Annotated in this window: 89 protein-coding genes and 1 riboswitch (2 of these 90 only partly in view); of the genes, 28 read left to right on the forward strand and 61 right to left on the reverse strand. The window is 39.9% G+C overall.

Annotated elements, in window-relative coordinates; genetic code table 11:
* The 11 genes from AC1EU2_RS03365 to lptD form a co-directional block, all read right to left on the reverse strand.
* Positions 1–410, reverse strand: the 5' portion of a protein-coding gene (locus AC1EU2_RS03365; protein ID WP_480296571.1) for a phosphate acyltransferase. It extends 355 nt beyond the left edge of the window; only the first 410 of its 765 coding nucleotides appear in the window; its start codon is at positions 408–410; its stop codon lies beyond the left edge, outside the window.
* A gap of 45 nt (positions 411–455) precedes the next feature.
* Positions 456–1682 (reverse strand): nucleoside recognition domain-containing protein, encoded by a 1227-nt coding sequence (locus AC1EU2_RS03370; RefSeq protein ID WP_480296572.1) that lies wholly within the window; start codon positions 1680–1682, stop codon positions 456–458.
* Positions 1683–1756: 74 nt separating this feature from the next.
* A complete protein-coding gene (locus AC1EU2_RS03375) occupies positions 1757–2458 on the reverse strand; it encodes a helix-turn-helix domain-containing protein (protein WP_480296573.1) in 702 nt (233 codons plus the stop codon).
* Between the two features lie 264 nt (positions 2459–2722).
* Positions 2723–5983 carry a hypothetical protein gene (locus AC1EU2_RS03380; RefSeq protein WP_480296574.1) on the reverse strand — a complete coding sequence of 1087 codons (3261 nt, stop codon included), beginning with the start codon at positions 5981–5983 and terminating at the stop codon, positions 2723–2725.
* Between the two features lie 191 nt (positions 5984–6174).
* Complete coding sequence (locus AC1EU2_RS03385; RefSeq protein ID WP_480296575.1) at positions 6175–8199, reverse strand: HAMP domain-containing methyl-accepting chemotaxis protein; 2025 nt, start codon at positions 8197–8199, stop codon at positions 6175–6177.
* Between the two features lie 187 nt (positions 8200–8386).
* Positions 8387–9205, reverse strand: a complete 819-nt coding sequence (locus AC1EU2_RS03390) for a symmetrical bis(5'-nucleosyl)-tetraphosphatase (RefSeq protein WP_480296576.1) — start codon at positions 9203–9205, stop codon at positions 8387–8389.
* A gap of 24 nt (positions 9206–9229) precedes the next feature.
* Positions 9230–9610, reverse strand: coding sequence for a Co2+/Mg2+ efflux protein ApaG (apaG, locus tag AC1EU2_RS03395; RefSeq protein WP_480296577.1), 381 nt, complete (start codon positions 9608–9610; stop codon positions 9230–9232).
* An 8-nt stretch (positions 9611–9618) separates the two neighbouring features.
* Positions 9619–10419 carry a 16S rRNA (adenine(1518)-N(6)/adenine(1519)-N(6))-dimethyltransferase RsmA gene (gene rsmA / locus AC1EU2_RS03400; RefSeq protein WP_129948281.1) on the reverse strand — a complete coding sequence of 267 codons (801 nt, stop codon included), beginning with the start codon at positions 10417–10419 and terminating at the stop codon, positions 9619–9621.
* A 5-nt stretch (positions 10420–10424) separates the two neighbouring features.
* The gene (gene pdxA / locus AC1EU2_RS03405) at positions 10425–11411 is read right to left on the reverse strand and encodes a 4-hydroxythreonine-4-phosphate dehydrogenase PdxA (protein ID WP_480296578.1); all 987 of its coding nucleotides are present in this window, start codon (positions 11409–11411) and stop codon (positions 10425–10427) included.
* Positions 11412–11423: 12 nt separating this feature from the next.
* Positions 11424–12716, reverse strand: coding sequence for a peptidylprolyl isomerase SurA (gene surA, locus AC1EU2_RS03410; RefSeq protein ID WP_480296579.1), 1293 nt, complete (start codon positions 12714–12716; stop codon positions 11424–11426).
* Positions 12717–12851: 135 nt separating this feature from the next.
* On the reverse strand, positions 12852–15182 hold the full coding sequence (gene lptD / locus AC1EU2_RS03415; protein WP_480296580.1) for an LPS assembly protein LptD: 2331 nt from the start codon (positions 15180–15182) through the stop codon (positions 12852–12854).
* A gap of 245 nt (positions 15183–15427) precedes the next feature.
* Between lptD and AC1EU2_RS03420 the strand changes: the two genes are divergently transcribed.
* From AC1EU2_RS03420 to AC1EU2_RS03435, 4 genes are read left to right on the forward strand one after another with little or no spacing between them, the layout of a single operon-like run.
* On the forward strand, positions 15428–16441 hold the full coding sequence (locus AC1EU2_RS03420) for an aminoglycoside phosphotransferase family protein (RefSeq protein ID WP_480296581.1): 1014 nt from the start codon (positions 15428–15430) through the stop codon (positions 16439–16441).
* Positions 16438–17130 (forward strand): N-acetylmuramate alpha-1-phosphate uridylyltransferase MurU, encoded by a 693-nt coding sequence (gene murU / locus AC1EU2_RS03425; RefSeq protein WP_480296582.1) that lies wholly within the window; start codon positions 16438–16440, stop codon positions 17128–17130. The genes AC1EU2_RS03420 and murU overlap by 4 nt, the downstream gene beginning before the upstream one ends.
* Positions 17114–17899 (forward strand): co-chaperone DjlA, encoded by a 786-nt coding sequence (djlA, locus tag AC1EU2_RS03430; protein ID WP_480296583.1) that lies wholly within the window; start codon positions 17114–17116, stop codon positions 17897–17899. Before murU ends, djlA begins: the two co-directional genes overlap by 17 nt.
* Positions 17896–18846: a D-2-hydroxyacid dehydrogenase gene (locus AC1EU2_RS03435; RefSeq protein WP_480296584.1), complete on the forward strand. Its 951-nt coding sequence runs from the start codon at positions 17896–17898 to the stop codon at positions 18844–18846. Before djlA ends, AC1EU2_RS03435 begins: the two co-directional genes overlap by 4 nt.
* Here AC1EU2_RS03435 and AC1EU2_RS03440 read toward each other — a convergent pair.
* The 4 genes from AC1EU2_RS03440 to sfsA all read right to left on the reverse strand — a co-directional run bounded on the left by AC1EU2_RS03440 (position 18843) and on the right by sfsA (position 22215).
* Complete coding sequence (locus AC1EU2_RS03440) at positions 18843–19673, reverse strand: hypothetical protein (RefSeq protein WP_480296585.1); 831 nt, start codon at positions 19671–19673, stop codon at positions 18843–18845. The two genes, AC1EU2_RS03435 and AC1EU2_RS03440, sit on opposite strands and share 4 nt — an antisense overlap.
* Before the next feature lie 170 nt (positions 19674–19843).
* Positions 19844–20710: a tRNA glutamyl-Q(34) synthetase GluQRS gene (gene gluQRS / locus AC1EU2_RS03445; protein ID WP_480296586.1), complete on the reverse strand. Its 867-nt coding sequence runs from the start codon at positions 20708–20710 to the stop codon at positions 19844–19846.
* 55 nt (positions 20711–20765) lie between these two features.
* Positions 20766–21209, reverse strand: coding sequence for an RNA polymerase-binding protein DksA (dksA, locus tag AC1EU2_RS03450; protein ID WP_129948291.1), 444 nt, complete (start codon positions 21207–21209; stop codon positions 20766–20768).
* Between the two features lie 301 nt (positions 21210–21510).
* Positions 21511–22215 carry a DNA/RNA nuclease SfsA gene (gene sfsA / locus AC1EU2_RS03455; RefSeq protein ID WP_480296587.1) on the reverse strand — a complete coding sequence of 235 codons (705 nt, stop codon included), beginning with the start codon at positions 22213–22215 and terminating at the stop codon, positions 21511–21513.
* A 102-nt stretch (positions 22216–22317) separates the two neighbouring features.
* Between sfsA and pepB the strand changes: the two genes are divergently transcribed.
* Positions 22318–23595, forward strand: a complete 1278-nt coding sequence (gene pepB, locus AC1EU2_RS03460) for an aminopeptidase PepB (protein WP_480296588.1) — start codon at positions 22318–22320, stop codon at positions 23593–23595.
* A 482-nt stretch (positions 23596–24077) separates the two neighbouring features.
* Positions 24078–26216 (forward strand): HAD family hydrolase, encoded by a 2139-nt coding sequence (locus AC1EU2_RS03465; RefSeq protein WP_480296589.1) that lies wholly within the window; start codon positions 24078–24080, stop codon positions 26214–26216.
* 2 nt (positions 26217–26218) lie between these two features.
* Here the strand turns inward: AC1EU2_RS03465 and AC1EU2_RS03470 are convergent, their stop codons facing one another.
* Entirely contained in the window at positions 26219–28708 is a 2490-nt protein-coding gene (locus AC1EU2_RS03470) for a hypothetical protein (protein WP_480296590.1), read from the reverse strand.
* Positions 28709–28907: 199 nt separating this feature from the next.
* Between AC1EU2_RS03470 and AC1EU2_RS03475 the strand changes: the two genes are divergently transcribed.
* The 5 genes from AC1EU2_RS03475 (at position 28908) to AC1EU2_RS03495 (ending at position 37295) form a co-directional block, all read left to right on the forward strand.
* Entirely contained in the window at positions 28908–29084 is a 177-nt protein-coding gene (locus AC1EU2_RS03475; protein WP_480296591.1) for a hypothetical protein, read from the forward strand.
* A gap of 401 nt (positions 29085–29485) precedes the next feature.
* On the forward strand, positions 29486–31957 hold the full coding sequence (gene hrpB / locus AC1EU2_RS03480) for an ATP-dependent helicase HrpB (RefSeq protein ID WP_480296592.1): 2472 nt from the start codon (positions 29486–29488) through the stop codon (positions 31955–31957).
* Positions 31958–34270, forward strand: coding sequence for a penicillin-binding protein 1B (gene mrcB / locus AC1EU2_RS03485; protein WP_480296593.1), 2313 nt, complete (start codon positions 31958–31960; stop codon positions 34268–34270).
* 251 nt (positions 34271–34521) lie between these two features.
* Positions 34522–34650 (forward strand): hypothetical protein, encoded by a 129-nt coding sequence (locus AC1EU2_RS03490; RefSeq protein WP_480296594.1) that lies wholly within the window; start codon positions 34522–34524, stop codon positions 34648–34650.
* Positions 34647–37295, forward strand: coding sequence for a TonB-dependent receptor plug domain-containing protein (locus AC1EU2_RS03495; protein ID WP_480296595.1), 2649 nt, complete (start codon positions 34647–34649; stop codon positions 37293–37295). Before AC1EU2_RS03490 ends, AC1EU2_RS03495 begins: the two co-directional genes overlap by 4 nt.
* A gap of 57 nt (positions 37296–37352) precedes the next feature.
* On the opposite strand, the gene AC1EU2_RS03500 is transcribed toward AC1EU2_RS03495, so the two are convergent.
* From AC1EU2_RS03500 to AC1EU2_RS03510, 3 genes are all read right to left on the reverse strand, one after another.
* Entirely contained in the window at positions 37353–38471 is a 1119-nt protein-coding gene (locus AC1EU2_RS03500) for a succinylglutamate desuccinylase/aspartoacylase family protein (protein WP_480296596.1), read from the reverse strand.
* A 12-nt stretch (positions 38472–38483) separates the two neighbouring features.
* Complete coding sequence (lysC, locus tag AC1EU2_RS03505; RefSeq protein WP_480296597.1) at positions 38484–39836, reverse strand: lysine-sensitive aspartokinase 3; 1353 nt, start codon at positions 39834–39836, stop codon at positions 38484–38486.
* Positions 39837–39960: 124 nt separating this feature from the next.
* Positions 39961–40142: riboswitch (Lysine riboswitch) on the reverse strand.
* Between the two features lie 92 nt (positions 40143–40234).
* Positions 40235–40675, reverse strand: a complete 441-nt coding sequence (locus AC1EU2_RS03510) for a DUF3293 domain-containing protein (protein ID WP_480296598.1) — start codon at positions 40673–40675, stop codon at positions 40235–40237.
* A gap of 572 nt (positions 40676–41247) precedes the next feature.
* Here AC1EU2_RS03510 and arcA point away from each other — a divergent pair.
* Complete coding sequence (gene arcA, locus AC1EU2_RS03515; protein ID WP_129948301.1) at positions 41248–41964, forward strand: two-component system response regulator ArcA; 717 nt, start codon at positions 41248–41250, stop codon at positions 41962–41964.
* 63 nt (positions 41965–42027) lie between these two features.
* On the opposite strand, the gene AC1EU2_RS03520 is transcribed toward arcA, so the two are convergent.
* Positions 42028–44280, reverse strand: a complete 2253-nt coding sequence (locus AC1EU2_RS03520; protein WP_480296599.1) for a S9 family peptidase — start codon at positions 44278–44280, stop codon at positions 42028–42030.
* Between the two features lie 38 nt (positions 44281–44318).
* Complete coding sequence (locus AC1EU2_RS03525) at positions 44319–45257, reverse strand: LysR family transcriptional regulator (RefSeq protein WP_480296600.1); 939 nt, start codon at positions 45255–45257, stop codon at positions 44319–44321.
* A 103-nt stretch (positions 45258–45360) separates the two neighbouring features.
* Between AC1EU2_RS03525 and AC1EU2_RS03530 the strand changes: the two genes are divergently transcribed.
* The 3 genes from AC1EU2_RS03530 to AC1EU2_RS03540 all read left to right on the forward strand — a co-directional run bounded on the left by AC1EU2_RS03530 (position 45361) and on the right by AC1EU2_RS03540 (position 49058).
* Positions 45361–46524, forward strand: coding sequence for a multidrug effflux MFS transporter (locus AC1EU2_RS03530; RefSeq protein WP_480296601.1), 1164 nt, complete (start codon positions 45361–45363; stop codon positions 46522–46524).
* Positions 46525–46775: 251 nt separating this feature from the next.
* A complete protein-coding gene (locus AC1EU2_RS03535) occupies positions 46776–47945 on the forward strand; it encodes a multidrug effflux MFS transporter (RefSeq protein ID WP_480296602.1) in 1170 nt (389 codons plus the stop codon).
* Positions 47946–48095: 150 nt separating this feature from the next.
* The gene (locus tag AC1EU2_RS03540) at positions 48096–49058 is read left to right on the forward strand and encodes a class 1 fructose-bisphosphatase (protein ID WP_480296603.1); all 963 of its coding nucleotides are present in this window, start codon (positions 48096–48098) and stop codon (positions 49056–49058) included.
* A gap of 73 nt (positions 49059–49131) precedes the next feature.
* Here AC1EU2_RS03540 and AC1EU2_RS03545 read toward each other — a convergent pair whose 3' ends face one another.
* Both AC1EU2_RS03545 and AC1EU2_RS03550 read right to left on the reverse strand, forming a co-directional pair.
* Positions 49132–50376, reverse strand: a complete 1245-nt coding sequence (locus tag AC1EU2_RS03545; RefSeq protein WP_480296604.1) for a dicarboxylate/amino acid:cation symporter — start codon at positions 50374–50376, stop codon at positions 49132–49134.
* A 106-nt stretch (positions 50377–50482) separates the two neighbouring features.
* The gene (locus AC1EU2_RS03550; RefSeq protein WP_480296605.1) at positions 50483–50884 is read right to left on the reverse strand and encodes a cupin domain-containing protein; all 402 of its coding nucleotides are present in this window, start codon (positions 50882–50884) and stop codon (positions 50483–50485) included.
* A gap of 161 nt (positions 50885–51045) precedes the next feature.
* On the opposite strand from AC1EU2_RS03550, the gene AC1EU2_RS03555 reads away from it, so the two are divergent.
* On the forward strand, positions 51046–52611 hold the full coding sequence (locus AC1EU2_RS03555; RefSeq protein ID WP_480296606.1) for a hypothetical protein: 1566 nt from the start codon (positions 51046–51048) through the stop codon (positions 52609–52611).
* Positions 52612–52939: 328 nt separating this feature from the next.
* On the opposite strand, the gene AC1EU2_RS03560 is transcribed toward AC1EU2_RS03555, so the two are convergent.
* The 5 genes from AC1EU2_RS03560 to AC1EU2_RS03580 all read right to left on the reverse strand — a co-directional run bounded on the left by AC1EU2_RS03560 (position 52940) and on the right by AC1EU2_RS03580 (position 63665).
* A complete protein-coding gene (locus tag AC1EU2_RS03560) occupies positions 52940–54160 on the reverse strand; it encodes a phosphoenolpyruvate carboxylase (protein ID WP_480296607.1) in 1221 nt (406 codons plus the stop codon).
* 9 nt (positions 54161–54169) lie between these two features.
* Positions 54170–54841 (reverse strand): condensin complex protein MksE, encoded by a 672-nt coding sequence (locus AC1EU2_RS03565; RefSeq protein WP_480296608.1) that lies wholly within the window; start codon positions 54839–54841, stop codon positions 54170–54172.
* Positions 54841–58512 carry an ATP-binding protein gene (locus AC1EU2_RS03570; protein ID WP_480296609.1) on the reverse strand — a complete coding sequence of 1224 codons (3672 nt, stop codon included), beginning with the start codon at positions 58510–58512 and terminating at the stop codon, positions 54841–54843. Before AC1EU2_RS03570 ends, AC1EU2_RS03565 begins: the two co-directional genes overlap by 1 nt.
* A gap of 162 nt (positions 58513–58674) precedes the next feature.
* Positions 58675–62217 (reverse strand): hypothetical protein, encoded by a 3543-nt coding sequence (locus AC1EU2_RS03575; RefSeq protein ID WP_480296610.1) that lies wholly within the window; start codon positions 62215–62217, stop codon positions 58675–58677.
* A gap of 734 nt (positions 62218–62951) precedes the next feature.
* Complete coding sequence (locus AC1EU2_RS03580; protein WP_480296611.1) at positions 62952–63665, reverse strand: DUF3581 domain-containing protein; 714 nt, start codon at positions 63663–63665, stop codon at positions 62952–62954.
* Between the two features lie 304 nt (positions 63666–63969).
* Between AC1EU2_RS03580 and AC1EU2_RS03585 the strand changes: the two genes are divergently transcribed.
* From AC1EU2_RS03585 to AC1EU2_RS03620, 8 genes are all read left to right on the forward strand, one after another.
* Positions 63970–65121, forward strand: a complete 1152-nt coding sequence (locus AC1EU2_RS03585) for a porin (RefSeq protein ID WP_480296612.1) — start codon at positions 63970–63972, stop codon at positions 65119–65121.
* 100 nt (positions 65122–65221) lie between these two features.
* Entirely contained in the window at positions 65222–65725 is a 504-nt protein-coding gene (locus AC1EU2_RS03590) for an FMN-binding protein (RefSeq protein ID WP_480296613.1), read from the forward strand.
* Positions 65694–66599: a PepSY domain-containing protein gene (locus AC1EU2_RS03595; RefSeq protein WP_480296614.1), complete on the forward strand. Its 906-nt coding sequence runs from the start codon at positions 65694–65696 to the stop codon at positions 66597–66599. Before AC1EU2_RS03590 ends, AC1EU2_RS03595 begins: the two co-directional genes overlap by 32 nt.
* An 88-nt stretch (positions 66600–66687) precedes the next feature.
* Complete coding sequence (locus AC1EU2_RS03600; RefSeq protein ID WP_480296615.1) at positions 66688–67305, forward strand: hypothetical protein; 618 nt, start codon at positions 66688–66690, stop codon at positions 67303–67305.
* A gap of 521 nt (positions 67306–67826) precedes the next feature.
* Positions 67827–68987, forward strand: a complete 1161-nt coding sequence (gene nirK / locus AC1EU2_RS03605) for a copper-containing nitrite reductase (protein ID WP_480296616.1) — start codon at positions 67827–67829, stop codon at positions 68985–68987.
* Positions 68988–69053: 66 nt separating this feature from the next.
* On the forward strand, positions 69054–69920 hold the full coding sequence (locus AC1EU2_RS03610; protein ID WP_480296617.1) for a hypothetical protein: 867 nt from the start codon (positions 69054–69056) through the stop codon (positions 69918–69920).
* A gap of 10 nt (positions 69921–69930) precedes the next feature.
* Positions 69931–70566: an SCO family protein gene (locus AC1EU2_RS03615; RefSeq protein ID WP_480296618.1), complete on the forward strand. Its 636-nt coding sequence runs from the start codon at positions 69931–69933 to the stop codon at positions 70564–70566.
* 5 nt (positions 70567–70571) lie between these two features.
* The gene (locus AC1EU2_RS03620; RefSeq protein ID WP_480296619.1) at positions 70572–71027 is read left to right on the forward strand and encodes a copper chaperone PCu(A)C; all 456 of its coding nucleotides are present in this window, start codon (positions 70572–70574) and stop codon (positions 71025–71027) included.
* A gap of 81 nt (positions 71028–71108) precedes the next feature.
* Here AC1EU2_RS03620 and AC1EU2_RS03625 read toward each other — a convergent pair whose 3' ends face one another.
* From AC1EU2_RS03625 to AC1EU2_RS03640, 4 genes are all read right to left on the reverse strand, one after another.
* Complete coding sequence (locus AC1EU2_RS03625) at positions 71109–73757, reverse strand: hypothetical protein (protein ID WP_480296620.1); 2649 nt, start codon at positions 73755–73757, stop codon at positions 71109–71111.
* 271 nt (positions 73758–74028) lie between these two features.
* Positions 74029–74937, reverse strand: coding sequence for a protein translocase subunit SecF (gene secF / locus AC1EU2_RS03630; RefSeq protein WP_480296621.1), 909 nt, complete (start codon positions 74935–74937; stop codon positions 74029–74031).
* Between the two features lie 2 nt (positions 74938–74939).
* Entirely contained in the window at positions 74940–76751 is a 1812-nt protein-coding gene (gene secD, locus AC1EU2_RS03635; protein WP_480296622.1) for a protein translocase subunit SecD, read from the reverse strand.
* Positions 76752–76852: 101 nt separating this feature from the next.
* Entirely contained in the window at positions 76853–77281 is a 429-nt protein-coding gene (locus AC1EU2_RS03640) for a hypothetical protein (protein WP_480296623.1), read from the reverse strand.
* A gap of 283 nt (positions 77282–77564) precedes the next feature.
* On the opposite strand from AC1EU2_RS03640, the gene AC1EU2_RS03645 reads away from it, so the two are divergent.
* Complete coding sequence (locus AC1EU2_RS03645; RefSeq protein WP_480296624.1) at positions 77565–78101, forward strand: hypothetical protein; 537 nt, start codon at positions 77565–77567, stop codon at positions 78099–78101.
* Between the two features lie 102 nt (positions 78102–78203).
* Here AC1EU2_RS03645 and greA read toward each other — a convergent pair whose 3' ends face one another.
* The 8 genes from greA to bamJ all read right to left on the reverse strand — a co-directional run bounded on the left by greA (position 78204) and on the right by bamJ (position 90315).
* The gene (gene greA / locus AC1EU2_RS03650; protein WP_480296625.1) at positions 78204–78680 is read right to left on the reverse strand and encodes a transcription elongation factor GreA; all 477 of its coding nucleotides are present in this window, start codon (positions 78678–78680) and stop codon (positions 78204–78206) included.
* Positions 78681–78834: 154 nt separating this feature from the next.
* Positions 78835–81912, reverse strand: coding sequence for an efflux RND transporter permease subunit (locus tag AC1EU2_RS03655; protein ID WP_480296626.1), 3078 nt, complete (start codon positions 81910–81912; stop codon positions 78835–78837).
* The gene (locus AC1EU2_RS03660) at positions 81912–83063 is read right to left on the reverse strand and encodes an efflux RND transporter periplasmic adaptor subunit (protein WP_480296627.1); all 1152 of its coding nucleotides are present in this window, start codon (positions 83061–83063) and stop codon (positions 81912–81914) included. The genes AC1EU2_RS03655 and AC1EU2_RS03660 overlap by 1 nt, the downstream gene beginning before the upstream one ends.
* A 236-nt stretch (positions 83064–83299) precedes the next feature.
* Positions 83300–86518 (reverse strand): carbamoyl-phosphate synthase large subunit, encoded by a 3219-nt coding sequence (carB, locus tag AC1EU2_RS03665; protein ID WP_480296628.1) that lies wholly within the window; start codon positions 86516–86518, stop codon positions 83300–83302.
* Between the two features lie 18 nt (positions 86519–86536).
* The gene (gene carA / locus AC1EU2_RS03670; RefSeq protein WP_480296629.1) at positions 86537–87691 is read right to left on the reverse strand and encodes a glutamine-hydrolyzing carbamoyl-phosphate synthase small subunit; all 1155 of its coding nucleotides are present in this window, start codon (positions 87689–87691) and stop codon (positions 86537–86539) included.
* A gap of 606 nt (positions 87692–88297) precedes the next feature.
* Positions 88298–88732 (reverse strand): cupin domain-containing protein, encoded by a 435-nt coding sequence (locus AC1EU2_RS03675; RefSeq protein WP_480296630.1) that lies wholly within the window; start codon positions 88730–88732, stop codon positions 88298–88300.
* 65 nt (positions 88733–88797) lie between these two features.
* Positions 88798–89610 (reverse strand): 4-hydroxy-tetrahydrodipicolinate reductase, encoded by an 813-nt coding sequence (gene dapB / locus AC1EU2_RS03680; protein WP_480296631.1) that lies wholly within the window; start codon positions 89608–89610, stop codon positions 88798–88800.
* Between the two features lie 87 nt (positions 89611–89697).
* Positions 89698–90315, reverse strand: a complete 618-nt coding sequence (bamJ, locus tag AC1EU2_RS03685) for a BamJ family beta-barrel-assembly machinery protein (RefSeq protein WP_204998751.1) — start codon at positions 90313–90315, stop codon at positions 89698–89700.
* An 86-nt stretch (positions 90316–90401) separates the two neighbouring features.
* On the opposite strand from bamJ, the gene AC1EU2_RS03690 reads away from it, so the two are divergent.
* Positions 90402–90776 (forward strand): thiol-disulfide oxidoreductase DCC family protein, encoded by a 375-nt coding sequence (locus AC1EU2_RS03690; RefSeq protein WP_480296632.1) that lies wholly within the window; start codon positions 90402–90404, stop codon positions 90774–90776.
* 40 nt (positions 90777–90816) lie between these two features.
* On the opposite strand, the gene AC1EU2_RS03695 is transcribed toward AC1EU2_RS03690, so the two are convergent.
* The 7 genes from AC1EU2_RS03695 to AC1EU2_RS03725 all read right to left on the reverse strand — a co-directional run bounded on the left by AC1EU2_RS03695 (position 90817) and on the right by AC1EU2_RS03725 (position 100543).
* Positions 90817–92994 carry an HAD-IIB family hydrolase gene (locus tag AC1EU2_RS03695; protein ID WP_480296633.1) on the reverse strand — a complete coding sequence of 726 codons (2178 nt, stop codon included), beginning with the start codon at positions 92992–92994 and terminating at the stop codon, positions 90817–90819.
* A 19-nt stretch (positions 92995–93013) separates the two neighbouring features.
* Entirely contained in the window at positions 93014–94219 is a 1206-nt protein-coding gene (locus AC1EU2_RS03700; RefSeq protein WP_480296634.1) for an MFS transporter, read from the reverse strand.
* Positions 94220–94396: 177 nt separating this feature from the next.
* Positions 94397–95194, reverse strand: coding sequence for a 2-oxoadipate dioxygenase/decarboxylase family protein (locus AC1EU2_RS03705; protein WP_480296636.1), 798 nt, complete (start codon positions 95192–95194; stop codon positions 94397–94399).
* A gap of 111 nt (positions 95195–95305) precedes the next feature.
* Entirely contained in the window at positions 95306–96766 is a 1461-nt protein-coding gene (gene astD, locus AC1EU2_RS03710) for a succinylglutamate-semialdehyde dehydrogenase (RefSeq protein WP_480296637.1), read from the reverse strand.
* Positions 96767–96801: 35 nt separating this feature from the next.
* Positions 96802–97821 carry an arginine N-succinyltransferase gene (astA, locus tag AC1EU2_RS03715; RefSeq protein ID WP_480296638.1) on the reverse strand — a complete coding sequence of 340 codons (1020 nt, stop codon included), beginning with the start codon at positions 97819–97821 and terminating at the stop codon, positions 96802–96804.
* Between the two features lie 274 nt (positions 97822–98095).
* On the reverse strand, positions 98096–99313 hold the full coding sequence (locus AC1EU2_RS03720) for an aspartate aminotransferase family protein (RefSeq protein WP_480296640.1): 1218 nt from the start codon (positions 99311–99313) through the stop codon (positions 98096–98098).
* A gap of 315 nt (positions 99314–99628) precedes the next feature.
* Positions 99629–100543, reverse strand: a complete 915-nt coding sequence (locus AC1EU2_RS03725; RefSeq protein WP_480296641.1) for an alpha/beta hydrolase — start codon at positions 100541–100543, stop codon at positions 99629–99631.
* 134 nt (positions 100544–100677) lie between these two features.
* On the opposite strand from AC1EU2_RS03725, the gene AC1EU2_RS03730 reads away from it, so the two are divergent.
* On the forward strand, positions 100678–101772 hold the full coding sequence (locus AC1EU2_RS03730) for a cupin domain-containing protein (RefSeq protein WP_480296642.1): 1095 nt from the start codon (positions 100678–100680) through the stop codon (positions 101770–101772).
* Positions 101773–101776: 4 nt separating this feature from the next.
* Here the strand turns inward: AC1EU2_RS03730 and AC1EU2_RS03735 are convergent, their stop codons facing one another.
* The 4 genes from AC1EU2_RS03735 to AC1EU2_RS03750 form a co-directional block, all read right to left on the reverse strand.
* Positions 101777–102928: an HDOD domain-containing protein gene (locus tag AC1EU2_RS03735; protein WP_480296643.1), complete on the reverse strand. Its 1152-nt coding sequence runs from the start codon at positions 102926–102928 to the stop codon at positions 101777–101779.
* A 119-nt stretch (positions 102929–103047) separates the two neighbouring features.
* Positions 103048–105528 (reverse strand): prolyl oligopeptidase family serine peptidase, encoded by a 2481-nt coding sequence (locus AC1EU2_RS03740; protein WP_480296644.1) that lies wholly within the window; start codon positions 105526–105528, stop codon positions 103048–103050.
* A gap of 10 nt (positions 105529–105538) precedes the next feature.
* Positions 105539–106108, reverse strand: coding sequence for an anthranilate synthase component II (locus AC1EU2_RS03745; protein ID WP_480296645.1), 570 nt, complete (start codon positions 106106–106108; stop codon positions 105539–105541).
* A 95-nt stretch (positions 106109–106203) separates the two neighbouring features.
* Positions 106204–107811 carry a tetratricopeptide repeat protein gene (locus tag AC1EU2_RS03750; protein ID WP_480296646.1) on the reverse strand — a complete coding sequence of 536 codons (1608 nt, stop codon included), beginning with the start codon at positions 107809–107811 and terminating at the stop codon, positions 106204–106206.
* Positions 107812–107977: 166 nt separating this feature from the next.
* Here AC1EU2_RS03750 and AC1EU2_RS03755 point away from each other — a divergent pair, with 166 nt between their 5' ends.
* Positions 107978–109492, forward strand: coding sequence for a peptide MFS transporter (locus tag AC1EU2_RS03755; protein ID WP_480296647.1), 1515 nt, complete (start codon positions 107978–107980; stop codon positions 109490–109492).
* 23 nt (positions 109493–109515) lie between these two features.
* Here the strand turns inward: AC1EU2_RS03755 and AC1EU2_RS03760 are convergent, their stop codons facing one another.
* The 10 genes from AC1EU2_RS03760 to fliD all read right to left on the reverse strand — a co-directional run.
* On the reverse strand, positions 109516–109800 hold the full coding sequence (locus tag AC1EU2_RS03760) for a hypothetical protein (RefSeq protein WP_480296648.1): 285 nt from the start codon (positions 109798–109800) through the stop codon (positions 109516–109518).
* A 4-nt stretch (positions 109801–109804) separates the two neighbouring features.
* A complete protein-coding gene (locus tag AC1EU2_RS03765) occupies positions 109805–110254 on the reverse strand; it encodes a PilZ domain-containing protein (protein WP_480296649.1) in 450 nt (149 codons plus the stop codon).
* Positions 110239–111246: a flagellar motor protein MotB gene (locus AC1EU2_RS03770; protein WP_480296650.1), complete on the reverse strand. Its 1008-nt coding sequence runs from the start codon at positions 111244–111246 to the stop codon at positions 110239–110241. The genes AC1EU2_RS03765 and AC1EU2_RS03770 overlap by 16 nt, the downstream gene beginning before the upstream one ends.
* On the reverse strand, positions 111246–112103 hold the full coding sequence (gene motA, locus AC1EU2_RS03775) for a flagellar motor stator protein MotA (RefSeq protein ID WP_480296652.1): 858 nt from the start codon (positions 112101–112103) through the stop codon (positions 111246–111248). The genes AC1EU2_RS03770 and motA overlap by 1 nt, the downstream gene beginning before the upstream one ends.
* Positions 112104–112118: 15 nt before the next feature.
* A complete protein-coding gene (locus tag AC1EU2_RS03780; protein ID WP_480296653.1) occupies positions 112119–112841 on the reverse strand; it encodes an RNA polymerase sigma factor FliA in 723 nt (240 codons plus the stop codon).
* A gap of 117 nt (positions 112842–112958) precedes the next feature.
* The gene (locus AC1EU2_RS03785) at positions 112959–113405 is read right to left on the reverse strand and encodes a flagellar basal body-associated FliL family protein (RefSeq protein WP_480296654.1); all 447 of its coding nucleotides are present in this window, start codon (positions 113403–113405) and stop codon (positions 112959–112961) included.
* Between the two features lie 11 nt (positions 113406–113416).
* On the reverse strand, positions 113417–114562 hold the full coding sequence (locus AC1EU2_RS03790; protein ID WP_480296655.1) for a flagellar hook-length control protein FliK: 1146 nt from the start codon (positions 114560–114562) through the stop codon (positions 113417–113419).
* Positions 114563–114583: 21 nt separating this feature from the next.
* A complete protein-coding gene (locus AC1EU2_RS03795) occupies positions 114584–114907 on the reverse strand; it encodes a hypothetical protein (protein ID WP_480296656.1) in 324 nt (107 codons plus the stop codon).
* A complete protein-coding gene (gene fliS / locus AC1EU2_RS03800; protein WP_480296657.1) occupies positions 114876–115256 on the reverse strand; it encodes a flagellar export chaperone FliS in 381 nt (126 codons plus the stop codon). Before fliS ends, AC1EU2_RS03795 begins: the two co-directional genes overlap by 32 nt.
* Before the next feature lie 5 nt (positions 115257–115261).
* Positions 115262–115343, reverse strand: partial view of a flagellar filament capping protein FliD gene (fliD, locus tag AC1EU2_RS03805; protein WP_480296658.1) — the final stretch only. Its footprint extends 1238 nt past the window's final position; 82 of the gene's 1320 nt are visible here — the last part of the coding sequence; the start codon falls outside the window, past its right edge; it ends in the stop codon at positions 115262–115264.

Consider the following 115343-nt stretch of genomic DNA (forward strand, 5'->3'; position numbering starts at 1 on the left):
ATCAGCCTGTCATATTTAAAAATCTCAAATACTGCAACATGAGATAGCAGCTTTTTTGTTCTTAGCCCCGACTTTCTATCAAGCACAGCCCTTAAAAAACTTGCAGTATCTATTTGTCCTTTCATTACCATCTGAGCTTTATTACTTAAAACACATTCAACCGCTAGTTTTGCTGCTTTCTTGTCATCAATTTCATTGATAATCTCAATGTTGGACAATTCCATACCGATATCTTTGGCTAACAACTTGATTTTAGCCTCGTCACCGATAAGAATTGCATCTGCTATACCTTGTTCAATCGTTACTTTAATGGCCTCAAGCACTGACACTTCATGAGCTGCAGCAACTGAAAGCGTTTTTTTATCAATTGATTTAGTTCGCTGCAGTACATCAGAAAATGATTTAATCATATGCCCTCTCTTTGCTAGCTATAAAATATAGTGTAATGAGTTGTTTTAACCATAAAACCAATAACAAATTGCAATTGATGCCGTAATACCAGCAACATCAGAAATTAAACAACAACTCAGTACATGCCGCCCTTTCTTGATACCAACGGCTCCTAAATAAACGGCTAAAATATAGAAAGTAGTTTCTGTACATTCATTAAAAATTGCAGCTAAACGTCCAGAAAATGAATCGACACCATAATGCTGCATGGAATCCAACATCAACGCTTTTGCCCCAGAACCACTAAATGGTTTCATCATTGCAGTAGGCAGTGCTTCAATAAATCGGGGATCACCATTAAAAAAGTGAACGGCTTGAGTGATAACAGAAATGCATGAATCAAAAATACCTGAACTTCTCAGTAATCCTATCGCCATTAACATTGCGACAAGGTACGGTATTAGTGTTATCGATTGCTTAAAACCTTCTTTCGCTCCCTCAATAAATTCATCATATACTGCCACTTTTCTAATACCTGCTATCAATACAAAACTGAATATCGCCAGCAATAAAACACCATTTCCAGCTTGTTCAGAGAAGGCATTTAACTCGTTAATACTGAGAGTCAGCAGGAATGAAATAGCAGAAAAAAACACAGCAAAAATTACAGCAAAATAAAGTAAAAGCAGTGAGTTGATTAGAGGGATCTTTTGTATGAAGACAACGGACAAGAGCGCTACGATTGTCGAACAGCTAGAGGCTAACAGTATTGGAATAAACAAATCTGCAGGGGCATCTGCTCCCATTTGAGATCGCAGTAAAAATACATTCACAGGTATAACGGACAACGATGAACTCTTTAACGCTAAAAATACAACTTGTGCATTGGTTATTGTCTCTTTCTCAGGGTTCAGCGACTGCAGATCTTTCATCGCTTTAATACCCATGGGCACTGATGCATTATAGAGACTTAACATATTGGCTGTTAATGCTACTGTTATTGTGCCAAACGCTGGATGGTTTTTAGGGACTCCAGGCATTAATCGATGAAGAAAAGGCTGTGATATTTTGGACAAAAAATTAACGAGACCTGCTTTTTCTCCCAATCTCATCAGTCCCATCCACAAAGTCATTACACCAATTAAGCCAATAGCAATTTCAGCTGAAGTTTTAGCACTGCTAAAAATGCCATCAACAGAGTGAGACAATACTTCTGTTTCACCAAGAGCAACTTGATAAATAATGAAAACAATTGAAATAGAAAAAAAGAAAAACCAGACTTTGTTCAGCATACAAACTAATGAATAATAACAATAATATAAAAACTATAGTCTGGCTCTGGCTTTATCGGTAATTAAAATATCATTTAAGATTTAAATAACCTACGTTCGAGAACAAACCCCATTGCGCCTGATGTAAATAAGAATACGCCTAAGATCTCTAACCAAGTATTCATCACGTTCGGCACCTCTCTTCTACCATCAAGCCAATAGTATCGACTGCCCGCTTTTTCAGTTTTGATGAACGTTTCCCCTTTGAAATCCTCTGTCTCAATATTTTTTGGGTTATACCTTTTATTCATTTCTTTTTGTTTTTCGAAAAGATCTGCACCATAAAATAACTTCCTATACACTTTGTAAATGTCATCAGGTTCGCCCGCTAAGTTCACTCCCATTGATTGGTAAATATATAAATTTTCATTGAACAACTTTTTAGTGAACCCAGCATAGAAGCAGCAAACACCTAGCACAATCAAAAAGCTGCTTGAGTATAGGTATCGCCTTAAACTCATCAAGCGGTGCTGCTTTTGCTGTTGTAAATGCTCAGCAATCATTGGAATTTGCTTTAGCCGCTCAACTTCACTGGCTGAATTTATTTCATCAATTAACTGGGTCAAGCTAAGACTTGTAACTTTTAAGAGAGATTGAATAATCTCATTAGATGGTAATGATTTATCATTTTCCAGTTTCGATAGATAGGATTGCTCGATCCCTATCTGCTCAGCAAACTCTGGCTGGCTTAAGCCTTTTTCATTACGAAAAGATTTAATAATTTGCCCTAACGTCATTGGTCATACTCCTTATGTTTTAATATTTTTCCGTTGACTCTACAGCAAATTCTTGGGTATTCCTTTAAGAATAAAAAGATGAATATTCAATGATATTAAGGAATTTTGCGTTCTACAACATCAGCACCTTCTTCATAGCGTAACGCTGCATACCATTGACATAACAAGTCATAGTTAGTATTAGCAACTTTGTATTCGATCATTCATCTCAACGCTCACTAAAGATACTTAAGATAAATAGACCTTCAATAAAATTAAAATGAACTAAACTTTCAGCCTGCTCGCAACACCTTGCCAACCTGTTCTTTCAGAGACAAGATTATAAAGCTTTTCTCTGTCTTCTAATTGTTCAGCTTTAAAACCATTTGCGTTGACAATTTTTAATAGCGCCTCTTTTTCATTTTGCTCTATCAATAACTCAAGTGGCGTTTTTTCTTGCTCGTCTTTTTGATTTAATTGAAAATAGTCAACTTCTATCTCTTTACTTACATCTGCTATGACGGCATGAGTGGCTATATCAATGTTCTGCTCAGTCTGTGACTGTGAAGTACCATTGTCTCTGGTCTGTAACGGTGAAGTACCGTTGTCTATGCTCTGCTCTGTTTGTGACTGGGAAGTACCATTGTCAAAGTTCTCACTTTGAGCTCTTTTTTCTTTAAAGACAAAGCTAAAGAGCTTTGTAAAGAAACCTGTCAGTTTTCTTTTTATAGCAATATGTAATGGTGTTGTATCTCTAGCACTTGCTTCAACACTTACTAAATGTCTTGCTATCACCTTATTTTTTTTATCCAAGGCATTTTTAAGTGGAGAGTCTACATCATCTATTTTACCGAAAGTGTTATCTGCTTCAGCTGAAGTTTGAATATGATGAAACCCACCATGTTCAAACAATGCAGTAGCGGTATTTAAATCTGTTGTTTTTCTCTCTTTAAAATCTTTTAGCTCTTTTACGGCTTCAGCAAGGTCTACCTTAGGCGTATCTTCAATTTTTACCCAAACATCATCATCGATTGAAACTTCCTCATCTCCAGGAAGCATAATATTTTTTATTTCTTCAGCTTCTTTCTTATTAACTGCTTCCTTAAGTTGTCTGCTCTTTTCTTTATCAACCGTTTTTTCATCTGGCAGCTGAGCAGCAGGAGAGGCAGCTTGAAGCTCTGGGCTTACTTCAACATTATCACCTGCCATTGTAAATTGAGCAGGAGGGGCAGCTTGGACTTCAGGTCTTAGTTCATCAGTCCCACCTACCATTGCTAATTGAGCATGTGCAATTTGTGGTTGAGATAAATTAAGCGAAGAAAATTTTGCCTCAGGATTTTTCATAGCACTTGGTAAAGAGTTCGACCTATCTCTCGAATCAGCTTGAGCCTGCTGTTTTGTTGGTCTAACCAAGTCCAACGAACTTGTGAAACCTTGACGGGATGATGAAGTATCTAAAACATCTTCTTTTCTATGATGCTGTGTTTCAGTTTCTAGTTCTAGGGAGCGCTTCGAAGTGTTAGCAGTTTCACTTTCAACTACTTTTTCACGTTCCAAACTGTCATAACGTCCACCTACAGAGTACTGAACCACCGGTGAATCTTTTGGTAGATCTTTTGGGGCAAGCTGATCATAAGACCCAGACTGTTGTAATAATGAGCTTTCAGTATCTTCTACTAATATTCCTTTATTCACTTCAGATAAAACACTCTCCTGTGGGGTTCCAGCCTTATTTTGCCCATTTTGAACATCCTGTACACTTGCATCGACCTTCGGTGGCAATGGAGGTGTAATATTTGCGTAAATAGCTGGTTTTGATGAAGCAGGCTCTGGCATAGTTGACGGAGTACCAGTTGATCCACCAAGTCCATTAACTAAAGGGGTTCCACTTGCTTGAGCATACCTCAAATGCTGTGTAATCTGATCTGTAGGCTTAGGTGCTTTAGGTTCTCTCTGCAGTAATTGAGGATTAAAATATCCACCAGACATAGTTTCTTGAACGTCTTCTGTAGTACTATAATTAGCGTTTGCTTTATCTTCTTCATACATATGCAGAACATTTTCTGAGGTCATTAATAAAGCAGGATCTATCTGCGCTTTTGGTTCTGCAGTTGATTTAGACTGCCTTTCTCTCTCTAACTTTTCAGCAAGCACCTCTGGGTCATGCATTGAGGTATATATTTTTTCTTCATCTTTTTTAATACCGACAGAATCATAAACATGAGCTCCTGCTGTTTCTAAAGGTGGTTTGCTTGCTTCTTGTTGAACCATCGCTTTAATAGAAGGTGCATTAGGTTCAGTGTAAATGTTTGAACCATCAGGATTATCAAGCTCATCATTATGCAGTGGAGCAAGATTCTCTTTGGGCTCTTGAGCAACTAGAGCCCGAGCAGTCGGAGCTTGCAAACCTTCATCAGGTATTGATTCATACATTTTGTTACCAACCGTTACACCAGCAGCATCTTTCCTGTCTTTTTGATACAGAGGTGGAAGTACCATCGTAGCTCTGGGAGGTAAAACGTCATAATCGTTAATACCAACGACTAAAGCTTTTGGAGGGGGCTGAACTGTTATTTTACTTGTGTCAGCAGTTACGGGGTCAGAAGGGTTGCTTGCCTTCTTAGTTAAAGTACCTTCACTGGCAGGTTTAATTTTTCTACTCTGTCTTCGTAGGTCGTCTTTCCACTTGCTAAGCTTAGTATCAATTTCATTTCTAAATAAATGTCTTTGTCTCTCAAGTAATTCTAACCTCTTTTCTGCTTTCTCAAGGTTACTTTTTGCAACTCCGGAGATCCCTTTTGCAAGCTTCGCATTATATTTTGCTGCGGTACACCATTCCGATAGCGCTTTTTCTAAGTTTGGGTATAGCCCTTCCATTTCGCTTACATAAGTTGTGTGCTCTTTAATACGTTTGAGAGTCGTTACACCTGAAGTTGCACCTAATTCACGTTCATAGTGCAACTTCTCACGCTGGCATTCATTGTACTTTTTCTCAAATTCAATTTCTATTGCTCTTTCAGTCTCAATTTTTTCCTTTTGTTCTTCCTGTACAGAAGCCACCGACCATTTCTTCGGTGCAGTTTTTGAAGCCTGCAACTGAGGAGCTTTGTTAGCTGAATTAGGCCTTGATGAGACTTCACTTTCATTAGAGTTACGACTATCCCCACCTAGTTGAAATGGGAGAGGTGGAAGTGGAACATTTCTCCTATTAGTCCTTCTTGTTGATGGTGATGAACTAGGTGTTACCTCTGAGCTTCCACTCTCCTCAGAAGCTCCTGTATTTTGATTTTGGGTCGTGCCATATGCTTTTGAAAAAAAACTATCAGTTATTTCTCTTGTTTTTGGGCTGCTGTCGTCAGCTTCGTCATCACTAGCATTATATTGCCATTGAGTTTCGTATCCTTCTTCAGTTCTTGGAAAAAAATATTTAGGTTCAGGAGCACCAATTGAAGCCCCTTTTAATTGCCCAACGAGGTGATTAGGACTCAAGCTTCTGCTTGAATCATATTCTGCTACTCTTTCTAATGAACCTTCAACTGGTAACACTTATTCTAAACCCACTACAAACTACTTTGACATACTAAGTTTATAATGTTTTTACTGAATCATAATTTACGGAGGATAAAAAGTATTTTAATTTTTGTTCATGAAAAATATAAATAACCCAATATTATAATCACAGGGTTATAAGTATTTTAAAGAATAAAAAAAGCCCCTGAACGGGGCTTTAAGAATGGCTAAACTCTAAACTCACCCACGGAGGTTTTAAGTTCTTCAGCAAGTTGAGCAACTTGGTGACTTGACGCAGCGGTTTGTTCGGCGCCAACGGCAGTCTCTTCAGATATCATGGCAATCTCATCGAGCTTTTCTGACGCCTGCTGGCTCACCACATTTTGCTCTTGAGCGGCATTGGCAATGTGCATACCAGAATCATAAGCTTTATGAACAGACTCACTGATGGTTTCCAGTGCAGCATTAGCTTGTTCTGTTTTATCAACACAACTGCTCGCTTGTGAACGTCCAAGCTCCATCACTCTTACTGCTTCTTCAGTACCCTGCTGGAGAATTTCAATCATTTGCTGAATTTCACTGGTAGAATCTTGAGTTCTTGAAGCTAGGCTGCGAACTTCATCCGCAACAACCGCAAATCCTCGACCTTGTTCACCAGCTCGTGCAGCTTCGATTGCGGCATTAAGTGCAAGCAGGTTAGTTTGTTCCGCAATACCACGAATCACGTCTAAGATTGAACCTATTGATGCACTGTCCGAGTGAACTTTATTGATGACCTGTCCCGCTGTCGCTACTTCATCTGCAAGCGCTAAAATAATGCGTTTATTTTCTTCTGCAATTTCACGGATATGCTTAGCTTCTTCATCGGCTTGCTTGATTTCAACTAAGGCTTGCTCTGCGCTCTCTGAGACCTGTTGTGCGCTTGAGTTAAGTTCTGTTGTTGCAGTTGAAGCAATATGAACCTGATCTTTTTGCTGATTAATTCCCGCAGTGGTTTGTGTTGTAATCGCTGACGTTTCTTCTGCAGCCGCAGCGAGTTGAGTTGAACGGTCTAAAATACCTGTAATAACATCCCTTAAACTATCAACGAGACGATTACAGTTGCTGGCTAACTTTGCAAACTCATCATGGCCTGAGTCATCAAGCTTATGCGTTAAATCACCTGAAGCCAAAACTTGAAGCGCATGATTCACCTCATCAAGTGACGACTTCAAAGGACGAACGACCAAATAACTCACGAAAATTGCCACCAAAATTGCAATCACTTCAACAATTTTGGTTTGTGTACTTGCTGTATCAATATTCTCGATCGCTTGCAGGTTAATTTTATTACTAAAAGTTTCAATATTCGAATTGAGTTGCCCAAGTTTGTTCGCCAGTGACATTGCGATACTTTCAGATTGTGTAAAACCTGAATCCACCTGCGACTCAACACTCAATTGTTTGGCTTTTTGAGATAAGAAGGAATTGTCACCCTGAACTTGGCTCAGTAATGTTTCAATGCTGGAAGTCACTTCTTCAATAGTGTCTAATGCTAAGTTATTGTTATTTCCATCACGCTTTAGGTGTTCGGCTTTAGCCATAACATCGCCAACAACATAGCTAAGCTCTTTATTCAAAATATCGTAGTGTTGCTTATCTTTACTGTTAATCAGATCTAAAACCGTTGTTATTAAACCACTTAAACTAGAGTCAATGGTAACGGCTGAAGCCGCAATAGCTTGTAAAGCTTTATCATCACTGCTCTCAAAATCAATCAAATCAAGTAGCAGAGAAGATGCATCATCTAAAGATGATTCAAACTCTTCACTTTTTACATTCAAGCTTTCTTGAATTTCTCTTGCTGATTGCTGGTCTGAAATGACGTTTTGACTCGTGGATTGATAAGAGCGATATTGATTTCGAATGGCTGAAGCTTGGTTTAATAAGTCTTCGTTTTTTCTCATCAACCCCTCAATCTCATTCAGCCTTTGATTGAATTGCGTTGAACTCTTTTGAAATTGATTTTGGATATTAGGTATTTTGCTCGCTTCATTGGTATGAAAAGCTTGTAAAGCTAATCTTCTTTGTTCACTCAGATTTTCAGACAGGAAACTTGTTGCTTTTAATGCAGGTAAACTGACTTCCTGCATCACCATCGTACTTTCTCTAGAACTGTTATTGGTTCGATGAGACATCAATCCAAGGATGATGAGCATTAGGGTTACAACGCTAAACCCGCCAATGACGCGCATAGCCACGGAAATTTTCATAGGGTACTCCGACTTTATAGCTCTTCCCAAAATCAATACACCAGCCTATTTAAAAGCGGGGTTGTATCAATAAGTAGAAATTTCGGTATTGTTATTAAAAGGCGAGAAAATCAATGGAAATGATATAGCCGCACTTTACAGTTTTATCTTTTTATTATCTGTAAATAATATCGGCAGTATTTTAACCTTACTTTAACCTTTTTTGGGTAAATTTTTGATTTGTTTCTAAATGCCACAACGTCATTGGCCCTCCCCACACACAACCAGTATCTAGTGCCATCAAATGTGAATGCGGTACTTCTCCCATTAGGGCGGCCCAATGCCCAAAAACTAAAGTATTTTCATCAAGCAGCTTACTGGGAAATTCAAACCATGGTTTCAAGCCTTCAATGTGCCCTTGAGCCGCTGGCAACTTACATGCAAAATCCAAGCTGCCATCTTGATGTAAGAAACGCATTCTTGTTAATGCATCGATGGTAAATTTTAACTTATCAAAATCACTTAATTCGTCATGCCATTTAGATTGCTTATTGTGATACATTTTTGAAATGAGAGACTCTATATACCTTTCACTTTTCAAAGTATCTGAGACTTCATTCGCTTGTAATAATAAGGTATCTAAATCCCACTGTGGCGGAATGCCTGCATGCGTCATAATGACGTTGTGCTCAGGTAAATATCGAACCAGTGGTTGTTGACGTATCCAGTCAACTAATTTAGGTAAATGAGGAGAGTCGAGTAAAGGATCGAGTAAATCTTTAGGGTTACGTTTTTTTACGCCAGCGGCTAATGCGAGTAAGTGTAAATCATGGTTACCTAAAACCACCTTTGCACTATTTTCTAGGCCATGCAGATACTCCAACGTCGCAAGAGAGTCAGGACCACGAGCCACTAAGTCACCGACAGCCCAAAGCTCATCCTTTGATGGATTAAAGTCGACGGCATCAAGCAGCAGTCTAAGTTCTTGATAACATCCTTGTATATCTCCAACAAAGTATTTAGACATATTTGTTTAAAAAAGTGTTCCCTATTAGTGAAGCAAACCTGGCACAGCTAAACGAAAACGTGGAATGATGGCTTTAACCATCTCACCGTTTTGCGCTTTCATATGATAAAAACCTTCCATAAAACCCAGTGGCGTATCTAACATTGTGCCACTGGTATACTGATACGCACTATCAGGTTCAATGACTGGAGTTTCACCAACAACGCCCGCACCATTCACTTCATTCTGCTGACCATTTCCATCAGTAATGATCCAATGGCGAGTTTCTAATTTAGCAGGTAAAGCACCTAAATTAACAATTGTAATGGTGTAGCTAAATAAAAACTTTTCTTCTTCTGGAGAGGATTGCTCCTCAAGATATTCTGTTTTTACTTCAACTCGAAATGAATGGTTATCCTGTGCCATTTTTTTTCCTATTTTCGACAGATGTGATTCGCCATTTTTACAAACTGTTCAACACTGATCTGCTCTGGACGCAAAGTAGCATCAACATCAAGTTGTGCAAACTCATCATCACTCAGAACAGATTTTAAGTTATTTCGTAGCGTCTTACGTCGCATTCCAAATGCTTGAGTGACCAGTTTACTTAGAACATTTATGTCATCGCAAGGATAAGGTTTAACTTCGTATGGCAGCAATCGAACAACGGCTGAATCAACTTTAGGCGGTGGTGCGAAACACTCTGGAGGCACTTCAAGAACAGGAACCACTTGACAGTAATACTGCGCCATTACCGTTAAACGGCCGTAAGCTTTCGTACCTGGACTTGCAGATAAGCGTAACACCACCTCTTTTTGCAGCATAAAATGCATAGTTTCAATCATTTCTGCAAATTCAAAAAGATGAAACATTAATGGTGTTGAAATGTTATAAGGTAAATTACCAAATACTTTCAGTTTTTTGCCATCTTCTTTCAGCGTACTGAAATCAAATTGCATTGCATCACCCTGATGAATGTCCAGCTTATCTTTTAAAAATGGATGTGTTTTCAGACGTTCAACGAGGTCTTTATCTAACTCAACAACGGTAAGTTTATCAACATCTTCAGCTACAGGTTCAGTAAGGGCTCCTAAACCTGGACCAATCTCGACCATAGTATGATCGTTATCTGGAGAAATGGCGCCTACAATGCTGTCGATGATATTCATGTCAGTCAAAAAGTTTTGACCAAAACGTTTTCTGGCCGTATGGCCTAAATGTACTTTACTGCTCATTACTATTAATTCTTTTCGGCCAGTTCAATGGCTTTATTTAAAGCGCAGACAAAACTTCCAACGTCTGCTTCACCAGTACCAGCTAAATCCAATGCGGTACCATGATCTACTGAGGTGCGGATATAAGGCAAACCAAGCGTGATATTCACTGACTTACCAAACCCTAATGATTTTAAAACCGGTAATCCTTGATCGTGATACATTGCGAGAACGGCATCTGCATCTTCAAGGTATTTAGGTTGAAACAATGTATCGGCCGGCAATGGCCCTACAATATCCATTGCTAAGCCTGCACGTAACTCTTCAAGTGCAGGAATAATAATATCAATTTCTTCTCGGCCTAAATGGCCATCTTCACCAGCATGGGGGTTAAGACCACAAACATAAAGCTTAGGTCGCTCAAGCGCAAACTTTGTCGTTAAATCCTTATAAAGAATATTAATGATATTTTTAATGCGTTCAGCCGTTATCGCTTTAGATACATACGCTAATGGAATATGTGTTGTAACCAGTGCGACTTGTAATTCTGGCGCAGAGAGCATCATCACTACATCTTGGCAGCCTGCTTGGTTAGCAAAAAATTCCGTATGACCACTAAAGGAAATACCTGACTGATTGATGATACCTTTGTGTACAGGACCCGTAACAACAGCATCAAACTCACCACTCATATTGTGTTCACCGGCAAACTTTAAGGTATCAACAACATAAGCACTGTTCTTATCATTAAGTACCCCACACTCAACATTCTCAGCAACATCAAATGGCACAATATTCAATGTACCAGCTTGTTGTGCGATGGGCTCATGTGAAGGTTGATAAGGCTTAAGCGTCAAGGGAAGTCCCATTTGCTTAGCGCGCTCTTTAAGTAATTTCGGGTCAGCACAAACGACAAGCTCAGCAGGCCACGGCTGCTGAGCTAATTTAACTACGAGATCCGGGCCGATACCTGCTGGCTCGCCCGGAGTGATGGCGATTCGTTTAATCGTCAAAAATTAAAACCTCTATTTTTGGTCAAACACTTCGATATAAGCATTTGCTCTCATTTCTTCTAACCAGTTTTGCAGTTCTTCATTGAATTTACGTCTGAAGATCAGCTGGTGAGCACGGTTTGTATTCACTCTGTCAGTGGCATCGATTTTACGACGCTCTTCTAACTGCGCAATGTGCCAGCCATGGCTAGTACGGAATGGTTCACTGATTTGCCCAACCTTGAGGTTATCTAGCGTTCGAGCAAATTCTGGCACATAGACATCAGATTGCGACCAACCAAGTTCACCACCTTTAGCAGCAGAACCAGGGTCTTCAGAGTACTTACGAGCGAGATCTTCAAACTTCGCTTTACCAGATTTGATTTGTTCCAGCAGCTGCTCTAATACCGTTTTTGCACGCTCTTCTGAAAGAATCGGTGATGGTTTTAATAGAATATGTCTTGCTCGAACTTCTTCAACCTCATTTGATTGTTGGCCACGAACGTCCATTACCTTAATGATGTGTAAGCCGGAACCACTTTTGATTGGCCCTAAAATATCACCTTTGCTCGCACCATTCATTACTTCGGCAAACAATGTCGGCATTTCATTGACGTTCATGTAATCCCAAATACCGCCTTCTAACGCTTTAGGACCAGATGATGAAGCTATCGCTGTACGCTTAAAGTCAGCACCATCTTTCAAGCGTTTTAAAACAGCTTGAGCACGCTTCGATGCGGCTTCTAATTGTTCACTCGTTGGGTTAGTTGGTATTTCAATAAGAATATGGCCAATTTGATATTCAACATTCTTCTGACCTTGCTCTTGAATCATGTTCACCAAATTAGTGACTTCTTGTGGTGAGACTTGAATGCGGCGCTGCACTTGAATACGCTGAATTTCGCCGATAGTAATTTCTTGTCGAAGCTGTTCACGGTATTGGGCGAAGCTTGAGCCTGCAGCCTCAATTTTGTTGCGCATTTGCTCAACCGTTAAATGTTGCTCTTTAGCAATGTTACCTATGGTCTGATCAAGTTGAAGATCACCAATGTGTAAACCAATTCGATCAGCCATTTGCATCTGCAAATGATTCAAAATCAAACGTTCAATAACTTGTGTACGCAAAGCGTTATCTGAAGGTAATGATTGGTCATTCGATTTCGCATTCTCTTTAACCGTTTTTACCATGTCTTGAATTTCGCTTTCAAGAATGATTCCATCATCAACTTGAACGGCGACACGATCCAATGGTTGTGGGGCAGCAATAACACTTTGACTCAGTAGTAACGCACAAAGCGTAAAAATAATGGTTTTACAAAATCTCATCCACAAATTCCTTGGCTGATTATTTTCATTTTGTTTAATTTCGTTATCCGATACCCATTTCGATTTAAAATGGGTATGGCTAGAATTCCATTTGACTCTGAACTTCGAAAGAGGTTCAGCAGTTCGGTTAAATTATTAATTTCTTAAATAAAGTGGTTTACGGTAATTAAAGATCCCTTCATTGAGCATATCTGAAACACCTAACTTACCAGAGCCACCAAGCCCTTTTATGAGGAAGTTCAAATATACGCCACTTTCAAACTGTTCACGCTCAATAGGATTACTCGCAATATTATCATCATAATTAGTTTTAATTCGATAATGATAACTTAAACGTACTGCCCAACAACAAGATTCATACTGAAAGCCAGTATAAGACTCGATGCTTCTTTTTTTATTCAGGTCATAATACCAATTTCCGACAAAGTATAAATTGTCTTTAAGTGGCCATGCTGTTCTCACACCAGCTTGAGAAATATCAACCTGATTATTGTTATTGGCGTTGACAAGATCAGGTACATATCGATAGCTCAACTGGAACAATTTGTTCGCTTCAGGACGAAAATCTAGAGAAACTTCGTTTTTCTTAGTTTTGCTAAGCTGAGTATCATACTGTACTGCAGAGCTAAAATACCAATCATTATAAATATGGGCATCTAACTCCGTGGCTAATACTGAAGATGAAGGTTGGTTTTCAATCGTTCTATCAAGTAAATTTACTCGGCTGTCTTCTAGATAGAAAATCTGTCCAAAACTGAACTTTATTTTTTCACGGTTATGAGAATCAAACAATCTTGTTGTCAAACCCAGAGTCACTTGGTTGGCGTCGGAAATACGATCTAAACCAGAAAAGCGACGATCACGGAAGAGGCCGTAGTAATCCTCTTGTAACTGTGCTGTATCATAAAGTCCAATATCAGATTGATCTTCATAGCCAACATACAAATATTGAACTTGTGGCTCTAACGTTTGGCGATACTGTTCAGAAAACAAAGATAACGTTCTATCAAAGTTTACTTTGGCGTTTAAACGTACTGATGGAATGGTTCGACTAACAGTATCTTTTAGTTGTGAATCAATCGCATCTTCTTCCTGCCAGTAATTTGTTTGATATAACTTAAATTCCGCCGACGCAGAACCTGCAGGGCCGTAAAAAGGCAGAGTCAATGTTGGCTCTAAATGTAAACGGGTCGCCGTATTATGATCATTATCTTGATGAGCAAAATTAGTGACCTCCGAATACATGCTGAAATCCATGTTGTCATAGAGTTCAGGTAAACGATACGTGGCCGTAAGCTGCGGCATTACTTGAAATGGCTTTTCAGCTAGACCAAGCACTTTGATATCTTGTACTTTGAGACCAAAGTCCCAATCGTGGCTCAAATAATTGAGCTCACCCACTCTTAACAGTTGATTATCATTATCCTGTCTAATGTCAGAATCTAAATCGGTGAAGTAGTTGTTATCAGAAACATCAGTAAAGTTGGCAAGTACTCGCCAGTTTTCGTTCAACTTTCCTTGGTGGTTCCAGTGATAAAGATATCGATTTGGGCTACCAGAGATTTCATCATCCGTCGGTAAATACTCAAAATTTAACTGACCGTTTTGTTGACCATTGGTTAAATAACGAAACTCAACCTTATTAAACAGACCACGGTTTGACATATAGTCTGGGGTATAGGTTAAGTCATAGTTTGGTGAAATATTCCAATAAATAGGTAGTGCAACTTCAACACCATTAACCGTGCTGGTACTGAATTTTGGAAATAGCAGCCCCGATTTGCGTTTATCAGATACAGGAACCGTCATATAAGGTACGTATAAAACGGGAACGCCACCAACTTTTAAGCGGGCGTTATAAATCGCCCCCCATTCCTCAGAGCTATCGATTTTAATCTCATCAGCTTCGAGCTTCCACGATTCATGCCCTTCAGGACAAGTTGTAAAACTACTTTCTGATAAAATTAAGTCATTCTCTGGTGTGATTTCTAAACCTTTAGCTTCGCCATGAACCTGCTGACCTTTTAACCAATACTTTGTACCTGTCATCGAAGCGCTGTTATTTTTAATCTCTGCATCTAATGAATCAGCAACAATGGTAATTTGCGGGTCTTCAAACGTTAGATTGCCTTTCGCAGACAATTGCTGTGTTTCATCATTTACAGTAGCTTCATCAGCATAGATGTGTCGGTCACCTTGGTTAAAGGTTACCCCGCCTGAGAAGTGCGCTTTTTTACCGACCTGAGCTTCTGAATGATCAGATTCGATACGAATATGATTATCTTCTACGACTTGATCACGATCACTAATATACTGTGGTGCCTTAGGCGGTATAATTACGCATTGGGAACGAACTGCGATTGGCTTGTTATCAATAACACCATTATCAGGGTCAATCGTCTTTGGTTGTTGAGCCAGCACCAATTGTGGTGCCAAACTTAGGGCTATAGCGTAGCGTAGCTTCATTCGGTTAATAATTTTATCACTCTGAGCCAGCAAATTGATTTATTAGCTGTTTCTAAAAAATTAGTCGCTATAATATACCTGTAATCAGCTGAGATGCAATTTTCAGAGAACATTTATAATCAGTTTTTGTTGTAAACAAAGCCACAGATTTTGGTATTAAATTTGACATTTCAACCTCAAGTATCTTTGATTTTGTTCTCTAGACTGTTTCCATTATTAAAATAACAAAGTGATATGAGGTTTTTTTGTCTGATTCTAGATTTGAAACATTAACAGCATGGATTAAAAGCAAGCTTGTGGGCGCTTTTGAGATAGAGCTGATTTCCGGAGATGCCAGTTTTCGTCGCTATTTTCGAGTATGTCATGATAACCAAACGTTTATTGCCGTTGACTCTCCTATCAAGCTGGTTGCCATTATTCCTTTTATCGAACTCACGAATAGTTACGATGCTCAGCATCTAGCTGTTCCTCAAGTGATTGCGCATGAAAATGTTCAAGGGTTTATGTTATTGTCTGATTTAGGTGACACTCAGCTGGGCTCAGTATTAACTGATGCTGCGATAGAAGGTTACTACTCTGAGTCTCTAGCGTTACTGAATAGCGTTGCTCGAGTTGAGTCGACGCCAGCTCATGAACTTCCAGTATTCGACGAAAAGTTCATCAAAACTGAATTGAGTATATTCGATCAATGGTTTATCGGACATCACCTACAACTTAAGCTCGACAATCAGGAAATTGAACTACTGCACCACGTGTACAACTTTCTAAGTTCCGCTTTGCTAGAGCAACCTCAATGCACAATGCATCGTGATTTCCATAGTCGTAATATTATGGTTAAAAATCAGAAACTGTATTTAATTGATTATCAAGACAGTGTTGTAGGTCCATTTACTTACGATGCAGTATCACTGCTCCGTGACTGTTATGTTGTTTGCCCAAAGGTGTATTTTGAAACGTTACAACAACAGCATTTTGAGCAATCTATTGAAGCAGGGATATTAAGCGAGTCAGTTTCATTTGCGCAATATCAACGTTGGTTTGATTTAACCGGTTTACAACGTCATATCAAAATTGCTGGTATCTTTAGTCGTTTGTTTTATCGCGACAATAAAGCTGGATACCTAAAAGATATTCCGCAAACCTTGAACTACATAATAGAAGTTACGTCAAAGTATCCGGAATTAGCAGAATTTGATCATTGGATGAAAAGTAAAATAATCCCTGTATTTCAGCAATCATCAAAAGGAAATAGTCAATGAAAGCGATGATTCTCGCTGCTGGCAGGGGAAAGCGTTTAAAACCATTCACTGACAGCATTCCTAAACCATTAGTAAAAGTAAATAATAAATCACTTATTTGCTACCACTTAGAAAAGCTCGCTAACGCTGGCTTTAAAGAGGTTGTCATTAACACAGCTTGGCTTGGTGAAAAAATCACTCACGCTTTAGGCCGTGGTGAAAGGTGGGGCCTAAAAATTTCGTATAGCCACGAGAGTGAAGCGCTCGAAACTGGAGGAGGCATAAAAAAAGCCCTCCCATTACTCGGTGATGCCCCTTTTTTAGTGATAAACGGTGATATCTTTATCGATGAATTACCAGCATCAATTACTGATTTTGTTATGCCTGAAAACGCTCTCGCTTGTTTATGGTTAGTTGAAAACCCTAAACATAATCCTGCTGGAGACTATGCTCTCAAAGGTAATAAAATCACTGATGACAAAACCGATAGACTCACCTTTTCAGGTATCGGAATTTATCGAAAAGAACTATTTAAAGACAGTCCTAATGGTGCATTTGCGACACCGTTACTATTTAATCAGGCCATTCAAGAAAAGCTGTTATTTGGCAATAAACTCAATGGTTATTGGAATGATGTGGGAACGCCACAACGACTAGAAGAAGTAAACCAAAGGTTCGAACAAGGTAATATCAATGAAAATCTGGGGTAAAGTTTTTGGCGCTATTATCGGCTTTATGTTTGGCCGTTTTTTTGGTGCTCTACTCGGTGCTTGGCTAGGGCACCTTTATGATAAGCGTGGCAGCACCATTCAAATTATTCGTAATGCCAGCAAAAAACAAAGCCAATTCTTTAATAGCACATTTGCAGTTATGGGGCATGTGGCTAAAGCCTCAGGTCGAGTAACCGAAACCGACATCAAAATAGCCAGTATGATGATGGATCAAATGCGCTTACAAGGGAGTGTGAGGACAGATGCTCAAAATGCATTTCGTCAAGGAAAACAAGCTGATTTTGATTTAACCACTTGCCTTAGAGAGTTCAAAGCCATTGCGGGAAGACGCCAGGAAATCTTACAAATGTTCTTGGAAATCCAAATACAAACGGCTTTAGCGGATGCAGAACTTCACCCGAAAGAAAAACAAATTCTTACTATTATTGCGCAACAACTTGGCTTCTCAGCTTCGCAGTTAGAAGTGTTGCTTAAACGTTGGCAAGCAGAGTTTCGTTTTCAACAATCTTCAGCTCGGGGTGGGCCTCAAAGAACTAACATCAATGATGCATATCAAGTGTTAGGGCTCGAAAAATCTGCCAGTGATCAAGACATTAAACGTGCTTACCGTAAGCTGATGAATGAACATCACCCTGATAAGCTCGTTGCAAAAGGTTTACCAGAAGAAATGATGGAACTTGCGAAAAAGAAGGCTCAAGATATTCAAGCCGCTTATGACAGCTTAAAGGCACAAAGAGGTTTTAAATGAAAATAGTGATTCTCGATTACTTTACTCTTAATCCAGGTGATTTGGATGATTCAAAATTACAGCAATTAGGCGAAGTGTTCACCTATGACCGTACATCTGAATCACAAATTATTGAAAGAGCAAAAGGTGCTGAAATCATCTTAACTAATAAGGTCAGCTTAACTGCTGTAACTATCGCCAAGCTTCCGAGTTTAAAATACATAGGCGTGTTGGCAACTGGTACAAATATTATCGATCTTGAAGCTGCGAAAAAGCATGGAATTACTGTATGTAATGTTCCTGCATATAGCACTGAATCAGTCGCTCAAATGGTATTTGCTCACATCCTAAATCACACTCAGCAAGTAAGTTTACATGACGGGTTGGTAAAACGTGGTAATTGGGATAATTGTGTAGATTTCACTTTTAGAGCCTCTAACCTCTTTTCTTTAAAAAATAAAAAAATGGGCATTATTGGTTTTGGCGAAACGGGTAAACAAGTCGCCAATATTGCAAAAGCTTTTGGAATGGAAATACTAATACATTCTCGTACTCAACCTAAGTCATTACCAGAGGGCTATCAATGGGTTGACCAAGAAACTCTATTTAGCACTTCAGACATTATCAGCCTCCACTGTCCTCTCACACCTGCAACAAACAAACTTATTAATGAGCGAAGAATTAAATTAATGAAACGTGATGCTTTATTGATTAACTGCGGACGAGGCGGCTTAGTGGACGAACAGGCTTTGGCAGATGCCTTAAACGCTAAGCTTCTTTATGCTGGCGTAGATGTATTATCGACTGAACCACCAGCAAAGGATAACCCATTGCTTACAGCCAAAAACATCACAATTACACCACATACAGCTTGGTCGACGGTTGAGGCTAGAGGCAGACTGTTGGAAGTTACCGTTAAAAATATTTCAGAGTTTTTGAATGAAAGAACAATTAATTGTGTAAACTAAGCATAAATATGACACCCTGAAGCTAGCGCATATCCCTCTGGCTTGCCTCTCTTCTGTTGTTTAGCTTCATCAACTAATGATTGTTTGAACTCTTGTACATCTTTGTCGGATACGTTGAATTTTGCCTTGTATTCATCAGCTGCTGCGTTTATTGTTGCCACTTGAACCTTAAACAAATACCAATCAACTGGATGCTGTTCCTTTAAAGTTGCGCCTGACTTGTCTTGTGACGAAATGTCCTTTCTTTCTTCTGAAGAACTTAATTTTAAATCTGATAGTTCCACGACCTTATCTCGGTACTGTAGCCTTCGACTTTCCCAATTTTCGAAACGACTTTGAGGAATCGATGCATCAAAAACATTATCTTCGCTTAGCTCCTCATTAGGGGCTTCTACCGTATCAAATAACTCAGAACTTAATCCATGCAAGTCATGCTTAAGACCAGAGTTTTCCTTTATTTTCAGACACAAACGAACATCCTTCCCCTTAGGCAATATTTGTAACTCAATATCGTCCTTATATTTTGCAGGCATTCTATCTTTAATATATTTATATGCTTGAATTCTATCTTTTACATCAGACTCTGATTGACAAACCTGCATTGAAGGCACTGTTAGTTGTAAAACGGCCTCTCTGTCATCATCTTGATTTCTTCCAAAAATAACATGGCAAAATTTTACAACGGCTCCCCAAATCCCTTTGTAGTGAGAATCTAACTTTTTGAGGTCTATTTTTTCTTCTTTAGATTTCACCACTGAGTCATCAAACTTCATTAAATTTTTGCTGAATGAGCTGACCCCAATGGTTTGAAAGCTTGCGCCTGGCATGATGCTCTCCGAGTTGTTTTTTACCTGATGTTTTTATTATAAGCCTTTATAGCAAGTAAAAAAGCTGTCTTAAACATTCTTAATCTAATGGAAATCAGCTGGTTAAGTTATAAAAATTAGCTTTTTATAAGAATATTACTAAATGTAAATTGATGAGAAATAGAATAAAGTTAAATCAAAATTTCGTGAGCAGAGGGAACTGACTTTAATTGAAACTGCAATACAGCTTGTTCCACCATTTGAGCAATATCTGAATGTAGCTCTACCTCAGGTTGCCCCAGAAACAACAAAGCAGCTTGAAAAGCCTTTTGAGGGTTTTTAATATCAATTGGCAAAGCATGATTTTGCTTTGACAGCTTAAAGCCAGCTTTTTCACTCGCTAATGGCAAATGTAGCCAATCAGGTTCATCTTTACCTAAAATATTAAATAAGCTGATTTGACGACAAGTTGCCTCAAGCAAATCATTACCACGCACCACTTCAGTTACTCCTTGAAAATGATCATCAAGCACAACAGCTAACTGATAGGCAAACAAACCATCACTACGTTTAATAATGAAATCTTCTTCAGCAAATATGTGGGGGACATTCACCGAACCTTTTAATTTATCTTCAAACTGATAAACGGGTGAATCATTTAGAACCCGAATGGCACCTTCATTGAACTTTTCTGATAAGTAAAAACAACGTCTATCGTAACTGCCGTCCATTTGCCGTACCATTTTACGAGTACATTTACAGTAGTAAGCCTGATTCTTTAATAAAAGTTGTTCTATTTGTGCTTGATATGCGTCAACTCGGGAGCTCTGATAGAGCACTTCGCCATCCCAAGTTAAACCAAAGGCTTCTAGCGTTCTAAGAATATTCGAAGCCGCACCATCAACTTCTCGAGGTGGGTCGATATCTTCAACTCGAATGAGCCACTGACCATTTTGAGCACGCGCACGCAAATAACTGCCTAAGGCAGCAATCAGAGAACCGAAATGAAGTGAGCCGGAAGGGGATGGTGCAAAACGACCAGTATAAGGTTTTAGCATGGCAAGTGTTGACTAACGAACGGGAGAAACTCCCATTCGTCATGTCGAAAACTGATTATCCAGCCATTTGCTTTTCTTTGATTTCAGCAAGTGTCTTACAGTCAATGCATTGATCAGCTGTTGGACGAGCTTCTAAGCGTCGGATACCAATTTCGATACCACAAGAATCACAGAAACCGAAGTCATCTTCTTCAATTTTTTGAAGCGTTTTTTCAATTTTCTTGATCAGCTTGCGTTCACGATCTCGAGCTCGCAACTCAAGACTGAATTCTTCTTCTTGCGCTGCACGATCTACTGGGTCAGGAAAGTTCGCCGCTTCATCTTGCATATGGTTCAGAGTTCTATCGACCTCTTCACGCAACTGGTTACGCCATGCTTCAAGAATCATCTTGAAGTGACCCAGCTGATCAGCGTTCATGTACTCCTCACCCGGCTTTTCCTGGTATGGATCTACACCAGCAATCGCGAGTACGCCAAGTTTTTTATTGCCTTCAGGCATAACGCATCTCCTGTCTTTTATTGCGTTTAAGGGCGTTTTTAAGAACGGCCGCTATCTATACCAGAACTTTTATACCTAGGCAAATTTTTTAAACATTTGAACTCATGATTTAATAAATTTGCTCAGAAATTATTCATTTTTATAGTTTTAACTTACGCCTGTCTTTAAAAGCCTTTATCGTTCAGTCCCTTTTATCAAGGCCTAACTAATTTGGCCTTCGAGATGGGTTAGCATAACCACAAAGTATAGACCTCAACTCTGAGGTACATCAAACTTTTATAAACATCTACAAACCGAGTGTCTATAAAACCACCGTACACTTATTTTTAATCGTAATCATTTGAGGTGAAATCTCTGCACCGTAAGCAAGAACCTCTACCCCTTTTTCTATCGCCTCCTTTAGCAACTCACTGTACTGAGGATCAATGTGAGTTGCAGGGCTTACCTGCTTAATCCCTGAATGTTGAATAATAAAAAGTAAAACAGCTCTTTTACCTGACTGAGCGACTTCTGCAAGTTCACGTAAGTGCTTTTGTCCTCTAGTGGTAACAGCATCAGGAAAGTACCCCTTGCCATCTTCGAGTAGAGTGCAACTTTTAACTTCTATAAAGCAGTCTGGTTGGTCTGCGGCACTGAGTAAAATATCAATACGACTATTTTCATTGCCGTATTTGACTTCTTTTCGCATGTTAGAGTAGTTAGCCAACTCTTTTATGACACCAGCTTCAATTGCCTCTACGGCTAAATGGTTTGCTTTACCAGTATTAATCCCAATAAGGTGCCCCTCAGGTGTTTCCATTAACTCCCAAGTACGGCTGTATTTTCGTTTGGGATTATCAGAGATAGAAAACCAAACTTTATGCTCAGGAAATTGGCAATTTTTCATTGAGCCCGTATTCGGACAATGAATGGTAACGACCTCTCCATTAGTTAATTCAATATCCGCCAAAAACCGCTTGTACCGTTTGAGTAATTTCCCGCTTTGTAATTTAGGACTAAATTCCATTAATCGTTATCCAAAATTTTTGCCAGACCTTAACACAAATTCTCTTATGGTAAAGAATCGGGTAAACTCCTGAGCCTATTTTAGCTTCTGAGAGCCCCACTCATGACACAAATTATGAACGTATTGCTTAGCCATGACACACCAGCTGCCCATTGGGGCAAAGCAAACCTGTCATTTGAACAACACTCGGCGACGATTCACTTAACGAAGAAAGATAAGCTCCGTCAAGTTCAAGCTGGAGCAAGAAAATTACGTAGCCAAGGTTTAGAGCACGTTGCGTTAAAAGGCGCTAACTGGGATGTAGACGCACAATGGGCTTTCTTTCAAGGGTTTGCTACCGCAAAGGTTGGCTATCACGTTGAATGGACCGGTGAGAGTGCAGTTCAAGAACTGCTAGAGCAAAGACGCATCTCAGCAACATTTGCCAAAGAGCTCGTTAATGCGACCCCTGAGGACCTTTCTCCTGTCGCTTTAGCAGAACAAGCTGGAGATTGGCTGAAACAATTGGGTGGCAGCAACGTATCGCTGAACACGATTAAAGGTGAAGACTTACTTGAACATAAATGGGTGGGAATCCATGCTGTTGGTCGTGGCAGTGAACGCCCACCAGCATTACTCGAAGTCGACTATAACCCGACTGGCGATGTTAATGCTCGTGTAGAAGTTGCACTTGTAGGTAAAGGTATCACGTTTGATTCTGGCGGCTACAGCATCAAAGGCTCTGAAGGTATGCTCGGCATGAAAGCTGACATGGGTGGTGCAGCGACGGTAACAGCAGCGCTAGGGCTTGCAATACAAATGAAGGTGCAAAAGCGCATAAAGTTATTCTTGTGTTGTGCAGAAAACCTTATCAGTGGTCATGCATACAAACTTGGTGATGTATTAACTTATAAAAATGGCACTACCGTTGAAATCGTCAATACAGATGCTGAAGGTCGTTTAGTTTTGGCTGATGGCCTGCAAGCGGCTTCTGAAACTGGTGCGCCTCTTATCATTAATGCCGCTACGTTAACAGGTGCAGCATATATGGCTGTTGGTACTCATTATAATGCGATTTTTTCGCCACAAGACGAAATGATCACCCTTGCTAAACAAAAGTCTTCAAGTGTTGCTGAGCATGTTTGGCCATTACCATTAGCTGAATGGCATAAAGATATGTGCCCTTCTCCTTACGCTGATACTGCAAACAGTCGAGCGATGAAAGGCGGTGGTGCTGGCGGCGCTTCGAATGCTGCTGCGTTCCTGTGGCGCTTTGTGCGGAACGATGCAAACTGGCTTCATTTTGATTTAGCATCAGCATTTGCTGATAACGACACAGCACTATGGGCTGCTGGCGGCACCGCTCACGGTGTTTTGACCATAGCAGAATTAATCAAGTAACCCTTTGCTTTGATTCAGCGTTATTTCTTTGTTAACGCTGAATCAATATAAGTTCACGCCCCAGAGTGACTTTGATATCCTTAATATCTAACTTCTAATAGATAAAATCAATTATCCTACTGGTACGGTTCATTTTGATTGGAATAATCTGACCATGGACTAACCAGAAGACACCTTAGTTCACTGTCTCCAAAAATTGACCACTACACTAGCCGGTAATATCGATACCTTTTAATTCTCAATATGTAACTCTCGAACTACCTAATATTAAGAGAGCTATGACGACATATCGATAATGACTTAACACTCAAAGTCTTCAAAGTCAGCATAGGAACTACTCCTCTCCTAGCTCTTATAACTACAAAATTAGAGTTATAAATATAAAACATTTCTCATGTGAACAAATTATAGTTATTAGTAGCAATAAACTTTTAGAATAAAAATTCTTAAAGTATTTCTCAATTTGATCATCAATGACTTTAATGAAAAATAATCATTCCATACAAGTTCCAAAGGAAATTGTATTTGATTTTGATCGAAAGCTTAACTCGATTAACTCGAAGGAATCGTTTAAATTTTCTGGATATCTTGTTACAACGACAGGAACTGAATGTGTAGTAAGCTCTTTTCACCTTTATATTGACGAAGAGGAAGTATGCTTTGTAAGTACTAAAAACAAAGAGTACTCTAAGACTTACAAATTCAACAAAGAATCGGAAGATTCGATTGTTTTATGCCTAGATAACTCCCCTTCGACATGCTTCCGACCAAAACAATGTGTCGAGTCATTTTTTTCAGAAAGAATAAGACGACGACGTCTTTGGCTTGAATGCGGTATTTTAGAGTCAAGTTACATCAACATCTCAACTGAAGACGTCAAGACTCCTCTTGAAATTGACTCAGTGAAAAAAGCTCCAAGGGGTCACACAGCCGCAAGTAAAGCTCAATGGTATCAAATCGGAAAAAGCAGAGTTACGGCTCTTCGCCCACCTCTCACACTCATCTTAGATTTAAGTCAAGTGATGAGTTCTAAAACAGATGAAACATCAAACTCAAGCTTCACTGCTGTTCACCCTTTCTTAGAGCAATCGAGCAATACTCTCGTTAATTTAAAATATGATCCGAATTATTTAAAAGCAATGTCAACATTCGTCAGGTTAGGGCACAACTTATTAATCTTTGGCAATGAGTGCTCTTTTGAAACACTGTATCAATTATTTATAGAATTCGGGATTCCAATATGCCCAGAACACTATCGAACAACAAGTAAAAAAAAACTCAGCCTTTCATCATTATTCCCTGCGTTTAATCTAGTAACGCATTGTTATCATGACCATATGCTCATATCATCAAATTGTGCCGTTGATGATTCGCACATCTTTCACGATGATGTTATTGATCCTGACTTTCTCAAGTTACTGTCCGAATCTTATGTTTACGCTCTTAAAATGGGAGAAGAGCGTCCAATCTTACCGCACAACCCTACAAGCTGGTTAGCACACGCTCACAGCCAAACCCCCTTCAGCCCTGAACTATTCTTATGTGTCACGCTCAAAGATTTAATTATCTTCTCAGTTCCTAACGCAAGTAAGACTTTGAAACGTCAGCGAGAAAAAAACACTCTTGGCAATGAATACTTTTATGACTCTAATGCAGTTTTGCAGCTAAGATGCTTTGTTCGTAATGGGAATCAATTGCTGGTTTGCAATGATTTAGGTGGAGATATTAACCGATTTGAACCCATTCTTAAGAGCTTAACCAATACTAGTGCTAAATACCTTGATATAGACTTTGAAAAGAATACGAGTGATCTTTCTGCGGAAGAATATACATTTGAAAAAATTTTGAATGTCGTTGCACCTAGACCAGAATTTTTACTTATCCATAATTTTTGCCTTTCCAAGATAAAGGGATTACAACATTTCAATTTACCTTCAGACAAACCGTTTCCTATCTTCACCTCAAAAAAACAACCCGAGAAAATTGATCTTGAATTTGAAGAGCTGACAAAAAAATACACACCGAAAGATAAACAAGAGTGGCTACAACGAGCACGATCAGATATCAATGAAGAAAAGGAAAAACAACTTGTCGGTGTTTTTGACCTCGACTATACCTTGGTCTCTTATAACAAAAAAATCGACCGATTTGTAAAGCCCATGATATTCACAGAAGAAAGTAGTGGCTCCAATTTTACATGGTTTTATGATCCTAAGGCACTTGAAAGTATTCACCAATTTCAAAAAAACGGTCACAGAGTAGTTATCATGACATTAGGCGGCTACTCATCAGAATTGGTTTGGCGATTACTTCAAGTTTATAATATCAGTATGCCAGAGATCGACTTTCATAACGCACAAGATATTAGTGATGGAAATAAAGCTTGTCACTTAGATAAACAGGTCTACGCACACAGAGCTATGTTGTTTGACGACCTCATCGAAAATCAGACCAATATTGCATTTTTTACACAAGTTTTCTGCTCTAAGCCATTCTTCGACTTTAGGCTACCTAAAACTCGAGAGCGACCTGACTCAACTGAAATATTGCCATCAGGTCCACAACAGGCGGTCAGAGATAACGCTGCATCTGAATTAGTTTACCCATCATTAAAAAGCTAAAGTTATCGTTCTCTTAATCCTAGCCAAGGAAATCTGTCCTTTTCATCTAAATATTGTAAATAACAATTTTTAAGAAGTTTCTTCTGTTTAGCATTTCTATATATCGCTAAGTTCACTCGCATATCGGAATATTCGGTTAGCGTTCCATTTATTCCTTCCCAATCAGAAGCATTTAACTCTGAAGCCGAAGCCAAGCAATGACAGTGCTGGCTGATGAGCAATTCTTTAAAAATGTTCTGTTCAACAAAAGTATTGTTTACAACAAGCAAGTTATGTCCATTTTTAGCAAAAGCTATGAGCTCCTTAGAAACGGATTCATCTAAGTACGCTTTTTTACCATGAAGACCATGAACGGGTGTTAAATTTCGGCTTTTATCATTTTTCTCATAAAAAAGAATATCTCTAGTAAATAAAATCAAAGTTAACGTCGGTTGATATGCTTTTTTAGGCCCATTAGCTTGTGCTAACCAGGATTGACGATTGCTTGGATAAATCAGCTCATCACTTAATTGCTCTAAGCTTGACTCGCATAAAGCATTAATTGGGAAAAACTCCCCTGTTGATACTAAAGATAAATAGTTTGTTACTGGTTGCCGGAATTCAGCCGTTAGCAATAAGCATTGGCTATCAAGTGAGTTTGTTTCAATGTAATCATCTAGCTCTTTTACGTTATGATAGTTGTCTCTATGCAAATCCACTCTATGATCAAAAAGCAAACGATATACGGGTCGATAGCTACTTTTTTCTTTAGTTACAAATATAACTTTATGTCCCAATCTCTGTAGTTGCGAAATAATTTTCAATGCACTGCTGTCTACATAGTGTTCTCGCTTTTGTTTGCTATGATCTTCGTACCAATAAGAAGAAGACATTCTTTTAAATGGGCGCTTAAACTGAAGAACGCCCCCCTCTAGATGCACAATCAATGTCAATTGAGGGTTACTTTCTGACACTCTCATTTGTGCCTTTTCGAGCCACGACGTTAGCTTTAAAGATAAAAAATTAAAAGAATCATTATTCTCCTGCACTAAACAAAAATGTGCTTTAGATGGTTTGTTTTCTTTTAAGTCATCAAAGAGTAGTGACCATTCGGCGTAAGGTTGCTCGTCTAAGTAAACGCCCTTATTAACCCTGAGCATATCAAATTTGTTATGATAGTTATCCACTGAGAGTGTTATATTTTCATTTTGAAAAACGCAGCAAACATGCTCAGGGTAATAAGTGGCTGTGGTCATAACAATGATATTATGACCTCTGTCTTGGATGCCTTTCACAATGTTCATAGCAATTGGATCATAAAAAAGTGAACTATCGTTAATTCCTTCTGGTGGGTCCACACGAACAACAAACCGCCCTTTCTCTTTGTTAATGTGAACAATAGTATCGTCAAGATCGAGGACTAAAAATAAAGGGGGATTTGAATGAGAAGCGGGATACCGAGCACGATGAAACCACTCATCTCTACTTTTAGGTGGTTCAATACCATTATAAAAATCTGGCATTTGATATAGCTTACGTCTTGGAGTAAAACCACAACTTCCAATAGCAGGGAACCGCTCCCCTTTTCTTATATGTTTACAATTAACGCCTTCTATCTTGATTTGAGTGCAAGAGTGCAGAAATAGAATGCAAGAACTGTGTTCAAAATTAGCCAATTCAGACAAAACAACATCTTTAATTGGATCATTTTCTTTAATATCTATGAAGTGCTTAAAAGGTATTACACGGGATAAACCACCAAATATTTTCTTTCGGATTTCATCATTAGAAAAAGCGGTATTATTCAAAAGAATAATTTGATGACCTTTAAGGGCAAACTGAATCAATTCATACTTTACGATTGAATCATAACTAAATATTTTTTTATTTTTTCCACTCCTTACTTCTACTCGTCTTGAATCTTTATTGCTCTCTCCTTCTCTACAAACAAGAACATCTTGAACCGTTAAAATAAGTTTTAGTTGATAATTTGGTTTTTTTTCATGTTTTGCAATCGCTAACCATGCATCACTGTTATTGGGTACGATTGTACGAGTTATTGTACTTACTGCCCCCATATCTTCGTAACAACTTGCCTTATGGTTTAAACGTTGAAATTTTTCAACGTCATCCAAATAATATGTTCTTAATGGGGCTGTTTCCCCTGTCCCAGTGAGAAATAAGCATTGATTGCTCCAATTCGGCCTAGCATCAACACAACACCATGGTTGTTTCAGTGTCTTATTCTCAAGTTCTTTTTTATCTACAAAACAATCAACTACGAGTTCAAGTTCGCACTCGTAAAACAAGCTAAATAATGCTTCGTAGTCGTAATTATTTTTATGAATCACGACTATCTCATGCCCTAACTTTTGGGCAGTTGATAAATCATGTAATAATCCTTTATTTACGAAATAATGCACTTCTTTTGTTTGCTCTAATGCATACTTGAAAAGGCAATTAATTTGCCCATTTACAACCTTGCTTACTATCACCCCTTCTAACTCAATCAACAGTATTAATTTAGGATTTGCCTCGGATACAGGACTAAAAAATCGCATTCCCCATTGCTCTCGGCTCAACGGGTAAGAAACTCGAGAATCAAAAAAAGTGGGGATTGGGCTATCCTTAGATTCTCTATTAGAGAGCTGGTGCGAAATTTCAGTAGGGTTATCATCACTCTTTGCTACGATTTCGGTATTGATAGCGCTAATGTTTACGGTGCTATCTGTCGAATTGACTGAAAGTTTGTTTGATGCCACAACATGCGGTGAATTTGCATTTAATGCTGTTCTGTTGCTTGCTTGTCCACTTGAAAATTTGTTGGAAATAAAATGCGCTAGCGCCGTTGCATCGACAGCTGATGACGATGAAGGTGAAAAAAAATAAGTGAGACTCCTGTGCATGACTTGAGCTTGCACATTACCTCCAACTTTAATTGAAGTATGAAAAACTGCTGTGGCATCCCCCCTTTTAACTTGTATGTCTATCGAGCTTGGTTTCCCTTTTTTTGCAGCTTTCACTAGCCAATTAAGATTCCAATTGGTTTGCTCGGTTATCTCAAGGCCATTACGATCAATCTTAATCACAAGCAGGTCAACTTCTATTTCACTACACCAAGATTGCAATAACTTAAAGTCTTCTAAAACATGATTCCACCCATTTATATGACGAATATAAATAACAAATTATGTATCTACATCTATACTCAACACCTTCGTATGCTTTATTCCGTTTTCATTGACCTATGATAGACTCATCTCTGCTGATAACTAACTCAATTACAAACATTGCAAAACCTACCTATTACTGAGCTATTCCCTAATTTGCGCAAACTATTAAAGTCGCATTCTCAAATTATTATTCAAGCTCCAACTGGATCTGGAAAATCAACAGCACTCCCAGCAGAAATGCTTAACTGGTCTGAGTTAGAAGGAAAAATTCTAATGCTGGAACCCAGAAGAGTCGCTACACGTTCCATTGCTCAATTCGTAGCGAAGCAGCGAAACAGTATAGTTGGAGAGGAAATTGGCTATCGTGTACGTGGTGAAAGTAGGGTAAGTAAAAATACCCGTCTTGAAATCGTAACTGAAGGTATTCTCACCCGCATGATTCAGGCCGACCCAGAACTATCTGGCATTGGTACGATTATTTTCGATGAAGTTCACGAAAGACATTTAACTACCGATTTAGGTTTGGCACTCGCACTAGAAACTCAATTAGGCTTCAGAGAAGATCTCAACATTATCTTGATGTCAGCTACTTTAGATAAAGCTTCTGTGTCTAATATTTTACCTGATGCAATTGAATTGCAGAGTGAAGGCCGTGCTTATCCTGTATCTATTCAATACCATGCAGCAAGAGATAATAAGCAGTATATTTCGACCATGCGAAGTTGTATCTCCGATGTTATCAATGATGATAATCTTGTAGGCGATGTCCTTGCTTTCCTTCCAGGAAAAGCTGAAATAGTTCGACTGCAGAATGAACTTGCCAATTATTTACCTAAAGAGTGTATTTGTACGCCTTTATACGGCAGCCTCTCTAGTGCAGAGCAAGACAAAGCGCTCAAGCCAATATCAGATAAACGAAAAATTATCTTAGCGACCAACATTGCAGAATCCAGTTTAACCATTGATGGCGTTAGAATTGTCATTGACTCTGGAATCAAGAAGCTCGCAAGTTACAACCCCAAAACGGGTATAACACGTTTAACTACTCAAAACATCAGTCAAGCATCTGCAACTCAAAGAGCCGGGCGTGCAGGCCGTCAGGCTGAAGGTCACTGCATTCGTATTTGGCGAAAAGAAGATCACGAGCGCAGAAATAAATTCGATGCGCCTGAAATCACGCAAGCAGAGCTTGTGGACTTTGCACTAAACAGTGCCATGTGGGGAGCTAAGTCAATCAACGAATTGCCACTTCTCACAGATGCCCCTTTAGCCAATGAACAAACTGCTTGGACACTATTAGAGCAACTCGAATACATAGATGAAAACCGTAAGTTAACGCCGCTTGGAGCTCAGGCTTACCAGATTGGTGCAACACCTCGCATTGCACATATGCTGCTTAAAGCGCAAAAACAGTTGTCTGAAAAAAACCTTGCTTTAGCTTGTTGCCTTGCTGCTATTGTAGAAAGCCATAACCTTCCAAGGAAAGGTTGTGACATTCATAACTATTTAGCTTTAGCACTACAAGGGCCATATAAACAACCAACCGAGCGTTTTGCCAAGTTAACTCACTGCACTTTTGATTTATCGAAAGTGACAAAGCAAGCACATTGGCAAGATATTGGCCTACTGCTCGCACTTGCTTTCCCTGATCGAATTGCACAAAAACGTTCAAGTGGCAGTTACTTGCTAGCAAACGGTACAGGGGTAGAATTACCTCTTGAAGACCCCCTCAACGCTTGTGAATACATTGTCATAGCAGACCTACAAGAAAGCCAGTACTCAAATAACGCTAACGTTTTTTTAGCATCACAATTAGACCCAAGGTTATTCGAAGAGCAGCTCGCCTTCTTAGCTTCAACACATGCCGTTGCAGACTGGGATAGTCAAAATGAAAGGTTTAAAGCAGAGCAGCAAAGGCGACTGGGTTCCATTGTATTGTCACGCAAAAAAATAGCCCAGCCTGATGCAAGTCTGGTGACTAACGCTTTATTAGGACAAATATCTAAGCAAGGGCTGAATATTTTAAACTGGAACCACAACGCTCAACAAATTCAATTAAAAGTCGCTATAGCTAACCAATACAATACCCAATACGATTGGCCTAACTATTCTCATAGCGCTTTATTGGAGAACATTGATACTTGGCTTTCACCCTATCTTGTTGACATAAACAGCCTAAAACAGCTTCGACAGCTAGATATTTCTGATATCCTCAGAAGTAACTTGTCATGGGAGCAACAACAATGGTTAGATTCCGAATTACCTGACAAGTGGTTAATGGCAACAGGAACTAAAGCACCTATCCGTTACACTGAAGATGGTCGTGCCTTAATCAGTGTTCGTTTACAAGAAGCCCTAGGTATGACACAAAGCCCTAAGTTGGCGCAGAATAATATTAATGTGACAATGGAGTTACTCTCACCAGCAAGACGCCCTATTGCAACAACGGCCGATCTTGCCAGTTTTTGGAGTGGTCCTTATCACGAATTAAAAAAAGAAATGCGTGGTCGTTACCCAAAACATTTGTGGCCGGATAACCCACTCGATACAGAAGCTACAAAGTTTACAAAGAAAAAAGCAGGACTCTAAATGGCGCCCAGAAAGGCTACAAAAAGTAATACAGCAAAGAAAAAGCCCTCAAAAAAGAAGCCAACTTCTCCGAGCTTTTTAAAACGTCTATGGTCCATCACTTGGAAAGTCGCTCTCATTGGGATCGTAGCAGTCTCATGCTATGCCATCTATTTAGATCAGACCATTGCTCGAAAATTTGAAGGGCAGAAATGGCACTTACCTGCACAAATTTACGGGCGTTCATTGGCCTTGTACCCTGGTGCGGCAGTCAATCATCCACAATTAATTTCTGAATTAAAACTCCTTGGCTACCGTAAAGTAACTCACCCTAAACAAGTGGGAGAATTTTCTGCTTCAAGTACCAAAGTCGATATTTGGCGACGCGCTTTTCAGCACCCAGAGGGCAGCCAGAATGAACAGCGAGCTGTTGTGTATTTCGATGACCAAGGCGTAAACAAAGTCGTGCGACCAGACGGTCGTCAAATGGGTATTTTTTATCTTGAGCCAATTCTATTAGACCGAATCATAACAACGGATGGTCAAGACAGAATCTTTGTTCCTACTAATGATATGCCGCCTTTAATCGTCAAAGGGCTTTTACAGACCGAAGACCGTAATTTCTATGAACACTATGGTGTAAGCCCACTGGCAATTTTACGTGCCTTATTTGTCAATATCAGCGCAGGTAGAACTGTTCAAGGTGGATCGACTCTGACCCAACAACTCGCTAAGAACTTCTTTCTAAGTAGCGAGCGTTCACTGATTCGTAAGGCTCGAGAGGCCTTAATGGCAATCATTATTGACTATCGCTACACCAAGGCTGAAATCCTCGAAGCGTATTTAAATGAAGTATACATGGGGCAGGATAAAGCTCGCTCAGTGCATGGAATGGGGTTAGCATCTCAATTCTATTTTGGCCGTCCAATTAAAGAGCTTTCAATCCCACAGCAAGCCTTCTTAGTGGGAGTGATTAAAGGGCCTTCATATTATAACCCTTGGCGTAATGTTAAACGTGCAACCGAACGCCGTGATCTTGTACTTAGACTATTGATGGACTCTGGTGACTTAAGTGTTCGTCAATATAAAATTGCCGTTAATTCACCATTAGATTTACGAACCAAACAGCGCTCGATTCATCAAAAATTACCAGCCTTTTTTGACTTAGTAAAGCAAGAGCTCGCTGACCGATATGGGCCTGAGCTACTCAAACAATCAGGCATAAAAGTTTATACAACTTTAGATCCACTCGCCCAAAAAGCCGCAGAAAAAGCCGTTACTTCAACCTTCAAATGGCTAGGAAAAAAGCGACCTAAGCTTCAAGTCGGAATGGTGGTAACTGATAAGTACTCAGGCGGGATTGCTGCGGTCGTTGGAGATAGAAATCCGAGTTATAAAGGATACAACCGAGCTGTTGATATTCGTCGCTCGATAGGCTCTTTGGTGAAACCCTTTGTTTATGCAACCGCTCTAGATAAACCAAAACGCTATTCTTTAGCTACGCCTTTGGCTGATAAACCTATCACGCTTAAAAATGGTAAGGGCAAGACTTGGTCACCACAAAACGTCGATAAGAAGTTCTTGGGTGAAGTGCCATTACTGACGGCATTTAAAAAGTCTCGAAATGTGCCAACGGTAAATTTGGGGATGGCATTGGGTGTCAATAATGTCATTGATACTCTGATCGACGCTGGGTGGAAAGAACATATACCGAGCTACCCTTCTGTGCTTCTTGGCGCACTGAATGGCTCACCGTTAATGGTCGCACAAGTATTTCACACCATTGCCGACAATGGCCGATATCGACCACTCTATGCTGTTACTCATGTATTGAACAATGATAACAAGGTGATTGAAACCTATAAGCCAGAGTCTTATCAAGCCCTTTCACCTGCAACTGATTATCTTGTGAAGTACGCCATGACCCAAGTGGTGAAATCAGGTACCGCAGCCAAATTAGGTGAAACCTACCCTAATGTGAACCTTGCAGGTAAAACAGGGACAAGTAACAACAATCGTGACTCATGGTTTGCTGGCTTTGATGAAAGAAATGTCGCAGCCATCTGGGTAGGTCGTGATGATAATAGTCGAACAGGATTGTATGGAAGTAGTGGCGCTATGGCGATTTACCGTAACTTTCTGAGAAATAGAGCACCTGTGAGTTTAAGGCTGGCACCTGTCAGAGGGGTTACACAAGGTTACTTTGATAAGGACACCGGTGCAGCAAAGCAGGCTGATTGCAGCAATGTTATTGCACTACCCAGTAACGCCGAAAGTTATAAACCAGCAGCAAGTTGCGGCAATCCGAAATCTTGGTGGCAAAAAGTATTTTAGGCTTACCTAGGCTGGTCTCACCTTATTCATGAGGCTAGCCTATCAACGACACCTTCTATTCATTAAAATTTCTGTCTCATAATTTTTGTTTACATTTTTCATGACTCACTCTTTTCATTAAGCTTTCTCGGTAAATCACAGTTTACCTAAAGTTACAAGTTCACCCTCTCAATTTTACCCTTACAACAGGCATGGTCATTGTTGAAATTAGTTTACATAATGTTAAAAAAATGTTTAATAATGACTTAAGCATGAATATACATGCAACCAAACCTGCACTAGTTGTTGAGTCAGATCATATAAAACCAAAAAATTTAGATCTCTTATTAGTTGCTTATTTAACGAATGATGAAATGTTCAATAAAGGGCAATACCAATGAAAAAAAACACACGTGTTTTCAGCTTGAGTTCCCTGAGCTTTGCTGTGGCAATGGCGCTCGGAGGAGCAACCATATCCAGCAATGCAAACGCAGAAGACGAAACCAAAGCAAATCAAGATGCTAATATCGAAAAAATCGCTGTAGTGGGAACACGTTCAGCACCTCGTTCAATGGGCGACTCTCCAGTCCCTGTTGATATCATTGGCGCAGACGAGATTCAAAAGTCGGGTAATACCGATATGCTTGAAATATTAAAAGGTACAGTCCCCTCACTTAACGTTCATTCTAATCCCATCAGTGATGCAGCCTCATTAGTTCGCCCAATGAACCTGCGTGGACTTTCTGCTGACAGTACTTTGATTCTGCTTAATGGCAAACGACGTCACCGTTCTTCTGTTATTACTCTACTCGGCGGTGGTATCAACGACGGTGCACAAGGCCCAGACATTTCAGTTATTCCGAGTATTGCCTTAAAGCAAGTCGAAGTATTACGTGATGGTGCGGCAGCACAATATGGTTCAGATGCGATTGCTGGTGTCGTTAACTTTCAGTTAAAAGACAACAGTGATGGTGGTTCAATTGAAGTAAAACACGGTGAATACTATGAAGGTGATGGGACGAGTACCCAAGTTGCAGGCAACATTGGTATGCCTCTCACTGAAAATGGTTTTGTGAATTTAAGCTTCCAGCTCAAAGAAGCTGATGCAACAAGTCGAAGTGTTCAACGTCCTGATGCAGCTGCGTTTGCTCAAGCTGGCTTAGATGTTGAAAACCCAGCCCAAGTCTGGGGTTCACCTGAGATCAGTGACGATCTCACTATTTTTGCTAATTTAGGTTTAGAGCTAGATGAGCACTCTAAAGCCTATATGTTTGGTAACTATTCCAAACGAGACGCTCGTGGTGGTTTCTATTATCGAAACCCAAATAACCGCCCAGGTGTCTATGGTGGTATTGTTCGTGAAGTCAATGGGCAAGCCATGTATCGTCCGGGAGCAGATCAAGAAGCATTGCAACAATTATGGGACGCAGCTCCTGAAACAGTTCTTGTTGGCTCACTCGATGGTAAAGATGGTCAACTAGGGTGCCCCGTAGTACCTATTGTAAACGGGATTCCTGACTCTGCCGCACTTTCTAGTCTTGAAGCCGCAAACTGTTTTGCATTCAACCAAATAATTCCCGGTGGTTTCACTCCTAATTTTGGTGGACATATCGAAGATACCTCTTTAACAGCAGGAACGAGTGGTGAGTTCCAGATGGATTGGCTGAAAGGTATTAGCTATGACTTTAGTGGTTCCTTTGGTCAGAACGATTCGAAGTATTTTCTGTACAACACAGTAAATGCCTCGTTAGGCCCTGACACACCTAGAGATTTCAGCCCAGGACAAGCAATCAACACTGAGTGGACCTTCAACGCCGACTTCGTAAAGATGGCTGATTGGGGCATGATGGATGATGTTGCTATTGCCTTTGGTTACGAATGGCACAAAGAAACTTATGAAGTCATCGCAGGTGATGAAGCTTCATTTATTGTTGGTCCACTTTTCGATCAAGGCTTTAGTATCGGTTCAAATGGTTTTCCAGGCTATAAACCAAGTTCTGCTGGCGAATATACACGTAAAAACTCAGCATTATATGCACAATTTAGTATGCCATTTACTGAGAGCTTCTTAATGGACGTAGCAGGTCGCTATGAAGATTATGAAACATTTGGTTCAACCTTTAACTATAAAGTCGCAGCACATTGGGATCTAACCGATACATTTGCTCTGCGTGGCTCAATCAACACTGGTTTTAGAGCTCCAACGGTTGGTCAGGCAAACTTTACCAACGTACAAACTGAGCTTTCAAGTGGTGTGTTAGTTGACTCAGCATTATTACCTCCTACTAACCCTATTTCTCAGGTATTAGGTGGTGAAGCACTTTCTCCTGAAGAGTCATTCAGTTATACCTTAGGTGGTGTCTTTAATGTCGGAGACTTCTTCTTAACCGTTGATTATTACAATATTGAGGTTGAAGACCGAATTGGACAATCAAACAAGATTGAACTTTCGGATGCACAAAAGCAGTTACTTAAAAATGATGGTGTTCCTAACGTAGATGGGCTGTCAAAAGTCAGTTTCTTTACCAATGATTTCGACACGACCACTCAGGGTATTGATATTGTTGCAAGTTATAGCACGAGCCTATTAAGTGGTGATGCTAACTTTGCCCTTTCATACAACTGGAATGATACCAATGTTGATAAGTATTCTGACATTACCGGTGAATTCAAAGTTGCTCGTTTAGAAAAAGATTTACCAAATAACCGAGCAACCTTCACATGGGGACAAAGCTGGGAAGATTGGAATATGTTCACACGTGTGAACTACTTTGGTGAATACCAAGGTGTACACGTTGACTATGATGCCACGGTTAAAACAGGATCTGCAGCATACACTGTTGATATGGAGGTGAATTATGACATCAATGATTCATTCAATATCGCAGTTGGTGCTCAAAATCTATTTGACCAAGAAGCTGAGCGTCTCGACTTCTTCGATAATACCGATATTCCAAACAACAACTGGGGAGGTCAATACTATGAAACTTCACCATTTGGCTTTAATGGTGGTTACTGGTACGTGAAAGCGGCTTATCGCTTTTAAGCCTTAAGTTTCAACCCCCTAAATGCTCCGGATTTATCTGGAGCATTTTTTTACATGTTATTTAATTTCAAACACGTCCGTCATTACTTTATACAACTCTGTACCTTGATGTACCGCTGCAGAAGCGAAATGCAGAATAGGAACACTTCTGGTAGGTAAAGAGAGGTATTGAAGCTCGCTATCCGTTCCATACTGATCCATTCTCAATAAACTCACTAACGGTTTGTCAGCACTAAGCGGTTTTCCGAGTTCAGCTAAGTATTCCACCATGCCAGCATGTGGAGCATGAAATTTTTTATAATTTTTTAGTAGGCATCCATATCGTGGCATATCAAATGGTTTACGCTTTTCCTCAACAACTTCTCTGTGAGATAAATAGGCCATAATGCCATCTGCATCGAGTTTAGCATCTTCAAGATCTATACGCTCTTGGCTCGCCAGTTCCATGGTAAAAGCATTCACTGCCACTCCAAGACTACGCCCAAACTGTTTTGCGACTTCGGATAATTTCCACCAAGGGCAAAACATTGCTTCATCCATTGCACCAGCAAAATCATTAGGAATGACCAATATGTATGGAATTGAAAAAAAACCGGCATCATCTAGTGAATATTCAGGACAGTAAAGATGTTTGCAGGATTTTGGGCCTGTATGTAGATCTAAAACAATATCCGCTTGGTGACCCATTTTTTGAAGTTCAGTAGCCAGTCTCTGACCAGTACTTATTCCCCAAGGGTTTTCTAACCTTTCAACACAATTTGACAGAAGTTTGTCTCTAAACTTAGCAGCCAGTACATCATCTGTTTCATGCTGATGTTTGAGGTACCAGACTTCAATATCGAACTTGTGCTCCAGATACTCTCGGTTCCAATTTACACCCGTTATAGGATCAAAGCGCCCTAGCGTAAATTCACCACTCTTTTGGTTAATCCCCATTGGGTTAGCGAGTGGAACCAGTGTCACTACAGAGTTTAAATGGCTTTGTTCTAATTGTTTAAGCAACTGAAAAATCACGGCGTTACCTTGAACTTCTGCACCATGAACATTCGCTTGGATATATACACTGGGGCCAGATATATCATCAGGGATGAGCTTATAAATAGGTACAGTTAACGCCTGTCCTGTGGCCAGCTCTCCAACTTTAATTTCTGTCTTTTTTAATTTTTTTCCTAACACTATTTTCGTTCCTTATGACTCAAATAGGTTTCGGTGTAATGCCTCAACAACGTGTGCGGCATCATGATCTGAAACTAAAAAGCAGAGGTTATGCTCACTTGCACCGAACGAGCTCATTCTGACATTGAAATCGGCCAATACTTCAAAAACACGACTGCAAATCCCCGTTGTCGACGGAATTTTATTACCGATGAGTGCGACTAAACATAAGTTCGTTTCTACCTGTACATCACAGTGCTGTTCTAACTCCTCAATAAGTGAACTACTCAAAAGTTGTTGCCCACTGGAATCAGAACCGGTTTTATCAAGCGTAAGAGACACGTTAACTTCTGATGTCGTGATTAAATCTACACTAATTTTGTGTCGAGCTAGAATGGCAAATACATCAGCCAAAAAGCCATGTGTATGCAGCATGTCAAAGCTATGAAGGTTCAGCAGCGTTTGATCTTTACGAATGGCAATAGCTCGATATGTAGGAGAGTATTCAATCTGATTTCGAATCCATGTCCCTCCATCATCAGGCGCTGTACTTGAGCCTACAAAAACTTGAATGCCTTTTCTTACTGCTGGAAGGATTGTTGATGGATGTAGCACTTTAGCGCCAAAGGTTGCCATTTCAGCAGCTTCGTTGAAACTAATTTCATTAATTGCTCTAGCATTAGCTGCTAGGCGTGGATCAGTGGTGTAGATTCCTGCCACATCCGTCCAAATTTCAACCGTTTCGGCATTCAATGCCTCCGCAAGTAACGCCGCAGAATAATCGCTGCCGCCTCGGCCAAGCGTGGTCGTGATGCCATCATGATTAGCACCAATAAACCCTTGAGTTACAATAACGGTTTCTTCGAGTAACGGCCTTAGTAATTCATTTGATCGCTCAAAAATATCTATTAACTGAGGCTCTGCTTTGCCAAAGTGACTGTCTGTTCGCATGACATCTCTCACATCAAACTTTTCAGCGACAAGTCCTTGCTGGCGTAATACATAGCTAAATAATAACGATGAGCACTGTTCACCAATTGAAAGGAGTTCATCAATAAGCTGCTTGCTTCGATTCAGAACAAGGCTTTCACTTAAATGCGTCACCCTAGAAAGCAATAGATCAATTTGCGCAATGAGTACTTCAGAGCGAGGCAACCTATCAATAATTTCGTATTGTATAGCGGCAATTTGTGTTAGCCGTAACACTCTATCTTCATCGGTAATACTCGGCTTTGTTAGTTCAACCAATAAATTAGTCACGCCACTTGAAGCGCTTACAACAACGAGTCTTGTTTTGGGATTGCTTAAGACAATTTGGGCACAATTTACCATAGCAGAGTAATTTGCAACGGACGTTCCACCAAACTTTGCTATCACTAACGACATACCGTTCTCCTCGGTCGAGGAAAGAAAACGAATAAACAAGGTAAAAAAGACATTTAACACTCCGAATCATCATTCGAAGAGCCTGGTGCAAGACACACAACCCTAGATAGGAATTTGAGTATATATCACCAGAAGCTCTCCACTTAAATATAAAATAAGTGACAATCGTTAGGATTCAACCTAAGCGATCGGCAGTTTTTGTCATCCACACAAAAAACCACCTCGGCGTTAATCTCCCTCATAAGCTGTCATTGGAGGTGATGCTCCTCAAGCTTACTACCTAGTTAACGCTCCTCTTCTGTTTCCTAAAATTTGCTTATCAACAAACTTTAGGCGTTCTTGGCGAATCGTTCACCAAGACGAATGAAATTATCAACATTGTATACAATTTGTCAATCTCATTTACTGAAATTGATCGCATCAGGAAACTCGCTGACAACATTCGCACGATGGTGAAATTCACCTAAGCACTCTTCATTTGCTTTCATCAGTACGGGAACTAACGTTAACTCACCTCTATTTACATAATAAATTGCATTTTGAACAAATTGGGTACCAAGCTGTATTGCCTCATGCTTATCGATAAACACCGCCCAACTTTTTTCAAAGTGAGACATATCTTTAGCCGCACCCACCACGGCCCGATAAGGACAGTTTAAATTTTCAATAGAGCGTAAAAGCGCTTTATCCCTAAGCCGATTTTGGCTTTGAGACAGTATTTTTCCATTAGGATTACAGGCGGTTACAATAGCGAAGGATAAATGATTAGCGATTTTCTGAGTAAGAAGAAAGTGTGTAGCCCTATAAAAATGCCATAAATCATCTGACTGCGGACTCATATGATGTTTGTCCAAAAAGCTCAACCCAAGACAGTTTAGCAAAGCCAAACCTGATTATGAAGATTAATTTTTGTTCATGATTCGCAATTTCTATACTTTTTAAAAACACACAACCTATTAAAAAATAACGACAAAGTGACACATATCAACATATTAAAACACCATATCGGATTTTATTAACATTTTATTTGTTAACAAATACCGAAAACGAGTACAATGTTAACGTTAACTCTGTCATTTGTCGTTTTGTAGGAAACAGTACGATCAATTAGGCAAAAGGATTAAGCAGGTTAACAAACGCATGTACAAAACATGATCTAAATAACTTTAACATCTAAACTTCAATTAAACACATTGGCCAAGGAACTAAGACCCGCTGTTTTTATCGAAGTGAGTACAGTTCGCGTTTGAGTCATTGATGCAATGAACTAAAAACATGCTTAGCGACCGATTAATAAAGTGATTACAACTTATTTTATTTAGTGTCGCCATTAAGGATAAATTGTTCGTGTGTAATGAATAAACATACGCGCCCATGTTAAGACAAATTTAATTGAGCTTAGGTAATTTATATGCAAAACCCGCACATTTTAATCGTTGAAGATGAAGCAGTTACTCGCAATACCTTGAGAAGTATCTTCGAAGCTGAAGGCTATTCAGTAAGCGAAGCCAATGATGGCGCAGAAATGCATAAGGCAATGCAAGACAACAAAGTCAACCTAGTGGTAATGGACATTAACTTACCCGGTAAAAACGGTTTACTGTTAGCCAGAGAGTTACGCGAAATCAACAATATTGGATTGATCTTTCTAACAGGTCGTGACAATGAAGTTGATAAAATCCTAGGTTTAGAAATTGGTGCAGATGATTACATCACTAAACCGTTTAATCCTAGAGAGTTAACCATACGTGCTCGCAACCTTTTGACACGTGTAAGTAATTCTGGACATGAAATTGAAGAAAAAGCAGCGGTTGACGCTTATCGCTTCAATGGTTGGACTCTTGAAATCAACAGTCGTTCTCTCGTAAGCCCACAAGGTGAATCTTACAAGCTTCCACGCAGTGAATTCCGTGCGATGCTTCACTTTGTAGAAAACCCAGGCAAAATTTTAACCCGTGCTGATCTACTATTGAAAATGACAGGCCGTGAACTAAAACCTCATGACCGTACAGTAGACGTTACCATTCGTCGCATCCGTAAGCATTTTGAAAGCACACCTGATACGCCTGAAATCATTGCGACAATTCACGGTGAAGGATATCGTTTCTGCGCTGAACTTAGCGAATAACTCGTATTCATCTCAATAAAAACCAGAGCAATGCTCTGGTTTTTTTGTTTCTGATAACCTTGGTTACTTTAACTTTCTCTCTAGAAAATCAGCTAATGATTTATACAAATGATTACGGACTTTCTCACCACGCATAGAATGCTTAGAGCCTGGATAATCTATCATTTGGAATAATTTACCTTCGTCTTGCAGTGCTTTATAGACTCGAGTACTGTTTTCAAACAATACATTGTCATCGGCCATACCGTGATACATCAACAAGCCTGATTGATAGTTTTTCACATAAGGCAATACACTGCTGGCATCATAGCCTTTCTTATTGGTTACAGGGTTTCCCATGTATCGTTCAGTGTAATGAGTATCGTATAAGCGCCAATCCGTTACAGGTGCACCAGAAATTGCGACTTTAAAGTAATCAGGAGCCTTAAAAATTCCCATCAGAGCCATATAGCCACCATAGCTGTGACCATAGAGAGCAATATTATCACCATCAACGTACGGTAAGCTTCTTAAGTAATCCACACCCATCTTTTGGTCATCAACTTCCACACTTCCTAAATTGTGATAAATCGCATGTTCAAACTTTGTTCCTCTATGTGCACTACCTCGATTATCTAACTGATAAACAATAAAACCTTGCTGTAGAAGATACTGAGTAAAGTAATCTTTATCCGTCCAGCTGTCAGTCACTAACTGGGCGTGTGGACCGCCATAGACTCGAACAACAACAGGATATTTTTTTGAAGCATCGAACGGAACAGGTTTAAAAATACGACTGTACAGTGTTTGTCCATCTTCTGCTTTTAACTTCACAAATTCAGGTTGCTGCCATAACCCTGCAAAATCATACAGTGGATGACCTTGTTTAACCTCATTTTGCTCAACCCATTGCATTAACTTACCATCATCGCTATGAAGGCTGATCTGTGGAGGCTGAGTTAAGCTGTTGAAGTAATCTAAGTAAACACTTTTCTTCTTTGCAAATACAGCATTGTGCATTCCAGCTCTATGGCTGATTTTTTCTATTGTTCCACCAGAGAGAGGGACACGATAAAGTTGACGTTCAACGGGTGTATCTTTACGACCCGTAAAATAAACCCAACCATTGGCTTCATCAACGTATTCAAGTGCATCGACTGTCCACTTCCCTTTCGTCAACTGACGAATGAGTTTTCCATCGTTACCAAATAGGTATAAGTGCTCAAAACCATCACGTTCAGAAGCCCAAATAAAGGCTTTCTGCTTGTTTAAGAAGTGAAGGTCATCGTTTAAATTAATCCAAGCTTTACTGGTTTCAGTAATCAATGTTTGCGGCTGATTCACATCATTAATCGACACAACTTGGAATTTTAATGTCTTTTGGTCACGGCTTTGCCATTGATAAGATAACTGCTTCCCGCCCGGAAGCCATTTAACTCGTGGTAGGTATATGTCTTGCTCTTTACCTAAATTCACCCACTGAGTTTTTAGCGTCGAAAGGTTTGCGACTCCTAACTGAATCTTGACATTCGTTTTGCCAGCATACGGGTAACGTTGCTCAGTTAATTTAATCCCATCGGCATAGATTTCATTACGAGTAACCAGCTCAACACCAGATTCATCCACTCTGGTATAAGCAATATGAGATTCGTCGTCCGCCCACCAATATCCGGTATAACGACCCATTTCTTCTTGAGCAACGAACTCAGCCATACCATTTTTAATAGCACCGCCGCCATCTTTAGTAACTTGAATCAGTTTATTACTGCTTAAATTTAAAACATAAAGGTTTTGATTGCGTATAAAGGAAACGAAATGGCCTTTTGGAGACATTTTCGCATCCGTAGCAAAGCCTTCTCCTATTGGTAAAACTTTAACTTTGTTGTCTGCTAATGAATATAAATACAATTTACCTGACGCAGGGATAAGAATAGATTGACTGTCAGCTGACCAGCCATATTCCATTATTCCTTGACCGTAAATACGTTGACGCTCACGACGAGCTTTTTCTTCGTCAGATAACTCACCAGAAGCTAACTTATCAGCGTTGACCAGAATACTGGTTTTGCCTGAATTAACGTCCATCTGCCATAAATCATAAAAGTTCTGATTGGTTTCTCGTCCTGCAAGGTAAGTGACCCTTGTACCATCTGGTGACAGTTTTAAGCCGCGTGGACTTTTCCCCGCTAACGCTGGTGATGCATTAAATCGCTCAATAGTCAGAGGTTGCTTTTTTCCTTGCATTTTGGCTTCCATGGCATTGGCCTGACTTGTTAATCCGGATCCGATTATCAGTGGCGCACTCAAGATAAAACTTGTTACCCAACTTTTTTTCATTATGGTTCCTTTATTGTATTTTTTATGCATTTTTTCGATTATACCGATTTACCGGATGATTTCATTGTTGAAACAATGTGTTCTCGCATCCACTTATGGGCGGGGTCTTGATCAAAATATTGATTCCAAATTAACACAAAAATGCCCTTTTCCATTTCGATTGGAATATTGACCATTTCGAGTTCAAAATGCTGGATCATATCTTGTACTTGCCCATAAGGTGCGCACAACACAAGGTTGGTTCTTTCACACAAACGAAATGCGCCTTGAAAGTCTGGCATTTCTACTACAAATTCGCGTTCGAGACCTTTCTTAATCAGAATCTCATCAAGTAGCCAATGACGAGTACCGCCTCCTGTTACTTGAATGTGTTTTTGCTTCAAAAAGCCTTCAAGTGTCCACCCCTCAGATAAAATTGGGTGCCCCTTTCTCACGACACACGTAGCATAGTCTTTACTCAATTCGGCATAGACTAAGTTATCGGGAAGTTTATCAAGGTGATTGTACGAACGAGGATCTTGCTCTAAGCAACGAATTGCAAAGTCTATTTCGCAATTGCTCAATCTTTGAACTGTCTGATCATTCCAAGTTTTCGTACCTATCTTAACCGACGGGGCCGACTCTAATATCGCTGGCATAAATTCAGGCAAGGTCACTGAGAAAGCAATTTCCATCATATCAAAACGGAAGATGCGCTCACATTCTTTAGGCTCAAAGTTACTAACTTGAGTAAGGTTATTAACGTCTTGAAGTATCGGTTTTAATTTAACCGCTAATTCAATCGCTTTAGGAGTAAGTATTAGTTCTTTACCGCTTCTCAATAACAATGGGTCGCTGAACATCTCTCTTAAACGAGACAAGTGCTTACTTACCGCAGATTGAGTCACAAATAAACGTTTGGCAGTACGAGTGACATTACGTTCTTCTAAAAGTACATCCAACACTTTTAACAAATTCAAATCGAATGCTTGCGCCATAACCATTCCCATTAGGAATACATAAATCAACTATAAATCATTTTTGTTCATAGCCAAGCAAAAATATAATCCAGATCACATTTTCACGAATATTGTATGAGACATGAAGCAACTAAGGTTAATTGCAGTATTACTGCCACTAGTTATATTCAGCCCATTGGCGATTGATATATTTTTACCAGCACTACCAATCATGGCCTCTGACTTCAGTGTTTCAACCATCCAAATGCAATGGACCATTACAATTTTCATTTTTAGCCTCGGTATTGGTCAGTTATTTCTAGGCCCAATTTCAGATAGAATCGGTCGCCGTCCTATCGCATTACTTGGTGTCGTGTTATATGCTATCAGTGCTTTACTGATGGTGTTCGAAGATAATTTTGAACTTCATTTAATACTCAGATTTTTCCAAGGGCTAGGCTCGTGCGCCATCATTGTTTCAGTTTTTGCCAGTGTGACAGATCGATTTGACACTAAAGAAAGCAGCCAAATCTTCAGTTACTTAAATGGCATGATCTTCTGTATACCTGCGGTTGCGCCTGTTCTTGGTTACTTTTTAACAGTTTCTTACGGTTGGCAGAGTAACTTTGTCTTCATGACAGAGTTTGCCGCTATCTTTGGCGTAGTCGCATTCAAATGTTTTAAAGAAACGTATACTCCCAGAAAAAAAGTGGCTAGAAACTCAGCCTATAAAAGCATTATTACCAATTCCAGCTTTGTTTTTTATGCCACTGTAGTAATGCTGTCTATGGCCTCTATCACTGCTTTTGTGAGTACGGCACCCAATGTTTTCATCCATCAGTTTCATTTATCTGAAGAGACTTTCACTCACTGGTTCAGCTTAAATGCGGGCTTAAATATCGTGGTTAGCCTATTAACCCCAAAATTAATTGAACACTTCAAAATCAACAGCATCATTAAAGTTGGAATGGCCATGGTGGTTACTTCTGGAGTGTTGCTCACCAGTTTTCAGCACAGCATGACTGTAATTAATTACATGCTCCCAGTCATGTTCGGTTTTATGGGCTTTTCATTACTTATGGGAACTTGTGCAGGCAAAGCGTTATCAGGATTTAAAGCAAATGCGGGGTCGGCTGCAGCGCTACTTGGCTTTATTCAGATGAGTTTATCCGCATTACTAGTAACTCTGGTGCAAGCACTTAATTTCTCTTCGACAGAGCAGTTGGTTATTTTTTCACTGTGCTTTGTACCGCTATTCATCATTAAACAATTAAGAGATTTAGAAAAAGAACCTGAACAAATTTAAATTCGACACCCTATAACCATCCCTACAAAAACCTTACGGTTCTGCCTTACACCACTACACTCATTTCAATGTAGGGCAGTTTCTTTTTTCTTCCGTCAACGTAATGCATTTCCTATTTACTCTCCTAAACTTACAAAATGCTGACAGCAATAAAAGAAAACAGAACATCTAAGTCATTTAACTAGCGTTTTCAACGAGAGCTGTTAAAAAGCAATGCCCTTAACTTATTAAACGGAAGATTAGGCCCTTAAATGACCAAAAACAGTCTCATTTTGTTTCTAGTATTAATGACGACATTAAGTCCTTTTGCTATCGATATCTTTATTCCCGCACTGCCTATTCTAGCAAAAAGTATGTCCACTTCTGTTGATGAGATGCATTGGACGATTACAATTTACTTGTTCAGTCTCGGCGTCGGACAACTGTTCCTCGGTCCTTTAGCGGATAGAATTGGTCGGCGTCCAATCATCCTAACAGGACTGTTGATTTACTTATGCTGCTCAATTGCGCTCTTTTTAATTACGCATTTTGAAAGCCATTTGATATTCCGTTTCTTCCAGGGGTTAGGCGCTTGTGCACTTGGCGTTTGCACTTTTGCATGTATTCGAGATAGCTTTGATCCAAAAGAAAGTAGCCATATTTTTAACTATCTCGTCAGTATTAGATGTTTAAGCCCTGCCTTCGCTCCTACTCTGGGTCATTTTTTATCTGTTCACTTCGGGTGGCACAGTACGTTTGCTTTTCTTGCTATTCTTTGTGGGCTCACATTGTTCTTTGCTTACTTCTTTCTTCAAGAAACTCGGCCAAGCAATACAATCAAACACAGCCAACTTCTGCCTTTAAAGCAGTACTTTAATATCGCCAAATCCCCAATTTTCTTATTCAATGCCATCGTGCTTACTTTATCTATGGCAATGATATTCTCGTATGTCTCCAGCTCACCGATTTGGTTGATGCAACATCTTGGCCTTTCTCAAGAAGCCTTTACCTTTTGGTTTAGTTTTAATGCCGCCATTAACATATTCACCAATCTCTTTTTACCCAAGATCTTATTGAAGCGAATAAAGCCCAAACGATTGGTCAGTATTGGCATGGTAATGATGATTTTTGCAGGTGTGGTATTGGCTGTGCTTTCTAAACATGAATCACCAATTAGTTATATGCTCCCTGTAATCATTGGTACAACTGGGTTTGCATTACTTGTTGGAGTTTGCTTTGCTCAGGCCCTGCACCCATACCCAGAAAAAGCAGGAACGGCCTCAGCCTTACTCAGTTTCTGCCAAGTAGCCATTGGCTCTGTTATCGTAATGGTTCTTCATCTACTTGATCTCAATGCTATCAGCCAGCTTTTAGTAATAACCGGGGCATTCATACCTATGGTTCTCTTTTTTCACTTTTCAAAAGTTAAGGTCTTTGAATAATTAACGTTTCAAATTAATGATTTTTTCAGGTTCATTTAGATAATCTGCTGAACAATGATATTTCAATAACAATCATTCTTAGACTGCAATTTATAAGTGGCTGCTGTATGATCCTGCGGCAGAAATGTCCCACGCTTTTAAGGATCTATGATGCAAACCTTTTCGCAGTATTTAAATGAAAGCGGCATTGATGCCGATTTATCTCAGCTTCTACTTACGTTAACGAATAGTGCGAAGTCAATCAGCAACGCTGTTCAGCATGGCGCTCTAGCGGGTGTGTTAGGCGAAACCGAGCAAGAAAATGTGCAAGGTGAGACTCAAAAGAAACTGGATATCATCACCAATGACATGCTCAAAGATGCTTTGAATGCAGATAGCACAGTAAAAGGTTTAGCTTCTGAAGAAGAAGATCATGTCGTCAGCGTTCACCATGACGGTAAATTCTTAGTTTGCTTTGACCCTTTAGATGGCTCATCAAATATCGATATCAATTCATTAGTGGGTACGATATTTTCAGTACTTCCAGCTAAAAGTGGTGAATTGACTGAACAGTCTTTCCTACAAGCAGGTCGTAATCAGCTAGCTGCTGGCTATGTGCTCTATGGCCCATCTACAATGCTTGCGATAACCACGGGAAATGGCGTTAACTTCTTTACTTTGCATCCTGAAACGGGCGAGTTCTTGTTGACTCACGCTGACGTCACGATTCCTGCTGATACCAAAGAATTTGCGATAAACATGTCGAATCAACGCTTTTGGCAGCCTTCAATGCAAAACTACATTGCAGATTTAATCAAAGGCGATACAGGTCCAAGAGCTAAAAACTTTAACATGCGCTGGATTGCTGCGATGGTGGGTGATGTGCATCGCGTGCTGTCTCGTGGCGGTATTTTTACTTATCCGACGGACAATAAAAATCCGAACAAACCATTTAAGTTGCGTTTAATGTACGAAGCAAATCCTATGGCCTTTTTAGTTGAACAAGCGCATGGCGTTGCTTCAACAGGTTACGAGCCGATTATGGATATTGAACCGCAAGAGATTCATCAGCGTGTAGCGGTTGTACTTGGCAGTGCTAATGAAGTAAACGAATGTCTCAAGTATCACGCCTAATTAGCTGACAGATTTAAAACATAAAAAAACGGCGAAATCGCCGTTTTTTTTATGTCTCTATGTCAATTGGAAACTAAGACTCTACAACTTCTTGCTGATGCTTTTGCTCTGTTTTATCAACAATCGTCACAACCGCAGTATCACCTACAACGTTGCTCGAAGTCACAAACATATCAATGATACGATCGATAGCTGCAACAATAGCAAAAGCTTCGATTGGTAAACCCGTTTGGTGAATAAGCACACCAATCATCACCATGCCACCACCAGGAACGCCACCAGCTCCTACTGATAGTAAGAAAATACTGAAAATAAGTGCGGGTAATTGCTCGGCAGTAAACGGCGTGCCAAAGGCATTCGCTACGAAGAAAATAGCAATAGTAATGTATATAGAAACGCCACCCATGTTCATCGTAGCACCAAGCGGTACACCAAACCCAGCCACCGCACGATTAACACGTAACTTCTCTGTTAAAGTACGCATAGTCACAGGAATTGTTGCGTTTGAGCTTGCGGTAGACAGTGAAAACAATACTTGCTCACGAGTCTTTTCGCGGAACTCTTTAGCTGAAATTCCTGTAAACATGCTCACCGCAAATGGGTAAACAACAAATAACCAAAGATTAAGAAGAACCAGAATTAAAATTACATACTGAGCAACATTGAAGAATGCGTCAGCATCTAACGTTGCACCCAGTTTAAACATCAACGCAAATACACCTATTGGCGCCAAGCTCATCACGACAGTGATCAACTTCATCATTATTTTATTAGCCGTTTGGAAACCTTTTACCGCACCTGCAACAGGCTCACCAATCGATTTAATGACGCCACCAAGTAATAGTGCCATAAAGATAACTTGTAACATGTTACCTTCCATAAAGGCTTTTACAGGGTTACTTGGCACAATATTAACCAGTAAAGTCATTAAGTTTGGTAGCTCTGTTGCAGTAATCGCTAACTGTTCTTTACTGCTCATATCTACACCAGTACCCGGCTGCATAATCAGTGCTACAGCTAATGCGGCACTGATGGCTATCATTGTATTAATGATATAAAAGCCGAAGGTTTTACCGCCTAGTCGACCAAAACTTTTAAGATCTGGAAGTTCACATACACCACAAACAATACTCACAAACACTAGTGGAACCACTAGCATCATGATCATGTTTACAAACATGCTTCCTACACCAGATAAGAAGTTGACCATTGATTCGGAAAAGAAAGAAATGTCAGCTAAAAAATACTGCACAATTGTGCCAAGTATCAGTCCCATAAAAAGACCAGCAAAAATTCTGGTCGAAAGTGATTTCATCATTATTGTATTACCTAGTTTTGTGTTGATTGCCTGCTTCCAAGCAGATATTTTTTATTTTCCCTTGCTGGGGAATATATCATTCTCAACTAGGTAAAGTCACAAGTTGTTATTGTTCAATAGCAAAACTATCCGCATCACCATGCGACGCTGGAGCAATATTTAATAGCATCAAGGCTTCAGTTTCACTTGTGTTCTCTAATGCGTGCATTTGAAAAGGCTTAACGAAATAGACATCGCCGGATTGGATAAGTGTTGTGTGCTCAGTTAAGAGCCTATTCGATGTCTCACACACATCCCCCAAGTGGAGTACCCCACTTCCTTGAGTAACAATAAAAATATCTGCACCATGTTTGTGAAAATGCTTTTGTTGCTGCTGCAGTGGAGCAATTTTTGTTAAACCAATATTGGCTTGCTCTATGTGATCGAACATAGGCGTAAAATAAGCATTATCTTCCCATAAAGATAATTTTTCATGTAAGTTTTCATCTAAAAAATTCACTTTTTTCACGTTACCTTCCTCCGCATGTTAAAACCTAAAACTATGTTGAGTATAGAGGAAGGTGGTCAGTATGCTTGAACGTTAACCGTTAATTAAAGCTACTTAATCTCTATGTTTTAATCAGAATGACAAGAGTAAAATCGTAAAATAATATTCTCTCGGATATCGCTATGGCTCAGGCAATACCTTCTAATCAATCCTCAAACGCAACAGATTTTGTGATAAGTGATAGCCAGCTTAAAAGCCTTAGAAAATCTGGATTTACATATAGTCCTGATGATGGAGGAGGATTAAAGTATGAATGTAAGCTAAATAAAACGAATCAAACCTTAACAGTTAGGTCATTCATTGCTAAACAAGAAAACCCAAATGAACATCCACTTCTCGGTAATGATCGTTTTGATATTGAAAGTAAATATAAAATAGCAATCATTGCGGCGGCTGGTGGGGAAAAAAGCTTAGGGTTAAGCGTTAAAGAATTTCATAAAGGCATAACCCGTGAGGAATTTGTCTCTGTACTCGCAAGTTCATCAACAGAAAGAGGCCTAGAACTATTTAATCAAATGACTGAATATCTGAGAACTCTTAATTCAGCTAGCATTGATGAAGGAGCTATTAAAGAATTTACAATTACCGATCAAGATATTGCGGATATTACACAAGCTAATCCTGATCTCGCAGTATCCCTATTTTTACGTTCTCCAACACTTACTGTGCAAACAGTTCTCTTAAAGCTATTAGACAACGATGTAGCAAAATACAAAGAGTTTAATGATGCATTGTGTAAACAACTATTGAACACATCGCCAGATGATTCACGTCTATCATTTAAAAGCCTCTCCGAATGTACCTCTCATTTACTTAATTTAGCTGAGCATCAAAAAAAGTCAGATTCGACTGTCATTGAGGGAGCAGCAGCAAAGTTATTAGCTTCTTCAATAAATAGAGTCATCGAATATAAGCCGCAGATCAAAGGTCAATACGAAGCAACGAAAGGCCGTCAGTCCTTATTAAGTCATTTTTTTCCTGAACCACCTAGATTCATACCAGGGACGCCTGAGGCATGTTCTTTTGCCAAATTAGATGAACATAAAGGCAGTTTGACTGAATTATTCGATAAATATCCGAAATTAAGAGTTCAACTTTATAACGAACTCCCTACCTTGGTAAAACAACTCTTCTTAAATAATTATATTAGTGAACTTTTCAAGAATACTGCAGATACTGATACAGGGGAACATCAGATACAAATAACCAAAATGCTCACAGACCTCTGCAGTAGGAGCAGAAAAGAATCGTCAGTATCTCATTTTAATGCACTGCAATTAAGAAGTACTTCTGAACCACTGGATTTAAATATTTCACCTCGAATCATCTTCCTTTTGTACTCAACAAATCTCTGCATGAAGAATCATTGTTTAAATTCTCAGTCGTTTAAGACTTCACGAAGAATAATGGAAGCAACCAACAAACTGACAACGCCATTTACCGACACTCAACTAAAGCAAGTCACTGCATGGGCTATAGCTTTTGGTGATTCAGCTTTTACGCGAGGATTGACTACTCAGCAGCAAACCCAATTACTTGCGAGCCCTTATTGGGAGCTACCGGTGTTATCTTTTGCCGAGCAGAAAACTTTACATCCAACTCTTAGAGAGGGTCAAATAGAGACTATTGATCAAATAAAACAAAAAATTGAACAAGGTTTCACAAAGACAAAAAAAACAGAACAATAATGAAAGGCCTCGCCCTAGAGGCCGTATCCAATTAGTCATTTCGATTTGTTACTGTCTAAAATTGGCAAACTCGAGGCACGAAGGTAGAAGTTTAGTGAGCTAAATGAAAGATGAGTAACAAAGAGTTTGCCAATTTTAGGCGTAACCCGAAGGGCTGTGTATATTTTTCGTTTCTTCTGTGTTGCCGAATGCTTATGTAGAGCAACTACACCTCACATTCGTCGTCTTGAATAAACAAAAAATCTACAACAGCAAATCAAAATCGTTAATTGGAAACGGCCTCTAGAGGCGAGGAATAAACATCAAAGCAATTCCATCAAGACAGATGTTAGTCCAGTCCAACTTCCACATCACTGATGATCAAATTACCACTAAAGATAGGATGAGGGTTACCAATAGGTTCTAAGCTAAAGTGTTGCTTATATTCTTCGGCTAATCCCTCATAACCACCAATAACTTGATATATCCAGCTTTCTGCATCAAATGGTAGTTCCTTTTCAGTAAGGTAATCGACGGCTCTGATGGTATTACCCGTTTCAATAACTTCACAGAGATATTCATCAACTGCAAGCTTAATTTCAGTCTCATTAATCTCAAAATCTTGCGACTCTTCAAGCGTAAAGCTGATTGACTCATGCTGTTGGTTTGAAGTAGCTGGCCGTTCACTAAACGCTTTAACCTTAGCCACTAGTTGCATCATTTCAGCTTCATGTAGGCTGTTTTTCACATCAGCAGAGGCCGTTGCTAATAGTGTTCCTGCTTGGTTAAATACAGTGGGGATTTGTTTATGACCGACATGATTCTCTGGCACATAGTCAGGGTGCATCTCAGCATGTAACAACCAACCTTTTAACAATCGAGTTCGACCTCGAATTTGACGGAACCGACCTAGCAACTCTAACAAACGAATTTGAACAAGGCTTAACTCTTCAATATTAAGGCTTAAGCTTTCTTGCAGAGTGGTGACCAACAGTTTACGTAGCTCACGAATATCACCCGCAATTTCTGTCAGCTCGTCAAACTGGAACATTTCTAAGCCATTAAGCAGCTCTGTCACTTGGCTTTGTGCGAGTTCGTTTTCACGGATCTTGGCGTTGATTGTCCCCACATAACCAAATTCGTTATTGATACGGCTCCAAAGCACTCGAGTTGAATAAGCAAGGCTTTCAGTAAAGCTATAAACATGCTCATTGAGATCTGCGAGATACGCTTCTGTGGCCGCATGATCGACATTAAGCCTTGCTTCTTTATAATGGTTCGCTAGTGTCTTAATGGTTGCCAGCGCTGAGCCAGCATTGGCATCGATTTGACGATTCCGCTCATCACTTAATGCTTCTTCAAGCATGGCTCTGACATTACGAGTTAGTCGTAATTCTTGTTCGGCTTCAGGTCGCCAAAGGATCTTAGCTTGTTTAAGCTTATCGACAACTTTACTGTCTGCATTGTCTTCATCAACAGAACCTGCCAGATAAGCATTCATGATCAAATCAGCATGCTTACCCAATAATTTAAGCTGTTTAACACCCGCTTGGTGTAAGTTATTGCTCATGGCGATTCCTTAAACCAAGTCTTGCTGAGTTACCGTTTCAGCCTGTGCTTCTAGACTTAGCGCTTCTGTCTCGTCGATAAAACGTATGACTTCATAGAGGTAATCTAACTTACCAGTAGCCAAATAAATCTGCTTATCTTTGTTCGGACGAGTTAAGTAACCGAGCTCTTGTAAACGCTTAAAAACCAGTTTAATTTGATTATCAGCCTGCGAGCTGGTTGAACCGAACAATCGATATTGGCTGAGCTTAGCCAGTTGCTCACGAAATGCAGGGGTATCTTCAATTCGGGTTTGTAACTCAGTTAAACGAATCGGTGACCCTTGCGTTAGCGGTGCATCAGCACCACTGGACTCTTGCACCAGCACTAACCACTCCACTAAAGGTGTGAGTGATTGGCAGATATCCTTAAACTGACTTGATATTACCTTACGTTCATTATCACCCAACTGTAAGTAACCACAAAAATACACCTCACCTTCGGCCGCTGAAGATAGCGTTCGATTGATTTGATTTAGGTACTGCTCAACGCTGTCTCGGGTTGTATGACTTTGTAGTGCTCGCCAGCCGTCTTCGTTGGTGGTACGACAAATAAAATCACCTTTGAGCAAGGCTTCAATTAATGCACTTTTACCAACCATTACTGATTCTGTCGACTCGTTTGCAAAACTTAACTCACTCATTATGCGCTCTCCTTAAGACGACCTTTTAACTTCTCAGCAATCGCATTCACTTTCGGTTTGACCACTTGCAGCTTCTTGGTTTGCTTGTTGATGATGTAACGATTTTTAAATAACTCTAATACTTCAGATTCTGGGTTCGGGAAAGCCCCTAATACACATATTTGGTTGTTCTCACAGGCATCGAAGATCTTCTTCACGTTGTTATGATGCAAGGTTCCGAGTTCATCGATTGGCCAATGAATCGTCGCTTGAGCACGACCACGCAGTAAACGGGTAAAGGCAAGTAAGAACTTACATAAAATTAAGTATGCCATACCATGACTGGATGACTCATTCAACTGTCGGTCGGTGCGAATAACGAGTGCACTGTTGCCTTCACGTAGCGTTAGTTCAATCTCAAGTAATTTAGCAATACCGCCAGTAAGAGCCGATCGTCCAATGACCTCAAGCGCTCGACGCATGCTTAAAATGTAATCCTCATCTGGTAAGCCATCAAAACCGGAGGCTTTCCATTGAGCAAAGGCTTTCACAAAGCGCTCCAGTTCAGGCCAGAATTCCAGCTCAGAGATGCGAGAACGAATTTTCACCGCTGATTCAGAAACACCGTCGAGGAATAACTCTTCACCGACCTCACGAGTAATACGCGCACTTTGTGATGCAATTCGACGATCAATATCTGCAAGTACATCGTAATAAGCCGTTAAGTCGATACCAAAAATACGACCTTGCTCTTGAATCGCTCTAAATTGTTGCGACACAATCACATTCAATAAGTTATCAAGCTTAGGCACGAGCTTACGATAATCGAGAATACGAATACCCTTGTCATTCACTGAGCTCGACTCTTCACGGGATTTCTCCCAGATCTCAGCAAAACGAGAGCCAGATTTACTCACGATCACGGAGTCAAAATGCTCGACGTATTGCTTAACCGAACTCAATAGGTTTTCGCGTTCAAGTAATGCATCGCTACCCTGTCGCACACGCTCTTGAATTCCGCCCTGCACGCCTTCGTCGTTCGCAGGTAACTTTAATTCACCCAGTTTACGGATCAGCTCACGCAAGCGGGTTAAATTCTCAGAGGTTTCAACTTGAATCGCCTCTTGGTATTTACGAGACTTATCTAATAACTCACGCTTTGATTTCACTTGATTCGATTCTGCTGATAGCTTCTGTGTTAACTCATTAATGGCTTGCTTCACTTCACTAAGTTGAGTTTGAAGCTTTGGTTTACGCACCAACCATTCACGTTGATACCAGTCGTCATATTTCAATACATCACTGCGACGTGACTCAGTATCAGCAATTCGAGTTTCCAATGTTTTAATATCACCCTTGAGCTTGATGATTTTACCTTCATCAACACCACGGGATTGCAGCTCGTTTTTATACCAAACGTCACATTCTTTCTGTTCCGTTTTCGCATTGGTTTTACGTTCATCTATGCTACTGCGAATTTGCTGGATTTGACCGTCAATCGCACCAATCACTTCTTGCCAATAAGCTTGGCGCTCCATCTTCTCATCACGAGCTTGTTCGTTATGCTCATCAAGACGAGTTTGATGCTGTTGCTGCTGCTTTTTAAGCTCATTTTCAAGCTTTGTCAGCTTTTGTTGAGTATCCGCTTTGCGATCTTTCAATGCTTGATTGATTTTCGCTTGTTCAGCTGTTTTATCTTCAAATAAGCGTTGTAGATCATCACGACTGTTTTTATACGCCGTTCTGGCCATGGTCAGCTCACGGCTTAGTGCATCTAACTCATCATTCACTTTAACCAGTGCATCTTCTGCCGCTTGTTGTTGCTCTTTCGCTAACTCTAAGGCTTCTTCTGCTTTGTGCAGACGACCACGTAACGCTTGCTCTGACTCCGCATATTCTGGGACATCAACCGCTTTCAAATCGAGATGAATACCAAATAAATTTTCATTTGGTTCACTTGCGATGCTTGGATGTAAATCAGTACGATGCAACATTTCTGGCGCAATCACTTTACCGAAGTTTTGCTCCCAGCCTTGCGCTTCTTTTCTTAAAAACTCCAATAAAGTATGAGATTGCGGGTAAAGGATTTGCTCTACTTCATCAAGCTGATTTTGACGTTCAGAAACTCGTTTGCTGGCACTACGTAATGCCTCGTTAGCTTGCTCACGCTGCGCACGTAATTTACGCTCTTCATTTGTGAGCCGTTCAACTTTATGACTGCAACTCTGCTCTTGCTCACGCCCAAGGTGGATACGCTCGTCAAATACAGCAAGCGCTAACTTTTCATCTTCGGTATACGTCACGTTTTGCAGTTGTATTTTGTATTCTGCGGCAGTTAATTTCAGTCCATTTTGACTGTCACTGAACTCAGTATTTAACCCGTTGAGCTGTTCACGGAATTTTTCATTCAATGCATCCAAATCTTTTCGTGCGGTGTCACGTTGTTGTTCTTTTTGTTCACGCTCTACATCTTGTTGGCTATGAAGCTTATCGAGATCTTTATTGAGCTTCTCAATGATTTTACTGCGGCGCTCGTTATAAGCTGATTCAATATCATGATGCTTTTCAGTTTGCAGTTTATGACGTTCACGTAAATTATCGAGATCGCTTTGCCAGTTTGGGATCAGCGTTAAATCGATCTTAGCTTGCTCAATATCAGCATCTAAAAAATTGCCATGCTGATCTTCAATTAAATCCAGCTCTTGCTCGTATTTGCTGTTATCACCTTTAGCCGCAGAGAGTTCTTGGTTTAACTCATCACGAGTTTGCTTCCAATCTTCTTCAAGCATTTTTAATTGCAGCGAATCTTCCTTAGCTTGGTTTTCAGCTAACTCTTTGCGCTGAATTTCTAATTCTTCATCGTTTTTATAACCACGAGATAAACTGCCAAGGCGATGTTCGACACTCAACAGTTGATTGAACTCTTGCTCAAGCTTGGCATATTCAGGGCGAAGCTGTTCAAAGCCTTTAATCAGTTGGCTTTCATTAATCCAAGCTTCAACGTGAAGTGGGTTTATTCGAGAGCTTGGCGGGTTTACACCATCTTCTTCTAGGATTGCGGCAATCATAGATTTGATGGTTTCCATCTTGCCTTCTTTCGAATGCACCGCTTTAGCTAGTTTTTCAATATGACGTAATGAATGTTCAGCATCACACAAAGAGAACTGGCTGGCAAAACTGCGCATTTCACTACGGTTGCTGCCAATGTTAAGTAAACTTCTATCATGCTGAATTACGGCACGGTACTCACGGGTATTCAGCAGCTTAGTTACACTGATACCATTGCGTTTAAAATTACGACCTAATTCAGCCGTCGAATGACAAACAATTGCATCACCGTTTCGAGTTTTCACATAATCTTCGAGCTCAAATCCTTTAGCCACAAAACGGTAATTTACCCCTTTACCATCACCTGCGGACGATAAAACAGCTTGGTAAAGCAGTTCATCACTTTTTTTGTATTCATAAATGATATAGCTGCCATCATGTGGTAAATACCAACGTTCAAAACTGTCACGGGTTGAAGGTACAACTCGGCTTGGGTACTCGCCATAAAATACAGGAACAAGGCGCTGAAGTGTGGTTTTACCTGAAGCGTTGGTACCACAAATATTGGTATGACCGTCTAATTCAAGTTCCACAACGCCGGGAAGGTGCGTGTCAATTAACACAATGCGAATCAAGCTTGGCATGCTTATCCTTTTGCAAATGTAATGCTAGCGCTTAAAGAAACAAAAATAAAAGGCGCTAATTTGAGAATAATCTGAATATAAGAAGAATAACTGAAATGGTAAAAGAGGTGCAATTTTTTAGAGTGACTTTGAGCTACAAATAAAATTTAGCTTTCCTAATCTCTAATCAACATATTCTTGAGGTAAAGGCATACTTTCCCATTCAAAAGTATGTGGGAGAACTTTTGTATGTAGCATACAAGGAACATAATTACATTTAAGAATAACATCTTGCAAGTTATCACACACCTGTAACTCCGAGTGAAGTTCTTTCAATTGCTCAAGGGAAGTATCTCGAAAATCGTCTTGATAAGTAAATTGACCATTTCCTTGATTTGAAGCAAGAAAATAATGGCCTGATTCCCCTCCTCGATGCAAAGCAACCATTGTAATTTCAACTTCAACAGATCCATAGTAATATTCAGTTGTGTGTTCTTGTTCGTTGGCATAGACCACCGGAATTTTAATCGTTCCACCGCTGTTTAAACAATTTACAACACCGTGTGACAACTGCTTTTTAACTTGTTGATCAACACCTAAATCAAAACTAATCCCATTAAATTGCTTATGATCTCGAATAACAACAGCATGTTGAATTTGGGTTTCTAAAAAAACTCCACTAGATCCAACTGGTCGACTATTCAATTGCTGTGAGTGCCATACCTTATTTTTTTCAACTTTGCGTGCAATATCTTCCTCAAATCTAATGATGTCAGTAATTTGTAAATTCGGGTATTCTTGTTGATTAAGGTTAGTTAATCCGCCTGAAAAAACATTTTTAGAAAAATAGCGTTGAGGGTTTCTCAATTGTTTACCCGATACAACAACCCTCTCTACTCTATTTCCGTGTAGCTCTGCTGTTTCTACAGCGATATCTTGGTAGCCAGTCGCTGGATGATGATTCAGTTTTAAAATGGAAAAAATACCCGAAAGTAAGTTAGGAACATCATCTTGTTTGACTTTGTCTAAACCGGAAACATGTAAACTCTGATTCAACTTACCCGTAAAATCAGCTTTTGTATCATAAAGCCACCTTAAAGCTTCAAAGAAGCGATAACCTTCAGCGCTCAGCATTTGTGAAGGTAGTGTACCTTCTAAGATTTGCTGACCCTTTGCAACGAGACTGTAAAAAGTGTCTGCGACATAAAATCGTGCCATATGCTCATCTGATTTCCATAGACCATTAACAATACCTTCATTGAGACATTGTTCTCGAGCATCATAAGCAGCACGAATAGGAACGCTTCTAATTAAATATTGCATTGTAGTATTAAAGTTACAGTTCCCACCCCAAGAAGGAAAAGCAAAGCTTTGAGGTCTTTGTAACAGGAATTGATTAGGGCTGCGTAGTCGCCATATATCACGAATGAGAAATCCGGCATTTACTATGCACAGCTGATCAGCAGTTAATTGATCAAATGGTGTTGACATGGCGTCTATACCATCAGCTATAACTTGTTGACGCATTTGCGTATTTTCATTGTTTCGGCTATGGACTAAATTGTCCAGCAAAGTAATTGTTCGGATATCTTTATCACTGAAAACATTTTGATTCATTGCCATAAAAAAATGATTTTTTCCAAATAGATAATTGCCAGTTTCTTTCCTCAAAGCACTGTTTGAATTCATTAAGTGATGTAGCCATAGGAAACAATAAATTTGCTTGCAAAAATCATTTATATACTCTGGAAGAAGATGATAACCGTCAGTAAAACGAACCAGCTCTTCTAGTGATATCCCCAATTTGTCTTGTAATTCAAATTCTAAATTAATACCATTTGAGTCAAACTCACGATAATTCGAAAGTTCCCCTCTCAAATAATTAAGTGCTCTTCCCCGATCAAGACATTGATTTTCTTGCTGCGTCCGATGTTGAAGTATTCGCTTAATTAAAGGTAAATTAGCCCTTGCTACTCGAGAGTCTAGCCCCTCAGTAACTGAGTGAGTCTGGCTGTTAAAGATACTTTGATAATCAACATCCAACATCAAATGGTTATTAAGCATTGCAAAGCAATCTGTGCTTCTCAGTGGCACTAACTCACCTGAATTTCCACTATTGCAATATGCTTTAACCCCCGCTTGAATGACTAAAAATGCATGAACTTGTTGGCAGAAGCTCAACGGTTCTTGATTAATAAAGCAACGAGGATCTACGTATTGAACGAAATCTTTGAATAGTACTGGTTTGATTGCCTGATGCAAGTCGATAACTTTATGAGGGGCAACAGGCGATTTAAAATGCTCCATTTCATACGAAATTTTTTGATAATATTCATCTCGACACATATCAAAAGCCTCTTCCTTTGACAAAATCACATTATCTCTCATGCTTGCTGTAAATCGGCTAACTTCATCATCCTTTATTTTTTGGGCGCGTTCTTGAATCCGTTTTACTTTTAGTATCTTATTATCACAGGTTTTGTCTTGAGAATATTGCCAGATAACATTTCGAACTAAGATTTCACCTTCTGCTCTCTGAATCCATGATTCCATGCCTTTCATATTAGGGTGTTTTCTAACCTCTCTCATCATCTCTTCTTTAGCTTCAGTAAGGTCAACACCATGAGTACGTATGATCCCTTTGGCTTCTGCTCTGAGCTCCTCAAGTTTTCTTAAGCTTTCAGGCGTATACTTTTCATCTATTGTTTTTTCCCTTGGTAAGTTTATGATTTCGGAGATTCTGTTAGCATTTAAAAAGCCTTGCTCAACTAATGTATGAAGGTCGTTTTCACACATTTCACGATCGTGGATTATGGCAAATGCCCTCTCTGTATCAACATCCACTTTTTTAACAACTGGAACTTCTGCAATAGCGACTGGCTCAGGTAAAAGTGCTGGAGCATCGGATAAAGTGCTAGTTGTTTGTTTATTCGATGAAGTCTTGGGAGTATCAACTGTAGGAAAAGTAATTTCCAAATATCTTTTTATTATGCCTATTTCTTCTTCGTCAAGATCACTTCTTCTCTCTATAACTTTTTTGAAGTCCTCGAAGTTTTGAATGCAATTATCAAACTGTTCATCGGTGTAACCAGCAAGCTCAGGAAGTTGATCAATAATATTCTGTATTTTAGGATCTCTCTTACCACAAATAGCCGCTTTGCCAGCCATACATTCGGAATTAGATGCTAATGAAGTATTTGAAAGTCCAGCCTCTAAACCTCGGGATTGAGAATCGGCACTCTGGGCATTTTGCCTACCTAAAGTAGCCATAAGTTCTTTTATTCTCTCAGCTGTTCGGCTTAACTGTGTAACCCTCGAATCAGTAGACCGCTCTTTATACCCATCATCAGGAATTTGTTTACATTCTTCTGGCATCGAAGCAAAAATTTCATTAGCTACCTGGCCATTAGCCGCCTTTAAAACTCCTGCTTTTTGCTCCTCATTAAGAAGATCTGACTGAGCAATAAAAGTTCTTGCTAACCATCGGCTTGTCCGGTGCTTTCCTTCTTCTTGAAAATCAACTTTTACTTTTTCTTTCCATCCTGAGCCAAACCAGTTTTTTCTTTGCACAAAGAATTGATTTGATTCTGGATTAAAAGATACTCGATAGGTATGTTTTTTAAAGCCATAGCCTTTAACTTTAAATGTTAATGTCTGATAACCATCATCTAAATTTTCGGGAAACTTTAGTCGAGTAAGAGTACTGGCTCCAACTGGATTTGGCATACCCCCCCCTAATTTAGACTTTAAATACTTAACTAAAATTATACTTAAAGAGCTTCTTATCAACAGTTAAACCTTATTCATTTAGAGTTAAATGAGTTATTACATAAAACCAAAAAGCCCATATTTCTTCTCAAGTGTTTTAATTTTAGGCAACATGACTTAATCCAATAAGAGTGGCCACCTGACATGAGCCAAATCATTTTCAAAGGTATGGACAGGAATGTCTCAATATAATGTAGTTTTATTGTGTGGTGGTAGTACAACGTCTTGAACGACTCCCAGTACTACTGTTTCATTAATCTTTTGTAGATAAGTCAAAACAGCCTGTCTTTACTGCAGATACTCAACATCAATTTTACAATCTTTAACGTTAATAAAAGGCTTTGGCTTATTCCATGCATAAAGTTTAAATTTACATAAATATAGAGAATTAAACTGCATAGGTTAATTCGATTTAATTTGTTGCTTAACCAAATTTAACACTGACAACTAACACCTCCTCTATAGGCTGATATTACAAATCAATAACAGCGTAATTCAATCCCCAATTAGAGTTATGAAACACAACTGCTTGTTACTTTAATTTACTCTATCTTGTGAAATATCTGATTTTATATAATGAAAATCCCAATAGGAAGGAAAGCTAAATTTAGGGGGGGCTGAACTGATTAACATAAGATAAGACCGATACACAATTAAGTGATGAACTATGTATCGGTTAGAAACGCTAAATGTTACGAAGCCTGCTTATATTGTAATTGTCGTTGCTCATACAAATCACACATACTCTGAACACCTTTAGCTTCGTAAGGGCGAAGACCACTCATAACAAGAGATTTTGTGCCTGTGCCAACCATATGACCTTGACTCATCAATTCAAAGTGTAGGGTCACATCACCACGCTTACCTTCGATTTCAAGTTCAGTTTTGACAAGTTTGAGTTCAATATCATTAAAATCAAAACTTGATAATTCAAAGGCCATGCTCTCATAAATCACTAATGGGCGAGCTGGATTGATCATTACTTGGTGCTCTTTCATCAATGGAACAAGTACATGCATGAAGTTTAAGCCAGAGAAAGCGACATAACTACGAACAAAGGCTTCGATTTGCTTTTGATTATCATCAATAGCGCCATCACGCTTTACCTGAAGGTAAGTCTTTTCTCTTACGTCGGTAATCGCAAACTCAGAGGCCGCATCTTCAGGAAATTGCAGTTCAACACCATCACCAACCATACCTGCAAAATTAAATTCCATCGACTGGCTTAATCCATACTGACTTAATACCAGAGCAAACAGTAAATCACCTGGAACACAAAAGCGCTTAGCATCAACGTCATGAATAGGATTGAGATCACCTGCGATATTTTTTGCAAAATCACTGGCTTTCTGGCTTGAAACTTTGATGGACGACCCTTGCTTTTCAAAGAAAGGTGCTAAAAACATAAGCGCTTTACTCTCTATAGATATTTTGAAAACGAAAGCGAGCAATTGTACAGCAAAAGTTCAAATTAACTCACCCGATGACTTAATATAACTATTTACTCTCGTGCCATATAAATAGAAATAAGTAATACATACAGCAGATTGAACAAATATTATTTTTCAATACCACGAAATGTTTCTAACATTTGATATAGATCAAAAAAATAATAATGAGAATGGTTTGCATTTTCCAAATCAATTGGTAAAATCCGCGCTAATTTACAAATAGAACATTCGTTTAACAACCGATAACACGGGACGCAAAATGAAAAAGACACTACTTGCAACTGCAATGCTTGGTTTATTTGCAAGCCAAACAGCTATTGCTGCAGACGATACAGCAGAACTTCGCAATATTATTAAAGAACAGCAAAAAGTACTTGCTGATCTTGAAAGACGTTTAGAGCAAACAGAAAAGCGTGTTGAAAAAACGGCTGATGTTGTTGAAGAAACAGCAAGTAGTAAGAGTGCTACAACTCTTGGTGGTTATGGAGAGCTTCACTATAACGCAAAAGAAGATGGCGACGATAAAGTCGATTTCCACCGTTTTGTATTATTTGTTGGTCATGAGTTTAATGACACAACTCGATTTTTCTCAGAAGTAGAGATCGAGCACTCTCTTGCTGGTGATGGCAAACCTGGTGAAGTAGAGCTTGAGCAAGCTTACATTGAGCATGACTTTAGTGATAAATACACTGGTAAAGCTGGTTTATTCTTAATGCCTGTAGGTATTATCAATGAAACTCATGAGCCAGAAACATTTTATGGTGTTGAGCGTAACCCTGTTGAGAAAAACATTATCCCAGCAACATGGTGGGAAGCAGGTCTAAACTTAAACATCAAAGCTTCGCCAGGGTTAGCATTTGACGCAGCTGTAACTTCTGGCCTTTACGTTGATGAATCTTTCAAAATTCGTAGCGGTCGTCAAAAAGTGGCTAACGCCAAAGCGAATGATCTAGCATACACTGGCCGCATTAAATACACCGCAATTAACGGTCTTGAGTTAGCTGCAACAGCACAATATCAGACAGACATTACTCAAAGTAAAGGTGCTGATACTGCTGATGCAACACTATTAAGTGCGCATGCAATTTATACAATCAATAAGTTCACACTAAAAGCACTTTATGCACAATGGAATGTTGGTGGTGATACTGCGAAAGCATTAGGTCGTGATAAGCAGTTTGGTTATTTCATTGAACCTTCTTATCGCATTAATGAAGAGTTTGGTGTATTCGGACGTTATAATGTTTACAACAACGACGCAGGCGACAGCAGCAAAGAAGATGTAAAACAATACAATGTTGGTGTTAACTATTGGTTAAACGAGCATGTAGTTTTCAAAGCAGATTTTGAAAGACAAAGTGGCAGCAAAGATGCGAAAATTTATAACCTAGGCGTTGGTTATTCATTCTAAGCACCCATTGTAAAACTTTCGAAAGCTATTGAGTTCAGATACTTGGCTAGTGACAAAGGTGTCGAATTATGTTCGACACCTTAAATATTGTGAGATTGAAATGAAAAAGCTTATTTTTTCTCTTTTATTACTTTCAATAACCAGTGTTGCGGTAAGTAAAGAGTATCTGTCTCCAAAAAACTTCCTCCAACAAACCCTCAAAACTGAGTCAGCTGAACGCCACGTTTACTGGCTTGATGATGAAGCCAAATCTGTTATTGAATCCATTCTAGGCCATAAGTTTAATAAGCTCAGATTACGCTATTGGCAAAGAGATAATGAGACGGTGTGGATATTAAATGAAATTGGCAAAGAAGCTCCAATTACAGTTGGCATCCATGTGAGAGATAACCAAATCGTTAAAACTAAAGTATTGGTTTATCGTGAAAGCCGCGGTGACGAAGTGCGTCACGACTTCTTTACTAAGCAATTTACAGATGCAAGATTAACGGATGAAAATAAGTTAGATCGTCATATTGATGGAATTACAGGTGCAACACTTTCTGTTAGAGCATTAACTAAGCTCTCTCGTATTGCGCTCTGGCTACATAAGAAAGTTATTTAATTCTTCTACACCTGTTAATGACTTTTCATTAACAGTCATCATTTATTCAGGTATATTAAACCACTATAACAGCCAAAAATTTACATTACGCCAATTTATGAATGCTAAACGACATCATTCAACAAAAAAGAAGTACAATAAGCTAAAACAAAAAGTCGTACGCAAATTAAAAGCTTGGCATCGTCGACTTGGCGTTTTTTGCGCTCTTTTCGTTATCATTATCACCATTAGCGGCATTGCGATAAATCACAGTCAATCGCTTAATTTAGCGAAAACACCCGTGACTCAAGTTTGGGTTTTAGATCATTACAACATTTCACCCCCAAAAATAGTGTATGCACTGAACGTCTCAAAATCGACACTCACATTTTCTGATCACTTATTATGGCTCAACCACGAATTAATCTTGGAAGCCGATTCCCCCATTATTAATGCTGTTCCATATAACCAATTCATTGTTGCAGTGACTACCGAACACCTTTATTTATTTGATAATACCGGCACTCTACAAGAGCGGCAAGATTCATCGTTTGGTTTACCTGTTCCAATAAAAGCAATTGGAATCGACGATAATTCAAGACTTAGGATACGATCAGCTAATGATGATTATGTAGCTGACGAAGATTTAATAGAGTGGAACATCAGCAAAAAACTACCTGAAACAAATTGGCGAAAGCCGGTTATTTCAACGAACAAGAATGATTATATTCTCGCCCGTAGTTTTCATTTAAATTGGCAACGTGTGATACAAGATTTGCACAGCGGTCGCTTTTTTGGAATTGTAGGTACCCTACTCTGGGATTTGGTGGGTCTTGCTCTACTTTTCCTATCTATTTCTGGTTTAATTATTTTTATGAAACAAAAGAAGAAATAAAACTGTATTTTATCTCTCTTTAAACAATACCAATCAATACCCTGTTCTGATAAGTTAGTGTTTAATTTTTAGACATGGACGTATTGCAATGAGATTGGTTCTCCCCTTCTATACCGTTAAAGATGCTCTAACTGAGTTGGATAATGGTGGTCATTTTTTTAATATTTTTACTGACGCTAATGACGGTGAAATAGAACAAGCCGAGTTAGCCAAGGTAGCTGGACTTTTTAGCGATCAGCAAAAAATGTTTTTATTCCTTGATATGGTGCTCTTAGAGCTTACCGAAGAAGATGCTGATACTGTCATTGGTTCATTATCTGAAAAACTTCAACAGCAATATTTAATTAAAAAGCCTCAACATTTAGCATCAACACTTGAAGCTCAACCAGACAAACTTGGTTCTAGTGTCATTATTTCGGGTACACCTAAATTAGTTGAATCCAAAACCGATTTTAATGGTTTTATTATGGTTCCCATAACCTCGAATAATGTCACCACATTTTCTTTAATCCCAATTTTCGATCAGTATGACGTTTATCAAATTACCGATAAAACTACTGACCAAACCTTTGTTATTGCTCATACTCAATCACAGAACAAGCTCGAAGAAGTACCGACGACTTTTGGTGGAACCCTAAAGGAATTACAGGGAGAATCAGAGCAATCACAAAAGTTATTTTTAGAAATTGTTTACTACTCTATTTAAGTCATTACTTTTAGGGTCTGTTGATCTTTCGTGATTGTTTTTGCAGCGATAAATTGGTTATTTTATGCAAGGCAGCGCTTGTGCGGTTTGGTTATTACCGACATATAAAACTGTCGTTACTTCGTTTCCAAATAAACAAGCGATAACGCAGTAGAAATGACCAATTTGCGCTGTCTTCGATGCTTTTTAGCGTTCACTGTTCTGTGTTGTGACCAGCTCACTTAGATGACTAAGCTTCACTGCTCACGCCTTGAACAGGTAAACGCTAAAATAGCACAAAATTTAATCCTGAAAGATCAACAGACCCTAGTCTGATTTCTAAATATTTTACCCTTTATATAATTTATTAATAAACTTTACTTCCATTTGACTTTCGTCAAGTGGCTTTTTTTTGCTCCGTCTATTCTGTCACCAACGGCACGGAACTAGCCTGTTGTATGAGGGCACCTTCGTGCATAGCTACTTCAACACAAATTATTTTGTAGCTAAGAACAAAGTACAGTGATACTCGGAGCAGAAAAATGGATAACAAAGAATTAAAGGTAAACACAGACCGTCGTCATTTTCTAGGCGGTTCAGTGGGTGTAGGGCTTGTAGGTGCTGGTTTAGCAGCAGGTATGGTTTCAACTTCAGCTACAGCTTCAAGTGGAAAAAAACGTGACCGCATGGCAAATTACACCGCCGATCAACTTGAGCGTGTTACTCAAGAACTTGTACCACCACCGTTTGTCCCTGAACATGATCAAGTCGCAAAGGGCAAACCTAAAGTTATTCAAGTCACTCTTTCTGTAGAAGAAAAACAAGTCGAACTGGATAACGGTGTGAAAGCTTGGGTAAGTGCTTTCAACGGTAGTGTTCCTGGGCCATTAATTGTCTGTCACCAGCATGATTATGTTGAACTCACTCTGAAAAACCCAAAAACAAATGCACTGGCTCACAATATTGATCTTCACGCTTCAACAGGTGCATTAGGTGGTGGTGAATTGACACTGGTTTCACCGGGTGAAGAAGTCACCTTCCGCTTTAAAGCAACCAAGGTTGGTACATTCGTTTATCACTGTGCTCCGGGTGGCATCATGATCCCATGGCACGTTGCAATGGGAATGGCCGGTGCAATTATGGTGCTTCCTCGTGATGGTTTGAAAGACGGTCAAGGTAATCCAATTAAGTACGACAAAGCCTACTATGTTGGCGAGCAAGACTTCTATATTCCAACGGATAAAAACGGTAAATACAAAACGTATGACACGGTTACTGGCAGCATGTCAGATACCTTAGAAGTGATGAAAACATTGACACCATCCCATATTGTATTCAATGGCAAAGTCGGCGCACTCACAGGAAAAAATGCGATGACAGCGAAGGTAGGTGAAACGGTTATGTTCATCCATTCACAACCTAACCGTGATACTCGTCCACACATTATTGGTGGTCATGGCGATTATGTATGGCCAACGGGATCATTTAACGATGCACCACAAACTGATTTAGAAACATGGGGGATCCCAGGAGGATGTACTGGTGCAGCAATCTATACCTTCTTACAGCCAGGTTTATACGCTTATGTAAATCACAACTTAATCGAAGCCATTATGAAAGGGGCTGCTGGCCATATTAAAGTTGATGGTGAATGGGACGACAACCTGATGGTTCAACTGAAAAAGCCACACAAAATGGCATAAAGGATAATCTTTGGAGTGCAGTGCTGCATTGCACTCCTTTTTAGATTACAACTTAAGGAGGTTAGCATGAAAGCAACTTCTCATTTCAAACGACGTTTCATTACTTGCACGAGTATTCTACTTTTCATCACAACCTTTCTAGCTTCTGCAGCAGAAAAGCCACTTGATTACCAACTGCAAGGGAAGGTCTACCAATGGTATGGTTTTCTCGACCAATCTCGCTATGCCATTCCAAACTCTATCTCGATTGATTACGGCGAATACAAAAATGCAAAGCGAACAGCCGGCGCTCATCATATTTTGACAATAACGCCCGAGGTCAAAGAAAACGGAAAACAGATTATCGAAGTTGAGCTTGAATACCTTTCCAAACCTAACTCAGGAAAAGCAGTGGTAGGCCAATACGTAATTCAATGGCTTACTTTAGATTTAAAAACAAACAAAATTACAGCCAGTAAAACTGAACTCAACGAGTTTGATAGTTTTGAATCAAATTACCGTTCAGCCAGCCATTCTAACCTAATAAAAGCCTTTATTTATGAGTGGACAGATCACATCGACAAACTCAGTGAAGGGAAGTCTGCCAACAATGCAGAGCTATTTAAGGCTTTTGGAGTTAACACCAAATTTTCCCCCGAAGAGCCTCAGATTAACAACGCTAAACAATACCTCTCAGTGATAGCCAAGCAAGATTATAAACAAAGTCGTCGAGCTATCAAAAACCTCAACATAAAGCCAAGCGAGAATCATCAAATTTATACAGCGAGTTTTCAATATGTATGGAGTGCATTAAACCATGATGATGAAAACGAGCTTGCCCAAATGGGGCTCGAACTCAAAGTTAAGTTCATTGATGGCAAAGTACATATTGTCAGTTATAAGGCTAAATACCTGCCACCAGTCACTGACTTAGGCGCAGAGATCCGCTGTTAAGGGAAGCACTATGAACAAGATAGTTAAACTCATTTTATTAATATCGTTAGGTTTTATCCTTAATCTAACTTCAGGCAGTTTTGCATCAGCCCAAATGCCAATTTTAAAAGGTATTGGTGGCGATTTCACACTCATGAGCTCCAAAGGCGCTGAAGTCAGCTTGTCTGACTTTCGTGGTAAAGTTGTACTCATGTTTTTCGGTTACACCAATTGTGCTGACATTTGCCCTACAACTATGGCCCACGTAAGCCAAATGATGAAAAAACTTTCGTTAAATCAACAAGCTCAAGTTCAGGTGCTATTTGTTAGCATTGACAGCGAATACGACACCCCAAAACATTTAAACAAGTATCTCAGCTATTTTGATCCTAGCTTTATTGGCCTAGTTGATGAAGAAAATAAGGTTGCTGAAGTTGCAAAGCTTTACAGCGCTGAGTTTTCAAAGCTCGCCGATGAACGAGTCACAACTCAATACAAAAAACTCAGTGTCGAGGATAATGATGCGCCTAAGAAAAAAGGCTACTTGTTCTCCCATACTGCCAAAATTTTCGTTATTGACGGTAAAGGACGCACAAGAGGATTTTTTTACACTGGTACGCCTCTCATAGAAATGCGTGATGAAATTGTTGGGTTACTAAAAGGATAAACAATATGAGATTAAAATATGTACTTTTTTCTTTAATCCTAACCGTTATCAGCGGTTCTGTATTTGCTAAAGACTTTAAAGTTGAAGACGTATGGATCAGAGCCATGCCCCCAACCAGCCGAGTGGTACCTATTTATTTAACCATAGAAAACTCGACAAGTAAGCCAATGAAGCTTGACTCGATTTCATCAAAAAGAGGCCATATCGAGTTGCATAAATCTTTTATTAAAAAGGGCATGATGCGAATGGAGCAAGTTGAATTCGTGGCTGTTCCAGCCAACGGCGTTGCAAAACTGGAACCTGCAAGCTTTCATGGCATGATGATGGATTTTACTCATGGTGTTCCCGCTAAAGGCGAGAAAGTACCGCTAAAATTGCATTTTAAAAATGGGGAAACGATAAAGGTTTTCGCAAAAGTCACGATGGATGGACCAGCTATCGATCATAGTCACCATCATTAATCATCTTTATGAGTAGTTAGGTTACCCAACCTTCCTAGCTGCTCATCACTCAACTTAAACATAGTCAGCACTCTTGATAAACTAGTCAAAACGCCTTTGCCAACTATGATGCACAGCCTCGCTTTGCAACCCAAAGTGTTCCTTTTCATTTTCATGCTTATTTCTACTTTTTACTTTTTGAGTGTCAAGGTCATATTCATAATATTTAACTAAAGAAGCATCATAATTTTTCATTGATATATCTCGAAACCTATCCATTTGCCTGTATGGATAGTGAGGACTTAACCAGCATCCCTCTCCTTGCCATTTCATGACTTTCTTCGTTGATGGATTTTCTATAAAACAGATTTCAACGCCATCTCCCATGGTGCTAACAACCCCACTCGTTGCTGTAACTCTAATGTTTCTACCTTTTTTTCCTAAATAGTCCACCAACTCTGTTACAAAACTTTCGCTAAATTCAATTAATCCACTTTCTTGATTGAACTCAGCCCTCTCTTCACCGACATTACAACTTACCAGAGTGATTTTCGGACATGTTTTCCCTTTACAACCAACAGATGTTAACCATCGGTCAACCACTTCACCGAATTGTGCTCCTGACATTCCGGCTATATGAGGTCCATGACCGTTTATAATAAGCTTACTGTTATCTGTAAAAGGCTTTTTACCTATCCTGATAGGTTCTATTCGACCGTATCTGTCAAAAATATTCTTTCCTAAAGTCACAAAATATGCGCCTTTTTTACTAGTCATATGAGGATGATTTCTTCTCAGTCGTCCCTCATCATCTTGAATCAGCAAATACGTAAGGTTGTCGTATTTTTTCACTGGCGCATCTTCAAATTTTTGCACTTTGGTACAAATATAAGCTAGAGCTGCATAATTGTTCTGCTCTACGGCTGCTTCGAATAGGTGGTCTACATGTGTAACGCCATCTACAAATCCATTTTGGGTAAGAAACTCTTGATATTTAGCCTTATCCAGAAAAAAATCTCGGTCTCCGATGTCTGTATGAATGACTTTATTACTAGGCCTTGCCATAGGAGGCTGATGAATTTGTTGTGGCCTTTTTGGTTCAGTAACTTGAGGACCATTAAGCGTATATTGACTGACATAACCTGGACGGGGAGCGGCTGTGTTTCTTACCTGATGAACCGGAGTCAATGGCTTGTGCTGACGACAAAGATATTTATTGCCTATATCAGAACCTTCAAGGCCTTCCCATAAAGGTGAACCAGGTATTACGCCATCTAAAGGCCTCTTACCAGCTTGATTTCTTTTATCCAAATCACAATGATGTAAAAGTGTTAGTGCTATACCTGATTGCCCTTTTTCAACAGCTCGATGCAAAAGCGAGCTACCCTTTTCGTCTAAAGCACCTAATTTAGTTTTATTCCAATTTACATTTGTCACCCAATTTACAATACGCTCATTATTTTGCTCAATTCCAAGATCTACCAGTCGGTACCCATAGAGTTGGCACAAAGAGTGAGCCGCTTCTGAATCAATGGAAATAACATGGTCGGTCAATGTTAGTAAACGTTTTTCATCCCCTTTCTGAAACGCTGAAAACGCTGAGTAGACAACAATGTTTATCGCACTACATCTTTTAGTCTTAGGAGTTTTAATTTTTTCTCCGCTGAAGAATTTTTTATACAGTAATTCATTCACAACAGCGCTATTTCGATAGTTAATGACGATATCGTCAAGCGCTTCCCAGTATCCTTTATCTATGCAATATTCGACTAAATTGGTGCCTTTTATCCTGATATCAAGAATATCGACACTATGATTTCTAAGCTTAGAAACCAGTACTTTTACAGATTCGTTTTCATCAAACCGAGTTCTATTAGGCACTAATTTGGCAATGGCTCTAATGCCTGGTTCCTCGCTTAAAACCCAATTTATTACTGTGACATTTTTCTTTTCTAATGCTGTAAAGAGTAATTGAGTTGAATCATGCTCTCCGAGGTATTCATATAATTTTTCAGGCCCAAACACTTTAGGAAATTTTAAAAACTGTGCAATCATTCCAATGTTATTTTTTTGAATTTCATCAATAAAACATTTTTTCACTAGGCTAGGATTATTACTTTGAAAATTTATAAGCTCAGCAAAGTTATTGTCAGCTAAAGCTCTTAAAAATCGTCTTTGCTCGACATCATCACTCAAGCCTATTTTTGTGTGTTTTTCTGCTTCAAGAGTCGTTGTGGGGAAATTGTTGACGACTCGGAAGCCTAAGTACAGTTTATTATCTTGAGACGAAAACGGAGGCTCTCTCAACAACGATGGTGATGTAAACACTTGAACCTGATGATCACTGGCTCCAAACTCTCGATTTGTGTGTGATGACGCTGAATGTTCTTTTCTCCCAACAATTGACGCCCTGACCTTTTCACTATAATTGCATCCAGCAAAAATAAGCGTATCGATTTTTTCGTGATTCAATTTGTCATGAAACTGCTGCTCCGAAAATATAGAATACTGTTGTAACTCGATGTATTTAGCCTCAGCTTGACGGAGTCTTTCCCTGATAGAATCTGGAAGACATATCTTTCTATCATCAAAGTCATTTCTTTTTGCAAACACAACGATGGGGATATTCCTTAACTCACATAGTCCAATCATTGATATCAGCTCTTGCGTTTGCTCTTCTAGAACCGGAAAAAACATACAAAGATTAAATCGATGTCCTGCACTTATTGCAGCATCGACTTGTTCTATCAAGGGTTGAGACTGATCTGCAGCGAAGTAAGGGCTTGTAATATGTACTGAGTTGCAACTATTAGGCGGTATGTTGTCTTGATGGTAATGATATTTATGTTCAGCTAGAGGCTTTGAAGCGGTACTTACACTGCTATACATTGCCTTCTACCTAAAATTGAAAGTGGTTACTTTTATTTTTCAAATTATTGGTAAAACAGCAAGTTAATTTGACTTAATCTTTGGTTTACAAAAAGCCGGCTATAACGCCGGCTCAATAAAATGGCATCTCAAACTAAGGTGTTTCTACAATAGCCTTAGCCTTGTAGTGCTCAGGTTTCAATCCCATATATTCAGGTAATGATGTACCAACAGAAATGGAAGACCAAGTCCCTGTTAACACCCCGATGAACATCGCTATTGAAAAGCCTTTCAATGGCTCACCGCCCATGATCCAGAGTGCTACAATGGTCATCAATGTCGTCCCCGAAGTCACCATGGTTCTTGAGAATGTGGCTCCAACCGCTTGATTATTAATATCGGTCACGGCCCCATTAGGTTTAGCAATCAGCAACTCCCTGATCCTATCAGCAATAATAATCGAGTCATTCAGTGAGTAACCTAATATCGCAAGGATGGCAGCTAACACTGTGAGATTGAATTCCATTTGCGAAAACGCAAAAAATGCCAAGACAAAAATTACATCATGCAAAAGAGCAAATAACGCCCCTGACGCCAACCGCCATTCAAAACGGAAACTCAAATACCCTAAAATACAAAGTACTGAGACAAGCAGCGCTAACCCACCTTGGTTGGCTAACTCTTTACCTACTTGCGGTCCAACAATACTAGTATTAAGAATTTGGACATCTGAGCCTAAAGGCTTCAGTACGTCTTTTAAATCAGCGCGTTTCTTTCCAGCTTGTACATCGGAATACCTCAAAACCCAACGTCCAGGCTCACTGGCTGATATCACTGTTACGTCTTGGTTGTAGGCTTTATTCAACAGCGGATGCATTTGCTTAGGAGTGATGTTTTTAGCAATTTGAATCTCTGAAACGACTCCCCCCGTAAAATCTAGCCCCCAATTAAGACCATTCGTTACTATGACGGTTATCGACAAAATCATTGCCACTACAGAAACAACACTGGTCATGTAGCGAAGCTTAGTGGCATTCGTTTTAATAAATTCTTTTATACTCATAATTACACCCTCACTTCACGACTTGTGTTACGACCATATACGGCATTAATTATCGCCCTTGAAGCGAAAATCCCGGTATACATACTGGTTATCAAACCTAGACCTAAGGTAAGTGCAAAGCCTTGAATTGGGCCATTACCGATAGCATAAAGCACTACGGCTGTAATTAAGGTTGTAAAGTTTGCATCAAAAATAGTCGAAAAAGCACTATCAAAGCCAGTATCAATCGCACCAGCAAAACTTCGCCCTTCTTTGAGTTTGTCCCGTATTCGCTCGAATATCAGCACGTTGGTATCTACGGCCATACCTACAGTTAACACTAACCCGGCAATCCCCGGAAGCGTTAATACCGCACCTGGAATAAGCGTAATTAAACCAAATAGAATGATCATATTACTTAACAATGCAATATTTGCGACCCAGCCTAAACGACGATACCAAAGTGCCATAAACGTCAGCGTTACTGCCAAACCTAAGGCCAATGCTTTGATGCCATTATCAATGTTCTCAGCACCTAAACTTGGGCCGATGGTTCTTTCTTCGACGATAGTAACGGGAGCAGTCATTGAACCAGCTCTCAACAATAATGCTAATTGTTGAGCCTGCTGCATGCTACCGACCCCCGTAATCTCAAATCGAGAACCTAACTGACTTTGAATGGTTGCAATGCTGATAATATGCGTATTTTGCTTAGAACGACCATTTTCATCGCGAGTATACTCACTGAATGAGGTTGCCATTGGCTTACCAATATGTGAGCGAGAGAAATGTGACATCATGGTGCCACCAGCACTGTCTAGGGTGATATCAACTTTTGCTAACCCTAATCGACTCACTGAAGTACGAGCATCAACAATATGATCACCACCTAATACAGGCCGACGAGCGACGTATACTGGACGACCGTTTTGATCATTAATCACCTGCGCATTAACAGAGCCCTCTTCCTTTACAGCATAAAAAGCTAAACTTGCTGTTGCGCCTATCACTTTTTTAGCCGAAGCAGGATCTTGTACACCCGGTAGCTCAATGCGGATACGATGATCACCTTGGCGTTGAACTAAAGCTTCTGTGATTCCGAGCTGTTCGATACGGCTTCGCATAATTTGAAGGTTTTGTTGGACCGTCATGTTGCGCAAGTTAATGCGCTCTTTGTCTTTTAGGTACATACGTACACCGCCTGGAGCACTAGCAACTTGCCACAGTGGATACTCTTTCCCCATAAATTTTCTTACTGCCGTTAATGCGTCATCTGATGTTGATTGAGCATCAATGTTTTCATCGTGTCCTTGATGAAAGCTCACACCACGAATGTGTTCATGTCGTAAGTTAGTTCTTAAATCATCGATTAGGGCTACACCTTGATTGTGGTAAACCACATCAACGTCCACATCAAGAAGGAACTGCACGCCACCACGTAGATCCAAGCCAAGTTTAATTGGCGTAAAACCCATCTCAAGTAACCACTTAGGAGCAGCTGGCGAAAGCGCTAAAGTGACACCGTCAGAATCTTTGACATTCTTCATCAATAAATCTTTGGCATCCGTTTGTTGCTTTTGATTTTGCAACACAATGACACGACCATTATCGTTATCATCAATGCGCTTGACTGGGATTTTGGCATCTTTTAGCAGTTTTTGTGTTTGCTTAATCGAAAGCTCTTGTCGGGCTTTCGAACCGAGCTGAACCGCACCATCTTCTCCATACCAAGAAGGTATCGAACTTAACAGCATGACAATGACGGAAACTGCAACTAGATAGTACTTCCAACGAGCAGTGACATTTAACACTCTCGCATTTCGAGTTTGTCTCATAATAAATCTCTTCAATCCTTAACAAAGAGGATCAAGCCATGTGCTGAATGCACATCACTCAATTAATAATAGTTGTTGTTTTTAAATAGGAAGAAGAAATGTCAGGCTTGTTGAATTTGACGATAGATAATATTGGACTCTTTCCAAGCATTAAGCCTAGAAGGTGTGGAATCTTTTGAAAGCACCCAATTTAAACTTGGACTAAAAGGTACTTTATAGTTTTTATCTAGCTCCGATGACGGTGGAGCATTAATTTCAAAGGCAAGCACATAATCGGCCTGTGCCCCTTCAAAACTGAATTGAATGAGAGATAAATAACGTAAACTAATTGGCGCCGTGAACTTCAAATCATCATTGATATGAATTTTACTTTTTATTGGTTCGGACTTTATAAAATGTAAATTGAAATGTGAGGTTTCAGATTTAAGATGCTGAATATCTTGGCTAAAAACATGAGAAATCTTACTGATTTCATTTATCGATGAAGAGAGTGAGTTTGAAGAAAGTTGATTGAAAAAAGTCAAAGACACGCAAGCACAAATCACCAATATACAAAATTGGGCAATGAGGTACTTTACAGAAAATATGTGCTCTTTAATCAAAATAACTCGAGAAATGATTACTTGAACATATTCTAACCATATATTTTGAAAAACAATAGTTTGTTTTTAAGGTAATTCAATTTAAGTACAGCTAGTGATAGTGATACAGACACTCCACATATCCTCAGTATTTAGCCTTATTAACAATTATTTCAAATACATCAGGTTAATTTTAAACTGTTACTACTCGCTCTCAAGTTTGTTGAATAGTATGGCCGAACTTCTTCCTTCTACTCAAAATACCTCATGTTTGGTACCTGACTTTTTAGAAAGATGCTCAAAACTCTCAGAGGGAAAAAGCTATACGTTTTCTGATAGTGGATCAGAATATGTAATTTCTGTAAACGGTGGGGTATTGGAGCTTTCAGAACAAGAGTTATTACCTAAGACTCTTATATACGAAGTAATGCGAGCTTACGGTGATCCTTTTTTACAATTCATAAGCATTCAAAACGGGTATGAAGACTCGATAATTTTAGGCGAAAAACTACTGGCGTCATGTCCTAATGAAGGTAGAGGAATGTATTTAAATAGCCTAACACAACAAAGAAGGGTTAAAGTTCTTACAAAAGCTATAGTGAAAATTGAAAACAATCAAACTCTACCTGAAGAGGAGCAGGCTCCCTATGAAGTTGATGAATTCTTTTCACTGTTAACAAGAAGGCAACAAGATCTCTCCAGAGATTATTTAGCAGAGCGTGGTCGCAGATATAATCCACCCCAGAGACAAGTTGACGAACATTTATAAAAAAGGCTAGTTTTATTGCAGGATTTATAATGCGTATTAATTATTTCAAATAAACTGCATAATGAAAAACTAATACGCATAAAATGAATGTTTGTAGTCTAATTAAATATACTCAACAGTAACAATTTCAAACTCAGTAATGCCACCTGGAGTTTGAATACCAACTTCATCACCTTCCATCTTGCCAATTAATCCACGAGCAATTGGAGAGTTAACCGAAATAAGATTTTCTTTGATATTCGCTTCGTCGTCGCCCACGATTCGGTATGTAACTTCTTCATCGGTATCCAGATTTAGAATTGTTACAGTGACGCCAAAAATGACTTTACCTGTGTTTTCCATTTGCGTCACATCAATGATTTGAGAATGAGAAAGCTTACCCTCGATGTCACGAACTCGAGCTTCACAAATGCCTTGCTCTTCACGAGCAGCATGGTATTCCGCATTTTCTTTAAGGTCACCAAGCTCTCTTGCTTCTGCAATCGCTTCAGAGATTTTTGGGCGGCGTTCGAACTTTAATTCATCAAGCTCCTTGCGCAAAGCCTCTGCGCCAACAACAGTCATTGGAACCTTATTCATAATAACGGACACTCCATTAAGCAATAAAAACCCGTGCCATAACAAACGATGACACAGGGTTTAAGTAATTTTGAATTTAATATTGCAGTAAGCTTAACCCAAAAATGCAACTTTGTGCCAGCAAATTCACTGATAAAGCTGATAAGTGAACACGCTATTCATGCCTTCGTAAACTAGCTAAAACATCCTCTGCTCTTAACTGGGACATGGCAACATAAGCAATCGGTACCACAAACAAAGAGAAAAACGTTCCTGCGAGTAACCCACCCACTAATACTAGGCCAATGTTCACTAAACCTAACGATCCTGGGCCTTCTGCTAGAGCGAGAGGAATTGCGCTTAAAATCATGGTTAATGATGTCATCAAGATAGGACGTAATCTAGACCTAGCACTTAAGATAGCAGCCTCTATAGCTGAGTAACCTTTGATCTGCTGTTTATTCGCAAACTCGACTAATAATATTCCGTGCTTAGTCACCAACCCAACCAAGGTTAATAGGCCAATTTGCGAGTAAATATTCAAACTTTGACCCGTAATGAATAAAGTAAATAAAGCTCCAACAAGGCAAAGTGGAACGGTCAATAAGATGATGAGTGGATCAGTAAAACTCTCAAATTGAGCTGCAAGAATTAAGTAAATAAATACCAAGGCAAGCAAGAAGAGGGACTGAGTACCGTTTTGAGAATCAATGAGATCTTTAATCACACCATTATAAAAAAATGATTGCGATTTATTCAGCTGAGTCGGCACATTTTCATCAATGAAATTCTTTATATCACTAGTGGAATATCCCGGAACTATATTCGCCGAAATTTCCGCACTATCGAGACCTCTATAGGTTTTAATACTCGATTCTGCTGTTGCTTCTTTTATTGAAACAAACTGACTCAGCGGTAAAGACGCTCCTGATTCAGAAGTGACATAAAGCTTATTAAGTACGTTAAAATCTCCTAATGATTTTTCATTCACTTGAACCAAAATTGCGTAGGTCTGATCATCTTTAGCATGTAAGTCGGCCGCTTTAAATGAACCTAAAAAAACAGATAGTGCGTTTGTTACATCTGAGTATTTCACCCCTGAGAGAGTGATAGCATTTGGATCGATACTGAGATCGTACCTAAGTTGATCACGCTTTAATGAGTTATTAACGTTGGTGACACCGGGATAGGTTTCTAACAGTTTCTGTACTTTTTGAGCTGAATCACTCAATGCCTGTCGGTCTCGTCTTAACGATGTAAGTTCAAGCACTACATTATCAGCAATATTTAAGTTATCAGCGTTATAAATCTTGAAGGATAAGTTATAAGCTGAAACAGTACTTTTCGCTTTATTGATTAAGTCTTTTATCACTTCATCAATCGTTTGCTCTCTTTCTTTCCATGATTTTAATAAGATAAAATTAAGCGGGTTACTTTCAATGAATGATAAATTTGTACGTACAGATGGTTCACCTTTGGTCAGATCATTAATTTGCCCTAAATGTTCCACATGATAATTTCGCCCAACGCCAGTGGGGCCAACAGCGGATACCATAATGAAACCTGAATCTTCTTTTGGAAGAAGAATTTTAGGTAAAGCCCAATATGCAATGCCTGCAACAATCACCAAGCAAACACCAATGCCTAACATGCGCTTTTTCCGGTTAATCCACTTTTCAAGAATAACGACGTAGCCATCGGTAAGCTTATGGAGCCAATCATTAACAAATTTAAACCAACTCGAATAATCGGTTGCAGGCTTAAGCAAATAGGCGCTCATCATTGGCGAAAGAGTTAAAGCCACCATTCCTGAGATTATCACTGCAGATGCTAATGTGAACGAAAACTGCTTGAATAAATCGACTGTCAGACCTGACATCAAGCCAATTGGAAAGTATACGGCTGCAAGGGTTAAAGTCATCGAAATCACAGGGAAGATGATTTCTTTACAACCTTTAACAGCGGCGTCAAAGGGCTTATCGCCTGCTTCAATATGCCGATAGCAGTTTTCAACAACCACAATCGCATCATCAACCACTAAGCCAATTGCCAAAATAATGGCCAAAATAGTCAGAACATTAATTGAAAATCCCAAGTACGACATCACTGCAAAAACACCAATTACACAAACTGGAATCGTGATGATTGGCACCGATGCTGCACGGATACTACCAAGGAAAACAAGTACCACAATTGATACTAATACGATCGCTTCAATCAGCGCTGAGAATCCTTCATGAATGGATGCTTTGATAAAGTCTGCTTGGTTATACACCAAGTCCATTTTTAATCCCTTCGGCAATTGCTTTTGCATTCCTCGCATCGCATCAGCAATCGCTGTAGAAACATCAACTGGATTTGCATTTCTTAAGGGGCGGATCTGAAGAGATAAACCAGGCACACCGTCAACCTTTAGGGCTGATGGATTCAGACTGTTTTCACCATAAACAACGTTGGCCACGTCAGAAACCCGAATAATACGGTCTTTATCTTGTCGAACAACGAGTCCTTTAACGTCATCAATGGTTTGAACTTGGGTAACTGGGTTCAAAGAAAAATTTCTAGACTTGCCGATAATGGCACCAGAGGTAAAGCCAGTATTGTAGGCTGTTAATGTATCAACAACCTCTTGAGCACCAATGTTGAGTTCTTTCATTTGTTCAGGGTTAAGCCAAACACGAACTGCTCGGTGAGAACCGCCATAAGGCCCCCAAACGGCTCCAACCCCAGGAACATGTTTAAATTGTGGCACCAGTTGTTGAGCGACATAATCATACATTTGCTGCGGAGTCATGCTGCCATCGTTTACAAATGTAATGACGTTACTACTACTGCCGCCTTTAGCTGAAATGTCATCCGTAACAACGGGCTTATCAATCATACTACTCGGAAAATCATCGATTGCTTCGATGCTCGAGCGCAGCTTATTCATCAAATTAGTGTATTCAATGTCTGTTGTGTCTGACGTAAATTTGATGCTTAAAGAACAATTACCAATATTACAATTGGTCGTCATCGTTTCGACTTTATCTAAGCCACCGACAGCTGCAATCAGCTTATCGCCAACATTAGAAGACATAAAATCAGCACTTGCACCGGGAACCGAAGCACTTACTGCGGCGGTATGAATACTATGATCGGGAAAGTATTGAATTTCTAACTTTTGGAAAGCTATAAGACCAAGCAACACTGCCATAATACTAAGAATTGAAGCAAAAATTGGATGTCGAATACAGACTTCAGGTAGCTGCATTACTTATTTTCTCCATTACTCTTAGTTGAATCATTGGACTCTGCTGCTTTTTTTGCATTAGCGCCATTCGCAGGTTGAACGTTAGGTAAAATACGAATCGTCGAATCTTCCTTTAAATTTTGCATCCCAGTCTTAACTATCGGCTCACCTTCTTTCACGCCTTTTGTGACAACAACAAAGCCGCTGTTCGTATTCTTGCCTAACGTGATCGGCCGCTTTTCGACTCGATTTTTATTTACGACCCAAACGAAACGCTTGTCGTTCTCTGCCACTACAGAATTTTGTGGAATAAGTAATTCACTAATGCGGTGTCCGAAATAGTGCTTAATATTGGCAAACATACCAGGAGCAAGGGCAAAATCAGGGTTATCAAGCTCAGATCTAACCGCTACGCGACCTGATTGCTCATCAATCGCTGGAGCGACATAATTCACCTTGCCATAGAAGACTCTATCTTTATAAGCATCAACAGTAACGCTGACTTTTTGATCTTTCTGTGCCTTACCAAAATCTTTTTGGCTTATCGCATAGCTGACTTCAACAGGGTTTAAACTGTATAAACGAACCAGTGCAGTGCCTGCGGCAATATGGCTGCCAACAGATTGCTGAAAAGTGGTGAGCTGCCCATCAAAAGGAGCAACAATCTGGTAATTACTGAGTGCGGCTTTTTTTTGTTGATAATCAGCTTTGGCTAAATCAACATTCTCTTTAGTTTCATCCACATTCTCTTTAGAAAGTGCGTAAGGTTCACGTTGAAGTAATTCATTAATTCTGGCCAGTTTGGTCTTAGCTAACGCCAGTGAACTCTTAGATTTGTCTAAATCAGCTTTCGCATCTGAATTGTCTAACTGAGCAATTAAATCACCCTTTCTGACTTTATCACCATTATGGAAAAAGATTTTGGTGATTTTATTATCTGCATTAAACGATAAGTCCGCAGAATCGATAGATTTAACTTTACCTACTTCCTGAACTACATCATAAAAATAGGCTTGTTTCACGTGCTCAACTGTAACGGCTACAGGCTGTGACTGCTTTTTATCATCAGCATGACTCGATAAAGAAAAACAAAAAAAAGAAAGTAAGCAAAAAGAAACTGTTTTAAAGACCTTTACAGACTTCACACTAGAATTACTATCCCACTTCGGCATGCAACTAACTCCTAGGTACAACATTCTAAACCGAACAATAATTAGGCAAGAATCATTGAGTTGCAAGCCTTTAATGCAATTCAATAAGAATAAATTTGCCTTATTGTCATAAGGTTATAGTAAGGTTTAATACTTGTGATTAGTATGATCCTAAAATTGATTTTTTGCTTAGAAAAGAAACAAAAAAGCTGCAATTAAGCAGCTTTTTTAATAGATACTGAAATCGAGTGATTCAGTTAGCCGATAAGGGCGTGTAACTCTTGTACTGAACGAACGGTGTTACGATCATCTGCACTATGTGCCATACAAGCGGCAAATGCAGCGTTCAATGTGGTTGTGTAATTCACTTTATGACGTAATGCTCCACGACGTAATTGACGAGAATCTTCAATCGCTTGACGACCTTCCGTTGTGTTCACCATATAGGTGTACTCGCCATTCTTGATGCGATCAAGAATGTGTGGGCGGCCTTCATGTACCTTGTTCACAAGACGTGGATTAATGCCCGCTTCACCAAGTACTACAGCAGTTCCGTGTGTAGCATCAAGCTCATACCCAAGCTCTATCATCATTTTAGCTAGCTTAACAACACGCTCTTTGTCACTATTGCGAACAGAAAGTAAAGCTCGACCTGACTTAGGTACTTCAGACGTCGCACCTAAACGCGCTTTTGCATAAGCTTCAGGGAAAGTAACGCCTGTTCCCATTACTTCACCCGTTGAGCGCATTTCAGGGCCTAACAGAGGATCAACACCCGGGAACTTGTTAAACGGCAGAACCACTTCTTTAACTGAGAACATCTCAGGAATCACTTCTTTAGTGAAACCTTGCTCGGCAAGACTTTGGCCAGCCATAACACGTGCAGCAATTTTCGCTAAAGGTACACCCGTTGCTTTTGAAACAAATGGTACCGTACGTGCAGCACGCGGGTTAACTTCAATCATGTAGATGTCGTTACCTTTAACCGCAAACTGTACATTCATCAGGCCTACAACGCCTAGTTCCAAAGCAAGCTTGCGCACATACTCACGCATGCGGTTTTGGATATCTTGACTTAAGCTGTATGGCGGCAGAGAACAACCTGAGTCGCCAGAGTGAACACCAGCTTGCTCGATGTGCTCCATAATCGCACCAACAACCACATCTTTACCATCAGATACAGCATCGATATCAACTTCAATTGCGTTATCTAAGAAGTGATCAAGAAGCACTGGTGAGTCATTAGAGACTTTTACTGCTTCCTTGAAGTAGCGCAGTAAATCGGTTTCATCGTAAACGATTTCCATCGCACGACCACCCAATACGTATGATGGACGAACCACTAATGGATAGCCGATACGTTCAGCAGCTTTAACTGCACCGTCAACGGTGGTTACTGTATCGTTTTGAGGTTGCTTAAGACCCAACGCTTCTACAGCAACTTGGAAACGCTCACGGTCTTCAGCACGGTCAATCGCATCAGGGCTCGTACCAATGACAGGTACACCTTCTTTCTCAAGGGCCTTCGCTAATTTAAGTGGCGTTTGACCACCGTACTGAACGATCACACCTTTTGGCTTTTCGATACGTACGATTTCAAGTACATCTTCTAGCGTAACTGGCTCGAAGTACAAGCGATCTGAAGTATCGTAGTCTGTTGATACGGTTTCAGGGTTACAGTTAACCATAATGGTTTCATAGCCGTCTTCACGCATAGCTAGTGCCGCATGTACACAACAGTAATCAAACTCAATACCTTGACCAATACGGTTAGGACCACCGCCTAATACCATGATCTTATCTTTGTCAGATGGCATCGCTTCGCACTCGTCTTCATAAGTCGAGTACATATAAGCCGTATCTGTTGAAAATTCAGCAGCACAGGTATCTACACGTTTGTAAACAGGCAGTACCTCTAAGCTGTTTCGCAATTTACGAATATCTTGTTCTGTCACTCGTAATAGTTCAGCGATACGTGAGTCAGCAAAACCTTTGCGCTTTAGCTTACGAAGCAATGCTTCATTAAGCTCAACAATCGAAAGGTCTTGAAGTTTTGATTCAAGCTTAATCAGATCTTCAATTTGCACTAAGAACCAAGGGTCAATTTGAGTCAATTTGAAAATAGCATCGACTGACAGACCTACACGGAATGCATCGGCAATATACCAAATACGATCAGAACCAGGATCTTGTAGCTCATAACGAATTTTTGAAATCGCATCTTGATCGTCAATATTAACCACTGGGTCAAAACCAGACTTACCGACTTCAAGTCCACGAAGTGCTTTTTGTAATGATTCTTGGAAAGTACGGCCAATTGCCATCACTTCACCCACAGACTTCATTTGTGTAGTCAGACGGTCATTGGAACCAGCAAACTTTTCAAAGTTAAAGCGTGGAATTTTAGTGACGACATAATCAATTGATGGTTCAAATGATGCAGGTGTTAGCCCACCTGTAATATCGTTCATCAGTTCATCAAGGCTATAACCAACGGCGAGCTTAGCGGCAACTTTTGCAATCGGGAAGCCTGTCGCTTTTGAAGCCAGTGCAGAAGAGCGAGAAACACGTGGGTTCATCTCGATGATAACCATACGGCCATCTTTCGGATTGATACCAAACTGTACGTTTGAGCCACCGGTTTCAACACCAATTTCACGTAATACCGCCATCGAAGCGTTACGCATGATTTGGTATTCTTTATCTGTAAGCGTTTGTGCTGGTGCAACTGTGATTGAGTCACCCGTATGAACACCCATTGGGTCGAAGTTTTCAATCGCACAAACAATGATGCAGTTGTCGTTTTTATCACGAACCACTTCCATCTCGTACTCTTTCCAACCAATTAATGACTCATCAATCAGCAGCTCATTCGTTGGAGAAAGCTCAAGACCTTTCGAGCATATCTCTTCGAACTCTTCTTTGTTATATGCGATACCACCACCGCTACCACCCATGGTGAACGAAGGACGGATGATACACGGGAAGCCTACCTGCTCAGCAACAGCGTGAGCTTCTTCCATGTTATGTGCCACGTCAGCACGAGGACATTCAAGACCAATTTTCTTCATTGCCTCGTCAAAACGTCTGCGATCTTCTGCCTTATCAATCGCATCGGCCGTGGCGCCAATCATTTCAACGTTAAATTCTTCTAGTACGCCTTTCGCTTCAAGCTCAAGTGCGCAGTTCAAAGCAGTTTGACCACCCATTGTTGGCAGCACAGCATCAGGACGCTCTTTAGCGATGATGTTACGCACAACTTCCCATTGAATTGGCTCGATGTAGGTAGCATCGGCCATTTCTGGATCCGTCATAATGGTTGCAGGATTAGAGTTAACCAAGATAACTCGATAACCTTCTTCACGCAGTGCTTTACATGCTTGAGCACCAGAGTAGTCAAACTCACAGGCTTGGCCGATAACGATCGGACCAGCACCTAGGATTAAGATACTTTTGATATCTGTACGTTTTGGCATTGTCTCTTATCCTCGATACTACTTATTGTTCAAACGAGCTTGTTCAATCAATTCGATGAAATGATTGAATAATGGTGCACAATCATGTGGTCCTGGGCTTGCCTCAGGGTGACCCTGGAAGCTAAACGCAGGTTTGTCCGTTAAGTGAATACCTTGCAATGAACCATCAAACAGTGACTTATGCGTTACTTTGATGTTTTCAGGTAGTGTTGCTTCATCAGCAGCAAAACCGTGGTTTTGGCTGGTGATCATCACTGTACCTTTTTCAATATCACTAACAGGGTGGTTAGCACCGTGGTGACCGAATTTCATCTTCAGAGTTTGTGCTCCGCTGGCTAGAGCAAGCAACTGATGTCCTAAGCAAATACCGAATACTGGAATATCAGTTTTTAAAATCTCTTGAATGGCTTCGATAGCATAATCACATGGCTCTGGATCACCAGGTCCATTGGATAAGAAGATACCATCAGGATTCATCGCCAAGACTTCACTTGCAGGCGTTTTAGCAGGGACAACAGTCACGTCACAACCACGGTCAACCAACATTCTTAAAATGTTGCGTTTAACACCGTAATCATAAGCTACAACTTTATATTTGAGTTCTGACTCCGGTGTATCTGATGGGTGACCACCAACTAAACGCCAACTACCGTTGCGCCAAGGGTAAGACTGCTCAGTAGTAACTTCTTTGGCTAAATCCATGCCTTTTAAACCTGGGAAGTTTTTCGCTTGCTCCAGTGCTTTATCAATATTCTCTTGTGTTGGCTTACCAACAAAGATGCAACCGGATTGAGCCCCTTTTTCCCTAAGGATACGAGTAAGTTTACGAGTATCAATATCTGCAATACCCACAACATTATTTGCTTTAAGGTAGTCACTCAATGATTGTTCATTACGGAAGTTACTCGCCATTAATGGCAAGTCTCGAATGATCAAACCACAAGCATGAATATGCTCTGATTCAACATCTTCTGAGTTAGTTCCGGTATTTCCAATGTGAGGGTAAGTAAGAGTGACGATTTGGCGAGAGTATGAAGGATCCGTTAGAATTTCTTGATATCCTGTCATGGAAGTGTTAAAAACGACTTCTCCGACGGAATAACCGTTAGCACCGATTGATGTGCCAGAAAAAACGGTTCCATCTTCGAGTACGAGTAAGGCAGACTGTGTCAACACGACCTCCGAAAGAGCCAAGTTACTGAAATATAATTATTTTTAATTCTGTTTTCATTACCAAATTTCAAAAAATATTGAAATTTTGGCAAATTGCGCAGATTTTACATTAAAAGTGTGACTTGATCCACAGATTTGACAATTTGTTAGCGCCATAACTTCCAGTATTAACTCATCACATTAAAATGCTTGCACATCAGTATCTTGCAGTAAAAATCTTTACTTTTTTTATTTCTTGATTTCGACAGCAAAAGAAATAAAGTCAATTAAATAAATAAGTTACGGACAACCATTGTATGCGCACCATAAAAGCCTGATTTTCAGAAAAGTGAGTACCATTTCTAGAACACTTGATTCGTTATAAGATCTAAAACTCACCATTAGACATATTGATTAAGTAACTTTTATTAGGAAGTAGTTAAAAGTGATAATTGTATTATTTTTGATAACAATCACTAGCTGGTTAGCTTGGAAAGCCATAAAAGAAAAATCTTGGAGTTTGCTACTTTACTTTGGTTTAGAACTCTATTTTGCATTCGTAGTGTTCTCAGCAAAGCTAGAGTAACCCACAACACGACGTTAATTATGTGGGTTACATTCTATGAACTATTTCGGTTCGAAATAATCCACTGAGATATTTTTTTCACTGCTTCTATAATCACCATTGTGATTTTTAGGTGCAAACCCCATCACTGTCATTCCGTTTTCAAGCGCTTCCATTCCGTGAAGTGTATAAGGGCTAACTGCACAAAAGTCGCCTTGCTTTAACGGTTTAATTTCTTCAGAACCTGGCACGATTCTATCGTCTTTAACTTGGGCGAGATGCAATTGTCCACTTCCTTTGATGATCACAAAAAAATCAAAATCTCCGAAGGTATGATAGTGGGTTGCTGCAGGACGATTTGGCGACATTTCGAAAGTAGTGACAGCATAATCACCGTAATCCACAAGGTGAGCTCTGAGTAAGCCAGTACCAGTAGTATCTTTTTCTTGTTGTAAAGCGTCGAAAATATTAATGACAGGGGGGTTATTCTGGTGCATATCTCGTTTCCATACTTTTGCTGACACAGTCAAAAGTATAGAAACGAACTATCAGACTTGCTTATTTATTTTAAACCTAACACTTGCTGCATATCATAAAGGCCTTCGGGTTGATTAACCAACCAAGTTGCCGCTCTCATTGCACCGTTTGCATAAGTCATTCGACTCGATGACTTATGGGTAATCTCAAGACGCTCACCTAACGTGGCAAATAACGCCGTATGATCACCAATCACATCGCCAGCTCTAATCGTAGCAAAACCAATCGTTTCTTTGTCGCGCTCGCCAGTGATACCTTCTCGACCATAGACAGCACACTTTTCGAGATCACGGTTTAAAGTGTCTGCTATCACTTCGCCCATTTTAAGGGCTGTACCTGACGGTGCATCTTTTTTATGACGATGGTGTGTTTCAATAATTTCGATATCCGATTGCTCACCAATGACTTGAGCAGCTGTTTCTAGAAGTTTCCACATCAGGTTTACACCAACAGACATATTTGGCGCTAATACAACTCTGGTTGCCTCCGCAGCATCAGCTATGGACTCTTTTTGTTCCTCAGAAAACCCAGTAGTACCGATAACGATACTTTTACTATTTTCCCTACACCACTGCAGATGCATCATTGTTGATTCTGGAGACGTGAAATCAATCAGAACATCAAAATCATCTTTTACGGTATCTAAAGAGTCATTAATTGATACATGCATCGTTCCGACGCCAGCTAATTCTCCAGCATCTGCGCCAATTAATGTTGAACCTTGCCGTTCGATCGCCGCACCTAATTGAATGTGTCCATCGTGTTTAGCTGCCTCTACTAATACACGGCCCATTCGTCCAGTAGTGCCAACTAATGCGATACGAACTTTGCTACTCATGTTATTTACCTTTCTTCAAACGAAAAAAAACGCCAATAAAATATTGGCGTTTACAGTAACTGATCTGTGCTTAAAAGCACAGAAATATTAAAGAATGTCTAATAGTTCAACTTCAAAAACTAGTGCTGAATGTGGAGGGATAGAACCACCTGCGCCACGCTCACCATAAGCTAATTCTGAAGGTACGAATAATTTAAGTTTAGTTCCAACTGGCATTAGTTGTAATGCTTCAGTCCAACCAGCAATTACACCTGATACAGGGAATTCAGCTGGCTGATCACGAACTACAGAGCTATCGAATACTTCACCATTGATGAATGTACCGTGGTAATGAGTACGAACTGTTGAATCAACAGTAGGCTTCTCACCTTCACCTTGCTTAAGAACTTCATATTGAAGGCCTGAATCAGTAACAATAACTTCTTCACGCTTAGCATTTTCTTCTAAGAATTTAATGCCTTCAGCTGCAGCAACTTCTGCTTTTTCTTCAGCTTCTTTTTGCATTCTTGAGTTAATTTCGTTAAATGCTGCTTCTAAGTCTTGATGAGAAACTTCACTTGCTTCACCAGAAAATGCAGCTGCTAAACCAGCTTGTACTGCAGAAATTTCCAAACCTTCAAATGGTTGTGCAGCAAGTTGCTGACCCATTTGTAAACCAATACCGTAGCTTGCTTGCTGCTCAACTGTGGTGTATTTATCTGACATAAGACTATTTACTCATCAGTGGTTAATAATAAATTCGGCGCAAGTCTATCACACTGGGGTAACAATAAGTAATACTTGTGAATATGATGAAAACGAAACAGATCAATGTAATTTATGATGGTGACTGTCCCATCTGTAAAGACTTCGTGCTAAAAAGAGAAGTTGAGCGAAATCAGTTCATCCTTCATTTTATTAATGCTCGTGATTTATCAGAACAAATAATTGAAGACTACCGGAATCAAGGCTACAACTTAAACCACGGAATGATTGTTCAATGTTCAGGTAAAGAATACTATGGTCATGCTGCTCTCGATATCATTATAAAAAGAAGCCAACATAAAAACATAATTAAACGTGTACTTGAAAAACTCTACTTAAAAATTAATTCAAAAAAAACCTATCGAGTACTTGTTTATTTAAGGCTATTATTATTGAAGATATTAGCTCGCTCTAAAATCTAAATATCTATACCTCAAAGGATTTAACTATAATACAGAACCTTTAAGCTGTTCGACGAAACTTACTTTTTGTACTCTTGTTTATTAATAAATCTGTTCCCGCTTTTTCAAGCTCTTCCCACAGTTCAGATGTCCAAATAATTGGAGACTCCAATCGCACTCTTTCAAATAATTTAGGAAAACTCTCAGCTGATAGTTGCTCCCATTGATTAATCGAAGAACATAAACATCGACTCAAATCATTCCAATTTCCCGCTCGAAATGTCGTCATTTCTGGATAGTCTTCACAGGCACCAACGCTATCTGAAGCGACAACAACCCCCCTGCGATTCAATAAACCATTAGTCAATATATACTCTTTAGCAACAAGATTCATTCCATCGGCGATAGACGGAATTATCATGATATCTGTATCAGCAAATGCTGCATACAGCTCCTTTCCATGTACACCGTTTTCGCTCAAAGTTAGCGAAATATTTTCGATTTTATTAACCGATACTAGTCTTTTAGCTTCTGCAAGAAGCTTATATATTTCGTCTTTATATTCTTGATAGCTTTTTAAATCCTGATACGCTGTTTGGCAGATAACAATGCTGAAAGTAATAGGTATTTTAGATTTAATTCTATGCGGGTTACTTAGAAGCTCACAAATCGCATTTAATAGAGTTGTTACCCCCTTGGTGTAATCAGTTCTAGAGATATGGGATATCTTTAATATTGGCTTTCTTGGTGAAAAATCATGTTTTATAGCATCTCGTATCAGTTCATCATTGACATGAATAGGGTGAACACAAACTTGAGTAGTTTTATCATGGAAACCAACCTTATTTGACGAATAAGAGTTTTCCTTAATTGCCAAAGTATGACCCCGTAGAGCTAGCAATACATTTTTTTGGTCTTTTGAAGTTTGCAAGGCAATAACGTCTGCATATCTAATAGCGTGTACAAGCTCATCTTGATAAGGAAAAACAGCTAAACCTTCAGTTGACCAGGGAATATGATGGAAATACCCCACTTTGATATCTGGCCTTATCAATTTCAAATACCCAATAGTGAGAATAAGGTTGTAATCATGAATCCATATATGGCTTCCTTTCGGTAAAGATTTAGCGATTACATTCGCAACGCTTTGATTAATTGATTTGTAGACTTCCCAGCTTTCAACACAATGCATGTATTTATCGACCAAATCATGAAAAACTGGCCATAACATCCCATGGGAAGCATTATGATAAAAAGCTTTATAGTCAGCTTCTGCTACCGTAATATTTCGCCAATGAATCATCGGGTGTCCAACAGTCGTTTCCGACTTACGAGGGTCAACAGATACACTGATGTAGTGGATCAGCTCGTCTTCTTGATATGCTTTAGGAGCAAACACCGTAGATAAAATGCCATTTGGATAACGTGACGTAACGAAAATTTCCAATGGCCGAATGTAGGAAATCGCTTTTACCACATGAGTGTTATAAGGTTCATCTGGCGATTCAAAATCAATAGTAAGTTTATTGCAAATACCTTCACAACCTGGTTTTTGTTGAATTTCTATATGAGCTTTTTCAATAATTGGCTGAAAACGAGAATCTTGTTTACCTGTAATTTCAGGTAATAACACACCTTGAACCCCACAAGTTAACATTGAGTAATCATTCCAACTATCACCAAATGCGATCGTATGTTTAGGTTCAATACCTAAATAAGCTAATACTTTAATTAAAGTAGAGCCTTTATTTACTCCTCGTGGAAGCACATCTAAATATTTATGATGAGAAATAAGGAAATCATACGGCAACTCATTTCCTTTGTGCTCAAAAACCTCAGCTATCATTTCAGCTTGTCTACTTTTAAACTCAAACGAGACCCTATTTCGACATTGCCCTCCTTGAACCTTGAACTCTACTAGGCAGGGTAATTGCTCTAGAACATCATCAATCGTAGGAATACTCGATTCAATGTTAAACCATGAATAAGGTTCCCCATCTTTTCGATAAACTGTAGCTCCTATATCAGAAATAATAATATCCGGCTCAGGTAACACGGGGTCATTTAAAATGGGTTCAAGTTGCTCGAAAGAGCGCCCTGTACAGAAAATAATTGCTGTATTCTGTGCTTTCTTTAAATATAGGGTTAGCGCACTCCTAGCAGACAAACTCCCCGCCAACAGGGTTCCATCAAGATCAAAAACTAATGCTCGATTATATTTAGGGCCATCCTTACCCATTTACTACTCCTTTATTTATCTATCCCTTTATATTTTGCATTCGAAGTCGCTTTGCTAAATAGAGTGCAAGACATAACCCAATAAACGCCATTGATGCTCCAACTAACTCAGGACTGTTACTCCGAAATCCATAAGCTAATGGAAGCCCGCCAAATAACGCTCCAAACGCATTCCCAATGTTAAAACTTGATTGACAAAGTGCCGCAGCAAGCACTTCTGCACGACCTGCTAAATTGATGATTAAAATATGCAAAGGACTAATAACAGCAAACGCTACTACACCAGCTAAGAAAGCCGTGACCATAGCTGCAAAGAAAATATGGGCGGTGAAATAAATCAATAGCCAGATACATACCATAGCACTGAGCAGCACCAGAACAACTGGCAGAGGATGAAACTTATCTGATAAACGCCCACCGATCCAATTACCACAAAGTGTACCAATGCCAGCTATTGACAGCACAATTGGGACTGTCGATTCATCCGCTTTTGTGACTTGCATGATTAAAGGTGCGATATATGTTGCCCATGCAAAATAGCCAGCACAACCTACGGCAATGATGCTCAATACCAACCAAATATCAAGCTGTTTTAGAAGTCCAAGATGAGGTGCTAGTTTTTGATGTTTATCACCTTCAACCTCAGGCAGCAAAATTACAAGTGCGAACAAGGCTAAAATTCCACAGCAAGTTGCAACGGCGTATGGCCATTGCCATGTTGCTATTTCTCCAACCCTCACAGCAATAGGAACAACTAAAAGACTGGAAAAGACTAGCCCACTGAACATAATCGCTATCGCCTGTGCAGCTTTAGTTTTATCTACCAGCCTTTTTGCGACGACAGCTCCTACACCAAAAAAAGCACCGTGAGGCAAGCCTGATAAGAACCGAAAAAAGGTAAATTCTAAAAAGTTTGAAGCCCAAATAGTCATAAAGTTAAATATGACAATTAGAGAAAGTAAAATGGTAAGCGTTCGCTTTGGAGTATAACGTCCTGTAAGAGTTACTAACAAAGGAGCTCCAACAACAACGCCTGTTGCATATGCGACCACAGCATATCCGGCTTGCGATACCGAAACCTGAAGCGCATTAGCGATTTCGGGCAAAATCCCCAAAGTCACAATTTCAGCAACACCTATGGTCATCCCCCCCAAGAAGAGCGGAAATAGCCTCCACAAGGTTGAAGATGAAACTTTATCTTTTAGGGTTACTGTACTGCTTTGCATAATGCTTCTATTAGCCCTTCAGAATACAATTTAGGAGCCTAGCAAGTGATAAGATTCAAGTATAGTTCAAGGTTAAGAAGAAATTTGGAGCGGATATGATTAAATGGAATCGAGGAAGTAGTTAATAACATTAAAGGCCTAACTTCACGTCAGGCCTGAAGCAATGACTAATACCAATTACTTAGCATTGGTGCTTTCAAAGATCTTATCTGCTGATGCTGCAACAAAACCAGTATAGATTTCACCATCTGCTTTTGGATAACGAAGTGCGAACTCATAGAAGCAGCTTGGGATCTCAACTTCTTTATCTGCAAACTTAAGGTTAATTTTGTCTGCCATCGTTGAAGACTGCTCAAGTAATACTTCTTTCGAACCTTTGATTTCGCCACCAGCACTATTTAAAACAAAGTCACCATCTTTCAGTGCTTGGTTTACTTCAACAATGGTGTCATAACCTGGTAGGTGGTTGATTGAAACGGTGAAGTGATTTGCACGGTAACCAAATGCAGCAACCCAAGCCGCATATTCACTTTCTTTAAGTAGGCGCTCGTAAGTTGCAAAATCAACATTCCAATGGCGGCCAGAGTATAGGAAGTTTTCAGCCTTTGTAGCTTCAACCTCTACCTGCTCCACCATACCTTTTATGATGGTTTGTACTTCATCGCTAAACTCTTCAACCAATAGCTCAGAAATAAATACTTTTGGCTGGGTCGCATCAGGATGCTCAAAGTGTTTCGCTTTGAGTTTTTTCGCTTCGAAATTGTAATCGCCGCAAGGTTTATAGCCTAAAACAAGTAAGTGTTCAGCTAAAACATCAAGATTAACCTTAGCGATGTTGAAGGTACGGAAAGCAACATGATCATTAATGATCGCTTCACCCTTACCAAGTAGTTGTTGAACTTTAGCTGCTGAAGGTGTTACTTCAACATAATCTTGCCACAGTGCTTCAAACAGTGAATTTACATCAGTGTGCATCTTTAACTCCTTTAAATCAGATGCTTTGTAACTTTTAAAGATAGGGTTTCCCTTTCTTAAATGTTACAAAGGCAAGCTAACGCTTGCCTTATTTGTAGAGGAATATTGTCGTTATAGCGATAAACCAGGACTTAAAGAAGCTGGCAAGTTCACACTATCTGCTTCAACTGAAGCTACTGGGTATGCACAGTAATCTGCTGCATAGAATGCCGATGCACGGTGATTACCAGAAGCACCAACACCACCAAATGGTGCAGCACCAGAGGCACCAGTAATTTGCTTGTTCCAGTTAACGATACCAGCACGAATACGAGCTAAGAAGTAATCGTAATCTTCACGGCTGTCAGCCAAGATACCTGCAGATAAACCATAGCGAGTGTTATTCGCCATGTTAATTGCATCATCAAATTCAGTGAAACGAACCACTTGCAGTAACGGACCAAAGTATTCTTCATCCGGCAACTCAGCAATATTAGTCACTTCAATTAAACCTGGAGATACTAGACCTGTACCTTCTTCAAGGTGCTTAAGTTCAACAAGAGAGTTACCACCCAAAGCTACTAAGTTAGCTTGAGCTGTAACCATACCTTTAGCTGCACCTTCAGAGATCATTGAGCCCATGAATGGTTGAGGTTGCATGTTCCAAGGCCCAACCTGAATTTGCTTAACCGCATCAGTTAACTCAGCAACTAACTTATCACCCGCTTCACCTTGCTCAACGTATAAACGACGAGCACAAGTACAACGTTGACCCGTTGAAATGTAAGCTGACTGTAAAATTTCATGAACTGCTGCTTTCGTATCTTCAACGCCCTTAACGATCAATGGGTTATTACCACCCATTTCTAGCGCCAAAATCTTACCTGGGTGACCTGCGTATTGTTCATGCAGAATATGGCCTGTACGAGAACTACCTGTAAAGAACAAACCGTCAAGTTGCGGATGAGAAGCCAACGCTTTACCCGTTTCAACTTCGCCTTGTACTAAGTTAATCACACCTTTTGGTAACCCAGCTTGCTCCCAAGTTTTCAACATCAATTCAGCGACTTTAGGTGTAAGCTCAGATGGCTTAAACACAACAGTGTTACCAGCAAGTAATGCAGGAACAATGTGTCCATTCGGCAAGTGGCCAGGGAAGTTATAAGGACCAAATACTGCTACTACGCCATGTGGCTTGTGACGCAATACAGCACGACCAGCTGGTATATCACTTTCAGAGTGACCAGTACGCTTGTTATATGCCGCTACAGAAAGGCCGATTTTGCCGATCATTGCGCCAGCTTCAGTTGCGGTTTCCCACTGAGGTTTACCTGTTTCTTGTGCAATCGTTTCTGCGATTTCAGCTTTATTCGCTTCAAGCGCATCACGGTATGCTTCAACAATGGCTAAACGGCCTTCAAGACCAAGCATAAACCAATCAAACTGTGCAGCACGTGCCGCTTCAACAGCTGTGTCAACTTGTGACGGAGTCGCACTTACACCGCTCCATACCGTTTCTTTATTTGCAGGGTTGGTTGAAGCCATTTCATGGCCTTCGCCAGCAACCCACTGACCATTAATAAACTGTGTCATTTTTTAATACCTTACTCACAAGCTTAAATCGCAACTTACATTGCAAGTATGCGAATTTGCTCGCCTTCATTTACCATTAAACCGTCAGCCAATTGAGGACTGATCACAACATCATCACTTTCTTCTGAAACAGATAGATACGCTGATGTTGCTCGATAGTCGGCTAACTTGGTATTTGAAATAATGAATTTTGATTCTGATGCTGGCATATTGTCAACACGAATTGTTAATAGACGGCTTTCTTTAACAGAGCGAATGTTTTCAAGTTCACATTCAACCGTTGGGCCACCGTCAAAAATATCAACGTAGCCACGGTATTGCAGACCTTCAGCTTCAAGCAGTTTTAATGCTGGACGAGTTTTATCGTGCACAACACCAATCACCTCTTGAGCCTCTTTAGGAAGTAAGCAGGTATAAACAGGATTGCGTGGCATCATTTCCGCCATAAACGCTTTTTGTCCTAAGCCCGATAAATAATCTGCTTTGACAAAGTCGATACCCAAGAAGTTTTCTTGTAACCAGCCATAGAATGGCGAATTACCTGCCTCATCTGATACACCACGCATCTCTGCAATGACTTTGTCGCCAAAGCGGTGCGCATGTTGTGCTAAGAATAAGAAACGGCTGCGAGAAAGCATACGGCCATTATTGTCTTTGCGATATGAATCTCTCAAGAACAAAGTACAAAGTTCAGCAGCACCAGTGTAATCGTGACACAGTGTTAAGGTTTGAACACTATTATGAACATCAATCTGCTCTGAGTGATAAACCTCAGTACCAACACGATAATGATAAAACGCATCAATAAGGCCAACAGCAGCTTCAAGCCCACAAGTACCAACAACTTCGCCAGTATCAGTGTCTTCAAGTACCATTAAATAGCCTTCATCGTGCGGCTTATCGGTGTCTTTTATAAAGGATGCTTCTGCTCTCGCAATTTTATTGCGAAGCAAGTCTTCATTGACAGGTAAAGACGTAAATCCGTGACCCGACTCTTCAGCTATGCGCAATAATGCCGCTAGATCTGAACTTCGGATTGGACGAATGATTAACATCTCAAGTCCTCCAAACGTGATAACTTAACCTCAGCTCAACGTAAGCAAACCTCTACAGTACAGCTATTTTCGCCTATTTCTGCGTTGCAATTCCATGAAATAGGTTAGCTATTACAAGAAATTGCGCCTCGCACTAGACAAAACTAGCAGCACTGTAGATTAAAATTTAGCTAATAAATGAAAGTCAAAATAATATAGATTTCATTACGTAAAGCTGAGGTTACTCAGATGAAATAACAAAAGGCATCACAAATGTGATGCCCAGTTTTTCAACTTAACCTGCAACAACTTTTGCTACAGCACGCTCAAAGCGCTCTAAACCTTCTTTGATATCCGCTTCAGGGATAACCAATGATGGAGTGAAACGAACCACATTTGCGCCAGCGATTAGGCTCATTAAACCTTCACCAACTGAAGCTACTAGGAAATCACGTGCGCGACCTTCAAACTTGCTGTTCAATACAGCACCGATTAATAGACCTTTACCACGTACTTCAGAGAATACGTCGTACTTATCATTGATCTTAGTTAGGCCATCACGGAACATTTGCTCACGTTGCTTCACGCCAGCTAATGTTTCTTCGTTGTTTACTACTTCAAGAACCGCATTACCTACCGCACACGCTAGCGGGTTACCACCGTATGTAGAACCGTGTGTACCAATTTTAAGGTGCTTAGCAATTTCAGTAGTTGTAAGCATTGCAGCGATAGGGAAACCACCACCAAGTGCTTTCGCAGAAGTTAAAATATCAGGTACAACATCTGTGCTCATGTAAGCGAATAGCTCACCAGTACGGCCAACACCAGTTTGTACTTCATCAAAAATAACTAATGCGTTGTGCTTATCAGCAAGGCTACGAACCGCTTTTAGGAATTCAGGATCAGCATCGATGATACCGCCTTCACCTTGAAGAGGCTCAAGCATAATTGCACACGTTTTATCTGAAATTGCGGCTTCTAGTGCTGCAATATCATTGAATGGCAAGTGAGTAATTGATTGTGGTTTAGGGCCAAAACCATCAGAGTATGCCGCTTGACCGCCAACACTTACTGTAAAGAAAGTACGGCCATGGAATGCTTTATCAAAAGCAATAATTTGATCTTTTTCAGCGCCAAACTTATCAAGTGCAAAACGACGAGCTAATTTCAATGCAGCTTCGTTTGCTTCAGCACCCGAGTTAGCAAAGTAAACTTTTTCAGCAAAAGTAGAATCTGTAAGGCGAGTTGCAAGCTCAAGTGCAGGCTCGTTCGTCATAACGTTAGCTAAGTGCCAAAGTTTGTTGCCTTGTTCTTGCAATGCACCAGTAAGCGCTGGGTGACAATGGCCTAAACAGTTTACTGCAATACCACCAGCAAAATCGATGAACTCTTTACCTTCTTGATCCCAAACACGGCTGCCTTCACCTTTAACAGGGATTACAGCTGAAGGTGCATAGTTAGGCACCATTACTTCGTCAAATTGGGCTCTAGTAAGATTCTTGTTACCGCTCATACAATCTATCCTTTGTTATTATTTGCAATGTTCACCATTGCGAAGAATCACCTACTTTTCTAATAGTTAGATTACTCTAGTGGTGACTCGCTCGTTTAAATTGCTCTCATTATGATTCAAAGTGTGATCTAAATTCCAGTTTTAAAACATGAATTATTCACTTTTTAGACAGTTGATGCATAAAAAACTGCATATACAAATTTCTGAATCGCATATGAGTGTATTTTTATGCATAAATAATCACAATTATTTTTCAGAATGTAAACACTGAAGCAACAATGACTTTAAACTCACAAATAGTAACTTTATACTCACTTAAGCGAAGAGTTTATCTTCAATGAATCGGTAAATTTGCTTTCTTGCTTTTGTTGCTTCAGGCAAAACTTCAAACAATGGAAAAACATGTGGCATATCAGGGTAGAAGTGCCCTATTATTTGACCGCCTTCATCGTTAATTTTCTTAACAAGACGAACAGAGTCTTGCAGCAGCAATTCTTTTGTACCCGCAAAGACCATAATCGGAGGCGTTCCGTTAAAGTCACCTACTATTGGCGATGCTCTCTCATTCATTGGGTTTTGCCCATCAAGATATGCACTTCTCAAGCGGAACAATGACTCAACAGTAAAAAATGGGTCTTCTGAAGCAAGTGTTTCTTCCGCATCTCCAAGTAATGCAAGGTCTAACGCTGGAGAGATCAATACACAAGCTTTAGGTTGAGTTAATCCTAATCGCTTAATATCAAGCAATAATGAGGCGCTTAAGTTGCCGCCAGCAGAGTCTCCCATCAAGATAATCGGTAGCTCAGGGTGCAGTTGTGTCAATTTTTTATAGGCTTCCAGCACATCATCGATAGAGGCTGGAAACGGATGCTCTGGCGCTAACCGATAATCAGGAATAAAGGCATCTAAATCACACTTATGCATGACATCAGTGATGAAGTGAGCATGAGAATTAGGTGTTTTAAAACAAAAGCCTCCTCCTCTAACATAAAATAATGCCGCTTTAGGCTGATTCGTTGTACCTTTACGTTTGTACATGAGCATACGACTATTAGATAACTCGAATCCGTCACTGGTTAAATCTTTTGGCCAACTTTTCCATCGTTGGTCCAAGTTCAGCATGCGTTTACGGACTTCAGATATTGGCACTTTTGATTTACCACGGCTGATCGACGGTTTAGCCACGTAGGAGAGTATTAAGTTGAGGATATTGGCTTGCCAACTGGACATAAAGAATCACCGTTTTCAATCTGTTAATGCATAAGTTTAAAATACCATACCATTAAACTTGGCAGAACAATGATTGCAAAACATTCATCTGGAGTTCAATATTTAAACATTGCTTACCTATTTAGTGGTTGAAATTGTTTAACATTGATGATTCTCCTCAAATAATAAACGCCAATATTTTACTGCCTAGCAAGGACTTAATGGGTGATATTGCTTTCTTTACTCAAACTCTCAATTTTAAATTAGATAGTATCTACCCTGCTGATAACCCTAGAGTAGCGATTCTGTCCGGTTTTGGCATTGAACTTGAGATGGATACTCAATGTGATGCTCCTTGCTCCACTATCGTAATCGATGTAACCGAAGAATTGATGAGTAGATTAGACTCTGACTCTTTAGTTGCGCCTAATGGCACAAAAATTAGCTTTCGTACTCCGAGCCAACTTGAAGAAAAAAATACTCCGATAGCACTCAGTGTTAATCAAGCCAAAGATAATGATGATTGGATAACTGGCCGAGCTGGGATGCTCTATCGTGATTTAATCACTGACCGCCTGAGCGGAAGGATCATCGCATCACACATTCGGATCCCCAAGGGAGGACCTGTACCTGATTCAGTACATTATCATAAAGTTGAATTCCAACTTATCTACTGCCTCAAAGGCTGGGTAAAAGTGGTTTATGAGGACCAAGGTGAACCATTTATTTTAAGTGCCGGAGATTGTGTAATTCAACCACCAGAAATTCGTCATCGAGTTTTAGAGTCTGGTGATGGACTCGAAGTCTTAGAACTGAGCCTTCCAGCCAGTCACCTCACTTGCTTTGACCATAAAATGGCGTTACCGAATAACAGCCTTAACCCAAGTCGGCGCTTTTCTGGAACTCAGTTTGTGCATCATATCGAATCACAAACACAGTGGTTCACACAAGAAGACTCAACTGTGTTGGTGCAACACACCGGAATAAGTAAAGCCACAGACGGCGTGGCTGAAATACAAATTATTAAGTCTGATTCCAGTGAATGTTCAATGAGATTTAAACCGTCAGCAACTGCATTTGTCTTTGTCAGAAGTGGCGACATAGTGTTAACAAGTAAGCTAGAAAACAAAAAATACTATCTGGGTAGCAGTGATGCTTTTGTCGTACCTAGAGGAGCCGACGTTTCAATTGAAGCGAGCGAAAACCACTTTCAGTTAATTAAAGCGGAATTCTTCGATATCACCAATTGATAAATTACAAAATATCTTGCTTACGGAAATTTTTACTTTTTAGCCTGGTAATTTCTTGTTCGCTAAATTCGTAGTAATCAAACAGCATCTTTTTTTCTCTAGGGTCAATTTGATTCTGCTCTTCAAGTAAAAGTACTTTGGCATATATCGTCGCTTTAAGCGCAATGGCACTTTGCTTAGTCATGTCAGAAAAATTCAATGCCTGATCCATTTCCTTAATATGCTTTTGCAATTTGCTGTTACCAAAACCGTGTAACTCTAAAACTTGCCAGTTAGCCATGCTGCCAATTTGAAGTACATGGTCACAAACTTGCTGAGTCGGGAACTCTGTTGCAAGTACGGCATCGTAAACATTTTTATCGCGACTCTCACTTGCCTCTCGAAGCCATTTACCTCTCGTGCCTTCGTAAACCTGTGCGCATTTTCGTAACACTAAAGAGCTGCCCATTAGGTTCACTAACGTAAGCGTGAAGATCAGGCTTTCGTCCTCTTCTTTTTCTTCATGCAATTGTGCTAAAGCTCTCGCCGCAATGGCTGCCATATTGGCAAAGCGCCAATACTTTCTAGTTATCCATAAAATCGTTGCATGATTATTTGGTAACCAATGACGCATACAAAAGTAAGGGATAAGAAACTTCAGTTGTTCCATGCCGATATAATTAAGCACAAGCTTTAAATCTGACAATTGAACGTCTGTACTTTGAGGACGACTTTGTCTGAATGCAGGGCTGTTCACGAGATTAACTAAGTCTTGATTTAACCAAGGGGTGTTTTTCACCACCAACAATAATCGCTTCATATCCAATTTTTTGGAATGAAGTAGCTCAAGCAGCAACCATTGGGTATTCGATACTGGGCTTTCAGCAATTAGGTTGTCAGTGGAGGCTAGCTGATGTTCCATTTCGCTTATGATCGTCGCAAGCAGCTGGTTTGAAACAGCCTCAAATACTGACTTCTGCTGTTGTTGCTTTTCAATGCGTTCACGCAATGCTTGCTGCTCAACTTCAAGCTTACTGGCCGCATCAAGCAAGTCTTCGCCGAGCTCATCACCAGCCCATGAAGACTTATGCTTACCAACAATCAATAATTGATAAAAGCGCTTTTCTATTTCGATGATGGCACCAGGCTTCATTCCGCCCGCCACTTTAAAAACCACTGACTACTCCCGATTGATTCATTTTCGGACTTATCCTCATCCTTTACGAGATTCTAGTTGCTAGAAGCTTGAAAGTAAAAAGGCTTCCAATTGGAAGCCTTAAAATCGGTCAATAATGGTTATTTAAGATTTTGCTCAAATAACTTATAGATGCGGCGATATTCATCTAACCAGCTTGATGGTTGTACAAAACCATGAGGTTCTACCGGATAAATTGCCGTCTCGAACATTGGCTTTTCAAGTTCAATTAAACGTTGAACAAGGCGGACACTGTCTTGGAAGAACACGTTATCGTCTAATACACCACTCATGATCAATAGTGGCTTTTTAAGGCCTTGAGCATGTTCAATTGGAGAGCTGCGCTCATAAGCAATTGGGTCGACATCTGGGGTATTCAAAATGTTAGACGTATAAGGCGCATTGTAATGTGCCCAATCGGTTACTGGACGCAGCGCAGCACCCGCTTGGAATAAGTCAGGCTCGTTAAACAGTGCCATAAAGGTTAGGAAACCACCGTAAGAACCACCATAAGTACCAACTCGGTTAGCATCAACGTGAGCGTTTCTTGCCATCCACTTTACGCCATCAGCTAAATCTTCAACCTCTGGATGTCCCATATTACGATAAATCGCCGTACGCCAGTCACGGCCGTAACCTTTAGAGCCTCGATAGTCCATATCCATCACCACATACCCCTGCTGTGCAAGCAAGTTGTGGAACATGTACTCACGGAAGTAACCTGAAAAACCATAATGCGCATTTTGTAAGTAACCTGCGCCATGGTTAAAGATCACCGCTGGATATTTTTTACTGCTATTACGGTCATATCCTTCAGGTACGTAAACACGTGCATAAACATCACCAGCACCATGACTAGACTTCACTTTAACGATTTCTGGTGCTTGCCATTTATAGTGAGAGAATGCTTTGCTGGTATAGTGAGTTAATTGCTTTAAGTCGCCACCAATTTTCTGAACATACAGTTCATTAGGCTGAGTACGAGTTGATGCTGTCAGTAATAGCGCATCACCATCCGGACTGAGGCTGTAGTCTAGAGTACCTTTCCAATCCGTTAGCTTTTCATCTTTACCCGTTTTAATATCAACACGGTACACATTATAGATACCAGGTTGTGTCTTATTGGCTTTGTAATACAAATACTGATTCTTAGGGCCAATGGTGACTTCACTCACCACGTACTTACCTTGAGTCAAAGGCTTAGCTTTTTTGCTTTGCGACTTTAAGTAAAGTTGTGAGTAACCTGATTTTTCTGACAAGAAATAATACTGTTCAGTATTACCTATCCAACCAAATTGGTTATGCGTGTAGTTGATCCAAGCATCATCATGCAAACGGTCTTCAGTTTTAAACTTGCCATTATTCAGATCAACACTGGCAATCCAACGATCTTTATTATCAACAGCTTCAACCATGACGAGCACTTTATTTTCAGAGCTATGCCATTGGATTGGGCTTTGACTCCAACCCCAGTCTTGCATCAAACGTATCTTACGAGGAGATTTCTTTGACTCATACGTTTTACCTTCAGCTTTCGCATTTTCTGCTTTAACTTTTGCTAAAACGTCTTCGTTATAGCCCGTTAAACCTTCAATCGTCACAGGATGCTTAGTGTGCGTTTTTAAATCAAGAACAACAAAATCTTGTCCTGGGTATTTGTCTTCAGCAACACGTGCACGAGCAGGTACGGCATCTATATATCCATCTTGGCCTAGATAATTCGGCATGATGTCATGCTCACTACGCCACTTATAATTTTTGTCGACTAAAGCGACAAACATATATCGACCGTCTGCAGATAGGCTTTGCGTTGCAATGCGATTATTTTTCCCTAAGTACCATGCTTTAGGAGCAATGGTTGGGTCAGCTTTAGCAAGATCTTGGTTATACTTTTCACGAGTTTCGGCGTCTCGTTGCACCTTGGCTACGTATTTGATTAAACGATGTTGCTGCTTAGCGATATACCCTTCTGGCTCAGTGACACCTTTTGGTTTATTGGCCATTTGTAGATCAGCAATTTGCTCAACTAAGCCCGTTAAACCATGAATGCGAAAAACCTGCCCGCCCTGCCAGTATGCAAGATCACCGTTTGTTAGGTAACGAACACCACTGATACGCTTATTTTGACGAGTAACTTGAATCACACGATCTGTGGTTAAATCTTTAACAAAGACATTGCCCTGATAAATGTAAGCTTTCTTTGTTTTCTCAGTATTAAATACACCGCCACGTTGATCGGCTAAATGCAGTTGAGATAGGCTTAATTTCTTTGCTGGACCCGTTAATGCTTGCTCGTAGAAATCTGACGTTGGAGCAGAATGCGCTTGACGTGAAAAAAAGATCGAATGACCGTCGTCAGCCCAATAAGCTCTTTTTGCTAAAATCCCCATCCAATCTGGATTAGCCATAATTTGTTTTAAGGTGAGTTTCTGTCCGATTTTAGGTGGAGCAACCAAATCAATTTGTGCAGTTTGATTTGAAATTACACTCGTCTCTGGCGCTTTAGGTGCAGTCGTTGCACACGCAGAGAGAATCGCCAAACTCAAAGTACCTAAGGCGAGATTTCGGCTTAGCAGTTTCATACGGCTTCCTTTATTGTTTTAAAAAATTATCGAGCAACTCCAAGCCCTTTTCAGTCAAAATAGACTCAGGGTGAAATTGCACACCATATATTTGTTTTGTTTTATGGCTCATCGCCATGATTTCCTGCCCGTATTTATCAGAGTCAAACCATGCATCCAGTTCAAACTCATCGGGCAACTCATTCACTAATAACGAATGATAACGCGTCACGGTTAATGGATTTGGCAACGCATTAAATAGTCTTTTATTTGCATGAGTAATATCACTCGTTTTACCGTGCATCACTCGTGCAGCTCTAATCACTTGTTTACCAAATACTTGCGCTATAGCTTGATGTCCCAAGCACACACCGAGTATGGGTAACTTACCCTGAAAATACTCGATAGCTTCAAGAGAAACACCAGCCTCATTAGGCGTGCAGGGTCCCGGCGAAATAACCAAATACTGAGGCTGCAAAGCTTCAATTTCTGCAATGGTGATTTCATCGTTACGCCTCACTTCAACATGCTGACCAAGCTGCTGAAAATATTGTACTAGATTAAACGTAAATGAGTCGTAATTGTCTATCATCAGTAGCATGTCTGCTACTCCAATAACTGTTGATTCTTATAATAGTTGCGAGGATTGTATCACTTTAAGATTGAAACGAAACATTGAGTAAATAATTAAAGCTATTACAAATCAAGCATACTCCGTTGTACATCTTTTTTGGCTTGAATCTCTTTTGTAAACACTTGCCACTCACTCGAACGAGCTTTAGGGTTTACTGCGTCAAAATAAGCAAGCTTTTGCTTATCGCTAAAACCATAGTGAATCGCTTGGGATAAATAGCGTTTCGCACGTTCATTTTGACCAAGCTTTGCATTCAGCAGTGCAACTTTCCAACTTAAAACGGCGGACTCTGAACCACCTTCCAATTGGTGTGACAACTTCAGAGCAAGATCATCGTGGTTAGCATGGCTGCTTGAGAGTAACGCTAAATAGAAATGTCCCAAATCCTGTAAAGCAATATTTTGCTGATGAATTAAATTCAAAGCGGCACTCTCAAGTTGCTCGGTGTTCTTCAACATAAACAAACTTTGCAGTAATCCTTGTTGATATCTTACATTTGTTGGCAATTCATCAACCTGCTGCTGATAGTGCTGTCGAGCAGCAACTAACTTTCCTTTCGCCAACAACAATTGCCCGTGTGCATCAGAAGCTAATAACGAATCAGGCTGAAGTAACAACGCTTTAGTCAGCAATTCGTCGGCGTGCTCTAAGTCACCGATGGCCAAATAACTTAAAGACAAGTGAACGAGACTCACGCTGTTATTTGGTTGTAACTTGAGTGCTTTTTTTATAACAAAAATACTGTCTGCAAGCTGCCCCATGTCTCTGTAAATGTAGCCAAGGTTCGAGCTGGCTTCAGGGTAGTTAGGACGTTTAGCGAGTGCCTCTCGCGTCGCTTTTGCCGCTTTCAAATACCAGCCGAGATTAAAATAAGCCAAGCCCAGCGACTTATAGCCTTGAGCAAGTTCAGGGTTAAGTGAAATGGCATGATAAGCATGTTCAACGGCTTTTTTCTTCCACGATTCGTCACCATTAAACTGAAAAACACCTTGGCTGTATGCATCAGCTAAGGCGGCATGAGCAAGTGCGAATTCTGGCTTCAGCTCAATAGCAGAACTGAATAACTTTATCGCATGTAAGTTATCTTGTTTTCGGTAACGTTGATAATAGTTAAGCCCTTTTTGATATAGCTGTCGTTCGAAGCTTGCGCTTTTCAACTCATTCAAAGTTGAAGGTTGTTGATTTGCTTTATCGCTAAGAAGAGAAGCACTAATAATGAGTACTAAGAAGCTCATAAACACGACAACAGAAGCTTTCCAATATTGTGTAAGATCCATTGCACCAGATGGCATGACATAGCTATCAGTGGTTAAATCCAGCGATGCACTTTGACTGGGCGAGAGTGAAGAATTAACGATAACATCGGGTTTTAATCGATAGCCTCGACCACGGATTACTTCAATATATTCTGGTGCAGCAGCGTTATCTCCCAGAGTTTTGCGTAATAACTTAACTCTTTGTTTTAGCGTTTCATCGCCAATAACGGTATCTGGCCAAACTCGATCAATAATTTCTTGCTGGCTAACAATGGCGGGAGCTGCTTCACATAGCACTAATAGCAACTGATAACTGAGCCATGGCAGTGCAATTTCCTCACCATTGCGCCTTAAACTTCTCAAGCGAGTATCTAAAACCACATCAGAAAATTGATAGCGATAGCCTTGTCTCATAATTGCTCGTTGTTAGGTTCAATAACAACAATTTACCTAATATTCACCAAGATACAACTTGCTTCACTTTCCTTCACCAAAAATTACAGCTTGTTTCACCTTTCCTTCAAGTACTAATTAATCAGCTTTATAGACTCTAAAGTGAACAATCACAGAGAAAAATAACATGACAATATTAGCGAAACACCCAAAAGGGTTATTCATTTGTTTTCTAACTGAAATGTGGGAAAGGTTCAGTTTCTATGGTTTAAAAGCATTACTGATTTTTTATCTGACGGAGCACTTTTTATTTACGGATAAACAGGCCACCAACATTTTTGGTAATTACTTCGCTTTGGTCTATGCATTTCCATTGCTCGGCGGATATTTTGCAGACAAATACTTAGGGACAACAAAAGCAGTGACTTTTGGCGCCATATTATTGTGTCTTGGTCACTTAGGTATGGCGATAGAAGGAAACCCAGCTTATATCGATAATCAAGGCGTCTTAGTGCAAAGTGAAGCTCTGCCTATTTTTTATGTTTCACTGTCACTGATTATTGTGGGGGTGGGTTTTTTAAAGCCTAATATTTCCGGCATTGTAGGGAAGCTTTACCACATTAATGATCCCAGAAAAGATGCTGGATTTACCATTTTTTATATGGGAATTAACCTCGGGGCTGCGCTAGCAGCAATCATTTGTGGTTATGCCGGGCGTACCTACGGCTGGGGATATGGCTTTGGCTTAGCTGGTATCGGCATGTTGATTGGTTTAGTCACTTTTTTATACGGCCAAAAACATCTCATCACATCAATTAAACAAGAGTCTAAAACAAAGCTGATAAATACAAAGTGGCTAGGGGTTTCTTCAAATTTATGGATTTATGGCGGCAGTCTAGTTCTTGTGGCTCTAACCTCAATGATGGTCAGCAATCACCACGTAGTAGCGAGCTTATTAGGGTTCTCACTGCTCATTGCGGCAGCGTGGTTAATTTTTTACTGTTTAAATGAGTCAGATTCAACAGCTAGGCAAAAAATCTATGCGGCTGTGACCTTGACGATAATGTCGACGGTATTTTTCCTCTGTTTTTTACAGTCCGGCAGTTCAATGAATTTATTCGCAGAACGTGTGACAGATCGCAACATATTTGGCTTTATTGTCCCAGCCCCCATGTTGCAGTCTTTGAATGCTATTTTCATTATTTTACTCGCCCCGGTGTTAGCTAAGATATGGCAAACCATGGGAGAGAAAAATATCGAACCTCCAACCCCAATAAAATTCTCAATAGGATTAGCACAAGTCGGTTTGGGTTTTGGTTGTTTAGTTTTAGGGATCGAATTTGCCAGTGAACAACACCAAGTCGCATTAGTTTGGCTGGTACTCGCTTACTTACTCCATACGACTGGAGAGTTATTTATTTCTCCAATTGGACTCTCGATGATCACCAAGCTATCAGCGCCTAGAATTGTGGGGTTGATGCTAGGCTTGTGGTTTTTAGGCTCAGCCATTGCGGAGTATATTGCAGCTTGGTTAGCCGGAAACATGACGGTACCTGATGCCGTTTCTTCAACGCATCCAAGTTTACATTTAGCGACCTATTCAGAGTTATATACCGATATTATGATGATTGCGTTCGGTGGTGCATTACTGACTTTAGTGTTAACGCCCTTGATTAAGAAGTGGATGAATGACATCACGTAACAACAGTTCTAGATAGCAGGCAATCAACATAAAAAGAAGTAGAACACCATTATAAAAGAAAGCAGTGCGCCAAAGATCACAGGGTATAGTAAATACCCATCTCCCCCGCGGCGCGCTCTTTTAAAGCACAAACCGACTAACAATAAATTAAAGGCACCAAGCAAAATAGATACAAATGCACCATGCCTAAAAGTAATGTTAGTAATTTGCGATGCTAAATAAAGCAACACAAACCAGTCTATTAAAATTAAATAGAGAAATAATTTCTGTAAGCCATCAGGACCTTTTCGATGATAATACTGAGCCATTCCATTAACTCTTATGTCTATTTTTCATTTGAATTTGAACCTGATTCATCAATTCAACGATTTTGTCTTCGGGCTCCTCAAGCCATTTAGTCCCATAAAAATTCAACCTTGAATTCACAGGTACGGCTCTCACTACTTTCATTTTCAAGTCACTGTTTACGACTCGAATGTGCAGTTCATCGCCCAGCTCAAGTGGTGCATTACATAAAAAACCGAGCCCACCAATACTCATATCTTTTACACTCGCAAGACCAACTTTACGTTTAAAGCCAAACCGGCTTCGTTTAAATAAATTAATAGTGATTCCATCACACGCCATAGCTAAATCTTCTGACTTGGACTCTTTTAAACTCATGCGAGTATGCGTTCTGTGTTCTTCACCGTTAAATTCTGATTTATCATCTCGTGTTTCTGCAGGAATGAACTCGCCAATTTGTGTTACTTGTTCGTCCATTGCGCCGGATACCTGTTCTTATACTCATTACTTTTTGCGACTTTTGAAGCTTCAGATACATCTGAGCGATATTCACCTTCTGGTAAATGGTTCATCGCTGTTATTTGCTTTTCAGCTTCATCACTTAAAATCAATAACTCGATACGTCTGTTTTCGGGTGCGAGCGATTGCTCACGATTCATGGGTAATTGATCGGCCATCCCTGTTACTTGGATAACTTGGTGACGTTCAACACCGGCATATTCCAGAACCCTTCTAGCGGTAAGGGCTCTCAAACTTGACAGTTCCCAGTTGGTAAAGTTTTTACTGGCATAGACTTGCTTATCGGTATGCCCAGAAATGCTCATTTTATTTTTGACTTTACTCAATGATGGACCCAAGGCCATCAATAAATCTTCAAAGTATGGCGACATTTTATAGCTGCCTTTAGCGAACATATCTTTGTTACCATCATCATGAATAAGAATACGTATGCCCTGTGCGACTAAGATAAGCTTTACGTGAGACTCTACATTGGTATCTTCGATAACTTCGTTGATTTCTTTTGCTAATAACTCTAACTGTGCTTGAGTTTCAAATTTACCTGGGATCATGGCATTAAGATCTTTACCTTTGCCAGCATTTGGATTGTCTTCGCCTGCAGGGATAAAGTTATGTAATGCAGGGCCGCGCTTTTCCGTTCCGGTAGCGTGAGCGGGCAACACAGATTGCTGAATGGCGATATCACCTTGCATATCGACTAAAGAAGGTGCCCAACTTAGATCAAATGGATTGATTGAACCTACGTCAAACAAATCACCACGTAATGTGCTCGCAATCTCTTCTTTCTCTGAATTATCGGACATTTGAATAATCCAAAGCACCATAAACAATGCCATCATTGCGAGAGTAAAATCAGCAAAAGCCACTTTCCATGCACCACCAGAAGCGGCACTTTTTTGCTTACGGTTACTTTTTCGTCTGATGATCAGTGGTTCGTTTGTACGCTTCATTAGCTGCGTTGCTCCATCATCCAACGTTCCAGTTCAATAAATGATGGTCGATGTTCAGCTTGGATTTGTTTGCGACCAGCATCAATTGCCAGCATTGGTGGTTTTCCTTTAGCAAAAGCCGTTAACATTGCGGCCACACAGCGCAATCGAGAAGTTTGGCGATCAACTTGATGCTCTAATGCTTTTGACAGTGGGTCAAAGAAACAATAACAAAAGAAAATACCAATAAATGTCCCAGTCAGTGCTGCGGCTACCTTCACTCCGATTAAGGTAATAGAACCATCGATATAAGACATGGTAATGATGATCCCCATCACGGCGGCAAGAATACCAAAACCTGGCATAGCTTCAGCCACTTTATGAAGCGCATGAGAAGGTCTCATTCGGTCTTCTTCAATACGATGGATTTCTTCCTCAAGGATGTGCTCTAAATCATGGGGAGAAATTTTACCAATTGATTGTAGCTTTAAGTTATCAATCAGAAATTGCAGTAAATCTTGATGCTCAAGAACCGTTGGGTACATCAAAAATAAAGAGCTGTCTCTTGGATTCTCAAGATGGTCGTCTAACACTCTCATGCCTTGAGACTGAATTTGATTCATCAGCATACCCATCAAACCAAATAATTGCGGGTATAACTCAGGGTCTTCTTTTTCTGACTTTAAAAGCTCTTTAAGTTGTGTAACTAAATCATTAAGCACTGCTTTAGGATTAGCAATGATTAATGAACCAATACCAGCTCCGATAATAATGAGAATTTCAGCGGGCTGCCATAATGCGCTGACATAACCACCAGCCCATAGGTAACCACCAAAAACAGAAAGAAGTATGATAATTAACCCAAAGACTTTGTTCATGCAGTTATCCTGTTCTTATTCGTTCCACTTTTGCAAAATTTGCTGTATTTGCTTGATTGCGAGTTTATGTAATTGGCAAATACGGGTTTCAGTTAACCCCAACGTCGCAGCAATTTCGCGTAAATTCAGTTCATGCTGATAATAAAGCGACAGAATTACCTGATCTCTTCTATTTAATTTCGAAATTGCTTTAAATAATGTTTCTTTTGTTGATATTTCACCCAGCACACTTTTTTCATCAACAAAATGACTGCCTGCACCTAGCATTTCATCAAGACTTTTCATCGAATCAGACAAAGAAGCATGTAAGCGCTCACGATACTGTTCAGGGCTCACCCCCAAAGCTAAAGCCACCTCTTTATCTGTTGGTTCTCGACCTAGTTCTCGAGTGAGCTTTCTAACTGTATCGTTAAGTTCATGAGCTTGTTGACGTACAGGCCTTGGCCGCCAATCCTGACGCCTCAACTCATCTAGAATCGCACCTCGAATACGTTGGCTAACAAACGAAATAAACCCATTGTCTAACCCGCCAGGGTAGCGTCTTGAAGATTCAAGCAGTGCCATCATGCCGATTTGTTCCATATCTTCGAGGCTTAGCGTGGCGCCACAATGGCTTTTTAGCTGGTAGATAATTCGCTTTACTAAGGGTAAATATTGTTGAAGCAATTGAGATTCATTGGGTTTAGAGGCTGGAGCGTCATCACCGGTATGCTGATATGCAAGTTGACCTGAATTCATATCCCTATTCTCTTATTTGAGTCTGATTTATCGTTGTCTCAGCTGTTGATATCACCGAACAAAGCTTGGTGCGCCCTTGAGTTTTCAAGGGCCATCATTACCGCTGAAATGATTGGTTTATTGAATAACCATACGTGTGAATAGCACTTGTTCTAGCTCTAAATCATAGTGGTTTTCACTCAGTACTTTAGATAAAGCAAGCTGGACTTCTTGTTGCAAAGTATCAACATGATTTGGGTTATTTAGCTCTTCAAATTGCTTTTTAGCGAACAGTTTCATTAACGTATTTCGAACTAGAGAATCTGCTTCTTCTAATGTTCTTTTTACTTCTTCAGAAGAAGATTTCACCGACATTTCAAGCAATAAGTAGTGAGGATAGTCTTCACCCGCCACCGTAACGACGGTTCGCTTTAGAGGGTAATACTTTGCGCTGGGCATGGTTGTCGTATCTCGATGAAACACTTTTCCAAATAAACTTGGTGACTGCCACCCCACATAAAAAATTGCTGCGGACCATACTGCGATAAAACTTACTGTTACTAAAACTTTTGCCGCTTTACTCAAAACCATTCTCCTTATGCTCTGACGTCGAGTTCTGACGAAACTGTTTGCTGTATTTCACTTTCAGCCTCATCAAAACTCGCAATTATTTGAACCTCTTCCGCTTGGTGTTGTTCTGATTGATGTTCACCATAGCTGATATTCACATCTACTTGGCCACCATGATCTAACGCCAAGTCGCTTCGTAAGCGTTCGATTCCTGCTTGCAACGCATCCCTTACTTGAGCGGTGGCAGCATTTAACTGAATTTGTAATCTATCTCCGTCCAATTTCACGCTCATATCGAGCTTGCCAAGTTCTGGTGGATCGAGTCGAATTTCAGCTTGTTTAACGTTTTGATCAATTTGAAAGCGAACCTGCTCTCGAAGAGGCCCTATTAATTGCTGACTTTGATGAGGTAACGCCTGAGCTGTATTTATGGGAATAGGTCCCCACTGACTCGACTTTGCAGAAGCCAATGTTTGGGTGTGAATATTTGAAACTTGAGATGACGCACTTTCAATATTACTGAGCTCTGAAACCACGCTTTGTATCTGTAATTGGTTCTGCTGTGCCAGTTGTGGCGCAGAACGATAAACACCTTGCAGCATCATTTGCGAGAGCATGGTGTCACTTTTAATCCCACTTGACTCTGAGGGAGAAAACGCTTTGTTTGATAAACCCAATGAAAACGGTGCTTGTTGGTGTTGTGTCTGATTGAGCTGACTGGCTTCAATATTTGCGACACTGCTTGGCGAATTCGATACTGAATTCACTCCAGTAGAAATGGATTGTGTTAGCGTGTTTTCTTGAGCATATCCATCATCATAAGCCCCCCCCACAACACTCGGTTGCTGAAGGTGATTCATGCTGTTCTTTTCTGATTGGGCTTTGGCTTGATTAACGAAAGTTCCAGCCGTATTTAGCGCACTTCCTAGGGTGTTTTTATCACGAGTGTGAATGGTAGAGTCAGTAAGTGTCGCTAGAACTTGAGCTCCTTCACCTTGAGCACCGTAGATAGAATCTAACTCGCTCTGAGGTGAAGATTCTGCGCTGGTAGTCTCGGCAGCAAGCTTTCCACCTAACAGTGAAAATCCCGCAACCGACTGACTCGTGGTACCGTTGCCCGTAATAGAGGAGGAAGATGTTGTCCCAACTTGAAGCGTATTTATTATTGCCATTATTGATCTGCCCTACCACTGCTATCGATTAAACTGATGACTTGATTCAGTCAATTGATAGGCATTCAGCCCTTCTTTTTGTTCTTTTAACTGCTGCATTTTGTTTGACAGCTCTTGTCTTGTTGCCTCTAACGTTTCAATGGCTTTTTTATGTGCCTTGCCCAAACGTGTAAATGCCTGTTTTTCAGCTTCGGATTGTCCTTTTCCGTACTTTTCAACAATCTCGATTAATAAGTCATTTACCTGCTCTAACTTAGAAATATCTTGTTGAACACCGTACTTTTTAAAAGCTAGCTCTAATTTCAGAAATTGATTAGTTAAGGTTTTGCCAACCGGCTCTGACATCTGTAATTACCTTCACAACGGGTTGAAGTTCTTCAATACTGTTTTGCACACTTGCCGTTACTAGCTGACGACTACAATAGTCATATAGGTTGTTTAGGCTCACTGCGATTTCACCGCCGTTTTCCATGTCCAACATTGAATCTAAGCCGTGGACAATATTCAGGCATTTATTGACGCTTTTACCCTTGTCTTCAAAACTTTTTCTTTCCATGTAACCTGAAGTACGATCGAGTTCTTCAAGTAAACCATCTAACAACATGCGTACCATTTCATGTGGGTTCGCAGACGCCGCACGGGCGTCTAACGAAATTTGTTGATAAGCATTAAAAGGATCTTGCTCGTTTAACATTAAATTTATGTTCCTGTACTAAAAAGTGAGCTTGATGAACTTAGCCTGTTGATTGCCGCCTCAGCTGCAGTAAATTGAGATAACAAA

This window comes from Parashewanella sp. 2304DJ23-3 (assembly GCF_056591695.1).

Coding starts and splice junctions, on each gene's coding strand:
- AC1EU2_RS03645 (WP_480296624.1), top strand. CDS start 77,565: ATGGCCGAACTTCTTCCTTCTACTCAAAATACCTCATGTTTGGTACCT.
- pepB (WP_480296588.1), top strand. CDS start 22,318: ATGACACAAATTATGAACGTATTGCTTAGCCATGACACACCAGCTGCC.
- mrcB (WP_480296593.1), top strand. CDS start 31,958: ATGGCGCCCAGAAAGGCTACAAAAAGTAATACAGCAAAGAAAAAGCCC.
- AC1EU2_RS03750 (WP_480296646.1), bottom strand. CDS start 107,811: ATGAGACAAGGCTATCGCTATCAATTTTCTGATGTGGTTTTAGATACT.
- AC1EU2_RS03615 (WP_480296618.1), top strand. CDS start 69,931: ATGAACAAGATAGTTAAACTCATTTTATTAATATCGTTAGGTTTTATC.
- AC1EU2_RS03510 (WP_480296598.1), bottom strand. CDS start 40,675: ATGAGTCCGCAGTCAGATGATTTATGGCATTTTTATAGGGCTACACAC.
- AC1EU2_RS03660 (WP_480296627.1), bottom strand. CDS start 83,063: ATGCCGAAGTGGGATAGTAATTCTAGTGTGAAGTCTGTAAAGGTCTTT.
- AC1EU2_RS03555 (WP_480296606.1), top strand. CDS start 51,046: ATGGCTCAGGCAATACCTTCTAATCAATCCTCAAACGCAACAGATTTT.
- nirK (WP_480296616.1), top strand. CDS start 67,827: ATGGATAACAAAGAATTAAAGGTAAACACAGACCGTCGTCATTTTCTA.
- AC1EU2_RS03675 (WP_480296630.1), bottom strand. CDS start 88,732: ATGCACCAGAATAACCCCCCTGTCATTAATATTTTCGACGCTTTACAA.
- AC1EU2_RS03700 (WP_480296634.1), bottom strand. CDS start 94,219: ATGCAAAGCAGTACAGTAACCCTAAAAGATAAAGTTTCATCTTCAACC.
- AC1EU2_RS03575 (WP_480296610.1), bottom strand. CDS start 62,217: ATGCCAAATCCAGTTGGAGCCAGTACTCTTACTCGACTAAAGTTTCCC.
- AC1EU2_RS03620 (WP_480296619.1), top strand. CDS start 70,572: ATGAGATTAAAATATGTACTTTTTTCTTTAATCCTAACCGTTATCAGC.
- AC1EU2_RS03390 (WP_480296576.1), bottom strand. CDS start 9,205: ATGTCTAAATACTTTGTTGGAGATATACAAGGATGTTATCAAGAACTT.
- AC1EU2_RS03465 (WP_480296589.1), top strand. CDS start 24,078: ATGAAAAATAATCATTCCATACAAGTTCCAAAGGAAATTGTATTTGAT.
- AC1EU2_RS03530 (WP_480296601.1), top strand. CDS start 45,361: ATGAAGCAACTAAGGTTAATTGCAGTATTACTGCCACTAGTTATATTC.
- dapB (WP_480296631.1), bottom strand. CDS start 89,610: ATGAGTAGCAAAGTTCGTATCGCATTAGTTGGCACTACTGGACGAATG.
- sfsA (WP_480296587.1), bottom strand. CDS start 22,215: ATGGAATTTAGTCCTAAATTACAAAGCGGGAAATTACTCAAACGGTAC.
- AC1EU2_RS03690 (WP_480296632.1), top strand. CDS start 90,402: ATGAAAACGAAACAGATCAATGTAATTTATGATGGTGACTGTCCCATC.
- AC1EU2_RS03495 (WP_480296595.1), top strand. CDS start 34,647: ATGAAAAAAAACACACGTGTTTTCAGCTTGAGTTCCCTGAGCTTTGCT.
- AC1EU2_RS03560 (WP_480296607.1), bottom strand. CDS start 54,160: ATGAGCAATAACTTACACCAAGCGGGTGTTAAACAGCTTAAATTATTG.
- AC1EU2_RS03435 (WP_480296584.1), top strand. CDS start 17,896: ATGAAAATAGTGATTCTCGATTACTTTACTCTTAATCCAGGTGATTTG.
- AC1EU2_RS03795 (WP_480296656.1), bottom strand. CDS start 114,907: ATGTCAGAGCCGGTTGGCAAAACCTTAACTAATCAATTTCTGAAATTA.
- AC1EU2_RS03520 (WP_480296599.1), bottom strand. CDS start 44,280: ATGAAAAAAAGTTGGGTAACAAGTTTTATCTTGAGTGCGCCACTGATA.
- motA (WP_480296652.1), bottom strand. CDS start 112,103: ATGAACAAAGTCTTTGGGTTAATTATCATACTTCTTTCTGTTTTTGGT.
- AC1EU2_RS03490 (WP_480296594.1), top strand. CDS start 34,522: ATGAATATACATGCAACCAAACCTGCACTAGTTGTTGAGTCAGATCAT.
- AC1EU2_RS03590 (WP_480296613.1), top strand. CDS start 65,222: ATGAAAAAGCTTATTTTTTCTCTTTTATTACTTTCAATAACCAGTGTT.
- apaG (WP_480296577.1), bottom strand. CDS start 9,610: ATGGCACAGGATAACCATTCATTTCGAGTTGAAGTAAAAACAGAATAT.
- AC1EU2_RS03570 (WP_480296609.1), bottom strand. CDS start 58,512: ATGCCAAGCTTGATTCGCATTGTGTTAATTGACACGCACCTTCCCGGC.
- AC1EU2_RS03745 (WP_480296645.1), bottom strand. CDS start 106,108: ATGCTACTGATGATAGACAATTACGACTCATTTACGTTTAATCTAGTA.
- AC1EU2_RS03705 (WP_480296636.1), bottom strand. CDS start 95,194: ATGCACACTGATGTAAATTCACTGTTTGAAGCACTGTGGCAAGATTAT.
- AC1EU2_RS03655 (WP_480296626.1), bottom strand. CDS start 81,912: ATGCAGCTACCTGAAGTCTGTATTCGACATCCAATTTTTGCTTCAATT.
- secF (WP_480296621.1), bottom strand. CDS start 74,937: ATGAGTATAAAAGAATTTATTAAAACGAATGCCACTAAGCTTCGCTAC.
- AC1EU2_RS03600 (WP_480296615.1), top strand. CDS start 66,688: ATGAGATTGGTTCTCCCCTTCTATACCGTTAAAGATGCTCTAACTGAG.
- AC1EU2_RS03535 (WP_480296602.1), top strand. CDS start 46,776: ATGACCAAAAACAGTCTCATTTTGTTTCTAGTATTAATGACGACATTA.
- AC1EU2_RS03375 (WP_480296573.1), bottom strand. CDS start 2,458: ATGACGTTAGGGCAAATTATTAAATCTTTTCGTAATGAAAAAGGCTTA.
- AC1EU2_RS03790 (WP_480296655.1), bottom strand. CDS start 114,562: ATGGCAATAATAAATACGCTTCAAGTTGGGACAACATCTTCCTCCTCT.
- AC1EU2_RS03740 (WP_480296644.1), bottom strand. CDS start 105,528: ATGAAACTGCTAAGCCGAAATCTCGCCTTAGGTACTTTGAGTTTGGCG.
- AC1EU2_RS03585 (WP_480296612.1), top strand. CDS start 63,970: ATGAAAAAGACACTACTTGCAACTGCAATGCTTGGTTTATTTGCAAGC.
- dksA (WP_129948291.1), bottom strand. CDS start 21,209: ATGCCTGAAGGCAATAAAAAACTTGGCGTACTCGCGATTGCTGGTGTA.
- bamJ (WP_204998751.1), bottom strand. CDS start 90,315: ATGTCAGATAAATACACCACAGTTGAGCAGCAAGCAAGCTACGGTATT.
- carB (WP_480296628.1), bottom strand. CDS start 86,518: ATGCCAAAACGTACAGATATCAAAAGTATCTTAATCCTAGGTGCTGGT.
- AC1EU2_RS03780 (WP_480296653.1), bottom strand. CDS start 112,841: ATGAATTCAGGTCAACTTGCATATCAGCATACCGGTGATGACGCTCCA.
- AC1EU2_RS03770 (WP_480296650.1), bottom strand. CDS start 111,246: ATGAAGCGTACAAACGAACCACTGATCATCAGACGAAAAAGTAACCGT.
- murU (WP_480296582.1), top strand. CDS start 16,438: ATGAAAGCGATGATTCTCGCTGCTGGCAGGGGAAAGCGTTTAAAACCA.
- AC1EU2_RS03720 (WP_480296640.1), bottom strand. CDS start 99,313: ATGAGCGGTAACAAGAATCTTACTAGAGCCCAATTTGACGAAGTAATG.
- fliS (WP_480296657.1), bottom strand. CDS start 115,256: ATGTTAAACGAGCAAGATCCTTTTAATGCTTATCAACAAATTTCGTTA.
- AC1EU2_RS03440 (WP_480296585.1), bottom strand. CDS start 19,673: ATGCCAGGCGCAAGCTTTCAAACCATTGGGGTCAGCTCATTCAGCAAA.
- rsmA (WP_129948281.1), bottom strand. CDS start 10,419: ATGAGCAGTAAAGTACATTTAGGCCATACGGCCAGAAAACGTTTTGGT.
- AC1EU2_RS03525 (WP_480296600.1), bottom strand. CDS start 45,257: ATGGCGCAAGCATTCGATTTGAATTTGTTAAAAGTGTTGGATGTACTT.
- greA (WP_480296625.1), bottom strand. CDS start 78,680: ATGAATAAGGTTCCAATGACTGTTGTTGGCGCAGAGGCTTTGCGCAAG.
- astD (WP_480296637.1), bottom strand. CDS start 96,766: ATGACACAGTTTATTAATGGTCAGTGGGTTGCTGGCGAAGGCCATGAA.
- AC1EU2_RS03580 (WP_480296611.1), bottom strand. CDS start 63,665: ATGTTTTTAGCACCTTTCTTTGAAAAGCAAGGGTCGTCCATCAAAGTT.
- AC1EU2_RS03695 (WP_480296633.1), bottom strand. CDS start 92,994: ATGGGTAAGGATGGCCCTAAATATAATCGAGCATTAGTTTTTGATCTT.
- AC1EU2_RS03565 (WP_480296608.1), bottom strand. CDS start 54,841: ATGAGTGAGTTAAGTTTTGCAAACGAGTCGACAGAATCAGTAATGGTT.
- AC1EU2_RS03760 (WP_480296648.1), bottom strand. CDS start 109,800: ATGGCTCAGTATTATCATCGAAAAGGTCCTGATGGCTTACAGAAATTA.
- AC1EU2_RS03765 (WP_480296649.1), bottom strand. CDS start 110,254: ATGGACGAACAAGTAACACAAATTGGCGAGTTCATTCCTGCAGAAACA.
- gluQRS (WP_480296586.1), bottom strand. CDS start 20,710: ATGCTAAAACCTTATACTGGTCGTTTTGCACCATCCCCTTCCGGCTCA.
- surA (WP_480296579.1), bottom strand. CDS start 12,716: ATGAGATTTTGTAAAACCATTATTTTTACGCTTTGTGCGTTACTACTG.
- AC1EU2_RS03540 (WP_480296603.1), top strand. CDS start 48,096: ATGCAAACCTTTTCGCAGTATTTAAATGAAAGCGGCATTGATGCCGAT.
- astA (WP_480296638.1), bottom strand. CDS start 97,821: ATGTTAATCATTCGTCCAATCCGAAGTTCAGATCTAGCGGCATTATTG.
- AC1EU2_RS03475 (WP_480296591.1), top strand. CDS start 28,908: ATGTTTACGGTGCTATCTGTCGAATTGACTGAAAGTTTGTTTGATGCC.
- AC1EU2_RS03370 (WP_480296572.1), bottom strand. CDS start 1,682: ATGCTGAACAAAGTCTGGTTTTTCTTTTTTTCTATTTCAATTGTTTTC.
- AC1EU2_RS03545 (WP_480296604.1), bottom strand. CDS start 50,376: ATGATGAAATCACTTTCGACCAGAATTTTTGCTGGTCTTTTTATGGGA.
- AC1EU2_RS03755 (WP_480296647.1), top strand. CDS start 107,978: ATGACAATATTAGCGAAACACCCAAAAGGGTTATTCATTTGTTTTCTA.
- secD (WP_480296622.1), bottom strand. CDS start 76,751: ATGAGACAAACTCGAAATGCGAGAGTGTTAAATGTCACTGCTCGTTGG.
- arcA (WP_129948301.1), top strand. CDS start 41,248: ATGCAAAACCCGCACATTTTAATCGTTGAAGATGAAGCAGTTACTCGC.
- djlA (WP_480296583.1), top strand. CDS start 17,114: ATGAAAATCTGGGGTAAAGTTTTTGGCGCTATTATCGGCTTTATGTTT.
- AC1EU2_RS03385 (WP_480296575.1), bottom strand. CDS start 8,199: ATGAAAATTTCCGTGGCTATGCGCGTCATTGGCGGGTTTAGCGTTGTA.
- lptD (WP_480296580.1), bottom strand. CDS start 15,182: ATGAAGCTACGCTACGCTATAGCCCTAAGTTTGGCACCACAATTGGTG.
- AC1EU2_RS03610 (WP_480296617.1), top strand. CDS start 69,054: ATGAAAGCAACTTCTCATTTCAAACGACGTTTCATTACTTGCACGAGT.
- lysC (WP_480296597.1), bottom strand. CDS start 39,836: ATGTCGTTAGTGATAGCAAAGTTTGGTGGAACGTCCGTTGCAAATTAC.
- AC1EU2_RS03725 (WP_480296641.1), bottom strand. CDS start 100,543: ATGTCCAGTTGGCAAGCCAATATCCTCAACTTAATACTCTCCTACGTG.